At 72.5% G+C, this 114016-nt stretch carries 103 protein-coding genes and 6 pseudogenes; 62 read left to right on the top strand and 47 right to left on the bottom strand.

Translation table 11 applies throughout. From position 1 onward, the window contains the following. Positions 1–53 precede the first annotated feature (53 nt). Positions 54–725 (bottom strand): pirin family protein, encoded by a 672-nt coding sequence (locus T328_RS24435; protein ID WP_496498298.1) that lies wholly within the window; start codon positions 723–725, stop codon positions 54–56. Positions 726–816: 91 nt separating this feature from the next. On the opposite strand from T328_RS24435, the gene T328_RS24430 reads away from it, so the two are divergent. The 5 genes from T328_RS24430 (at position 817) to T328_RS24410 (ending at position 5812) form a co-directional block, all read left to right on the top strand. Beyond that, on the top strand, positions 817–2031 hold the full coding sequence (locus tag T328_RS24430) for a PucR family transcriptional regulator (RefSeq protein ID WP_496498297.1): 1215 nt from the start codon (positions 817–819) through the stop codon (positions 2029–2031). Positions 2032–2120: 89 nt separating this feature from the next. Further along, a complete protein-coding gene (locus T328_RS24425; RefSeq protein ID WP_496498296.1) occupies positions 2121–3074 on the top strand; it encodes an ACP S-malonyltransferase in 954 nt (317 codons plus the stop codon). Next, positions 3071–4105 (top strand): ketoacyl-ACP synthase III, encoded by a 1035-nt coding sequence (locus tag T328_RS24420; RefSeq protein ID WP_496498295.1) that lies wholly within the window; start codon positions 3071–3073, stop codon positions 4103–4105. The genes T328_RS24425 and T328_RS24420 overlap by 4 nt, the downstream gene beginning before the upstream one ends. A gap of 89 nt (positions 4106–4194) precedes the next feature. Further along, positions 4195–4443, top strand: coding sequence for an acyl carrier protein (locus T328_RS24415; protein WP_496498294.1), 249 nt, complete (start codon positions 4195–4197; stop codon positions 4441–4443). Between the two features lie 106 nt (positions 4444–4549). Continuing rightward, entirely contained in the window at positions 4550–5812 is a 1263-nt protein-coding gene (locus tag T328_RS24410) for a beta-ketoacyl-[acyl-carrier-protein] synthase family protein (protein ID WP_496498293.1), read from the top strand. Positions 5813–5867: 55 nt separating this feature from the next. On the opposite strand, the gene T328_RS24405 is transcribed toward T328_RS24410, so the two are convergent. After that, on the bottom strand, positions 5868–6362 hold the full coding sequence (locus T328_RS24405; protein ID WP_496498292.1) for a DUF3145 domain-containing protein: 495 nt from the start codon (positions 6360–6362) through the stop codon (positions 5868–5870). Positions 6363–6637: 275 nt separating this feature from the next. On the opposite strand from T328_RS24405, the gene T328_RS24400 reads away from it, so the two are divergent. The 11 genes from T328_RS24400 to T328_RS24350 all read left to right on the top strand — a co-directional run bounded on the left by T328_RS24400 (position 6638) and on the right by T328_RS24350 (position 21456). Next, positions 6638–7537: an SGNH/GDSL hydrolase family protein gene (locus T328_RS24400; protein WP_496498291.1), complete on the top strand. Its 900-nt coding sequence runs from the start codon at positions 6638–6640 to the stop codon at positions 7535–7537. A 90-nt stretch (positions 7538–7627) separates the two neighbouring features. After that, positions 7628–8743, top strand: coding sequence for an aldose epimerase family protein (locus T328_RS24395; RefSeq protein ID WP_496498290.1), 1116 nt, complete (start codon positions 7628–7630; stop codon positions 8741–8743). A 91-nt stretch (positions 8744–8834) separates the two neighbouring features. Continuing rightward, positions 8835–9986 (top strand): mandelate racemase/muconate lactonizing enzyme family protein, encoded by a 1152-nt coding sequence (locus T328_RS24390; protein WP_496498289.1) that lies wholly within the window; start codon positions 8835–8837, stop codon positions 9984–9986. A 28-nt stretch (positions 9987–10014) separates the two neighbouring features. Further along, positions 10015–11031 (top strand): zinc-dependent alcohol dehydrogenase, encoded by a 1017-nt coding sequence (locus T328_RS24385; protein WP_496498366.1) that lies wholly within the window; start codon positions 10015–10017, stop codon positions 11029–11031. 35 nt (positions 11032–11066) lie between these two features. After that, the gene (locus T328_RS24380) at positions 11067–12140 is read left to right on the top strand and encodes a hypothetical protein (protein WP_496498288.1); all 1074 of its coding nucleotides are present in this window, start codon (positions 11067–11069) and stop codon (positions 12138–12140) included. A 5-nt stretch (positions 12141–12145) separates the two neighbouring features. Next, entirely contained in the window at positions 12146–13258 is a 1113-nt protein-coding gene (gene chvE / locus T328_RS24375; RefSeq protein ID WP_496498287.1) for a multiple monosaccharide ABC transporter substrate-binding protein, read from the top strand. After that, on the top strand, positions 13255–14862 hold the full coding sequence (mmsA, locus tag T328_RS24370; RefSeq protein WP_496498286.1) for a multiple monosaccharide ABC transporter ATP-binding protein: 1608 nt from the start codon (positions 13255–13257) through the stop codon (positions 14860–14862). The genes chvE and mmsA overlap by 4 nt, the downstream gene beginning before the upstream one ends. Beyond that, positions 14859–16100 carry a multiple monosaccharide ABC transporter permease gene (gene mmsB, locus T328_RS24365; RefSeq protein ID WP_496498285.1) on the top strand — a complete coding sequence of 414 codons (1242 nt, stop codon included), beginning with the start codon at positions 14859–14861 and terminating at the stop codon, positions 16098–16100. Before mmsA ends, mmsB begins: the two co-directional genes overlap by 4 nt. Before the next feature lie 72 nt (positions 16101–16172). Then, complete coding sequence (locus T328_RS24360) at positions 16173–17375, top strand: aldose epimerase family protein (protein WP_496498284.1); 1203 nt, start codon at positions 16173–16175, stop codon at positions 17373–17375. A gap of 318 nt (positions 17376–17693) precedes the next feature. Continuing rightward, the gene (gene xynC, locus T328_RS24355) at positions 17694–19010 is read left to right on the top strand and encodes a glucuronoarabinoxylan endo-1,4-beta-xylanase XynC (RefSeq protein WP_496498283.1); all 1317 of its coding nucleotides are present in this window, start codon (positions 17694–17696) and stop codon (positions 19008–19010) included. Between the two features lie 106 nt (positions 19011–19116). After that, on the top strand, positions 19117–21456 hold the full coding sequence (locus T328_RS24350) for an alpha-glucuronidase family glycosyl hydrolase (protein WP_496498282.1): 2340 nt from the start codon (positions 19117–19119) through the stop codon (positions 21454–21456). 6 nt (positions 21457–21462) lie between these two features. Here the strand turns inward: T328_RS24350 and T328_RS24345 are convergent, their stop codons facing one another. Continuing rightward, positions 21463–21924 carry a hypothetical protein gene (locus tag T328_RS24345; protein ID WP_496498281.1) on the bottom strand — a complete coding sequence of 154 codons (462 nt, stop codon included), beginning with the start codon at positions 21922–21924 and terminating at the stop codon, positions 21463–21465. 257 nt (positions 21925–22181) lie between these two features. On the opposite strand from T328_RS24345, the pseudogene T328_RS24340 reads away from it, so the two are divergent. Then, a pseudogene (locus T328_RS24340) lies at positions 22182–22366 on the top strand (IS30 family transposase); the annotation flags it as partial. Positions 22367–22448: 82 nt separating this feature from the next. Here the strand turns inward: T328_RS24340 and T328_RS24335 are convergent. Further along, entirely contained in the window at positions 22449–23603 is a 1155-nt protein-coding gene (locus T328_RS24335) for a hypothetical protein (protein ID WP_496498280.1), read from the bottom strand. Positions 23604–23898: 295 nt separating this feature from the next. Between T328_RS24335 and T328_RS24330 the strand changes: the two genes are divergently transcribed. Beyond that, positions 23899–24438, top strand: coding sequence for a hypothetical protein (locus T328_RS24330; protein WP_496498279.1), 540 nt, complete (start codon positions 23899–23901; stop codon positions 24436–24438). Between the two features lie 187 nt (positions 24439–24625). Here T328_RS24330 and T328_RS24325 read toward each other — a convergent pair whose 3' ends face one another. From T328_RS24325 to T328_RS24310, 4 genes are all read right to left on the bottom strand, one after another. After that, a complete protein-coding gene (locus T328_RS24325) occupies positions 24626–25477 on the bottom strand; it encodes an SMP-30/gluconolactonase/LRE family protein (RefSeq protein ID WP_496498278.1) in 852 nt (283 codons plus the stop codon). 49 nt (positions 25478–25526) lie between these two features. Continuing rightward, positions 25527–26303: an IclR family transcriptional regulator gene (locus T328_RS24320; protein WP_496498277.1), complete on the bottom strand. Its 777-nt coding sequence runs from the start codon at positions 26301–26303 to the stop codon at positions 25527–25529. Between the two features lie 123 nt (positions 26304–26426). Beyond that, the gene (locus T328_RS24315) at positions 26427–26915 is read right to left on the bottom strand and encodes a GNAT family N-acetyltransferase (protein WP_496498276.1); all 489 of its coding nucleotides are present in this window, start codon (positions 26913–26915) and stop codon (positions 26427–26429) included. Positions 26916–27239: 324 nt separating this feature from the next. Beyond that, positions 27240–27383 (bottom strand): hypothetical protein, encoded by a 144-nt coding sequence (locus T328_RS24310; RefSeq protein ID WP_496498275.1) that lies wholly within the window; start codon positions 27381–27383, stop codon positions 27240–27242. A 122-nt stretch (positions 27384–27505) separates the two neighbouring features. On the opposite strand from T328_RS24310, the gene pgfA reads away from it, so the two are divergent. The 8 genes from pgfA (at position 27506) to T328_RS24270 (ending at position 39202) form a co-directional block, all read left to right on the top strand. Then, positions 27506–28516, top strand: coding sequence for a cell envelope lipid trafficking protein PgfA (pgfA, locus tag T328_RS24305; protein WP_496498274.1), 1011 nt, complete (start codon positions 27506–27508; stop codon positions 28514–28516). Positions 28517–28663: 147 nt separating this feature from the next. Continuing rightward, a complete protein-coding gene (locus T328_RS24300) occupies positions 28664–29923 on the top strand; it encodes a glycosyltransferase family 4 protein (protein WP_496498273.1) in 1260 nt (419 codons plus the stop codon). A 5-nt stretch (positions 29924–29928) separates the two neighbouring features. Then, positions 29929–30654, top strand: coding sequence for a class I SAM-dependent methyltransferase (locus tag T328_RS24295; RefSeq protein WP_496498365.1), 726 nt, complete (start codon positions 29929–29931; stop codon positions 30652–30654). Next, positions 30651–35351, top strand: coding sequence for an alpha-(1->3)-arabinofuranosyltransferase domain-containing protein (locus tag T328_RS24290; RefSeq protein ID WP_496498364.1), 4701 nt, complete (start codon positions 30651–30653; stop codon positions 35349–35351). The genes T328_RS24295 and T328_RS24290 overlap by 4 nt, the downstream gene beginning before the upstream one ends. A gap of 59 nt (positions 35352–35410) precedes the next feature. After that, positions 35411–36853 carry a condensation protein gene (locus T328_RS24285; RefSeq protein WP_496498272.1) on the top strand — a complete coding sequence of 481 codons (1443 nt, stop codon included), beginning with the start codon at positions 35411–35413 and terminating at the stop codon, positions 36851–36853. 328 nt (positions 36854–37181) lie between these two features. Next, complete coding sequence (locus T328_RS24280; protein WP_496498271.1) at positions 37182–38003, top strand: class I SAM-dependent methyltransferase; 822 nt, start codon at positions 37182–37184, stop codon at positions 38001–38003. A 3-nt stretch (positions 38004–38006) separates the two neighbouring features. Beyond that, on the top strand, positions 38007–38990 hold the full coding sequence (locus T328_RS24275; RefSeq protein WP_496498270.1) for a DMT family transporter: 984 nt from the start codon (positions 38007–38009) through the stop codon (positions 38988–38990). Further along, positions 38987–39202, top strand: a complete 216-nt coding sequence (locus T328_RS24270; RefSeq protein ID WP_496498269.1) for a Trm112 family protein — start codon at positions 38987–38989, stop codon at positions 39200–39202. The genes T328_RS24275 and T328_RS24270 overlap by 4 nt, the downstream gene beginning before the upstream one ends. Positions 39203–39213: 11 nt before the next feature. On the opposite strand, the gene T328_RS24265 is transcribed toward T328_RS24270, so the two are convergent. From T328_RS24265 to T328_RS24230, 8 genes are all read right to left on the bottom strand, one after another. Continuing rightward, entirely contained in the window at positions 39214–40323 is a 1110-nt protein-coding gene (locus T328_RS24265) for a murein hydrolase activator EnvC family protein (RefSeq protein ID WP_496498268.1), read from the bottom strand. A 193-nt stretch (positions 40324–40516) separates the two neighbouring features. Beyond that, entirely contained in the window at positions 40517–41455 is a 939-nt protein-coding gene (locus tag T328_RS24260; protein WP_496498267.1) for a carbohydrate ABC transporter permease, read from the bottom strand. Continuing rightward, complete coding sequence (locus T328_RS24255) at positions 41452–42405, bottom strand: carbohydrate ABC transporter permease (RefSeq protein ID WP_496498266.1); 954 nt, start codon at positions 42403–42405, stop codon at positions 41452–41454. Before T328_RS24255 ends, T328_RS24260 begins: the two co-directional genes overlap by 4 nt. A gap of 194 nt (positions 42406–42599) precedes the next feature. Continuing rightward, positions 42600–43856: an ABC transporter substrate-binding protein gene (locus T328_RS24250; protein ID WP_496498265.1), complete on the bottom strand. Its 1257-nt coding sequence runs from the start codon at positions 43854–43856 to the stop codon at positions 42600–42602. Between the two features lie 288 nt (positions 43857–44144). After that, positions 44145–44693: a DinB family protein gene (locus T328_RS24245; RefSeq protein WP_496498264.1), complete on the bottom strand. Its 549-nt coding sequence runs from the start codon at positions 44691–44693 to the stop codon at positions 44145–44147. Positions 44694–44764: 71 nt separating this feature from the next. Next, a complete protein-coding gene (locus T328_RS24240; RefSeq protein WP_496498263.1) occupies positions 44765–45370 on the bottom strand; it encodes a hypothetical protein in 606 nt (201 codons plus the stop codon). A 104-nt stretch (positions 45371–45474) separates the two neighbouring features. Then, a complete protein-coding gene (locus T328_RS24235) occupies positions 45475–46503 on the bottom strand; it encodes a LacI family DNA-binding transcriptional regulator (RefSeq protein WP_496498262.1) in 1029 nt (342 codons plus the stop codon). Further along, positions 46500–48992 carry a glycoside hydrolase family 2 protein gene (locus T328_RS24230; protein ID WP_496498261.1) on the bottom strand — a complete coding sequence of 831 codons (2493 nt, stop codon included), beginning with the start codon at positions 48990–48992 and terminating at the stop codon, positions 46500–46502. The genes T328_RS24235 and T328_RS24230 overlap by 4 nt, the downstream gene beginning before the upstream one ends. Positions 48993–49184: 192 nt before the next feature. On the opposite strand from T328_RS24230, the gene T328_RS24225 reads away from it, so the two are divergent. From T328_RS24225 to T328_RS24210, 4 genes are all read left to right on the top strand, one after another. After that, complete coding sequence (locus tag T328_RS24225; protein WP_496498260.1) at positions 49185–50504, top strand: ABC transporter substrate-binding protein; 1320 nt, start codon at positions 49185–49187, stop codon at positions 50502–50504. Beyond that, positions 50501–51385: a carbohydrate ABC transporter permease gene (locus T328_RS24220; RefSeq protein ID WP_496498259.1), complete on the top strand. Its 885-nt coding sequence runs from the start codon at positions 50501–50503 to the stop codon at positions 51383–51385. The genes T328_RS24225 and T328_RS24220 overlap by 4 nt, the downstream gene beginning before the upstream one ends. After that, the gene (locus tag T328_RS24215; protein WP_496498258.1) at positions 51382–52212 is read left to right on the top strand and encodes a carbohydrate ABC transporter permease; all 831 of its coding nucleotides are present in this window, start codon (positions 51382–51384) and stop codon (positions 52210–52212) included. Before T328_RS24220 ends, T328_RS24215 begins: the two co-directional genes overlap by 4 nt. Positions 52213–52341: 129 nt before the next feature. Continuing rightward, entirely contained in the window at positions 52342–53427 is a 1086-nt protein-coding gene (locus T328_RS24210) for a DMT family transporter (protein ID WP_496498257.1), read from the top strand. 60 nt (positions 53428–53487) lie between these two features. Here T328_RS24210 and T328_RS24205 read toward each other — a convergent pair whose 3' ends face one another. The 3 genes from T328_RS24205 to T328_RS24195 form a co-directional block, all read right to left on the bottom strand. Next, on the bottom strand, positions 53488–54408 hold the full coding sequence (locus tag T328_RS24205; protein WP_496498256.1) for an NADP-dependent oxidoreductase: 921 nt from the start codon (positions 54406–54408) through the stop codon (positions 53488–53490). Positions 54409–54622: 214 nt separating this feature from the next. Continuing rightward, the gene (locus tag T328_RS24200) at positions 54623–56557 is read right to left on the bottom strand and encodes an OmpL47-type beta-barrel domain-containing protein (protein ID WP_496498255.1); all 1935 of its coding nucleotides are present in this window, start codon (positions 56555–56557) and stop codon (positions 54623–54625) included. Then, the gene (locus T328_RS24195; RefSeq protein ID WP_496498254.1) at positions 56554–58902 is read right to left on the bottom strand and encodes a ThuA domain-containing protein; all 2349 of its coding nucleotides are present in this window, start codon (positions 58900–58902) and stop codon (positions 56554–56556) included. Before T328_RS24195 ends, T328_RS24200 begins: the two co-directional genes overlap by 4 nt. Before the next feature lie 284 nt (positions 58903–59186). Here T328_RS24195 and T328_RS24190 point away from each other — a divergent pair, with 284 nt between their 5' ends. Continuing rightward, the gene (locus T328_RS24190; protein ID WP_496498253.1) at positions 59187–60191 is read left to right on the top strand and encodes a multicopper oxidase domain-containing protein; all 1005 of its coding nucleotides are present in this window, start codon (positions 59187–59189) and stop codon (positions 60189–60191) included. 249 nt (positions 60192–60440) lie between these two features. Here T328_RS24190 and T328_RS24185 read toward each other — a convergent pair whose 3' ends face one another. Next, positions 60441–60662: a hypothetical protein gene (locus T328_RS24185; protein ID WP_496498252.1), complete on the bottom strand. Its 222-nt coding sequence runs from the start codon at positions 60660–60662 to the stop codon at positions 60441–60443. 4 nt (positions 60663–60666) lie between these two features. Between T328_RS24185 and T328_RS24180 the strand changes: the two genes are divergently transcribed. The 4 genes from T328_RS24180 (at position 60667) to T328_RS24165 (ending at position 64833) form a co-directional block, all read left to right on the top strand. After that, the gene (locus tag T328_RS24180; RefSeq protein WP_496498251.1) at positions 60667–61989 is read left to right on the top strand and encodes a hypothetical protein; all 1323 of its coding nucleotides are present in this window, start codon (positions 60667–60669) and stop codon (positions 61987–61989) included. Positions 61990–62258: 269 nt separating this feature from the next. Then, positions 62259–63230, top strand: a complete 972-nt coding sequence (locus T328_RS24175; protein ID WP_496498250.1) for a DUF6454 family protein — start codon at positions 62259–62261, stop codon at positions 63228–63230. 341 nt (positions 63231–63571) lie between these two features. Next, positions 63572–63850 carry a hypothetical protein gene (locus T328_RS24170; protein WP_496498249.1) on the top strand — a complete coding sequence of 93 codons (279 nt, stop codon included), beginning with the start codon at positions 63572–63574 and terminating at the stop codon, positions 63848–63850. Further along, a complete protein-coding gene (locus T328_RS24165) occupies positions 63847–64833 on the top strand; it encodes a metal-dependent hydrolase (RefSeq protein WP_496498248.1) in 987 nt (328 codons plus the stop codon). Before T328_RS24170 ends, T328_RS24165 begins: the two co-directional genes overlap by 4 nt. Here T328_RS24165 and T328_RS24160 read toward each other — a convergent pair. Then, positions 64737–66272, bottom strand: a complete 1536-nt coding sequence (locus T328_RS24160) for a glycosyltransferase family 39 protein (RefSeq protein WP_496498247.1) — start codon at positions 66270–66272, stop codon at positions 64737–64739. The genes T328_RS24165 and T328_RS24160 overlap by 97 nt on opposite strands. A gap of 225 nt (positions 66273–66497) precedes the next feature. Between T328_RS24160 and T328_RS24155 the strand changes: the two are divergent. Both T328_RS24155 and T328_RS24150 read left to right on the top strand, forming a co-directional pair. Continuing rightward, a pseudogene (locus T328_RS24155) lies at positions 66498–67793 on the top strand (helix-turn-helix domain-containing protein); the annotation flags it as partial. A 22-nt stretch (positions 67794–67815) separates the two neighbouring features. Continuing rightward, complete coding sequence (locus T328_RS24150; protein ID WP_496498246.1) at positions 67816–69972, top strand: WD40 repeat domain-containing protein; 2157 nt, start codon at positions 67816–67818, stop codon at positions 69970–69972. 25 nt (positions 69973–69997) lie between these two features. Here the strand turns inward: T328_RS24150 and T328_RS24145 are convergent, their stop codons facing one another. The 3 genes and pseudogenes from T328_RS24145 to T328_RS24135 all read right to left on the bottom strand — a co-directional run bounded on the left by T328_RS24145 (position 69998) and on the right by T328_RS24135 (position 72374). After that, the gene (locus T328_RS24145; RefSeq protein ID WP_496498245.1) at positions 69998–70471 is read right to left on the bottom strand and encodes an SRPBCC family protein; all 474 of its coding nucleotides are present in this window, start codon (positions 70469–70471) and stop codon (positions 69998–70000) included. Between the two features lie 234 nt (positions 70472–70705). After that, positions 70706–71353: pseudogene (locus T328_RS24140) on the bottom strand (peptidoglycan recognition protein family protein); the annotation flags it as partial. A gap of 85 nt (positions 71354–71438) precedes the next feature. After that, positions 71439–72374: a DUF2867 domain-containing protein gene (locus tag T328_RS24135; protein ID WP_496498244.1), complete on the bottom strand. Its 936-nt coding sequence runs from the start codon at positions 72372–72374 to the stop codon at positions 71439–71441. Positions 72375–72426: 52 nt separating this feature from the next. On the opposite strand from T328_RS24135, the gene T328_RS24130 reads away from it, so the two are divergent. Continuing rightward, positions 72427–73047, top strand: coding sequence for a TetR/AcrR family transcriptional regulator (locus T328_RS24130; RefSeq protein WP_496498243.1), 621 nt, complete (start codon positions 72427–72429; stop codon positions 73045–73047). A 94-nt stretch (positions 73048–73141) separates the two neighbouring features. On the opposite strand, the gene T328_RS24125 is transcribed toward T328_RS24130, so the two are convergent. Together T328_RS24125 and T328_RS24120 are read right to left on the bottom strand one after the other, a co-directional pair. Next, positions 73142–73462: an AzlD domain-containing protein gene (locus T328_RS24125; RefSeq protein WP_496498242.1), complete on the bottom strand. Its 321-nt coding sequence runs from the start codon at positions 73460–73462 to the stop codon at positions 73142–73144. Further along, entirely contained in the window at positions 73459–74337 is an 879-nt protein-coding gene (locus tag T328_RS24120; RefSeq protein WP_496498241.1) for an AzlC family ABC transporter permease, read from the bottom strand. Before T328_RS24120 ends, T328_RS24125 begins: the two co-directional genes overlap by 4 nt. Positions 74338–74413: 76 nt before the next feature. Here T328_RS24120 and T328_RS24115 point away from each other — a divergent pair, with 76 nt between their 5' ends. After that, positions 74414–74974, top strand: coding sequence for a helix-turn-helix domain-containing protein (locus T328_RS24115; RefSeq protein WP_496498240.1), 561 nt, complete (start codon positions 74414–74416; stop codon positions 74972–74974). A gap of 87 nt (positions 74975–75061) precedes the next feature. On the opposite strand, the gene T328_RS24110 is transcribed toward T328_RS24115, so the two are convergent. Both T328_RS24110 and T328_RS24105 read right to left on the bottom strand, forming a co-directional pair. Beyond that, the gene (locus tag T328_RS24110; protein WP_496498239.1) at positions 75062–75949 is read right to left on the bottom strand and encodes a TNT domain-containing protein; all 888 of its coding nucleotides are present in this window, start codon (positions 75947–75949) and stop codon (positions 75062–75064) included. A 203-nt stretch (positions 75950–76152) separates the two neighbouring features. Then, positions 76153–76815 carry an arsenate reductase/protein-tyrosine-phosphatase family protein gene (locus T328_RS24105; RefSeq protein WP_496498238.1) on the bottom strand — a complete coding sequence of 221 codons (663 nt, stop codon included), beginning with the start codon at positions 76813–76815 and terminating at the stop codon, positions 76153–76155. A 166-nt stretch (positions 76816–76981) separates the two neighbouring features. Between T328_RS24105 and T328_RS24100 the strand changes: the two genes are divergently transcribed. Then, a complete protein-coding gene (locus T328_RS24100; protein ID WP_496498237.1) occupies positions 76982–77413 on the top strand; it encodes an SseB family protein in 432 nt (143 codons plus the stop codon). Between the two features lie 106 nt (positions 77414–77519). Here the strand turns inward: T328_RS24100 and T328_RS24095 are convergent, their stop codons facing one another. The 6 genes from T328_RS24095 to T328_RS24070 all read right to left on the bottom strand — a co-directional run bounded on the left by T328_RS24095 (position 77520) and on the right by T328_RS24070 (position 81657). Further along, a complete protein-coding gene (locus T328_RS24095; RefSeq protein WP_496498236.1) occupies positions 77520–77924 on the bottom strand; it encodes a DUF6221 family protein in 405 nt (134 codons plus the stop codon). Positions 77925–78008: 84 nt separating this feature from the next. After that, on the bottom strand, positions 78009–78455 hold the full coding sequence (locus T328_RS24090) for a DUF7144 family membrane protein (protein WP_496498235.1): 447 nt from the start codon (positions 78453–78455) through the stop codon (positions 78009–78011). 117 nt (positions 78456–78572) lie between these two features. After that, a complete protein-coding gene (locus T328_RS24085) occupies positions 78573–79154 on the bottom strand; it encodes a potassium channel family protein (protein WP_496498234.1) in 582 nt (193 codons plus the stop codon). Continuing rightward, the gene (locus T328_RS24080) at positions 79151–79948 is read right to left on the bottom strand and encodes a family 1 encapsulin nanocompartment shell protein (RefSeq protein ID WP_496498233.1); all 798 of its coding nucleotides are present in this window, start codon (positions 79946–79948) and stop codon (positions 79151–79153) included. Before T328_RS24080 ends, T328_RS24085 begins: the two co-directional genes overlap by 4 nt. Beyond that, positions 79945–80982 (bottom strand): Dyp-type peroxidase, encoded by a 1038-nt coding sequence (locus T328_RS24075; RefSeq protein ID WP_496498232.1) that lies wholly within the window; start codon positions 80980–80982, stop codon positions 79945–79947. The genes T328_RS24080 and T328_RS24075 overlap by 4 nt, the downstream gene beginning before the upstream one ends. 300 nt (positions 80983–81282) lie before the next feature. Continuing rightward, a complete protein-coding gene (locus T328_RS24070; protein ID WP_496498231.1) occupies positions 81283–81657 on the bottom strand; it encodes a DUF6401 family natural product biosynthesis protein in 375 nt (124 codons plus the stop codon). A gap of 194 nt (positions 81658–81851) precedes the next feature. Between T328_RS24070 and T328_RS24065 the strand changes: the two genes are divergently transcribed. Further along, on the top strand, positions 81852–82880 hold the full coding sequence (locus T328_RS24065) for a glycoside hydrolase family 6 protein (RefSeq protein WP_496498230.1): 1029 nt from the start codon (positions 81852–81854) through the stop codon (positions 82878–82880). 90 nt (positions 82881–82970) lie between these two features. On the opposite strand, the gene T328_RS24060 is transcribed toward T328_RS24065, so the two are convergent. Beyond that, complete coding sequence (locus T328_RS24060; RefSeq protein WP_496498229.1) at positions 82971–84884, bottom strand: hypothetical protein; 1914 nt, start codon at positions 84882–84884, stop codon at positions 82971–82973. 221 nt (positions 84885–85105) lie between these two features. Next, positions 85106–85798, bottom strand: coding sequence for a haloacid dehalogenase type II (locus tag T328_RS24055; RefSeq protein ID WP_496498228.1), 693 nt, complete (start codon positions 85796–85798; stop codon positions 85106–85108). Between the two features lie 265 nt (positions 85799–86063). Here T328_RS24055 and T328_RS24050 point away from each other — a divergent pair, with 265 nt between their 5' ends. Beyond that, complete coding sequence (locus T328_RS24050; RefSeq protein ID WP_496498227.1) at positions 86064–87080, top strand: lytic polysaccharide monooxygenase auxiliary activity family 9 protein; 1017 nt, start codon at positions 86064–86066, stop codon at positions 87078–87080. A gap of 243 nt (positions 87081–87323) precedes the next feature. Here T328_RS24050 and T328_RS24045 read toward each other — a convergent pair whose 3' ends face one another. Then, the gene (locus tag T328_RS24045; RefSeq protein WP_496498226.1) at positions 87324–87947 is read right to left on the bottom strand and encodes a TetR/AcrR family transcriptional regulator; all 624 of its coding nucleotides are present in this window, start codon (positions 87945–87947) and stop codon (positions 87324–87326) included. A gap of 120 nt (positions 87948–88067) precedes the next feature. Between T328_RS24045 and T328_RS24040 the strand changes: the two genes are divergently transcribed. Both T328_RS24040 and T328_RS24035 read left to right on the top strand, forming a co-directional pair. Next, positions 88068–88595 (top strand): nuclear transport factor 2 family protein, encoded by a 528-nt coding sequence (locus T328_RS24040; protein WP_496498225.1) that lies wholly within the window; start codon positions 88068–88070, stop codon positions 88593–88595. Next, entirely contained in the window at positions 88592–88831 is a 240-nt protein-coding gene (locus tag T328_RS24035; protein WP_496498224.1) for a heavy-metal-associated domain-containing protein, read from the top strand. The genes T328_RS24040 and T328_RS24035 overlap by 4 nt, the downstream gene beginning before the upstream one ends. A gap of 50 nt (positions 88832–88881) precedes the next feature. Here T328_RS24035 and T328_RS24030 read toward each other — a convergent pair whose 3' ends face one another. Then, the gene (locus tag T328_RS24030) at positions 88882–89442 is read right to left on the bottom strand and encodes a MarR family winged helix-turn-helix transcriptional regulator (protein ID WP_496498363.1); all 561 of its coding nucleotides are present in this window, start codon (positions 89440–89442) and stop codon (positions 88882–88884) included. Positions 89443–89539: 97 nt separating this feature from the next. Between T328_RS24030 and T328_RS24025 the strand changes: the two genes are divergently transcribed. The 5 genes from T328_RS24025 (at position 89540) to T328_RS24005 (ending at position 93580) form a co-directional block, all read left to right on the top strand. Further along, positions 89540–90973: an MFS transporter gene (locus tag T328_RS24025; protein WP_496498223.1), complete on the top strand. Its 1434-nt coding sequence runs from the start codon at positions 89540–89542 to the stop codon at positions 90971–90973. Positions 90974–91116: 143 nt separating this feature from the next. After that, positions 91117–91914 carry a thymidylate synthase gene (locus tag T328_RS24020; protein WP_496498222.1) on the top strand — a complete coding sequence of 266 codons (798 nt, stop codon included), beginning with the start codon at positions 91117–91119 and terminating at the stop codon, positions 91912–91914. Next, positions 91911–92417: a dihydrofolate reductase gene (locus T328_RS24015; RefSeq protein WP_496498221.1), complete on the top strand. Its 507-nt coding sequence runs from the start codon at positions 91911–91913 to the stop codon at positions 92415–92417. The genes T328_RS24020 and T328_RS24015 overlap by 4 nt, the downstream gene beginning before the upstream one ends. Positions 92418–92630: 213 nt before the next feature. Continuing rightward, positions 92631–93230 carry a hypothetical protein gene (locus tag T328_RS24010; RefSeq protein ID WP_496498220.1) on the top strand — a complete coding sequence of 200 codons (600 nt, stop codon included), beginning with the start codon at positions 92631–92633 and terminating at the stop codon, positions 93228–93230. 11 nt (positions 93231–93241) lie between these two features. Next, a complete protein-coding gene (locus tag T328_RS24005; protein WP_496498219.1) occupies positions 93242–93580 on the top strand; it encodes a hypothetical protein in 339 nt (112 codons plus the stop codon). A gap of 320 nt (positions 93581–93900) precedes the next feature. Here T328_RS24005 and T328_RS24000 read toward each other — a convergent pair whose 3' ends face one another. The 4 genes from T328_RS24000 to T328_RS23985 all read right to left on the bottom strand — a co-directional run bounded on the left by T328_RS24000 (position 93901) and on the right by T328_RS23985 (position 98152). Further along, positions 93901–94677, bottom strand: coding sequence for a DUF4232 domain-containing protein (locus T328_RS24000; RefSeq protein WP_496498362.1), 777 nt, complete (start codon positions 94675–94677; stop codon positions 93901–93903). 223 nt (positions 94678–94900) lie between these two features. Beyond that, positions 94901–95884 carry a glycoside hydrolase family protein gene (locus tag T328_RS23995; protein ID WP_496498218.1) on the bottom strand — a complete coding sequence of 328 codons (984 nt, stop codon included), beginning with the start codon at positions 95882–95884 and terminating at the stop codon, positions 94901–94903. Between the two features lie 522 nt (positions 95885–96406). Next, on the bottom strand, positions 96407–97033 hold the full coding sequence (locus tag T328_RS23990) for a class I SAM-dependent methyltransferase (RefSeq protein ID WP_496498217.1): 627 nt from the start codon (positions 97031–97033) through the stop codon (positions 96407–96409). Between the two features lie 411 nt (positions 97034–97444). After that, positions 97445–98152 carry a hypothetical protein gene (locus T328_RS23985; protein WP_496498216.1) on the bottom strand — a complete coding sequence of 236 codons (708 nt, stop codon included), beginning with the start codon at positions 98150–98152 and terminating at the stop codon, positions 97445–97447. 338 nt (positions 98153–98490) lie between these two features. Here T328_RS23985 and T328_RS23980 point away from each other — a divergent pair. From T328_RS23980 to T328_RS23970, 3 genes and pseudogenes are all read left to right on the top strand, one after another. Beyond that, positions 98491–98601 (top strand): annotated as a pseudogene (locus tag T328_RS23980) (DUF397 domain-containing protein); the annotation flags it as partial. Between the two features lie 222 nt (positions 98602–98823). Continuing rightward, positions 98824–100092: a hypothetical protein gene (locus T328_RS23975; protein WP_496498215.1), complete on the top strand. Its 1269-nt coding sequence runs from the start codon at positions 98824–98826 to the stop codon at positions 100090–100092. 67 nt (positions 100093–100159) lie between these two features. Beyond that, entirely contained in the window at positions 100160–100654 is a 495-nt protein-coding gene (locus tag T328_RS23970) for a hypothetical protein (protein WP_496498214.1), read from the top strand. Between the two features lie 91 nt (positions 100655–100745). Here the strand turns inward: T328_RS23970 and T328_RS23965 are convergent, their stop codons facing one another. Continuing rightward, positions 100746–101189, bottom strand: coding sequence for a carboxymuconolactone decarboxylase family protein (locus tag T328_RS23965; RefSeq protein WP_496498213.1), 444 nt, complete (start codon positions 101187–101189; stop codon positions 100746–100748). A gap of 230 nt (positions 101190–101419) precedes the next feature. Here T328_RS23965 and T328_RS23960 point away from each other — a divergent pair, with 230 nt between their 5' ends. Next, the gene (locus tag T328_RS23960; RefSeq protein ID WP_496498212.1) at positions 101420–102286 is read left to right on the top strand and encodes a sigma-70 family RNA polymerase sigma factor; all 867 of its coding nucleotides are present in this window, start codon (positions 101420–101422) and stop codon (positions 102284–102286) included. Positions 102287–102334: 48 nt separating this feature from the next. On the opposite strand, the gene T328_RS23955 is transcribed toward T328_RS23960, so the two are convergent. The 3 genes and pseudogenes from T328_RS23955 to T328_RS23945 form a co-directional block, all read right to left on the bottom strand. Beyond that, positions 102335–102781 (bottom strand): YdeI/OmpD-associated family protein, encoded by a 447-nt coding sequence (locus T328_RS23955; protein WP_496498211.1) that lies wholly within the window; start codon positions 102779–102781, stop codon positions 102335–102337. 151 nt (positions 102782–102932) lie between these two features. Further along, positions 102933–104252: pseudogene (locus tag T328_RS23950) on the bottom strand (PQQ-dependent sugar dehydrogenase); the annotation flags it as partial. Between the two features lie 182 nt (positions 104253–104434). Further along, positions 104435–104968: pseudogene (locus tag T328_RS23945) on the bottom strand (3-keto-disaccharide hydrolase); the annotation flags it as partial. Between the two features lie 634 nt (positions 104969–105602). Between T328_RS23945 and T328_RS23940 the strand changes: the two are divergent. The 3 genes from T328_RS23940 to T328_RS23930 all read left to right on the top strand — a co-directional run bounded on the left by T328_RS23940 (position 105603) and on the right by T328_RS23930 (position 108329). After that, entirely contained in the window at positions 105603–106808 is a 1206-nt protein-coding gene (locus T328_RS23940) for an ATP-binding protein (RefSeq protein WP_496498210.1), read from the top strand. Positions 106809–107055: 247 nt separating this feature from the next. Next, positions 107056–107790: an NsdA family TPR-like regulatory protein gene (locus T328_RS23935; RefSeq protein ID WP_496498209.1), complete on the top strand. Its 735-nt coding sequence runs from the start codon at positions 107056–107058 to the stop codon at positions 107788–107790. Next, on the top strand, positions 107787–108329 hold the full coding sequence (locus tag T328_RS23930; protein ID WP_496498208.1) for an NUDIX domain-containing protein: 543 nt from the start codon (positions 107787–107789) through the stop codon (positions 108327–108329). Before T328_RS23935 ends, T328_RS23930 begins: the two co-directional genes overlap by 4 nt. An 8-nt stretch (positions 108330–108337) precedes the next feature. On the opposite strand, the gene T328_RS23925 is transcribed toward T328_RS23930, so the two are convergent. Then, the gene (locus T328_RS23925; RefSeq protein WP_496498361.1) at positions 108338–108634 is read right to left on the bottom strand and encodes a hypothetical protein; all 297 of its coding nucleotides are present in this window, start codon (positions 108632–108634) and stop codon (positions 108338–108340) included. Here T328_RS23925 and T328_RS23920 point away from each other — a divergent pair. From T328_RS23920 to T328_RS23895, 6 genes are all read left to right on the top strand, one after another. After that, complete coding sequence (locus T328_RS23920) at positions 108555–108809, top strand: hypothetical protein (RefSeq protein WP_496498369.1); 255 nt, start codon at positions 108555–108557, stop codon at positions 108807–108809. The two genes, T328_RS23925 and T328_RS23920, sit on opposite strands and share 80 nt — an antisense overlap. 206 nt (positions 108810–109015) lie before the next feature. After that, complete coding sequence (locus tag T328_RS23915) at positions 109016–109432, top strand: ATP-binding protein (protein WP_496498207.1); 417 nt, start codon at positions 109016–109018, stop codon at positions 109430–109432. Positions 109433–109634: 202 nt separating this feature from the next. After that, positions 109635–110720, top strand: coding sequence for an S-(hydroxymethyl)mycothiol dehydrogenase (locus T328_RS23910; protein ID WP_496498206.1), 1086 nt, complete (start codon positions 109635–109637; stop codon positions 110718–110720). Next, a complete protein-coding gene (locus T328_RS23905; RefSeq protein ID WP_496498205.1) occupies positions 110717–111334 on the top strand; it encodes an MBL fold metallo-hydrolase in 618 nt (205 codons plus the stop codon). Before T328_RS23910 ends, T328_RS23905 begins: the two co-directional genes overlap by 4 nt. A gap of 108 nt (positions 111335–111442) precedes the next feature. Further along, positions 111443–112669 (top strand): lactonase family protein, encoded by a 1227-nt coding sequence (locus tag T328_RS23900; protein ID WP_496498204.1) that lies wholly within the window; start codon positions 111443–111445, stop codon positions 112667–112669. Between the two features lie 314 nt (positions 112670–112983). After that, positions 112984–114016: AMP-binding protein (locus T328_RS23895; protein ID WP_496498203.1), on the top strand; the 1033-nt coding region annotated here is incomplete at its 3' end.

The raw sequence follows: 114016 nt of genomic DNA, 5'->3' as shown, positions 1-114016 counted from the left end.
CCCCAGCACCGCACCCGGATGCCGTCAAGGGGACGGTCGGCTCACCATCGCCTTCAGGCCCCCGCCGCCTGCATCTCCCACACCAGCGCCTCCGCCGCCCCCTCCGCCGTCAGGTCCAGCCCCTCGCAGCCCCCGATACGCGCCGCGTCGCCCGCCTCCGCCGGGGAGGACCCGGCGCCGAGGCGGACCGCGCCGCGGGCCACGTGGACGTACACCCACGGCGCGTCCGGCAGCGCCGTGCGTTCGCCGTCGCGCAGGCGGCGTACGTGGAGGACGGCCGCGGCGCGTTCGACGGCCAGGGGGGTGCCGTCGGCGATGCCGCGGACGACCTCGTACGACGGGGGGCCGCCCGGGGCCGCCGGCGTCAGCCACATCTGGAGGAACGTCAGCGGCGCCGGGCCCGCGTTGCGTTCGACGTGGCGGATGCCGGTGCCCGCGGAGAGGCGGGCGACGTCGCCGGGGCGGACGGACTCGGTGCGGCCGGCGGAGTCCTCGTGGGTCAGCTCGCCGTCGAGGACCCAGGTGACGATCTCCACGTCGCGGTGCGCGTGTTCGGCGAAGCCCGCGCCGGGCCGCAGCCGCTCCTCGTTGCAGGCGACGAGGGAGCCGAACCGGACGTTCCGCGGGTCGTAGAAACCGCCGAAGGAGAACGCGTGCAGCGTCTCGATCCCCGCCTCCGCGTCCCCGCCGCGGTAGCGCCCCCGCGCCCGCCGTAGCTGAATCACCCCGCCACCGTACGCCGCGGAAACCGGCCGCCGCTTCCGCGGGAAGACGCCGCTTTCGTCCGCCGCGACCCGGATAGGGCAGGCTAGACCCGTGCCTGAACCGACCGTGACACCTGAGCCGCCCGATCGTGACGCCGCCCGGCTGCGGCATCCGCACACCGCAACCCTGCGCCGGCTGGAGAAGTCGTCCGGGGAGCTGGCCGCCGCCGCCATCGCCCGGATGGATGAGCAGCTGCCCTGGTACCGGGCCATGCCGCCGGAGCACCGCTCGTGGATCGGGCTGGTGGCGCAGGCGGGCATCGCGGCGTTCACGGAGTGGTTCCGGCACCCCGAGACGCCGCAGGCCATCTCCACCGACGTGTTCGGCACGGCGCCGCGCGAGCTGACCCGGGCGATCACGCTGCGGCAGACGGTGGAGATGGTGCGTACCACGATCGAGGTCATGGAGTCCGCCATCGAGGACGTCGCCGCCCCCGGCGACGAGTCCGTGCTGCGCGAGGCCCTGCTCGTCTACGCCCGCGAGATCGCCTTCGCCACCGCCCAGGTCTACGCCCAGGCCGCCGAGGCCCGCGGCGCCTGGGACGCCCGGCTGGAGTCGCTGGTGGTCAACGCCGTGCTCTCCGGCGAGGCCGACGAGGGCGCCGTGTCCCGCGCGGCGGCGCTCGGCTGGAGTTCGCCGGAGCACGTGTGCGTGGTGCTCGGCACCGCGCCGGACGGGGACAGCGAGCTGACCGTGGAGGCGATCCGGCGGGCCGCGCGGCACGCGAAGCTGCAGGTGCTGACGGGCGTGCTGGGCAGTCGGCTGGTGGTGATCGCCGGCGGCAGCGCGGATCCGCTGAAGGCGGCGAAGGCGCTGATCGGCCCGTTCGCGCAGGGCCCGGTGGTGGCCGGTCCGGTGGTCGGCGATCTGCTGGCCGCCACCCGCTCCGCGCAGGCCGCCGCGGCCGGGCTGAAGGCGTGCTCCGCCTGGCAGGACGCGCCGCGGCCGGTGCTGGCGGACGACCTGCTGCCGGAGCGCGCGATCGCCGGCGATCCGGCGGCGCGCGAGCAGCTGGTGGAGGAGATCTACAGTCCGCTCGCGGAGGCCGGGTCGGCGCTCCTGGAGACGCTGAGCGTCTACCTGGAACAGGCGTCGAGCCTCGAAGGCGCCGCGCGGATGTTGTTCGTTCACCCCAACACCGTTCGCTACCGGCTGCGACGTGTGACCGATGTCACGGGCTGGTCGCCGTCCGATGTCCGCTCAGCGTTTACTCTGCGTATCGCACTGATCCTCGGCCGGCTGACGGAGACGGAACCCCAGCCCTAGTCATTTGTTCGGACCCAACAAATCCCTCCGGTGTTCTTCGTCCCCGTCCCCACGGGCGGCGGACACCCCCGGCAAGAGAAGGTTGAGGGGTGCTCGTACTCGTAGCTCCCGGCCAGGGCGCCCAGACGCCCGGCTTCCTCACCCCCTGGCTCGACCTCCCCGGTGTCCGCGGCGCTCTGGGGGCATGGTCCGACGCCATCGGGATCGACCTGGTCCACTACGGCACGGAGGCGGACGCCGAGGCGATCCGCGATACGGCGGTGGCCCAGCCGCTGCTGGTCGCGTCCGCGCTGGCCTCCGCGTACACGCTGTTCGACGACCCGGCGGAGATCCCGGGCCGGGTCGGCGCCGTCGCCGGGCACAGCGTCGGGGAGTTCGCCGCCGCCGCGCTCGCCGGCGTGATCAGCGACGAGCAGGCCGTACGCCTCGTCCGGGCCCGCGGCCTGGCGATGGCCGAGGCCGCCGCCGTCGCCGAGACGGGCATGGCCGCCCTGCTCGGCGGGGACCCGGACACGGTGCTGCCGCACCTCGAACGCCTCGGTCTCACTCCCGCCAACGTCAACGGCGCCGGCCAGATCGTCGCCGCCGGGACCGCCGCGCAGCTCGCCGCGCTGGCCGAGGACAAGCCGGAGGGCGTGCGCCGGGTCGTCGCGCTGAAGGTGGCCGGCGCCTTCCACACCGAGCACATGGCGCCCGCCGTGGCCGCGCTGGCCGCGGAGGTCGCGGAGATCGAGCCCGCGAAGCCGCGGCTCCCGTTCGTCTCGAACAAGGACGGCAAGATCGTCACCGACGGCCGGGAGGTCATGGACCGGCTGGTCGGCCAGGTCGCCAGCCCGGTGCGCTGGGACACGTGTATGGAGACCTTCGCCGCGCACGGCGCGACGGCCATGGTCGAGGCCGCGCCCGGCGGCACGCTCACCGGGCTCGCCAAGCGCGCGCTGCCGGGCGTGCGGCCGGTTCCGCTGAAGACGCCCGAGGACATCGAGAAGGCACGTGCCGCCATCGCCGAGGCGACGGCCGCGGACCCCCAGGAGAGCGCATGACCGCGAAGATCCGGCCCACCAAGGGTGCTCCGTACGCGCGCATCATGGGCGTCGGCGGCTACCGCCCGACCCGCGTCGTGCCCAACGAGGAGATCCTGCAGTACATCGACTCCTCCGACGAGTGGATCCGCAGCCGCTCCGGCATCGCCACCCGGCACTGGGCCGGGCCGGACGAGACCGTCGCGCAGATGTCCGTCGAGGCCGCCGGCAAGGCGCTCGCGGCGGCGGGCGTGACGGCGGAGCAGATCGACGCCGTGATCATCTCGACCGTCTCGCACTTCATGCAGACGCCGTCGGTCGCCACCGAGATCGCCCATCTGCTGGGCGCCGGCAAGCCGGCCGCGTTCGACATCTCCGCCGCCTGCGCCGGCTTCGGCTACGGGCTGACGCTGGCCAAGGGACTGATCGTGGAGGGCAGCGCGGAGCACGTGCTCGTCGTCGGCGTCGAGCGCCTCTCCGACCTCACCGACAAGTCCGACCGGACCACCGCCTTCCTCTTCGGCGACGGCGCCGGCGCGGTCGTCGTCGGCCCCGCCGACGAGCCGGGCATCGGCCCCTCGGTGTGGGGCTCGGAGGGCGACAAGCACCAGACCATCAAGCAGACCGTGGCGTGGGACCGCTTCCGCGTCGGCGACCTGGACCAGCTGCCCCTGGACGCAGACGGCGGCGTGAAGTTCCCGGCGCTGACCCAGGAGGGCCAGACGGTCTTCCGCTGGGCGGTCTACGAGATGGCCAAGGTCGCCCAGGAGGCCCTGGACGCCGCCGGTATCACGCCGGACGACCTGGACGTCTTCATCCCGCACCAGGCCAACATGCGGATCATCGACTCGATGGTGAAGACCCTCAAGCTGCCGGAGCATGTCGCGGTCGCCCGCGACATCGAGACCACCGGCAACACCTCGGCCGCCTCCATCCCGCTGGCCATGGAGCGGATGCTGGCGACCGGGCAGGCGAAAAGCGGGGACACCGCCCTCGTCATCGGGTTCGGGGCCGGCCTGGTCTACGCCGCCACGGTCGTGACACTCCCCTGACCCGCGGGCCGGCCCGGCCACACGCGGCTCACCCCTCAGCTCACCCCTCATTGAGAACCCTCAAGGAACGGAAAGAAGGAGTCCCCAAGATGGCCGTCAAGCAGGAAGAGATCGTCGCCGGTCTCGCGGAGATCGTGAACGAGATCGCCGGCATCCCGGTCGAGGACGTCCAGCTGGACAAGTCCTTCACCGACGACCTGGACGTCGACTCGCTGTCCATGGTCGAGGTCGTCGTCGCCGCCGAGGAGCGCTTCGACGTCAAGATCCCGGACGACGACGTCAAGCAGCTGAGGACCGTGGGCGACGCCACGGACTACATCCTCAAGCACCAGAGCTGACCCCACGTCCCCGCTGTCGCCATCCCGGCCCCCCGCGCCCACGGGCGCGGGCGGCGGTCCGCGGTGGCGCCGTAGTAGGACCTCGACTTTCGGAGTGAGCTTCGACGTGAACGCGACCAATCGCACCGTGGTCGTCACCGGAATCGGCGCAACCACACCGCTGGGTGGCGACAGCGCATCCACCTGGGACGGGCTGGTGGCCGGCCGTTCCGGCATCGCGGACCTGGACCACGAGTGGGCCGCCGGCCTGCCCGTGACCTTCGCGGGCGAGGTCGCGGTGGAGCCCACCGAGGTCATCCCCCGGCCGCAGGCCCGGAAGCTGGACCGGGCGGCGCAGTTCGCGATCATCGCCACCCGGGAGGCGTGGGCCGACGCCGGCTTCGCCGCCAGGGCCGGCGAGGACGCCGCGGTCGACCCCGACCGGCTCGGCGCGGTCGTCGCCTCCGGCATCGGCGGTGTGACGACCCTGCTGGACCAGTACGACAACCTCCGGGAAAAGGGCCCCCGGCGGGTCTCGCCGCACACCGTCCCGATGCTGATGCCCAACAGCCCGGCGGCCAACGTCGGCCTGCAGATCAACGCCCGGGCCGGCGTGCACACGCCGGTCAGCGCGTGCGCCTCCGGCGGGGAGGCGATCGGGTACGCGGTGGAGATGATCCGCACCGGCCGCGCCGACGTCGTCGTGGCCGGCGGCACGGAGGCGGCGGTCCACCCGCTGCCCATCGCGGCGTTCGCCAACATGATGGCGATGTCGAAGAACAACGACGACCCGCAGGGCGCCTCCCGCCCGTACGACAAGGCCCGCGACGGCTTCGTGCTCGGCGAGGGCGCGGGCGTGCTGGTGCTGGAGTCGGCGGAGCACGCCGAGCGGCGCGGGGCGAGGGTCTACTGCGAGGCGGCCGGCCAGGGGCTGTCGGCGGACAGCCACCACATCGCGCAGCCGGAGCCGAGCGGGCGCGGTATCGCGGCGGCGCTGGAGAACCTGTTCGCGCACAACGGCGTGACACCCGCCGAGGTCGTCCACGTCAACGCGCACGCGACGTCGACCCCGCAGGGCGACGTGGCGGAGATCAAGGCCATGCAGAAGGTGTTCGGCGACGAGCTGGGGCACGTCCTCGTCTCCGGTACGAAGTCGATGACCGGCCATCTGCTGGGCGGTGCCGGAGGCATCGAGTCGGTGGCGGCCGTGCTGACGGTCCACCACCGCACCGCGCCGCCGACCATCAACGTCGAGGATCTGGACGACGAGGTCGACCCGAAGCTGATCGCCGTGGAGGCGACGCCGCTGCCGGAGGGCCGGATCGTGGCGCTGAACAACTCGTTCGGCTTCGGCGGCCACAACGTGGTGCTGGCGTTCCGGTCCGTCTGACGTACCGTCGCCGCTGCCGGCCGACGCCACCCGGTGGGCCTCCCGGCCCACCGGGTCAGACGACCTGGTGCAGCCAGCGGACCGGGGCGCCTTCGCCGGCGTAGCGGAAAGGTTCCAGCTCGTCGTCCCACGGCTTGCCCAGCAGCTTGGCGATCTCCGCCTCCAGCTGCGTCTCGCCGCGCTGCGCGCGGGCCAGCGCCGCGCGCAGCCGGTCCTCGGGGATGAGGATGTCGCCGTGGACGCCGGTGACGGCATGGAAGATCCCGAGGTCGGGCGTGGAGCTGTAGCGCTCGCCCTCGGCGGTGGCGTACGGCTCGGCGGTGACCTCGAAGCGCAGCAGGTGCCAGCCGCGGAGCGCGGACGCGAGCTGGGAGGCGGTGCCGGGCTCGCCCTGCCAGGAGAACTCCGCGCGCCAGGTGCCGGGCGAGGCGGGCTGGGGGATCCAGTCGAGGCTGACGCGACCGCCGAGGACGCCGGCGACCGCCCACTCGATGTGCGGGCAGAGCGCCCGCGGGGCGGAGTGAACGAACAGAACTCCACGTGTCGTCACCGGGGGCCTCCATCCGCGGGCTCGAAGCTGCCTCGACGTTGCTGAGCGACGTCGCTGGGCGACGTTGCTGAGCGAAGTTGCCTAGAGTAAACACCACGGGTCGCCTTTCCGGGTAAACAGGACACTCCGTTACCCGGTGCGATCCCGCCGCGCTGCGGCCCGTTGAGCACAGCCAAGCTACCGTGCCGCCGCACCCCGCGCGTGCCGTACGGTCGGTCCTGGGCGTGCTGACGCACGTTCGGAGGAGGACCTCGGGGGCGGGAGGGAGCGCAGGGATGCGCAAAGTGGCGGCACTGGTCTTCTCGGGGGCGGTCGCAATGTCACTGGCGCTCGCCGGCTGCACCGGCGAGGGCTCGACGCAGGGGGAGGACAAGGGATCTGCCGCGCCGTCAGGCGGCGCGGAGGACGCGGGCAAGCCGTCGGAGCGGGCGCGGGCGGCGCCCCGGCCGCCGCGGTCGGTCGCCGCGCTCGGCGACTCCATCACGCGCGGTTTCCACGTCTGCGAGCCGCTCGCCGACTGCCCGGAGAAGTCGTGGTCGACGGGCACCTCGGACGACGTGGACAGCCTCGCCCGGCGTTTACTCGACAAGCCGTCGGGGCATACGTGGAATTTCGCCCGTTCGGGCGCGCAAGTGACGGATCTGCCCGTCCAGACGGGCGAGGCCATCGCCCGCCGCCCGGACCTGGTGACCGTGCTCATCGGCGCCAACGACGCCTGCACGGAGAGCACGGCGGGCATGACACCGGTGGCGGACTTCCGCACGGCGGTGGCGGACTCGCTGGACCGGCTGGAGAAGGATCTGCCGCGGACGCAGGTGTACGTGTCCAGCGTCCCGAGTCTGATGCGGCTGTGGGACGTGGGCCGGGACGGCGTGCTGAGCCGGCAGATCTGGTCGCTGGGCAACATCTGCCAGTCGATGCTGGCGGACCCCACGGACCTCGGCGCGGCGGCGAGTGACCGGCGGGAGGAGGTGGAGGACCGGGTGGTGGAGTTCAACGCGGTGCTGGCGGAGGAGTGCGGGCGGCATCCGCTGTGCGTGTACGACGACGGGGCGGCGTTCCGGTACGACTTCACCAAGGGCCACCTGAGCCGCTGGGACTCCTTCCACCCCGACGAGGACGGCCAGAACGTGCTGGCGGAGATCGCGTACAAGCGGCTCCGCGCGGCCCGGTAGGTACGCGCGGGCGGGCTTGGCTCGGCGGGCGGCCAGCTTGGCCGGCCGGCACCGCGCGTACGGGCTCCGCAGGCGCATAGGGTCTCCCCCATGGCCGAGACCCCGCTGACCCAGCTGACCCCGCCCGACGCCGCGCCGGCGCCCTCCGTCACCGCCGAGCCCTTCGGCAAGCTCGCCGACGGCACCCCCGTCGAGCGGTGGACGCTGACCGCGGGCGGGACCCGGGTGCGGGTGCTGACGTACGGCGGGACCGTGCAGTCCGTGGAGGTGCCCGACCGGGCCGGGCGGTACGCGAACGTGGCGCTGGGGCTGGCGACCGTGGACGAGTACGTGGAGCACGGGGACCCGTACTTCGGGGCGCTGATCGGCCGGTACGCCAACCGCATCGCCGGCGCCTCGTTCGTCCTCGACGGGCGCTCGTACCCGCTGCCGGCCAACGACGGGCCCAACTGCCTGCACGGCGGCGCCCGCGGCTTCGACAAGCGGGTCTGGGCCGCGGCCGAGGCGCCGGCCGCGCCCGGTGCCGCCGCGCTGCTGCTGTCGCGTACCAGCCCGGACGGCGAGGAGGGCTTCCCCGGCACGCTGGAGGTGCGGGCGACGTACACCGTGACCGCCGGCGGCGCGCTGCGCTTCGACTACGAGGCGACCACCGACGCCCCGACCGTGGTGAGCCTGACGAACCACACGTACGTCAACCTCGACGGCGAGGGCAGCGGCAGCATCGAGGCCCACCACCTGCGCGTCGCCGCCGGCCGGTTCACCGTCAACGGCCCCGCCGCCGCGCCGACCGGCGAGATCGCGGACGTGGCCGGCAGCCCCTTCGACTTCCGTACGGCCCGGCCGGTGGGCGCCGAGCTGCGCTCCGGGCACCCGCAGCTGCTGATCGGGCGCGGCTACGACCAGAACTTCGTGCTCGACAAGGGCGTCACCGCCGCCCCCGAGCCGGTCGCCGAGGTCCGCTCGCCGGCCTCGGGGCGGGTGCTGCGGGTGCTGACCACCGAGCCCGGGCTGCAGCTCTACACCGCGAACTTCGTCTTCCCGTCGTTCACCGGGCCGTCCGGGCGCGCCTACCGCCCGGGCGACGGGCTCGCCCTGGAGACCCAGCACTTCGCCGACTCCCCCCACCACCCGCACTTCCCCTCCACCCTGCTGCGGCCCGACGAGCATTACCGTTCGGCCACGGTCTACGAGTTCGCCGTGCACTGACCGTTGACACCCGCCGCTCACCTCCATAGCGTCTCTCTGGTCTGCATCTCGAACATGTGACGAAATCTCGAACATGGAGGAGCCGCCAGCCGTGCGCATCACCGGAATCAGCACGCACGTCGTGGGCACCCCCTGGCGGAACCTGACCTACGTCCAGGTGCACACCGACGAGGGCCTGACCGGGGTCGGGGAGACCCGGATGCTGGGCCACACGGACGCCCTCGTCGGCTATCTGCGCGAGGCGGAGGCGAACCACGTCGCGGGCTCCGACCCGTTCGCGGTCGAGGACCTGGTCCGCCGGATGAAGTACGGCGACTTCGGCCGGGCCGGCGAGATCGTGATGTCGGGAATCGCCTGCGTGGAGATGGCCTGCTGGGACATCAAGGGCAAGGCGCTGGGCGTGCCGGTGTGGCAGCTCCTCGGCGGCGCGGTGACCGACCGGGTCAAGGCGTACGCCAACGGCTGGTACACCACCGAGCGCACCCCGGAGGCGTACCACGAAGCCGCCCGCCGGGTGGTCGACCGCGGCTACCAGGCACTGAAGATCGACCCGTTCGGCGCGGGCCGCTTCGAGCTGGACCACGCGGAGTCCCGCTACGCCGTCTCCCTCATCGAGGCCGTACGGGACGCCGTCGGCGACGAGGTGGAGCTGATGCTGGAGATGCACGGCCGCTTCTCGCCGGCGACCGCGGCGCGGCTGGCGCGCGAGCTGGCGCCCTACCGGCCGGCGTGGCTGGAGGAGCCGGTGCCGCCGGAGAACCTGAAGGCGCTGGCGAAGGTGGCGGGGCAGGTGGACCTGCCGGTGGCGACCGGCGAGCGGATCCACGACCGGATCGAGTTCCGCGAGCTGTTCGAGAGCCAGGCCGCGGACATCATCCAGCCGGACGTGGGGCACATCGGCGGCATCCTGGAGACCCGCAAGCTCGCCGCCACCGCCGAGACCCACTACGTGCTGGTCGCACCGCACAACGTCGGCGGCCCGGTGCTGACCGCCGCCTCCCTCCAGGTCGGCTTCTGCACGCCCAACTTCAAGATCCTGGAGCACTTCAACGACTTCGCCGACGCGGAGATCAAGAAGGTCGTCAAGGGCGCGCCCGAGGTGGTCGACGGCTACTTCACCCGCTCCGAGGCGCCGGGCCTGGGGGTCGAGCTGGACACCGACGCGGCGGCGGAGTTCCCGCAGCAACGGGCGCACTTCGACCTGTGGGCGGACGGCTGGGAGAAGAGGAACCCCGATGGCTGAGGCGATGGCCGGGGCGGCTTCCGGAGCGATTTCCCGGACGCACCGCGCCGTCGTGCTGGAGCGGCCCGGGCGGGCGCGGGTCGAGAGCGTGCCGACGCCGCCGCCCGGCCCCGGCGAGGTGCGGGTGCGGGTGTACGCGGCGGGGGTGTGCGGCAGCGACCGCGAGGTGTACGACGGCACCCGGCCGGCCGGCTACGTCACGTACCCGCTCACGCCCGGGCACGAGTGGTCCGGCACCGTCGAGGCCGTCGGGCCCGGCGTCGACGAGGCGCTGGCCGGGCGGAAGGCCGTCGCCGAGGGCTTCCGCCGCTGCCAGGTCTGCGCGCGCTGCCGGGCCGGCGAGACGAACCTGTGCGAGGGCCCGTACGACGAGACGGGGTTCACCCGCCCCGGCGCGTTCGCCGGGACCGTGACCGTGCCGGCGCCGCTGCTGCACGTCCTGGACGACGCCGCCGACCTGCGCGCCGCCGCGCTGCTGGAGCCGGCGGCCGTCGCCGCGGCGGCGGTGCTGCGCGGCGGGCCGCTGCCGGGCGAGCGGGTGGCCGTCGTCGGGGGCGGCACGCTGGGGCTGCTGGCGGTGCAGTTGCTCGCGGCCTACTCGCCCGCGGAGCTGCTGGTGGTGGAGCCGCGGGGGGAGCGGGCCGAGGAGGCGCGGGCGCTCGGCGCCCGGGCGGTGGCGCCCGACGCTGCCGCCGGCCTGGCGGGGGCGTACGACATGGTGCTGGAGACGGCGGGTGCGGCGCGGTCCGCGGTGGCCGCGGTGGCGCTGGCGCGCCGCGGCGGGCGGGTCGTGGTCACCGGTATCCCGCCGGGCGGCGGGGCGGGCATCGACCCGCTGGAGCTGTCGATGCGCCAGGTCGACGTCCTCGGCGTCTTCGGCGCCCCGTCGGCGGCCTGGTCGTACGCGGTGCGCGCGCTGGGCGCCGGACTGCTGGACCCGGCGGCGCTGATCACCCACGAACTGCCCCTCGACGAGTACGAGAAGGCCGTCGGTCTGGTCGGCGGCGGAGACCCCGCGGTCGGCAAGGTGCTGCTGCGGCCGTAGCCCCGCGAGCGGCCGTCCGTCCCGGTGACGGCCGCATGTCCGCCGGAACACAACCGGACGACGTCCGACACACCGAACGAAGGAGTACCGTGCCTCACGCCCCCGGTGAACCGGCCCTCGCCCGCCTCGGGTTCGGCGCCCCGCCGCCCGACCCCGCCGACACCTCGCCGCACGCCTTCCCCGACGGAGGCCGCTGGCGCACCGAGATCCCGTCCGTCGAAGGCCCGGAGGCGCTGTCCGCCGTGCTGAAGGAGAGCACCCGCCTCGGTGTGCCGGTCCACCGGATCAGCCAGGGCAGCGGCGTGTGGATGCTCACCGACACCGAGATCACCGACATGGTCGCGGCCTGCGCCGAACGCGACATCGAGCTGTCCCTGTTCACCGGCCCGCGCGGCACCTGGGACACCGGCGCCGCCACCCGCAGCGCCTCCGGCGGCGCCGGGCTGCGGGCCCGCGGGCACGATCAGCTGGCGGGCTGCGTGGAGGACGCCCTGCGCGCCACCCAACTGGGCGTGAAGTGCCTGCTCGTCGCCGACGAGGGCGTGCTGTGGCTGCTGCACGGGCTGCGCGCGCTCGGCGAGCTGCCCGCGCACACCACGTTCAAGGTCTCCGCGCTCGTCGGCCCGGTGAACCCCGCCGCGTACGCGGTGTGGGAGCGACTCGGCGCCGACTCGCTCAACATCCCCTCGGACCTGTCGCTGCAGCAGCTCACCGAGATCCGCCGGGCCAGCGCCGCCCCGATGGACCTGTACGTGGAGGCGCCCGACGACCTCGGCGGCTTCGTGCGGATGTACGACGCCGCCGAGCTGATCCGCCGTGGCGCACCCCTGTATCTGAAGTTCGGGCTGTCCAAGGCCCCCGGGATCTATCCCTACGGCGCCCACATGCGCGAGACGGTGCTCGCCACCGCCCGCGAGCGGGTGCGCCGCGGGCGGCTGGTCCTGGACCTCCTCGACCGGCTCGGGGCGGGCGACGCCATGTCGCCGCCCGGGTCCCGGCTGCCCGGCGACCTGCGCCGGTTCCCCACCCCCCACGCTGTTCCGGCGCCCTCCTCCGAGTCCGCCTCCGCTCCCGAGACCGCACCCGCATCCGTACCCGAAGGGATCTGACCACCATGCGCACCCCCCGAGCCGCACACCTGCGCACCGCCGCCGCCGTATCCGCGCTCGCCCTCGCCCTCGCCGCCTGCGGCCAGGACAGCGAAGGCGGCAGCGAAGAGAAGAAGGACTCCGCCGACGGCGGCGGCACGATCGGCATCGCCATGCCCACCAAGTCGTCGGAGCGCTGGATAGCCGACGGCGAGAACATGGTCAAGGAGTTCGAGTCCGCCGGCTACGACACCGACCTGCAGTACGGCGAGGACAAGGTCGAGAACCAGGTCGCGCAGATCGACAACATGATCACCAAGGGCGTGGACGCGCTCGTGGTGGCGGCGATCGACAACACCTCGCTGACCGAGGTGCTCTCCGACGCCGAAGAGGCCGGCATTCCCGTGATCGCCTACGACCGGCTGATCCTCGAGACCGAGAACGTCGACTACTACGCCTCTTTCGACAACGAGCGGGTCGGCAAGCTGCAGGGCCAGTACATCGTGGACGCCCTGAAGCTGGAGGACGACAAGAACGCGAAGTTCAACATCGAGCTCTTCGCCGGCTCCCCCGACGACAACAACACGCAGTACTTCTTCAACGGCGCCATGGGCGTGCTGCAGCCGTACCTGGACTCGGGTCAGCTCACCGTGCGGTCCGGCCAGACGAAGCTGAACCAGGTCACCACGCTGCGCTGGGACGGCGGCACGGCGCAGAAGCGCATGGACGACCTGCTGAGCGGCAACTACGGCAGCGAGGAGGTCGACGCCGTCCTCTCCCCGTACGACGGCATCTCCATCGGCATCCTCTCCGCGCTGAAGGGCGCCGGCTACGGCAGCGGCGGCAAGGAACTGCCGGTGGTGACCGGACAGGACGCCGAGCTGGCCTCCGTCAAGTCCATCATCGACGGCGAGCAGACCCAGACCGTCTACAAGGACACCCGCAAGCTCGCCAAGCAGGCCGTGCAGATGACCGACGCGGTGCTCACCGGCGGCAAGCCCGAGGTCAACGACACCGAGACGTACGACAACGGCGTCAAGGTCGTGCCGGCGTTCCTGCTGGACCCGGTCAGCATCGACAAGGCCAACACCGACCTGCTCGTCGAGGAGGGCTACTACCAGGCCGGAGACCTGAAGTGACCGCTCCGGTCCTGGAGATGCGCTCCATCACCAAGACCTTCCCCGGGGTCACGGCGCTGTCCGACGTCACCCTCACCGTCGCACCCGGCGAGATCCACGCCGTGTGCGGTGAGAACGGCGCCGGCAAGTCCACCCTGATGAAGGTCCTGAGCGGGGTCCATCCGCACGGCAGCTACAAGGGGGAGATCCTCTTCGAGGGCGAGCCGTGCGCCTTCAAGGACATCAACGCCAGCGAGGGTCGCGGCATCGTCATCATCCACCAGGAGCTGGCCCTGGTGCCGTACCTGTCCATCGCCGAGAACATCTTCCTCGGCAACGAGCACGCGCGTCGCGGGGTCATCTCCTGGAACGAGACCCTGCGGCACGCCGCCGCGCTGCTCAAGCGCGTCGGTCTCGGGGCCGAGAAGCCGCAGACCCGGATCGCCGACATCGGCGTGGGCAAGCAGCAGCTGGTGGAGATCGCCAAGGCGCTCTCCAAGGAGGTGAAGCTGCTCATCCTCGACGAGCCGACCGCGGCCCTCAACGACGAGGACAGCGGCAAGCTGCTCGACCTCATCCTGGAGTTCAAGCGGCAGGGGATCGCCTGCATCCTCATCTCGCACAAGCTCAACGAGATCAGGCAGGTCGCCGACTCGGTGACCATCCTGCGCGACGGGCAGACCGTCGAGACGCTCGCCGTGCGCGGGGCCGAGGACGACGCGGCCGAGGACGCCGCAGCCGCCGGATTGCGGAAAGCCGGGTCCGCGGTGTCGGAGGACCGCATCATCCGCGGGATGGTCGGCCGCGACCTCGACCACCGCTTCCCCGAGCGCTCCCACTACCGCGGCGAGGACGCGGGCACGGTCGCGCTGGCCGTCGAGGGCTGGACCGTGCGCCACCCCATCGACCACGAGCGCAAGGTCGTCGACGACGTCTCGATCGAGGTCCGGCGCGGCGAGATCGTCGGCATCGCGGGCCTGATGGGCGCGGGCCGCACGGAGCTGGCGATGAGCGTCTTCGGCCGCTCCTACGGCAGGTACGAGTCCGGGACGGTGCTGGTCGACGGCCGGAAGGCCGACGTGCGCACCGTCCCGGACGCGGTGCGGCACGGGATCGCGTACGTCACCGAGGACCGCAAGACGTACGGCCTCAACCTCATCGAGAACGTCATGCGCAACATCACGCTCTCCGCACTGCCGAAGCTGGTCCGCCGCGGCGCGGTCGACGAGCACGAGGAGCGGCGGGTCGCCGAGGGCTACCGCACGTCGATGAACATCAAGACCCCGACGGTCTTCGAGCCGGTGAACCGGCTGAGCGGCGGCAACCAGCAGAAGGTCGTGCTCAGCAGGTGGATCCACGCCGACCCCGAGGTGCTGCTCCTCGACGAGCCCACCCGCGGCATCGACGTGGGGGCGAAGTACGAGATCTACACCGCCATCGACCAGCTGGCCGCCCGCGGCAAGGCGGTGGTCTTCATCTCCTCGGAGCTGCCCGAGCTGCTGGGGATGTGCGACCGGATCTACACCATGGCCGCGGGCCGCCTCACCGGCGAGGTCCCGCGGGCCGAGGCCACCCAGGAAGTTCTCATGCGCCACATGACCACGCACGTAAGGGACGAACGATGAGCCCGCTGACCACGGAGAAGCGCGACACCCCACCCGCCGCCCCCGCCGCCGGCAGAACCCGCAGCGCGCTCGCCGGCGCCCTGCTGGACGCGATGCGCAACAACATGCGGCAGTACGGCATGCTCGTCGCGCTCGGCCTGATCGTCGTGGTGTTCCAGGTGTGGAGCGACGGCACCCTGCTGCTGCCGCGCAACGTCTCCAACATCGTCCAGCAGAACAGCTACATCCTGATCCTGGCGATGGGCATGATGATCGTCATCATCGCCGGGCACATCGACCTGTCGGTGGGCTCGCTGTGCGCGTTCGCCAGCGCGATGTCGGCCGTGATGATGGTCAACCACAACTTCCCCTGGCCGCTCGCGCTGACGTGCTCGCTGCTCATCGGCGCCGTCGCGGGGGCCTGGCAGGGATTCTGGATCGCGTATATCGGCATACCATCGTTCATCGTGACGCTCGCGGGCATGCTGGTCTTCCGCGGCCTCACCCAGATCGTCCTCGAAGGCCAGTCGCTCTCGCCGTTCCCCAAGGGCTTCCAGAACATGGCCCAGGGCTTCCTGCCCGAGGCCGGGCCCGAGACCAACTACCACAACCTCACGCTGCTCCTCGGCGTGGCCGTCGGCCTGTTCCTGCTGTGGCAGGAGTGGCGGGACCGACGGCGGCAGCTCTCCTACGAGCTGGAGGTGCTGCCGCACCCGCTGTGGCTGGGGAAGTGCGCCTTCATCGTCGCGGCGGTGGCCGTCGCCACCCTGATGCTCGCCAGCTACCGGGGGGTCCCGGTGGTGCTGCTGATCATGGCGGGACTGCTGATCACCCTCGGCTACGTGATGCGCAACATGGTGATCGGCCGGCACGTCTACGCCCTCGGCGGCAACAAGGCCGCGGCCAAGCTGTCGGGCGTGAAGGACAAGCGGGTCACGTTCCTGGTCTTCGTGAACATGGGCGTGCTCGCGGCGCTGGCCGGCTGCGTCTACGCGGCGCGGCTGAACGCGGGCGTGCCGAAGGCCGGCGAGATGTTCGAACTGGAAGCGATCGCGGCGGCGTTCATCGGCGGCGCGTCGATGAGCGGCGGCATCGGCACGGTGTTCGGGGCGGTCATCGGCGGGCTGGTGCTCGGGGTGCTGAACAACGGCATGTCGCTCGTCGGGCTCGGCACGGACTACCAGCAGGTCATCAAGGGGCTGGTGCTGCTGGCGGCGGTGGGCTTCGACATCTGGAACAAGCGGCGGGCGGGTGCGTAGGAGAGCGACGCCCGTGGCCCGCACGACTCCCCTGACCCGAACCATCTTTTTCTTACGAGGAGCTGAATCCCCATGAACCCGACCCGACCCCCCACTTCGACGGCGGCGGCACCGGCCGCCGCCCCGCGCAGACGGACGGTGCTCGCCGCCACGGCTGGCGGCCTGGCCGCCGCCGGCTTCGCGGCCCCCGCGGCGGCGAACTCCGCGGGCGGTCGCGCCGAGCCGGTGCGCGAGCCGTTCGGCCAGCTGGCCGACGGCACCCGCGTGGACCGCTGGACGCTCGCCAACGGCGGCACCCGGCTCGGGGTACTGTCGTACGGCGGCATCGTGCAGTCACTGGAGCTGCCCGACCGGCGCGGCCGGTACGCCAACGTGTCGCTGGGCTTCGCGGGCCTCGACGACTACGTCGCCCTGAGCCCGTACTTCGGCGCGCTCATCGGCCGCTACGGCAACCGCATCGACAGCGGTCGCTTCACCCTCGACGACCAGACGTACCAGCTGCCGCTCAACGACGGCGACCACAGCCTGCACGGCGGCGACAAGGGCTTCGACAAGCGGGTGTGGGACGTCGAGCCGTTCGTCTCCGCCGCGGGCGTGGGCCTGACCCTGCGCTACGTCAGCGGCGACGGCGAGATGGGCTACCCCGGCGCGCTGACCACCCGCGTCGACTACACCCTCACCGCGGACGGCGACTGGCGCATCGACTACGAGGCCACCACCTCCGCGCCGACGGTCGTCAACCTCACCAGCCACGTCTACTTCAACCTCGCCGGCGAGGGCAGCGGCGACGTCTACGGCCACGAGCTGCGGATCGCCGCCTCCCGCTACACCCCCGTCAACGCCGGCCTCATCCCCACCGGCGAGCTGGCCCCGGTCGCCCGCACCCCCTTCGACTTCCGGCGGGCGAAGCCGATCGGAGCCGACCTGCGCGACGACCACGAGCAGGTGCTGTACGGCAAGGGCATCGACCACAACCTGGTCCTGGACAAGGGCATCACCCGCGCCCCGGAGCGCATCGCCACGGTCCGGGAGCCGTCCTCGGGCCGTACGATGAGCATCGCCACCACCGAGCCCGGGCTGCAGTTCTACAGCGGCAACTTCCTCGACGGCTCCTTCGCGGGCACCTCGGGCCGGGTCTACCGCCAGGGCGACGGCTTCTGCCTGGAGACCCAGCACTTCCCCGACTCCCCCAACCAGCCGTCGTTCCCCAGCACGGCCCTGCGCCCCGGCGACACGTACCGCTCCACCACGGTCCACTCCTTCACCACCGACTGACCCGCCCCCACCCCCGAACCGCCCCGCCCCGCAGCTACCTGACGTTCTGCGGGGCGGGGCGCTGCCACAGGACACCGCGGAGCCTTGACGGTGGGGAGCGGGCTCGTTACCTTGCCAGAGATTCATGAGCTTGGACAATGTTCGTCATTCCGAACACGCCTTCCCGAGCCGCCACGGGGCAGGCGGGGGCAGGCAGGGGCAGCGGCCAGGAGCACCTTCCGTCGAAAACGGTGAGGGGCGCCGCCTTATCCTGATTGGGAGCGCTCCCACATCCTCAGAACCGGCGCAGACCAGGACGAGGGGCCACGAGGAGGAGAGATGACGCGAGCCCGGAAAGAGCAGGTGAGCGGCGGACCTCCGCGCCTGCCGAGCCGGCGAACGGTCCTGGCGCTGGGGACGCTGCCGGTCCTGACGGCCACGACGGCGGCCGTCGCGACCTCGAGTGCCGCGGCCGTGCCGACCGCCGCCACGGCGGTCGTCGACCCCTCGGCGCGGCGGCAGACGATCCGGGGCTTCGGCGGCATGAACCACACCGCCTGGATCGGCGACCTGACGGCCGCCCAGCGGGACACGGCGTTCGGCACGGGCGACGGGCGACTGGGGTTCTCCTTACTGAGGATCCCCGTCCCCGAGAACGAGGCGGACTGGGGCCGCGACGCGGCGACCGCGAGGCGAGCGATCGAACTCGGGGCGACCGTCATCGCGTCGCCGTGGAATCCGCCCGCCCACATGGTCGAGACCTTCGTCCGCGGCGACCAGACCGACGCGAAACGCCTCCGCTACGACATGTACGGCGCCTACGCCCAGCACCTGGACGACTTCACCGCGTACCTGCGTGACAACGGGGTGGACCTGTACGGGATATCGGTGCAGAACGAACCCGACTACGCGCACGACTGGACGTGGTGGACCCCCGACGAAATGGTCCGGTTCCTGCGGGAGAACGCCGGCTCGATCGGCACCCGGGTCATCGCGCCCGAGTCCTTCCAGTACCGGAAGAACATGTCGGACCCGATCCTCAACGACTCCGCGGCACTCGCCAACGTGGACATCGTCGGCGCCCACCTCTACGGCACGTCGTTCGCGGACTTCCCTTACCCCCTCTTCGAGCAGAAGGGCGCGGGCAAAGAACTCTGGATGACCGAGGTCTACCACCCCAACAGCTCCGATTCGGCGGACCTCTGGCCCCAGGCGCTCGACGTGGGCGAGCACATCCACCGCGCCATGGTGGACGGCGGGTTCCAGGCGTACATCTGGTGGTACATCCGGCGCAGCTACGGCCCCATGCGCGAGGACGGCCAGCTCAGCAAGCGCGGAGCCGCCATGGCGCACTTCGCCCGGTTCGTACGCCCCGGACATGTGCGGATCGAGGCGACGGCGAACCCGGCATCGGACGTCTACGTCTCGGCGTACCGGGACGGCGGCTCCGCGGTCGTCATCGTCGCCGTCAACAAGGGGGCCGCCGCCGTGAACCAGCAGTTCACCGTCGCGAACAGCACCGCGTCCAGCGTCTCGTCGTGGCTGACCGACGCGAACAGGAACGTCTCGTCCCAGGGCGCGGCCGGCGCGTCGAGCGGAACCTTCACCGCCACGCTTCCCGCCAGGAGCATGACGACGTTCAGCACGACCGCCTGACCGGCGCCTCGTTCGGGCAGGTGCCCGGCGGCCCGGCAGGGAGTTCATGTACATGAACAAAGTTCTCGATGTGGAGAACCGACAGAGCGAGGGGTAGGTCGGGATCATGTCCCTGAGTCGACGGGTGTTCGTGGGTGCGGTCACGGCGGGCGTGACGCTGGGATCTCACGCGGGCGGGATCGCGAGGGCGCTGGGCGGGCGGGAGACGTCCGCCGGCCCGGCCGGGCAACGGGACGACGGCTACGACGGATCCGCCATGTGGCTGCGCTACGTGCCGATAGCCGATCCGGACCTGCTCAGCCGGTACCGGAGCCAGGTCACCGCCGTCGTCGTGGAGAACGCCGACCGGAACAAGTCGTACCGCCACACACAGAACCTGAGCATGGCTCCGGGATCGGCCGAGCGGCTGATGGCGTCCACCCTGGAGGCGGCCAGGGAGGAACTGGTCCGGGGTCTCGGCGGACTGCTGGACCGCCCGGTACCGGTGGTCCACCGGCCGGGACAGGACCTGCCCGACGGCGCCGTCGTCGTGGGGACACGGGAGAGTTCGCCGGCCGTGAGCCGGTTCGTCCCTGCCGAAGACCTGGAGCGGGTGGGCCGGGACGGCTTCGTCCTCAGGTCGGTGGCGGAGGGGCAGCGGGCGTTCACCGTCATCGCGGGCAACACCGACGTGGGCGCGCTGTACGGCACGTTCGCGTTCCTGCGGCGCATCCAGACGCACCAGGCCGTGGAAGGACTCGACCTGGCCGAGAGCCCCAAGGTCGCGAACCGCCACCTGAACTACTGGGATACCGAGCGCCTCTACGCCGGCAACGACGAACCGGGAACGGGCGGCCTGAACGGTGAGAACGGCGCGATCTTCAACTTCGCCGCCACCGGCGCCAGCGCCGGGCTGAACCTGCCCGTCGTCCTCGACCGCTATCTCGTGGCGGCGCGGGCGATGGCATCGGTCGGGATCACCGGCATCACCATCAACAACGTCAATGCCGACAACGCATACCTCACACCCGAGTACATCGCACAGGAGGCCGCGCTGGCCGACGCTCTGCGGCCGTACGGGATCAAGCTCGCCCTCTCCATCAGGTACGCGGCCCCCACGGACAGCCGGTTCGCCCCGGACACGCTCACCGAGGAGCAGATGGCTCCCACCAACGCCGACTTCCGGGCCTGGTGGACTCGGAGGGCCCGACAGATTCAGCAGTCCATACCGGACTTCGCCGGGTTCACCGTGAAGGCGAACTCCGAGGGCCAGCCGGGACCCCAGGACTTCGGCCACGACCACGGCGACGGCGCCAACGGCATGGCGGCGGCCGTGGCACCCCTCGGTCTCAAGATCTACTGGCGGACCTTCGTCTACAACCCCGACGTGGACAGCGACCGGCTCAAGCGGGCCTACCTCGAGTTCGGCCACATCGACGACGAACTCCAGCCCGACGGGAGCAGAGGCCGCTTCCTGGACAACGTGTTCCTCCAGACCAAGAACGGCCCCCTCGACTTCCAGGCCAGGGAGCCCGTTCACCCGATGTTCGGCCGGATGGAGAACACCAACCAGGCGATCGAGCTGCAGATCACCCAGGAGTACACCGGCCAGAACCGGATGCTCTGCTTCCTGGCCCCCATGTGGGAGGAGATCCTCAAGACCGACACCCGGGCCACGGACGAGCAGGGCCGGCCGCTCGACAACCGCCTGGTCGGCCACGTCGTGGACGGAACCGCCCAGAACCACTCGGACACCGCCATCGTCGGCGTGGCCAACCTCGGCAACGCCGACAACCTGACCGGGCACCACTTCTCCCAGGCCAACCTGTACGCCTTCGGCCGCCAGGCGTGGGACTGGACACTGGACGCCGGGGGCATCGCCGACGACTGGGTGAGGATGACCTGGGGGAACAGCCCCGACGTCGTCGACGTGATCGTCTCCATGATGATGGGCTCCTGGGAGGCGCTGGTGAGCTACCAGACCCCGCTCGGGATCGCCCACCAGTTCACCGCCGACGTGCATTACGGCCCGGGCCCCTCGGAGTCGCACCTCCCGCGCGAGGACTGGAACCCCGTCTACTACAACAGGGCGGACAGCGTCGGCCTGGGCTACGACCGCTCCCCCACCGGAAGCGACTTCACCGCCCAGTACTTCCCCACCCTGGAGGCGACGTACGGGGACATCGACACCGTCCCCGAGAACCTCATGATGTGGTTCCACCACGTGCCCTGGGACCACCCCATGAGCAGCGGCAGGATCTTCTGGGACGAACTCGTCGACCGCTACTACTCGGGCGTCCGCTATGTCGGCGACATGCGGCGGGCCTGGGACTCCCTGGAGTCCCAGATCGACGCCCGCCGCTTCGCCGAGGTCAAGGCCAAGCTGGCGCTGCACGAGACGGATGCGGCCGACTGGCGGGACACCTGCGTGAGCTACTGGCAGAAGTTCAGCGGCAGGGACGTCTGACCCCCGTCAGCCGGTGGGGCGCAGGGTGTGCGCCTCGTACGACTCCGCCGACCAGGGCGGGGCGCCCTCGGCCGGGGTGAGCGTGACGGTGATCTCACGCTTGCCCGCCGTGGCGCTCGCCGGGATCTGGTACGTGTCGTCCAGCCACCGCCGCTCCGCGTTGCCCGGCGGCTGCAGCCAGCCCGGCAGTTCCGCGCCGTCGACCGTCACCGCCGCGCGCTGGTACGGCTGCGCCTGGTCGCTCGTGCGGCGCAGCTCGACGCCCGCGTTGCGGGGGTCGACGCGCAGGGTGAAGCTGACCGGGGCCGTGGTGGCGCGGGTGTCATACGTGCCCGTGCAGTCCCGCTCCGCGGCGCAGCCGGTCAGCCCGCCGAGGTGGGTGGGGTTGCCGTTGAAGGCTGGGTGTACGTGCCGCGGTTGAAGTTGAAGCCCAGGAGTGGACCAACTGGACCCGGCAACCGTGACCACGCGACACTTCGACAACAGGTCCTCTTGCTCCTCGCTGGACTCGACATCCGCGAGCTACCAAGAGGCCCTTCTTCCATGCACCCGCACCTGCAGACTCACCCGGACCAGGCCCCTGTTCGAACCCCACCGACCACCCGAGCGGATAGAGAACAGCCAGTTACGCTGCTGGGGCGGAATCGGGCAGGGGTCCCCTGCCCTTGTCTTGGCCCGATTGGCCCCCTGGCCTTGTCCGGCGTGGGGTCCCGGGCCTGACAGGGCAGCGCGGCTCCAACGAGAACACCAACAGCCTGCTGCGGCAGTACTTCCCCACTTCCCCAAGGGCACCGCCCTCTCCGGCCATGGTCCAAAGCACCTGGTCGCCGCCGAATCCAACGGCCACCCACGCAAAACGCTCGGCTGGGAAACCCCAGCCGAGCGCCCGCATAAACTGCTCGCGGCCTGATCAACCAACCACGTGTTGCGACCAACCCTGGAATCCGCCGGGTTCGTGACCGGGTGACCCCCGCGCCGGGAAGGGGCCGGGGTCAGCGACCCCGGCTGGCGGCAGGCGGTTGGGGGGACCGGGGGCGTGGGATGTTCGGCTCCACGGGCGTCTTTCCTCGCCCCTCATTGGCGCCTGTCGGGTACAGCGCCGTCCGGTCCGTCACCGGGGAAACCGCCAACGCGCTTTGCTGAGCGGGGTCCCTCGTGCGAAGCACCTCAGGATTCCTCGGGTCCTGGAGCTTCATGTCCGACGGCACCCCGTGATCCACCCTGATCACACGCTGAATGCGTCCTGTATCAGCAATTTCCTGTACATTTCCCCTGCATACGGATTCATGGGTGTTGCCATCGCGGTAAGCGAATCCGATTGCCGTTTCGGGATTCACGGTAATGCCGTACGGATCGCCCTTCGATATAAGATCCGCACTCTTCAGGTAATTCTTGTAATTCCCATCGCGGGCTTGATCCTGCGATGCCTCGACTGTTATCGCGATCACATCGTAGCCGAACCTGCGAGCGGTATCGAAAAGCCCGTCCTGATATTCATCGCTCATCACCCTGTCAACATCCGTCACGGCGATGTCATAAACAAGATGCCCTCTCCCCTCCATGCACATCGCTGCGATCTGATCCATAACCCAGGACGATTCGCGATGAATCCCGGAGCTCAACAGGTCAGGCCGATCTTCCAGGCCATCCCTTATGGCGGTGGGATTGCCTGTTGACCGCAAAGTTTCTGCCTGCCTTATCGTAGAAATGTTTCTTTTCAAATAGTCGACCGCACCCTCGGCGCACATTTCCTTCTTTATTATGTCATGTGACAAAGAAGTGAAGCGGCCGGTCTTTAGGTCTTCCGCAGCGGCAGTACCAGTGAATTGCCCCAGTTCGGCGAATTGAGTGCTATGGGGATCCTTGAGCTGGGCGAGATACTTTTCTAGTGCGGTGGTCTTGCCCGCGCCGCCAGCTCCAGCCGTCACGATGAGAATCGGCTTCGCGCTGGGGCGAGTTTCCTTTATTTTCTTTTCGTAACGTGCGTAGATTTTTTCATGTAGAGCCGCATGAGGGTGGTTCTCTGTCCCCCATTCTCGATCGGCATATGTTGGTCCGCTGGCATAGAAAGTCCCGATGGTCGCGCTGGCGGCCACATCTTCCCTGTAGTGTTCATCATTTTCCCGGCCCTGCGGGTTCTCCGGCATGTGAAAGCCCTCCGCCGACGCCCCCGACGAGGGCGTCACCTGTCGTTGCTGTCGACGACAACGTTTGAATGCCTTGCCTGGTTCAAACGGGCCTCGACATCCGTGAGGATCGATCGCGCTGCCTGGCCGTAGCCGACGGTGGCCAAAGGGGCCCGAGCGGATAGAGAACAGCCAGTCAAGAACGCACTTTGGGAGCACCTAGGATCATGAAGGACACCGATCTGCACGGCGTTGACGCCGGTGGTCCCAGAGGGCACCATCAGGCTCGGCATGCCTACGACCAGGAACGGCGACCTTGAGTAGCAGCGCATACCGAGAAGAACCGAGCCGCGATCTGAGCACGTGGACGCTCGACCAGCTACAGACGTACGTCCATGACGCCCGCGGCCAGCAGCTTGAGACAGCGCGCGTCGTGGCACAAGGACACGCCTACAACTCCAGCCATGCATCGGAAGCCCGTCGCCAGTGGGCGAAGCTGTCGTTGCTCGCGAACCGTCGCATGCTCGACCACCGCGAGGGACGCTCTGCGCGGGTCGCTCAGCAGGACTTCGTGCTCCGGATGTGGGTGATCGACCGGCTGGGTCCCGATGACACCGACCCCGACTGGAGTCCCAAGGCGCTGGCGGCCGACACGCTCGACGCACTGACCTTCACGCCCACACAGGCCGCTGCTCTCGCCGACGGCTGGCGCGACCTTCCCATCGAGCAGATCCGCGAACTCCGGTGGCACAAGAACCTGACGGCCCATCTGGAAAGCCTGGTCGGCCATCTGGCCCCTGGCCCGATCCGTGACCGGCTCGTCATCTGGAGCGCAACCCGCCAGTTCCTGCCCTGACCGGCCCGCCCATCTGGCTGCCTCAACAGAGAGACCTCAACGCGAAGTTCAGAGAAACCTGCATCCGCTGTCCGATGCTCCGCATCGACCCGAAGATACTCGCCCCGGGCCCGGGGCTGTGTCCGGGCCCGGAAGCGGAGCGCGACCTGGACGGGGCCGGCGCCGAGTTGGGGCCGGGGTCCGCGCCTTAGCCCGCGAACGGCGCCTGCGGCAGTCCGTGGCCCGCGTCCGGCAGGACCAGCAGCGAGCCGGCCAGCGGGTGCGCGTCGTCTAGGGACGAGGTGGTGACGTACAGGTCGGTCAGTTCCGGGCCGCCGAACGCGCAGGAGGTGGGGCGGCGCACGGGTACGGGCACCGTGCGGTCCAGGGTGCCGTCGGGGGCGTAGCGGCGGAGGGCGGCGCCGTCCCACAGGGCGACCCAGACGTATCCCTCGGCGTCCACGCAGAGCCCGTCGGGCGAGCCCGGGTTGTCCTCGACGGCGGCGAACAGGCGCCGGCCGGTGACCTCGGCCCCACCGGCCGGATCAGTGTCGAAGACGTCGATGCGGCCCGTCGGGCTGTCGGCGTAGTACATCAGGCGGCCGTCCGGGCTCCAGCCGGTGCCGTTGCTGACGGTGACGTCGTCGAGGACGACGGTCCGCGCGCCGTCGCCGGTGACGCGGGTGAGGGTGCCGCCGCCGGGGGTGGAGTCGTAGCGCATCGTGCCCGCCCACAGGGCGCCGTCGGGGGCCACCACCGCCTCGTTGCCGCGGCGGCCGGGGACCGGCTCGTGGACGAGCCAGCGGAAGGCGCCGTCCGCGTCGTAGAGCCCGACGCCGTCGCGCAGGTTGACCACGTAACCGGCGCCGCCGGCGCGCGGCTTGGCGGCGCCGACGTGCTGCTCGGTGGTCTGCACGGTGCGCCTGCCGGTGGCCGGTTCGTACGTGTGGATGCGGGCGCCCAGGATGTCCACCCAGATCAGCCGGCCGGCCGCGGGGTCCCAGGTGGGTCCCTCGCCCAGCTCGGCGCGGGTGTGTACGGCCACGTCCAGCTTCGTCACCTGGCTCCTTCTCCTTCCCGGGTACGCCCCGGCTCGCTCGGTTCCGCCGTCAGCGCCCCGGGCCGCGGTGGCCCAGGCGCTCGGACAGCCTGCCCGCGCCCTTCGCGGCCAGCTCTCCCAGCTCGTCCCGGCGCTCCCCGCTCCACCGGATCATCGGCACCGAGATGCTGAGCGCGGCGACCACCCGGCCCACGGAGTCGTGCACGGGCGCGGCCACGCAGCTGACGTCCGGGTTGGACTCGCGCTCCTCCACCGCGATGCCGCGCTCACGGACGGCGGCGAGGTGGCGGCGCAGCTCGCGCACGGAGGTGTGGCTGCGGTCCGTCATCGCGGCCAGCGGGCGGTCCTCGGGCAGCCGCGCGTCGAGGGCCTGCTCGGGCAGCGAGGCGAGCAGCATCTTGCCGACGGCGGTGCAGTGCGCGGGGAGCCGGCGGCCGGTGGCGGAGACCATCCGTACCGCGCGGGTGCTGTCGACCTTCGCGATGTAGATGACGTCCGTGTCCTCCAGGATCGCGATGTGCACCGTCTCGTCGCACGTCTCGGCGACCTCGCGGGCGACCTCCCGGCCCTCGGCGGCCAGGTCGAGCTGCTCGCCGAAGGTGCTGCCCAGTTGGTACGTGCGCACCCCCAGGCGGTAGCGCCCGGGCTGGCCGGGGACGGCGCTGAGGTAGGAGCGGGCGGCCAGGGTGGTGACCAGCTCGTGCACGGTGGTCCGGGGCAGGCCCAGCCTGCGGGTGATCTCGGGCGCGGAGAGCGTCGCGTCCCGGTCGAGGAACAGCTCCAGGATGTCGAGCGCACGCGTCACGGCCGGTACGAGGCGCCCCATGCGCGCTCACCCCACCTCTCTCGGCTTCATCCGAAATCTCGATCAGCAATCGAAATGACGAACGCAGCGTAAACGCCCGCCCCCACGGCGGGCAATGGGGTCGAGGATTCGAGTGCCGGGGACTCAGAGGTCCACGTGCATGCAGTGCAGGCCGACCAGGCCCTCCGTGGGGTGGCGGAAGGCGCGGGGCTGGGTGCCGGTGATGCGGAAGCCGAGGGACTCGTAGAGCTTCACCGCGTAGATATTGGTCTCGGCCACCGCGTTGAACTCCATGGACAGAAAGCCCCGCTCCCGGGCCCAGCGCAGGGAGTCCTCGCAGAGCGCGCGGCCGACGCCGCGGGCGTGCCGGTCCGGGTCGACCATGTAGCTGGCGCTGGCGACGTGGTCGCCGTTGCCCGGGCGGTTGACGTTCATCTTCGCCGAGCCCACGACCAGGCCCCGGTCGTCGATCGCGACGGTCGTACGGTCCGGGGCCGCCAGCAGCCACACCTCGCGCCCCTGCTCCGCGCTCATGTCCGGCGGATAGGTGTAGGTCTCGCCCGCGGCGACGATCCGGTGGAAGAAAGGCCAGATCGCGGGCCAGTCGTCGGCGGTGGCGTCCCTGATCAGCATGGGCTCAGCATGCCGGGGCGGGGCGGGCGGCGCCACCCGTTTGCCCGGCGCGGAGCGTACGGGCGCCCTCGCCCCGGGGTGCGTGCGCCGAGTTCGGCTGAATCTGCTCGCTCGGTGCCACCGCGGGCGCGCCCGGCGCACCTCCCGGGCGCCGCCGAACCCACCGCGCCGCGCCATGGGGCGGTGACTACTTGTCACCTGGTCGACAAAAATTCACCATCGATACGACACTGTGTCCCCGGCGTGTCCTTGCCGCCGCGCCCCGGGCCGGCCGGGCGCGGCAAAGCCCCCGCCGCGGCGTCCGCGGCGGGGGCTTATGCCAGGTCAGCGGCCGTCGAAGCTGATGAGCGGGACGTTGGGCTGATCCGGCGTGGCGTTCAGCGCGGCCACCAAGCCGAGGGCTGCACCCACGGCGAGAGCGGCGGCGGCGACGCTGGTCACCACGGCGGCTACCAGTCGGTTCTGCATGGACGCTGAGTGTGGGAGCAGCATTGACACCCTGTCAAGCACAGCCTTACGTTACCGACCCGTAGAACTTGCACCGCGGTGACAAACCAGCGTCGTAAACCAGCCCCTGCCGGGAGTGCAGCATGAGCCGCCGTACCGCGTCACCCCTGTCCCTCATCCTGCTGGGGTTGGGCGTCTTCCTGCTCGTGCTTGCCCCCATGCTCGCCTTCTACGTCGAGCCCCGCGCCAAGATGAATCCCATCGACATCGACTCGACGACCCGCTACGAGGGCACCGGGACCTTCTACGACGCCGACGCGCAGAAGGAACGCGACAACCAGGAGATCACCATCGTCCGGCGGGTGCTGGGCGACGTGGCGGCGAGCGACGACGACACCGCCGTCTGGGACGCCGCCACCGCCATCGATACCCCGCTGACCCGGGAGATCGAGGACCCGCGCAACTCCTTCCAGTTCACCACCGAACGCTGGGTCATGGACCGGGAGACCACCGCCCCGGAGCACTGCTGCGACGAGAACACCGGCGTGGACGGCAAGCGGTTCGCCGGCGACGCGTACCTGAAGTTCCCCTTCGACGTCGAGGAGCGCACCTACCGCTGGTGGGACAGCACCGCCCAGGACACCGTCGCGCTGGAGTACGCGGGCCGGAAGGAGATCCAGGGCTACACCGGACTCTCCTTCACCGGCTCGGTCGAGCCGGTGAAGACCGGCACCCGGCAGGTGCCGGGGGTCATGGTCGGACTGCCCGACAAGGACCAGGTGTTCGCCGACGAGTGGTACGCCAACGAGAAGATCGAGCTGGTCGCCGACGAGCGCACCGGCCGCATCATCTACGCCTCCATCGCGCCGAAGAAGACGCTGCGCCAGCCCGGCGGCGGCACCGACGAGGTCACGCTGCTGCACAGCGACGGCATCGCGTTCACCGAGGACACCCAGAAGGAGCAGGTGGACCTCGCCGACGAGGACAGCAGCAGGCTGAAGCTGGTCGGCGAGACCCTGCCGGTCGTCGCCCTCGTGGCCGGCTTCGTACTCGCGGGCGCCGGCGCCGTACTGCTGGCCCGCGGCGGCCGGCCGGACGAGCCGGACCGCGACCGGGAGCCCGAAGGGGTCCCGCCCCAGCCGGTCGCGGCCTGATGCCCCCCACCGCCCCCACCCCCCGCGACGGGGGCGCCGGTCCCCCCGGCCGGCGCCCCCGTCGCCCCCGTCCCCCCGACCGAGATGCCGCACCCCACGAACGGCCCTGAACCACCCGCCCGCACCCTGAGACGAGTTGGAGCGCCGATGCCCCAGCACGTACCCCTGTCCCTGGACGCGGACGCGCTACGGCGTACGCCCCCGCAGCCGGCCGGCGCCGCCGGCTCCCGCGCGCCCGCCGCCCGGGACGCCGTCAACCGGGAGGCCACCGCCCGGGACGCAACCGGCCGGGACGCCGTCGACCGGGACGCAACCGACCGCGCCGCCCGGCGGATCACCTTCCTCGCCCGGCGCGACCTCGGCAACCCCGCCGCCGGCGGCTCCGAGCTGCTGGTGGACCGGCTCGCCGGCGGCCTCACCGCCCACGGCCACCAGGTCACCCTGGTCTGCGGCGGCCCGGCCGCGTACCGCGACTACCGCGTCGTCTCCGCCGGCGGGGACGCCGGGCACTTCCTGCGCGCGCGCCGCGCGCTGTCCCGCCACGTCGGCGGCACCGACCTGCTGGTCGAGGTCTGCAACGGCATGCCGTACCTGGCGCCGCTGTGGCACAGCGGCCCGTCGCTCTGCCTCGTCAACCACGTGCACACCGAGCTGTGGGCCATGCGCTATCCCGGGCCGCTGGCCCGGCTGGGCCGCCGCCTGGAGCACTGGGCGCTCGCCGGCGCGCACCGCGGCAACCTCCTGGTCGCCGTCTCCTCCTCCACCGCCGCCGCGCTGCGCAACATCGGCGTCGACCCCAGGCGGATACGGGTGGTGCACAACGGCGTCGAGGACCCGGGCCCGCTGCCGCCGAAGTCGCCGGAGCCGCTGTTCCTGGCGATGGGGCGGCTGGTGGAGTACAAGCGCATCGACCTGCTGCTGCGGCTGTGGGAGCGGGTGCGCCCGGTCACCGGCGGCCGGCTGGTCATCGTCGGCACCGGCCCCGAGCGCGGCCGGCTCGAAGCCATGGCGGGGCCGGGCGTGACGTTCGCCGGCCATGTCTCCGAGGGCGAGAAGCACCGGCTCCTCGCCTCCTCCTGGCTGCTGCTGCACCCCTCGCTGGTGGAGGGCTGGGGCCTGGTGGTGACCGAGGCGGCGGTGCGCGGCACCCCCGCGATCGGCTTCGACATCCCGGGCCTGCGCGACTCCATACGCGACGGCGACACCGGCATGCTGGCCCGCGGCGAGAGCGCGTTCGCCGCCCACTGGTGCGCGCTGGCGCTGAGCGAGGAGCGGCGCACCGCCCTCGGCGCCGCGGCCCGGCGCCGCGCCACCCGGCTGAGCTGGGAGGCGACGGTACGCGACTTCCGTGCCGTCGCCGACGAGGCGCTCGCCCGCTCCGGGCGGCACGAGACGCGGGAGGGATGAACGCAGTGCGGGACCCCTCCATCCGGCGGTCGGTCGCTCTCTTCCGCGCCTTCATGAAGGAGCAGGACGACCCCGCCCACGCCTACAGCCTGCTGGCGCGGGACGCGGCGGACCAGGTCGAGCGGATCACTCCGCTCAAGGGCCAGTTGGTCGTCGACGTCGGCGGCGGCGGGGGGTGGTTCACGGAGGAGTTCCGCAGCCGGGGCGCCGAGGCGTACCTCTTCGACTGCGACGCCGGGGAGATGGCCGCGGGCTCGGACGTGACCACCGGCGCCGTGGTCGCCGACGGCTATCTGCTGCCGCTCGCCGACGGCGTCGCCGACGTCGCGTTCTCCTCCAACGTGCTGGAGCACGTGGCCGACCCCGAGACCTTCCTCAGCGAGCTGATCCGGGTCACCAAGCCCGGCGGCCTGCTGTACGTGGCGTTCACCAACTGGCTCTCCCCCTGGGGCGGCCACGAGCAGGCGCCCTGGCACTATCTGGGCGCGGACCGGGCGCGCCGCCGCTACACGCGGCGCACCGGGCGCGACCCCAAGCACACCCTGGGCGAGAACCTCTTCCCCATCCACATTGGCCCCACGCTCAAGGCGGTACGGGCCCGGGACGACGTCGACGTCGTCGCGGCCCGCTCCCGTTACTGGCCGTTCCTCGCCGAGGCCGTCGTCCGTGTCCCCGGCGTACGCGAGTTCGCCACCTGGAACCTTCTTCTCATACTCCGGCGGTGCCCATGACGCCCCATTCGACGACACTCCCCGCGCAGCCGGCCACGCCCGGCCGGCCCTACTCACCACCTCCCCCGCGGGGTCCGGAAGGGGCGCGGCCACCCGAGAGCCGGCGCAGTTGGCGCTGGCCGCTCGGCTTCTGGGCGCTCGCGTTCGTCGCCTGGCTCATCCCCTCCGCGGGGAAGATGACGTTCGAGACGAAGCTCGGCGTGGCGGTCGACCCGATGAAGTTCGCCGGCGACCTCGGCGAGCTGTGGCACGACCAGAACGGCTTCGGCGGCATCCACGACCAGTACTTCGGCTACGCCTTCCCGATGCTGCCGTACTACCTGCTCACCGATCTGCTGCAGATCCCGACGTGGCTGGCCGAGCGGCTGTGGCTCTCGCTCGTGGTCACCGCCGCGTTCTGGGGCGCGCTGAAGCTGGCCGAGAAGCTGGGCTTCGGCACCTCCGGCACCCGGCTGCTGGGCGCCACCGCGTACGCGCTGTGGCCCGTCTTCACCATCATCGTCGGCTCCACCTCCGCCGGCGCGCTGCCCGGCGCGGTGCTGCCGTGGGTGCTGCTGCCGCTGCTCGACGAGCGGCTGACCCCGCGGGTCGCCGCCGCCCGCTCGGCGCTGGTCATCCCGTTCATGGGCGGCGTCAACGCGGCCTCCACGCTGGCCGCGCTGCTGCCCGCGCTGCTGTACGTGTGCACCCGCACCGGCCCGCGCCGCACGAAGCTGCTGGCGTGGTGGCTGCCCGGGGTGGCGCTGGCCTGTCTGTGGTGGATCGTGCCGCTGCTGCTGCTCGGCGCCTACGGCGAGAACTTCCTGCCGTTCATCGAGACCGCGCACAACACCACGACCACCATGTCGGCGACCGAGGTACTGCGCGGCACCGGCAACTGGGTGGCGTACCTGAACTTCGGCGAGGAGTGGCTGCCCGGCGGCTGGACCGTGGCCACCGGCTGGCTGCCGATCCTGTCCTCCGCGCTCGCGGCCGGCCTGGGCCTCGCCGGCCTCGCCCGCCGCGACCTGCCCGAGCGGCGCTGGCTGGTGCTCACCGTGCTGCTCGTCGCGCTGCTCACGCTGGCCGGCTACGGCGGCGCGCTGGGCGCCCCGTTCGCCGACGGTGTGCAGGACGCGCTGGACAGCTGGCTGAGCCCGTTCCGCAACATCTACAAGTTCCAGCCGGGGCTGGCACTCGCGCTCGCCCTCGGTCTCGCGCACTTCGTCGCCGCCGCCGCCGAGCACCGCGGTTCCCGCGCCAATCCGAAGCGCAGCGCGTGGGTGCCCGCGATCGCCTCCCTCGTGGTGCTGCCGGGTCTGCTGCTGCCGTACGCCAACGGCGACGTGCTGCAGCCGGGCGCGTTCGACAAGCTGCCCAGGCACTGGGAGCAGACGGCGGACTGGCTGGAGGAGTACTCGCCCGACAACCGGGCCCTGGTGGTGCCGGCGACCGCGCACGGCACGTACGAGTGGGGCAAGCCGATCGACCAGCCGCTGGACGTGCTCGCGGAGTCCCGCTGGGCGCAGCGCGACTACGTGCCGTTCGGCACGGCGGGTTCGCGGCGCGCGATGGACGCCGTCGACCAGGCGCTGATGACCGGCGGCGAGGTGCCCGGCCTGCAGTCCTACCTGGCCCGCGCCGGCCTGCACTACGTCGTCGTACGCAACGACCTCGACCCGGACCAGGTCGGCTACGTCCCGCCGACCACCGTCAAGCAGACGCTGGAGTCGTCCGGTTACGAGAAGGTCGCCGAGTTCGGCCCCGAGCTGACCGGCGGGCGCATCCCCGAGGGCACGCCGCTGCAGATCGAGGGGCTGTACTCGCGCCAGCGGGCGGTGGAGATCTTCCAGCCGGCCGGCGGCGAGGACCTGCGCCCGGGCCCGGCCGGCACGCTCAACGCCGCCGACACCGCCGTCCTCAGCGGCGGCCCGGAGTCGCTGCTGCAGCTGTCCGCCGACCCCGACTGGCAGGGCCGGCCGGCGGTGCTCGCCGGCGACGCCCACCCGGGGGTCGACGAGCCGGCGGTCAAGGTGCAGGCGGACGGGCTGCGCCGGGCCGACACCCGGTTCGGCGTGGTCAACAACAACACCTCGTACACGTACACCGAGGACGAGAAGAACCCGTCGGAGAGCCTCCAGGACCCGGGCGACGAGCCGCGGATGATCGTGCCGGAGCAGGGCGAGGAGCACCAGACGACCGCCGTCCTCGACGGGGCCGCCTCGGTGACCGCGTCGACCAGCGGCAACTGGATGTTCCACCTGCCGCAGTTCGACCCGGTGAACGCCTTCGACGGCGTACCGCAGACCGGCTGGGCCGAGGGCAACCCGGACACCTCCGAGGGCGAGTGGCTGCAGATCGACTTCACCGAGCCCACGAACCTGGAGGGCACGGTCGACCTGACGCCGCTGGCGGGCGCCGGAATCCGCCCCGAGCCCGTCGAGGTCGAGGTGGAGACCGCGCGCGGCAGTGAGGTCAGCACGCTGCAGCCCGGTGGCCGTACGCAGACCGTCAAGTCGCCCGAGGGGCAGGCGGAGTGGCTGCGGATCACCATCCGCAAGACCGAGGGCAGCCGCACCGGCTTCGCCGGCGCCGGCTTCGCCGAGGTCGAGATCCCCGGCGTCTCGCCGGTCAGCCGCCAGCTGCAGCTGCCGGCGGACGCGAAGCAGGTCGCGGCCGACGCCGAGCAGGTCTCCCTGCACCGCGGCAGCGACCTCGGCGGCCTCAACCCGGCGGCGGCCGAGACGGGCCTCCAGCGGCGCTTCGAGTCGGGCGCGGGCGACTACACCGTGACCGGCAGCGCGCTGCCCGTCCAGGGTCAGGAACTCGACGCGCTGCTCGACGAGCTGGGCGCCGAGGACGACGAGGACCGGATCAACGTCAGCGCCGGCTCCACGCTGCCGCTGAGCCCGCAGCTGAGCCCGCGCAACCTCGTCGACAAGGACCTGACGACGGCCTGGATCGCCGGGGTGGACCAGTCGCTCACGCTGTCCTGGCCGGAGGCGACGGAGATCAGCGAGTTCGTGCTCGCGCCGGCCGGCGGCCTGTCGGCGCGGCCGACCGAGGTCGAGGTGAGCACCCCCACCGGGGCGCAGACCGTCGGCGTAGACGCCAACGGCTGGGTGCGGATCCCGCCGGTGACGACCGACCGGCTCGACATCAAGGTCACCGAGACCGAGTCGCTGGCGGTGCACAACCCGTTCGCGGACCGCGACGTGCAGCTGCCCGTGGGCCTCACCGAGGTCTACGTCCCGGCGCTCGGCGAGGACGCGGAGAAGGACCTGCGTTCCGACCCGGTCGACAAGGACGAGCCCTTCGAGCTGGAGTGCGGGCGCGGCCCGACGGTGTCGGTGGACGGGCAGCTGCTCAACACCCGCGCCGAGGGCACGCTGGGCGACCTCGTCGACCGCCGGCCCGTCGCCATCGAGCTGTGCCCGGGTGACGGCGAGGCCGCCGCCCCGCTGCCGCTGGACGCCGGCCGGCACGCCGTCGCCGCCGGCGACGGCGAGGCGCTGGCGGTCACCGACGTGACGCTGACCCGCGGCGAGCCGGCCGCGGCGGCCGACAGCCGCACGGTGGAGGCCACCGACTGGGCCGGCGACGAGCGCGCCGTCACGGTCGGCGAGGGCGAGGACACGTACCTCACCATGTACGAGAACTACAACGACGGCTGGAAGGCCACCCTCGACGGCGAGGAGCTGGAGTCGGTGCGGCTCGACGGCTGGCAGCAGGGCTTCCTGGTGCCGGCGGACCTCGCCGGTGAGGTGACGCTGGAGTACGAACCGGCCGCCTGGTACGACGCCGGGATCTTCGCCGGCATCGCGGCCGTCCTGGCGCTGCTCGGCCTGGCGTTCGTGCGCGCCGAGCGGCGCGAGGTGGTGGCCGCGGAGCCGGCGCCGCCGGCGCCGGGCTGGGTGCTGGGCGCGCTGCTGCTCACCGCCGTGGTCGCCGTGGTGGCCGGGCCGTACGCGCTGATCGTGCCGGCGCTGGCGCTGCTGGCCCGGGCCCGGTCCGGGCTGCTCGCGCCGCTGGCGCTGGTGGCGATGGCCGGCGCGGGTGTTGCGGCGCTGACCGGCGCGGGCGAGGCTGTCCGCATGGACGAGGGTGCCTTCGGCGGAGTGGCGCAGGCGCTCGCGGTGCTGGCGCTGGCCGCGGCGCTGGTCACCGCGGAGCGGCCGGAGCCGGCCGGCGAGGCGACGGGGTACGCCCCGGGCGCCGACCCGGACGCGGAGACGGCGGCGTTCCCGGCGTACGGCGCCGGCGCTGCGGGTGCCGGTGCGGGCGCGGGTGCGGCCGGTGCCGCGGGCGGTCCGCCGCCCGGGCCCGGCGGGCCGCCCGGACGTACGGCGACCTCGTACGCGCCCCCGCCGGCGGCGGCGCAGGAGGAGCCGGACCGGCCGACGGCGCGGTTCTGGCGCCGGGGCTCCGCGGCCCGCGGCGCTGGCGCCGGCACCGGGACCGCCGCGGAGTCCGGGGCGGAGGCGACGCCGCCGCTCGGCACCGCGCGCGGCGCCGGGGACGACTCCGCGACCCCGCCGCTGGGCACCGCCCAGGACGAGCCGCGCGGCGCCTTCGTCCCCAAGCCGCCGATCCCGCTCAGCGGCACGCCGGAGGCCGAGGACGACGTGCAGGACACCCCGCCCGCGGACGCACCCCCCGCGGACACCCCGCCGGACGACGGCACGCCCGCCGACCGGCGGGGGGAGAACGGCAGTTGAGTGACGGTGGGCGCTTCGTACCCCGGGGCGCCCACCGCGAAGGAGAGGCGTAGACGCAGATGACGGTGACGCAGCCCGCCCGGCCCGCCCCGGCGGCCGGACGGGTCCCGTTCCCCACGGTGGACGAGGTCTCGCTGCACTGCACGGATCCGGCGGAGCCGGAGACCGTGCACATCGAGATCCACTTCCCCGGGCGGTTCGAGCCCGAGCGGTTGCGCACCGCGTTCGCCGAGGCCATGCGGCGGCATCCGCGGTTCCTGCAGCGCAAGGTGGACAGCCGCTGGTGGCACCGCCGTTACCGGTGGCAGCTCACCGCGGAGCCGGACCTCGACCCGGTGACCTTCCTGGCCGCAGGACCCGGCGTCCTCGAAGCGGCGCGCGAGCGGACCATGACCGACTGCCCGCCGCTGGACGCCGCGCCGCCGGTGCGCCTGGCGGTCGTCGAGACCGAGGACGGCGGCTCGGTGCTGATGGCCACCATCAACCACACCGCCATGGACGGCCCCTCGTGCCTGCGGGTGCTGGCCACGGCAGCCGAGGTCTACACCGGCACCGCCGGCGGGGAGCCGCCGGCACCGCCCTCCTCCGGCGGTGCCGGCCCCGGCGGTACGGGGCCGAAGGCCCGCCCGGCGCCGCCCGGCGGGCGCTCCGGCCCGACCCGCCCCGCCCGCATCGCCGGCGACACGTCGTCCACAGCGTCCACTGTGTCTTCGGGGGCGCCGGGGGCGCCGGGGGCGCCGGGGGCGCCGGGGGCGCCGGGGGCGCCGGGGGCGCCGGGGGCGCCCGCCACCGGCAACGGCATGTACCTGCTCGACCTGCCCGCGCCGCGCCGCACCTCCTACGGCGCCACCGTCAACGACCAGCTGCTCGTCGCCACCTGCCTGGCGGCGGCCCGCTGGAACCGGGCGCACGGGCAGCGCGGCGGCCCGGTGCGCATCACCATGCCCGTCGACAACCGCCCCCGGGAGTCCGCGGAGATGCCGATCGGCAACGGCACCCGGCTGACCGAGGTCGGCTTCGGCCCCGAGGAGCGGGCCGACGCGGAGGCGCTGACCGGCGGCGAGGCGCCGGACCGGGCGGCGGTGGAGCGGCTGCTGCGCGCGACCATGGCCCGTACGCACGCGCTGAAGTCCGAGCCGAGCCACCCGCTGGGGCTGTCCGGCGTCCTGCTCACCGCGCCGGTGCTGCCGGTGGGCGTACGCGGCGTGCTGGCCCGTACGCTGCGCCGGACCGCCGCGCCGCTGATGTCGACGACCCTGCTGTCCAACATCGGCCGGGTCGCCTACCCGCTGGACTTCGGCCCCGCCGGCCGCCCCACGGCGGTGTGGTTCTCCGCCCCCGCGCGCATGCCGCGCGGCCTCGCGGTCACCGCCGCCTCCACCGCCGGCCGGCTGCACCTGACCCTCCGCTACTCCCGCGCCCTCCTCGATCACGCCGCCGCCGTCCGCATCGGCGAGCTGCTGCAGCAGGGCCTGGCGGCCTGCGCGGAGCCGCCGCGATGAGCCTGCGGCGGCACCGGACGGATCCCGTTCCGGCGACCGACCACAGCACGGATCGCGTCCCGCGACGTGGTGTGGCAGGTTGTGGGGATGCGACTCCGCAGGTGCAGCACCGGCCTTGGGGTATCGCCCGGCCACGCGGTGGGCCCGCCCGGGCGGACGGCGGCTTCACCGCCGCGCAGAGCGCGGTGACGGCGTGCGGAACAGGAAAGCCGAACCCGCGGATGCGCGTCGCCCTGCACCACGCCGTGGGACACGCCCACGGTGCGCGCCCGGACGCGCCGGCGCAGGCGCGGCGCTCCCGTCGCCGCGCGCCGCGCGGAGTGGCCGCATGAGCCGGCCCGGCGCGCGGGGCGCCGCCGACGCGCCCGCCTCGCTGCGGGAGTTCTACGAGAACCCCGCCGTGCCCGTCGCCTCCGGCGACGCCCGCAGCCGGCGGCAGGCGCGGATGCTGGCGGACGCCCTGGGTCCGTTCCGTACCGGCGCGGCGCCCGCGGTGGTCGTGGACGTGGGGTGCGGCGACGGCTCCGCCGCGGCCGTGGCCGCCGGGGTGCTCGACGGGCGCCGCCCCGGCGGGCAGCGCATCGTCGCCGTCGACTGGTCGCACGACGCCCTGCGCCGCGCCCGGGCCCGCACCCGCGAAGCGGCCCCCGGCACCCCGGTCCACGTCGTCCGCGGCGGGCTGCCGGACGGCGGTGCCGGCGGCGAAGGGCAGCCCGCGGGGCTGCCGCTGGCCGACGGCAGCGCCGACGCCGTGCTCTTCAGCGAGGTCGTGGAGCACCTGGTCGACCCGGACGCCGCGCTGGACGAGCTGCGCCGCGTGCTGCGGCCCGGCGGCCACCTGCTGCTCTCCACCCCGAACCTGGCCGCCTGGTACAACCGCGCGCTGCTGCTGGCCGGCGTGCAGCCGGTGTTCTCCGAGGTGAGCCTGCGCGGCATCCACGGCCGGCCGGGCAGCCAGGTCGTCGGGCACCTGCGGCTGTACACGGCCCGCGCACTCCGGGGCTTTCTCGGCGCTTCCGGCTTTACGGTGGAGAAGGTGGCCGGCGCGCCGTACCACGACGTGCCCCGGCCGCTGCGGCCGTTCGACCGCGTCGCGTGCCGGGCGCCGTCACTGGCCTCGATCCTGCTCGTCCACGCCAGGCGGGAGTAGACGATGTGGTGGGGGGTAGCCGCGGCGCTGCTGGCGAACGTCTTCATCAGCTGCGGGTTCGTCCTGGAGAAGCGGGCGCTGTCGGCGCTGCCCGCGCTGAGCGTGAAGCGGCCGGCCCAGATGGTGCGGGTGCTGGTGTCCAGCCCCCTGTGGCTCGCCGGCTGCCTCAGCCTGGGGCTCGGCTTCGCCGCCCAGGTCCTCTGCTACCGCACCCTGCCGCTGGCCGCCGCGCAGGGGATCCTGGTCTCCGGTCTGGTGCTGCTGATCCTGCTGTCGTCGCGGTTCCTCGGCGAGCGGCTGAGCGTGCGCGAGATGGCCGGGGTGGGGGCGATCCTGCTCTCGCTGGCGATGATCGTGCTGTCGCTGGACAGCGAGGCCGACACGGTCAGCAAGTCGGCGCCGGCCGGGCGGTTCCTGCTGATCGCGCTGCCGTCGCTGGCCGCGGGGGTGTGGCTGTACCTGGCGGCGGAGCTGCGCGCCAAGCGGCGGCACCGGGTCCCGACCACGGGCATCGCGTACGGGGTCGGGGTGGGCTTCCTGTACGGGGTCAGCTCGCTGACGATCAAGGGCGTCTCGGGTCTGGTGTCGGGCTCGGACCTGCTCGGCACCGCGGGGGACCTGCTGGCCTCGCCGTACCCGTACACGCTGGTGTTCACCGGGGCGGCGGGGCTGGTGATGTCGCAGGCGGCGCTGCAGCGCTGCCGGGCCTCGCTGATCGTGCCGGTGTGCACGACGGCCAACTGCGTGCACGCCGTCGCCGCGGGCACGTTCGTCTTCGGCGAGCCGCTGCCGGACGACGTGCCGCGGCTGCTGCTGCGGCTGGGCGGGATCGCGCTGGCCGTGTCGGTGCTGCTGACGCTGCCGCGGCACGACGAGCCGGCCCCGGCCGAGGCACCGGACTCCGCACCCGGGCCGCCGGAACGGCAGCCCGCCGCCCTGCCGCCCGTACCCGTACCGACCCCCGACCGTGGAGGACCCGTCCCGTGAAGCCCGACGACCCGCTGCTGAGGATCCTCGTCTGCCCGCTCGACAAGGGCCCGCTGACCCTGCTGGACTCCGGCGACGCGCTGTACAACCCGCGGCTGCGGCGCCGCTACCCGGTGCTCGACGGCATCCCGCAGCTGCTGCCGGCCTCCGGTGAGCCGGTGTCGGACGAGGAGCACGAGCGGATCACGGGCGGATTGCAGCCCCAGCAGTAGGATCCAACCGGCTACTTCTCCGGCCCCCTGCCGACGTGCACGCCCTTGCCGCGCAGCCACGGCTCCGGGTCGATCCCCGATCCGAACTGCGGCGTCACCCGGACCTCGAAGTGCAGGTGCGGACCGGTGGAGTTGCCCGTGCTGCCGGCGAGGCCGAGGTACCCGCCGGGGAAGACCCGCTCGCCGGGCTCCACGCGGATCTCGGAGAGGTGGGCGTAGAAGGTGTAGTAGCCGTCGTCGTGCAGGACGGTGACGGAGTTGCCGAAGGCGTCGTCGCAGCCGATCTCGTACACCATCCCGTAGCCCACGCTGCCGACCGGCTTGCCCTCGTCGACGGCGAAGTCCAGGCCCGTGTGCCGGCCGGCCCACATGCCGCCGGCCTGGCCGAAGCGCGAGGTGATGGTGTGCCCGGCGACCGGCGCCGTCCACCTGCGCCCCGCCAGCGACTTGCCGTCCGCGCTCAGCGTCACGGCCCGGGTGCGCTCGCTGTGCGCGCAGTGCGCGCCGCGGGCGGGGGCGCCCTGCGCGGCCTGCAGCCGCTCCAGCCGGTCGTGCGCGCGCTCCAGCTTCCGCTCGATGACCCGTTTCACGCGCGCCTGCGTGCGCAGTTGGGCGCGCAGGTCGGCGAGCGCGGCGGCCCGGCGGTCGCGTTCGTCCGCGAGCCGGCGCTCGGCCTGCTCGATCCGTTGGTAGAGGCCGGCCGCGGCCCGCTGGCCCTGGTCGAGCACGAAGACCTTGTCGAGCAGGTCCTCGGGGGACCGGGAGAGCAGCAGCCGGGCGGTGGGGCCGAGGCCGCCGGACTGGTACTGGCGGGCAGCGAGCTGCCCGATCCGGCCGCGCAGCACGACGAGCCGGCGGTGCTGGGCGCGTACGGCCCGCTCCAGCCCGGTGACCTTGGCGCGCTGTACGGCGGACGCCCGGCGGGCGGTCTCGTAGCGCTCGGTGGCCGCGGCGGCGTCCCGGAACAGCCGGTCGACGGTGCCGCGCACCGCCCGTACCCCGCCCTTGCCGTCCGTGCCCGGATCGGGGTGGCCGGCGGCGAGCGGGGCGTTCCCGCCGGAGACGACGAGGGCGACGCACAGGGCCGTAGCCGCACCTGTTTGTGTGATAACTCGTCGCATCGGTCGAAATTACCGGCGTCGTTGCGCGCTGTAGCGAGGAAACGCGGGAGCGCCGGTGTATCTCGCCCGTCCGGCGCAGCGGCGCCCGCACCCACCCTCGCCCGGCCGCGGTACGCCGCACCCCGCCGGCCGGGAGCGCCGGCGGGCGGGGTGCGGGGTGCGGGTACGGCCGCGTACCCAGGGGACCGCGGGCCTACTTCACGGAACCGGCCGTCAGCCCGGAGACGACGTGCCGCTCGATGAAGGCGAAGAGCACGACGACCGGGAGGATCGCGACCACCGAGGCCGCGAAGAGGTAGTTCCATTCGACGGTGTAGTTGCCGATGAAGTTGTTGATGCCGACGGTCAGCGGCTGCTTCTCCGGCTCGGTCATCAGCGTCAGGCCCATCACGAACTCATTCCAGGTCGCGATAAACGTGAAGATGAGCGCCGTGACCACGCCGGGCATGGCCAGCGGCAGCGTCACCCGGAACAGCGCGCCGATGCGCCCGGTGCCGTCCACCATCGCCGCCTCCTCCAGCTCCGCCGGGATGGAGGAGATGTAGGCGGTGAGGATCCAGACCGCGAAGGCGAGGTTGAACGCGCCGTTGGCCAGGATCAGCGTCCACGTCGAGTTCAGCATGTCGAGCTGGTGGAACTGCCGGTAGAGGCCGATGAGCAGCGCGGTGGGCTGGAACATCTGGGTGACCAGCACCAGCAGCAGGAACGCCTTGCGCCCGCGGTAGCGCACCCGCGCCGTGTAGTACGCGGCCGGCAGCGACACCAGCAGCACGAGCAGCGTGGCGCCGCCCGCGATCAGCAGGGTGACCTGGAGGTTGTCGGCGAGCGTGGACTGTTTCCAGGCGTCGGTGAAGTTCTTCCACTCGAACGACGTGGGCAGGTACGTACGGTCGCGCAGCTCGTCCTTCGGCCGCAGCGCCGTGATGATCATCTCCAGATACGGCGCGAGGAAGATGACCGCCAGCATCCAGGCGCTCGCGGCGGTGACGAGGGTGCGCGGGCCGTACTTCCTGCGCGGCCGGGCGGCGCCCTTGCCGCCGCGGGCGCCCCTGCCGCCGGCGTCGACGGCCTTCTTGTCGGCGGTCTTGTCGGCGGTGTCGTCAGGTGTGCCTGAGGGCGCGGAGACCTTCATGCGTCCTCCTTGTTCCAGCGGCTGACCTTGAGGAAGATCAGGACGAGTACGACGACCATCGCGAAGTTGACCACGGACATCGCGGCGGATTCGCCGATGTCGGTGTCCTTCAGCTGGTACATGAACACCGTGGTCGTGGCGGTGTCGCTGCCGGGCCCGCCCTTGGTCATGGCCCAGATGATCGGGAACGAGTTGAAGACGTTGATGAGGTTGATGACGAAGCCGACGAGGAACGCCGGCCGCAGCAGCGGCACGGTCACCCGCCAGTAGGTCTGGCGGGTGTTGGCGCCGTCGATGCGGGCGGCCTCGTACACCTCGTGCGGGATGGTCTGCAGCCCGGCGAGCAGCGTGTACGTGGTGAACGGCAGCGAGACGAAGACCGCGACGAACATCATCCACGGCCAGGCGGTCACGGGATCGCCCAGCCAGTCCTTCGGCCCGTCGATCAGACCGAGGTCGATCATCAGGGTGTTGAGCACGCCGGCGGTCTGGTCGAGCATCCAGCGGAAGCCGATGGCGGTCATCAGCACCGACGCGGCCCACGGCGCGATGAGCGCCCAGCGGGTGACGGTGCGGCCCGGGAAGGGCTTGTTGAACAGCTGGGCGAGGCCGAGGGAGAGGAGCATGGTGACGCCGACGACGGCGACGGTCCATACCACTGTCATCGTCAGCACGCTGCCGAAGCCGGACTCGTCGAAGAGCCGGCTGTACTTCTCGGTGCCGGCCGAGCCGCGGACGAAGCCGCTGATGCTGATGTTGAGGAACGAGGTGCGGATCAGTTCGTAGATGGGCCACAGGACCACCACGACGATCAGCAGGACGGCGGGGGCGATCCAGGGCAGCGGGCCGAGCCGGGCGATGCCGCCGCGACGGCGGCGCTGCGGCCCGGTCTTCCGCCCGCCGGGCCCGGGGCCGGTACCGGCCGCGGGCTCCTTGACCGTGACGGGCACGGGGGGACTCCTTGCGGGGTGCGGCGGCCCGGGGGACCGCGCTTGGGCTCAGGGTTTGCGGCACACCAGGTGCGCGCGCCGCGGGTACGGGGACGCCCTGGCGACCGGATGACGGGGGCGGGCCGCCGCGCGGCTTACGGTGCGGCGGTCCGCCCCGGTACGGTCACCGGGCCGGTCAGTTCCCGTCCCGGGTGTCACTCGCCCATGTCGGCGGCGGTGTCCTCGGCCGTCTGCTGCAGTTCGCCGAGCACGTCGCCCGGGTCGTCGGACACGGCCTTGCCACCCGACTTCTTGATCTCCGCGGAGACCGCGTCCCAGCTGGTGTTGCCCAGCGGGTAGAACTCGGCGGCCGGCAGCACCTCGAAGAACGGCTCCAGGTCCTTGTGCTTGCCGCTCGACTGCATGTCCTCAAGGGTGTCCGTGGTCACCGGCATGAGGTTGTACATCTCGTCGAACTTCAGCGTGTTCTCCTTGGAGTACGCGAAGTCCAGGAACTTCTTGATCTGTTCCTGCTTGCCGCCGTCCTTGAACGCCATCATCCAGTCGGCGACGCCGAGGGTGGAGTCCAGCGGGCCGTCCTTGCCGGGGATCGGGGCCACGTCGTAGTCGACGCCGCCGTCCTCGGCCATCTGGATCAAACTCGGGTGGCCGTTGAGCATGCCCACCTTGCCGGCGGCGAAGTCGGCGAAGGCCGTCTTGCGGTCGGTGGTGGCGGGGTTCTCGTACGTCAGGCCGGGGCCGACCAGGTTCTCCTGCAGCCAGTCGAACGTCTCGACGTTCTGCTTGCTGTCGATGGTGTAGTTGCCCTCGGCGTCGGTGAAGCCGCCGCCGTTGCCCAGCTCCCACATCATCGTCTCGCCCTGGGCCTCCTCCGGGCCGAGCGGGAGCGCGTAGGGGATCTCGGCGGCCTTCTCGTCCTTGATCTTCTCCGCCGCAGCGGCGACGTCGTCCCAGGTCTTCGGGACCTCCACGCCGGCCTTGTCGAGGACTTCCTTGTTGTAGAACATCAGCCGCGCCGAGGAGACAAACGGGATGCCGTACTGGGTACCGTCGACCTCGCCCGCCTTGGCGAACGACTCGATGAGGTTCGACTTCGTCTTCGGCGAGAGCACCTCGTCGGCCTCGTACAGCAGGTCGTCGGCGACCTTGTCCGCGTAACCGCCGGTCTGCAGGATGTCCGGGACGTTCCCGCCCTGGATCATCGTCTTGACCTTGGCGTCGATGTCGTTCCAGTTGATCACCTGGACATCGACCTTGATGCCCTTGTTCTTCGCCTCGAAGCGCTTGGCGACGTCGTCCCAGTAGACCTTGGACGCGTTCGACGCCTTGTCCCCGTAATCTGCCGCAACCAGCTTGATGGTGGTCGAGCCGTCCGAGCTGCCGCCCCCGTCGTCACCACATGCCGTAAGCCCCAGTACCAGCGCAGAGGCCGCCGCGCCGGCACTGATCAACCGTACTGTCCTCACTGTTGAACCCCTTTGTCCTCGGCGCTGGTTTACGGCCAGATGAAGATCATCCAGCGTGCGCTGGGCGTCAGCCTACCGAGGGGCGCCTCTCCGGAACAGGTCTAGGCCACTGCCGTGACCTGGCTGCAATCAGGCGCTTCCGGCCGCTTCCGTATCGCTTCTGATCGCCACTCTGCGTAGCCATCCGTACGGGCCACTCGGCCGTGTTCGAGGGCGGGCCGCTGGTTCACCCGCGGCAGGGGGTCTGGGGGCGAAGCCCCCAGAAAACCCTCCTCATCCCCCGGCCCCCGGCGGAACCGGCTCCGCCCCCACGTCATGCAGGTGGTGCACCACGTCGTGGACGAAGTAGCGGGCGAAGGTGTCGACGGTGAACACCGCCCCGTCGCTGCGCGACCCACCGCGCTCCCACTGCACGCCCTCGACCTCGTCGAAGTGCTCGGCGAGCGTCTCGCCCCAGGCGGACAGCTCGTCGGCGACCCGGCGCGGGTCCTGCTCGCCGTACCGGTCCGCGACGGCGGTCGCGTCCTGGTCCCAGTTGGGGAAGTACGGGTCGTCCTCGGTGAGCATCAGGTGCAGCCGCTCGTCGTAGCACCGGAACACGTCGCGGACGTGGCAGGCGTACTCCAGCGCCGACCAGACGTCGGGCCGGGGCCGGGCGCGCAGCCGCGCCGGCTCGTCGGCCAGGATCTGCGTCCAGCGCACGACGCACGTCCGCATCAGCCCGGGAACGTCCCGCGCCCGTATCTCCGCCGCCGCGAATCCGCACTCGGGGCAGGGGCGGTCCAGGACCCAGGTCCAGTCCTTGGTGTCCGGTGTGATCATGCCTCTCAGTCTCGCCGCCCGAGACTGTGCAGCACCAGCGAGAATTCGTTGAACGGATCGGTAAGCGCTGCTTAATCGACGGTCCACCGCTGGAGCAGCCCCCAGGCGAACTCCGCCGTGCACGCGTGGGGTTCGCCGGCCGCGTCCGGGGCGGTGAAGGCCAGCGCGAAGCGGTGGGTGGCGGAGTCCTCGCGGAGCCGCGCGGGCGGGAACGCACGCGCCGCCTCGTCGACGGTGCACCCCCACGGCGCCAGGTCGGCGAGCGTACGCAGCTCGGGGCCGGGGGCCTCCGGGGCCCGTACCAGCCAGGCGTTGAGCGCCACGCCGCCCACCCCGCAGGTCGCCTCGAACCGCAGGTCGGGCCAGAGCGGCACCCGCCAGACGTGCACGTCCAGCGCCGTGTCGCCGTACGCGCGCCGCGCCACCGACTCGGCGGGGCCGAGCAGCGCGGCGAAGTCCCGGTCCCGCGCGACGCCCGGGGCCCGGCCGCCGCGGGCGCGCAGCCGGCCCTGCCAGCGGCGGTTCGCCTCGCGCATCGCGGCCCGCGGCACGCCGAGGGCGCGCAGCGCCTCCGCGACCAGCTCCGGCTGGAAGTCCTGCATGCGGCGCAGCAGCACGAGCTGGAACCGCACCGGACCGGGCGGCAGCACGGACTCGTCGTCCAGCAGGGAGGTCACGGTGCCATTGTGGCCCCGGGCGGTACGTGGGCTGCCGCCCCCGTCCGGCGAGGCGGCCGGGTGCGGCTCCGGGGCACGGCACCGCCTCGGCGCGAGCGCCGCGCTCAGGGCGGGGGGGCCGTGGAGCCGCGCGGGGTGAGGGCCGGGGTCGGCACCTGGCGGGACTCAGCCGCTTCGGTGGTCATCAGGGTGAACAGCGCCCGCGTCACCTCGGCGCCGAAGCCGTGCACGTCGTGGCTCATCGCGGAGAGCGTGGGGTGGGTGAGCCGGCACAGCTGGGAGTCGTCCCAGGCGAGCAGCGAGAGGTCGGCCGGCACCGACAGGCCCATCTCGGCGGCGACCGACAGCCCGGCGACGGCCATGATGTCGTTGTCGTAGAGGATCGCCGTGGGCCGCCGCGCGGAGGCCAGCAGGGTACGGGTGGCGCGGGCGCCGTCCTCGCCGGAGAACCCGGTGGCCGTCTGCCGGCCCTCGTCCAGGCCGAGTTCGCGGACGGCGGCCTCGAAGGCGGCCGTACGGATCACGCTGTGGCCCAGCTCCGCGGCGCCGCCGACGTGGGCGACGCGCCGGTGGCCGAGGGCGGCCAGGTAGCGCACGGCCTCCGTGACGGCGGTGGCGTCGTCCGTCCACAGCGACGGGAAGCCGCCGGTCAGCGAGGGGTGGCCGACGGCGACCACCGGCATGCCGAGCGCGCCGACCGCCGCCACCCGCGGGTCGTCGGTGCGGAAGTCCACCAGGATCGACCCGGCGACCTGCTTGGACTGCCACCACCGCGCCAGCTGCGCCACCTCCTCGTCCAGGTCCCGGACCAGCCGCAGCAGCAGCGAGCACGACTGCTCGGCGAGCACGCTCTCGATGCCGGAGACGAACTCCATGTAGAACGGCTCCAGGCCGAGCAGCCGGGCCGGGCGGCAGATCGCCAGGCCCACGGCGTCGACCCGGGAGCTGGACAGCGAGCGGGCGGCGAGGTTCGGCGCCCAGCCCAGCTCGCGGGCGGCGGCGAAGATGCGGGCGCGGGTGGCGTCGGCGAGGCCGGGGCGGTTGTTGAAGGCCAGCGAGACGGCCCCCTTGGAGACCCCGGCGCGGGCGGCGACGTCCTTGATCGTCACCTTGGCCGGTGGGCCGACGCTCACGCGGGTTCCACGCAGAAGAGCGCGGCGCGCACGGCGGCGACGGCCGGGTCGTCCCCGTCGTCGCCGGCCGGCGCCCCGGGATCCGCGGGCGCCGCGGGTGCCGCGGGCGCGGGCCAGCCGCGGACGGCGATGGTCGCGCGTTCGCCGGGCAGGAGCGTCAGCAGACCCCGGTCGGCGGTGGCGGCCGGGTCGAGCCGGTCGGGCTGCAGCAGCAGGTCTCGTACGAAGGTGTGGGCGGTGACCACGACGTCGACCCTATCGGGGTCGGCCGCCCCGGGGCGTACCACCGCGACGCCGAACTCCGGACGGGGGTACGCGAAGTCCTTGTCCCGCACGCGGAAGTGCAGCGCCCGCAGCCCGTCCGCCTCGGCGACCAGCAGCTCCTTCGCCGACGCGGCCGACGGCGCCAGCCCCTCCGGCACCGGCACGACGGCCACCGCCCGCGGCCCGGCGGCGAACGGGACCTCCGCCCGCGCCACCACGCCGCCGTCGACCGCCGTGCGGCGCAGCACGAGGGTGCCGGACCAGGGCTCGGCGCCCTGGTTGACGACGGCCACCGCCAGTCCGCCGCCGTCCTCTTCGCGTACGGTCAGCAGCCGGTCGGCGTAGAGGCGGCGCAGCTCGTGCCAGAGCGGCTTGAGACGGCCGTCGCCGTCGACGGCGGACCAGGAGGTGACCGGCCAGCAGTCGTTCAGCTGCCAGACGACCGTGCCCGCGCATACCGGCCAGTGCGACCGCCAGTGCTCGATGCCGGCGGCGATCGCGCGGGCCTGGTTGACCTGCGTCAGGTAGTGCCAGCGGGCGAAGTCGGCGGTCCCGTCCGGGACGGCGAAGTGGCGGGCGAGGCCGCGCTCCAGCTTGCCGTTGCCATCGTCGGCCTTCTGGTGGTGGAGCATGGCGGGCGAGGCCGCGGCGAGCTGCGGGCCGTCGCCGAGCGCGCGGCGCAGCGTGGCCCAGGCGGGGGGCGCCTGCCAGCCGAACTCGGCGACGAAGCGCGGGACGGCGGCGCGGTAGTCGGTGTAGTCGGCGCGGTTCCACACCTCCCAGTCATGGTGGTTGCCGTGCGCGGGGTCGTTGGGGTGGTGCGCCCAGGAGCCGGACCAGGGGCTGCCCGGCCAGTACGGGCGCGTGGGGTCCAGCTCGGCGACGACCCGCGGGAGCACGCCGAGGTAGTAGCCCTCGCCCCAGGAGTCGCCGGCGAGCCGCTCCTCCCACTCCCAGTCGCGGAACCCCCACAGGTTCTCGTTGTTGCCGCACCACAGCACCAGCGACGGGTGCGGCATGAGGCGCACGACGTTGTCGCGGGCCTCGGCCTCGACCTCGCCGCGCAGCGGCTGGTCCTCGGGATAGGCGGCGCAGGCGAACGGGAAGTCCTGCCACACCAGGAGGCCGAGCTCGTCGCACGCCGCGTAGAAGTCGTCGCTCTCGTAGATGCCGCCGCCCCAGACGCGTACGAGGTCGACGCCCGCGTCCGCCGCCTGCCGCAGCCGCTCGCGGTAGCGGGCGGGGGTGATGCGGGACGGCAGGGCGTCGTCGGGGATCCAGTTGACGCCGCGGGCGAAGAGGGGCTCGCCGTTGACGACGAGGGTGAAGCGGGAGCCGTGGGCGTCGGCGGCGGTGTCGAGACGGACGGTGCGGAAGCCGACGCGGCGGGTCCAGGCGTCCAGGAGCGGGCCGGTGGCGGAGGCGCCGTCGTGGAGGGTGACCTCCAGCGCGTAGCGGGGCTGGCCGCCGTGGCTGCGGGGCCACCACAGCTCGGGGCGGGCGAGGGTGAGTTCGACGGTGGCGTCCGTGCCCGCCACCGCCGCCGTCGTCTCGGCGTCGCCGACGCTGGCGCGGACGGTGAGCGGGCGGTGCGCGCCCGCGGCGGTGCGCTCGACGTCGAGGTGCACCTCGACGCGGCCGGTGCCGTCGGCGTCGACCGTCACCAGCGGGCGCACCCGGGCCAGCCGCGCGGTGCTCCAGCGCTCCAGCCGGGCGGGGCGCCAGATGCCGGCGGTGACCAGCGTCGGGCCCCAGTCCCAGCCGAAGGAGCAGGCCATCTTGCGGATGAACGGGAAGGGTTCGGGATACGCGTTGGGCCGGTCGCCCGTCCGGGCGCGTACCGCCTCGGCCTCGGCGTAGGCGGAGGTGAAGGCCACCGTGAGCGGGCCGGAGCGGCCGGTGACGTCGAAGCGGTAACCGCGGTGCATGTTGCGGACGGCGCCCAGCGGCTCGCCGGCGAGGCGGAGCGCGGCGGCGGTGTCGAGGCCGTCGAAGACGAGGTCGGTGCGCTCGTGCGGCCCGTCGTAAGGCTCGATCTCCGTCTCGTACGTCCAGTCCCGCCGGCCGACCCAGGCGACGTCTTTCTCGTGGGTGCCGAGGTACGGGTCGGGGATGGCGCCGGCGGCGAGCAGGTCCGTGTGGACGCAGCCCGGCACCCGCGCGGGCAACCGGTCCCCGCCGTGCCACAGGGTCCAGCCCTCGGTGAGCGGGATGACGTCCTTCATGGCTGCTCCAATCTCGGGTCCCGCGCCAACGTAGCCCCCTCTCCCAAGCCTGTCCATAAACCGGTCTAGTTCCTTCTATGTCGGAGAGGTTGACGTCACAGCCGGGCTACGGGAAGGTCCTCGGCAAGAAAAGGGGCCTTCACTCGACCGGTTAAGTACCACGGGCCGGGCTCAGGGACGGAGATGGTGACGATGAAGGGAAGGGCGCTCGCCGGTGCGCTGCTGGCCGCCGCACTCGCGACGACCGCCGGCTGCACGGGCAGCGGGGCCTCCTCGGAGAAGAAGGAGGCGAAGGCGGTCGACGACCCGGACAAGGTGTCCGGCACGATCGAGGTCATCACGCATCGCACCGACCTCGTCGAGGACGGCACGATGGACGAGTACGCGGCCGAGTTCCGTAAGACGTACCCCAACGTCAAGGTCGAGTTCGACGGGGTCACCGACTACGAGGGCGAAGTCAAGACCCGGATGAACTCGGACGACTACGGCGACGTGCTCATGATCCCGGGCACCGTGAAGAAGAACGACTACCCCCGTTTCTTCGCCTCGCTGGGCAAGCAGGCGGAGCGCAGCGACAAGTTCCGCTTCACCGACTACTCCACGGTCGACGGCGAGGTCTACGGCGTCAGCATCTACGGCAGCATTCCCGGCTTCGTCTACAACAAGCGCGTCTGGGAGCAGGCCGGCGTCACCGAGTGGCCCACCACCCCGGCGGAGTTCCTCGACGACCTCAAGGCCATCAAGGACCGGACCGACGCCGTCCCGTACTACACCAACTTCAAGGACGCCTGGCCGCTGGCCCAGTGGTGGGCCGCGCAGTCCTCCGCGAGCTGCGATGAGCAGGCGGACGTCAAGGTCGTCGACGGCGACCCCTTCGCCGAGGGCGGCACCGTACGCACCGTGGACGAGCTGCTGTACGACATCGTGGACCAGGACCTGACCGAGAAGGACCCGACCACCACCAACTGGGAGGGCTCCAAGCCGCAGATGGCCAAGGGCGAGATCGCCACGATGTTCCTCGGCTCCTGGGCCGTCGTCCAGGTGCGCGACGCCGCCGAGCAGGCCGGCACGGACCCCGACGACATCGGCTTCATGCCATTCCCGCACCAGGTCGACGGCACGTTCTGCGCCGGCCTCTCCCCCGACTACCAGCAGGCCGTGAGCATCCACTCCGAGCACAAGGAGGCCGCGCGCGCCTGGGTCGACTGGTTCGCGGAGAAGTCCGGCTACCCCGAGGACAACTTGAACATCTCCACCCTGCGCGACGCCCCGCTGCCCGACGTGCTCGCCGAGTACGAGAAGCAGGGCGTGCGACTGCTGGAGCTGGACCAGTCCAAGGGCGCGGAGCTGAAGGAGCTGGACGACGCCTCGGAGGTCGGCATCGACGACCCCGACTACCGCCAGGAGCTGGTCGACATCGCCCGCGGCGCCAAGGACGGCAGCCCCGAGGACCTCTTCGCGGACCTCTCCGAGCGCTGGACGGGCGCCGCGGAGGAGCTGGGTTACCGGTGAGTGCGCTGAGGCGCCGGCTGAGGGGCGGTGTGGTGCCGTGGCTGTTCCTCGCCGCCCCGCTGGCGCTGCTGATCACGTTCACGTACGCGCCCGTCGCCAACATGGTCGCGTACAGCTTCACCGACTGGGACGGGCTGAGCCCGGAGCTGAACTACGTCGGCACGGAGAACTACGCCGACCTGTTCACCCGCACCGAGCTGTTCGAGGTCTTCTTCGTCAGCGGCTACTACCTCGCCGCCTCGGCGGTGCAGATCGCGCTGGCGCTGTACTTCGCGACGGTCCTCAGCTTCAACGTCCGCTTCAGAAACTTCTTCAAGGGCATCCTGTTCTTCCCCTACCTGGTGAACGGCGTCGCCATCGGCTTCGTCTTCCTCTACTTCTTCCAGGACGGCGGCACCCTGGACGCGCTCTTCGGCCTCTTCGGCGACGAGCCCGACCGCGCCTGGCTCGGCGACTCCACCTCCGCCAACGTCTCGCTGGCCGGGGTGTCGGTCTGGCGCTTCATGGGACTGAACTTCGTGCTGTTCCTGGGTGCGATCCAGTCCATCCCGGGCGAGCTGTACGAGGCCGCCGAGCTGGACGGCGCGAACCGCTGGCAGCAGTTCCGGCACATCATCGCGCCCGGTATCCGGCCGGTGATCAGCCTCAGCGTGATCCTGGCGATCTCCGGCTCGCTGGCGGTCTTCGAGATCCCGTACATCATGACGGGCGGCGCGACCGGCACCGAGACGTTCGTGATCCAGACGGTGGACCTGGCGTTCCAGTTCAACAAGACCGGGCTGGCCTCGGCGGCGGCCGTGGTGCTGCTGCTGATCGTGCTCGCGGTGACCTGGGTGCAGCGGACCCTCGCGCCGGACGACAAGGCGGGTGACCTGGTATGAGAACGGCCGTCGTCTCGCGCACGCTGACATATCTGTCGCTGGTCGGGGCCGCCGTGGTGGTGGTGCTGCCGCTGCTGGTGGTCTTCCTCACCTCGCTGAAGACCCCGGAGGAGATGGCCGACGACGGCGGGGCGCTCTCGCTCCCCGGCAACCTCCTCAACTTCGACAACTACGCGACGGCCTTCGAGGACGGCCGGATGCTCTCGGCGTTCGCCAACACCGCGGTCATCCTGCTCTTCGCGATCGCCGGCACGGTGATCATCGGCTCGATGACGGCGTACGCCATCGACCGCTTCCGGTTCCGGTTCCGCTCGCTGGTGGTGGGGCTCTTCCTGGTGGCGGCGATGGTCCCCGGGGTGACCACGCAGGTGGCGACCTTCCAGATCGTCGACAGCTTCGGGATGGTCAACAGCCGGCTGGCGCCCATCGTGCTCTACATGGGCACGGACATCGTCTCGATCTACATCTTCCTGCAGTTCATCCGGTCCATACCGATCTCGCTCGACGAGTCCGCGCGGCTGGACGGCGCCAACTCCTTCACGATCTACCGGAAGATCATCTTCCCGCTGCTCAAGCCGGCGATCGCGACGGTCGTCATCGTCAAGGGCGTCACGGTCTACAACGACTTCTACATCCCGTTCCTCTACATGCCCTCCGACGACCTCGGCACGATGTCCACCGCCCTGTTCCGCTTCAAGGGCCCGTACGGGGCGCACTGGGAGACGATCTCGGCCGGCACGATCCTGGTCATCCTGCCGACCCTCGCCGTTTTCCTCTTCCTCCAGCGCTACATCTACAACGGGTTCATGAGGGGGGCGATCAAGTGAGCCGACGTCCCCGGCGATGAGTTCGGGCGGCGCGAGCGGTCCAAGAAAACGACGGCGGCGCGAACTTGCGGACAGGATCTGTCCGCAACGTTCCGTACCGTCGGGGGACGGGCTCGACCACCGGAGGGGATGAACGCCATGAACGGCCTCGCGACAGCACTGGTGCTGGCCCTCGCGTCCGCCGCCGCGTACGCGGGGGCCGCCGTGCTGCAGGAGCGGGTCGCGGGGGCGACGGACCGGGAGGCCGGCGCCGGGGTGTGGGCGGCGCTCGCGCGGGGCTCGTGGTGGCTGTCCGTCGGGCTCAACGTGGCGGGCGCCGCGCTGCACGTCCTGGCGCTGCGGTACGGGCCGCTGACCCTGATACAGCCGCTCGGCGCGCTCACCCTGGTCCTCGCGCTGCCGCTGCAGGCCGCGCTGCGCGGCGGCGCGGACGGCGCCGGCCGGCGGCGGGTCGGCGCGGTGCGGTGGCGGGGCGCGGCGCTGACGATGGCGGGTCTGGCGGGGGTGCTGGTGCTGGTCCGCGGCGGCGGGCGCATCGAGGTGCTCGCTCCCGTGCAGGTGCTCGGCACGGTCGCGGCCACCGCCGCGGCGCTGGTCGCGCTCGGCGCGGTGGCCCGCGGCGCCGGGCCGCGGGCGGGCGGCATCGCGTACGCCACGGCCGCGGGGATCGCCTTCGGCGCCGGCTCGGTGCTGACCCAGACGGTCGCGGTACGGCCCGGCCCCGACGCCTTCACGGTGCTGACGGGGCTGGCGGTGGCGGCGCTCGCCCCGGCCGGTCTGATGCTCTCGCAGGCCGCCTACCGCGGCGGCCTCGGCGCCCCGCTGGCGACCGCGACGCTGGTCAACCCGGCGGTGTCCGCGGCGGTCGGCCTCACGCTGCTCGGCGAGCGACTGAGCGGCGGGGCGCTGGGCGTGGCGGTGGCGCTGACGGCGACGGCCCTGGCCACCCGCGGTGTGGTCCTGCTGTCCCGCCCGGAGCCGACGACGGACCTGGCGGTGGCGGCGGTGGGCCCTGCGCGGGTGCCCCCGGCGGCGGTGGAACCGGCGGTAGCGGGACCCGTGGCCGCGACCCCGGCTGCGGTTCCGGCCGTAGCCGGGATGCCGCTCCCGGCCGCGAGTCTGCTCCCGGCCGCGGGTGCGACGGTGCCCGCGGGCCCCGCGGCGAAGCCGCACGGGACGCCGCACCCGACGACAGCCTTCGACCTCGCCCGCTGACCCGGCCTCACGCCCACCCCACCCCCAGCCGCCCCGCGGCGGAGCCGCACCCGCTGGCCGTCAGTCGTCCGCCACCAGCACGATCTTGCCGCGCAAGTGCCCCTCCTCGCTCGCGCGGTGCGCGTCCGCCGCCTCCGCCAGCGGCAGGGCCCGCCACACCGGCAGGTGCAGCCGCCCGTCGCGGTACAGCGCCAACGCCCGCTCGATCCCCGCCACATGCTGGTCCTCGCCGTCCGCGAGCCGGGAGAACCGCACGCCGGCCGCCCGCGCCCCCGCCGCGTCCGCGAGGGTCAGCACCCGCTCCGGCCCGCCCGCCAGCTCCACCGACTCCGGCAGCACCCCGCGCCCGGCGGCGTCCAGCACCGCGTCCACGCCCGGCGTCAGCTCCCGTACCCGCGCGCCCACGCCCTCCCCGTACGCGACCGGCTCCGCGCCCAGCGAGCGCAGGTAGTCGTGGTTGCCCGGGCTCGCCGTGCCGATCACCCGCACCCCCGCCGAGACCGCGAACTGCACCGCCAGGCTGCCCACTCCGCCCGCGGCGCCGTGCACGAGCAGGGTGTCGTCCTTGGCCACCCGCAGCGCCGTCAGCGTGCGGTACGCGGCCTCCGCCGCGGCCGGCAGGCCGCCGGCCAGCTCCCACGGCAGCCCCGGCGGTTTCGCGACGAGCCGGTCGGCGCGGGCCAGCGTCCGCACCGCGTACCCCGCGGCCACCGGCCCGAGCACCTCGTCGCCCGTCCGCCACGGGCCGGCGTCCGCGCCGACGGCCTCGACGACGCCCGCGGCCTCGGTGCCGAGGACGTACGGGAACGTCAGCGGCCGGAAGGCGGCCAGCTGCCCGCTGCGCAGCTTCCAGTCCAGCGGGTTCACACCCGCGCACCGGACGCGGATACGCACCTCGCCGGCGGCCGGCTCCGGCACCTCGACGTCGAGGCGGCGCAGCACCTCGGGGCCTCCGTATTCGGAGAATCCCATGGCGAACACCACGGGCCATCACCTTCCTTCGGGACCGTAGACACCGAACGGACCGACTATCCCACCGAGGTACGCGCACCCGGGCCGTTTCGATCTCGTGGCGAACAGGCGTTTCGGCCCCGGCTCCGGTTGGAACACCCCCGAACACGCCTGGTGGGAGGCGGTGTACGCCACCGCCCCCCACCGGGGTCTCGACAGTCAGCCGACCGTATACGTCACGCGGTCACAGCGGCTTGATCCGGACGTCGCGGAACGAGACCACGTCCGTGGTGCCGTGCACCTGGAGGCCGATGTAGCCCTCCGCGTGCTGGCGGCCGTCGGTCCCCGGGTCGTCGTCGCGCGGCGGCTCGAAGAGCTGCCCCGGGGAGTTGTCGAACTCGTTGAGGAGCACGCCGTTGCGGTAGATCTCGTAGTGCTGGTCCACCACCCGGATCTCGTAGTCGTTCCACGTGCCCTTCGGCGTCACCCCGGCCGCACCGTGGTCGACGCGGTCGAAGCCGTAGAGCGAGGCGGTCTTGTACTGGTCGCCCGCCTCCGAGTCGAAGATCTGCACCTCGTGGCCGTACTTGATGGCCACCCACTCCGGCCGCGACTCGTCCGGGTGGTCACGTACGTCCGGGAAGCGGACGAAGACGCCGGAGTTGGTGCGCCCGTCGCCCGGCGCGTCGTCGCGCCACTGCAGCTTGAGCGAGAAGTCGCCGTACTGGGCCTGCGGGTACCACAGCATGCCCATTCCGTCGACGGTCGTCCCGCTCGTCATCGAGCCGTCCCCGTTGAGGTGGAAGCTGCCGCCGCCGACCTGCTCCCACTTCGAGAAGGAGTTCTCGGTGCCGGTGAAGATCGGCGTGTAGCCGTCGTTCTGGCCCGGCGTGCCGATCCCGGAATCCCGCGCCGTGTCGAGGATCGTCTCGCGCTCCTCGCCGTTGATGACGGCGTCCGCGTACAGCTTGTCGGTGACGTCCCCGACGTGGTCCAGGAACGCCTTCTGCTTATCCCACGCCTTCTCGTCCTCGATCAGCTCGTTGATCGTGCAGCCGCTCGCGGTGACGCGGTTGGGCACGTGGGTGTCGTACTCGCCGATGAAGACGATCGGACGGGAGTCCATCTCCGGGCAGACCGGGTCCGGGTTGGGGTACTTCTCGACGACCGTGAAGGTCACCGTCCCGACCTCGGAGGAGTTGCCCGCCTTGTCGGAGGCGCGGTAGCTGACGGTGTGGTCGCCGACGGTCTGGATGTGCACCATCTCGGTGTACGCCTGGAAGTCGCCGCCGTTGACCGCGTACTCGACCTTGTCGAGACCCGAGCCGCCGGTGTCGGCCGCCTCCAGCGTGACCATGGCCATGTCCAGATACGCGCCGTCGTCGTTCTGTTCACCGCCGACGGAGGCGGTGACCGTCGGCGGCGACGTGTCGTCCCCGGCCTCGGCGACCGTGAAGGTCACCGTTTTCTCCTCGGACGTGTTGCCCGCCTTGTCGGTGGCCCGGTATCTGACGGTGTGTTCGCCGAGGGTGTCCACCACGATCGGCGCCTCGTACGGGGTCCAGTCCGTGGCCCCGTCCAGGGCGTACTCGATGGTCTCGACCCCCGACGAGTCGTCGGTGGCGGACAGCGTGGTCGTCGCGCTGCCCAGGTACGCGCCGTCCGCGTCCTGCTCGCCGGTGACCTCGGCCGCCGCCTCGGGCGCCGTGGTGTCCGCACCGCCGCCGTCGGTGACGGTGAACTCGCCGAACATCGTGCCGTGGCCCGGGATCGCACAGAAGTAGCGGTACTTGCCCGGCGTGAGGGTGACGGTCGCCTCCCACTTGCCGCCGTTCTGGTCGCTCGGCGACGCCAGCAGGTTGAGGTCGACGTCCTTGTTGTATCCGTCGGTGAACGTGTCGAACGTGAGCGTGTGCGCCATGCCGGTGGTGTTGCCGGTGGCGGCGCTGTTCTCGAAGACGATGGTCGTCTCCCCGGCCGCCGCCGTCGTGGGCGCGGACGTGTACTCCGTGACGCTGTCGCCCGCGGTCCAGGTCAGCGTCTGCGCCGCCCTGGGCTCGTCGGCGACCGCCGCGTCGGCGGCGGGCAGGACGCCCGGCGCGAACAGCGCCAGGCAGACCGCCACCACGCTGATCAGCGCCCGCCGCAGTCCTCCCGCGGTCAGAGCTCCGGATCTCATCGGCTTCCCTTCGCGATCAGGTCGTCGGGCTGGGGCGTCGCCGGCCCGCCCTGGTACGTCACCCGCCAGAGGGCGGACGCCGAGTCGGCGTTGAAGAAGCCTCGGCCGTAGTCGAGCACGTAGAGCGCGCCGTCCGGGCCGAACTTCCAGTCCATCAGGTTGCGGATGCCGCCCTCGCCCACCGGGATGATCGCGTCGAGCGACTCGGCGTGCACGGGCAGCCCGCCGTCACCGGCGTTGGCCGGGTCCATGACCACGGCGTGCCGCGGCTGGTCCTGGTCGTAGAAGTCGCCGACGAACCACTTGTCGTCCCAGTACTCCGGCCACTTGACCGCGCTGCTGGAGGAGGCGTCGTAGCGGTAGACGGGACCGGTCATGGCCGCCTGGCCGCCGCCCTTGAGCCAGGGCAGCCGGTACTGCGCCTCGCCGATGTCGTAGCTGGGCAGCCCGTCCGCGTTGCGCGGGTAGTCGGGGCCGCCGCCCTGGGGCGAGTACCAGATGTTGTTGGCGCGGGCCGGCGGGATGTCCGTCAGTCCGTCGTTGTTGGGCGAGGTGTTCTTGAGGTTGTCGCAGTCGTACCAGTCGAGCGGCTGCGTCGGGTCGGGCAGGTTGCGGTCGCGGTACGGCTGCTTGTTGCCCATGCAGTACGGCCAGCCCTGGTTGCCCGCGCTGGTGATGACGGCGAACGTGTCGTACTTCGCCGGCCCCCAGGTGGTGCTGGGCTCGGCGGCGTCCGGGCCGACCCAGCCGGCGTACAGCCAGTCGCGCTCGTCGACCTCGATGCGGGACGGGTTGCGCACGCCCATCACGTAGATCTCGGGCCTGGCCTGGTTGCCGTCGCCCTCGTCACCGGTGAAGAGGTTGCCCTCGGGGATGGTGTACGTGCCGTCGGCCTCGGGGTGGATCCGCAGGATCTTGCCGTTGAGGTTGTTGGTGTTGCCCGCGGTGCGGCGCGCGTCGGCGAAGGACACGCCGCCGAACTCGGGCTCGGGGTTGTTGCCGGAGTAGCCGTCGCTGAACCGCGAGGAGTTGTTGTCGCCGGTGGCGATGTACAGGTTGTCCTTGGAGTCCCACTCCATGTCGCCGCCGGAGTGGCAGCAGCTGTGCACCTGGACGGGCCAGGACAGCAGCACCTTCTCGGAGCCGGTGTCGAGCTTCTGCGTCGCCTGGTCGATGGTGAAGCGGGAGACCCGCCGCTCGGCCATGCGCGCGTCGCGGTCGACGCCGGAGTGCGGCGTGTAGTGCAGGTAGACGTAGCCGTTGGTGGCGAAGTCCGGGTCGAGGGCGAGGCCGAGGAGGCCCTCCTCGACCTTGACCAGTTCGTCGCCGCCGCCCTTGTTGCCGAAGACGTCGAGGGTGCCGACCTCGGTCACCTGCTCGGTGGCCGGGTCCCACACGTGGATGGTGCCCGGGCCCTTGCCGATCTCCGCGCTGGTCCAGTCGACGTCGACGGGGGCGCCGGACCAGCGCCCGCCGCGGCCGATGTAGTAGACCTTGCCGTCCTCGGCGATGTCGATGCCGTGCGGCTCGCCGATCTGGTCGAGCTGGTCCGCCTGGTTGGGCTGGGTCAGCCGCGTCGCCTCGTAGTTGGCGGTGATGCCGGCCTGGCAGTCGGCCTGTGCCTGGCGGGTGGTCCACAGCAGCGCGCCGCGCAGGTGCGTGCGGAAGTCCTCCTCGGCGAAGCCGGCGGCGGTGCCGCCCATGCCGGTGTAGAAGGAGCGCCCGCCCTCGTAGTCGCGGCACCAGGAGATCGGGTGGTCCGCGCCGTTGGCGCTCGCGCCCGGCTCGTACGAGTTCTCCCGGACCCGGGCGACGGTGTGCACGCTGCCGGAGGGGTTGGTCTCCCAGTTGGTCCACACGTCGCTGCGCGACCACTCCAGCGGCAGGTCCTTAGAGGCAGGGTTGAGCCGGTCGCCGACCTCGACGACGGCCTCCTGGGCGTCGCCGGAGGTGCCGGCGGGGCGGCTGCCGATGAGGCCCGTGAACCAGTCGGACTCCGGCTCGGAGCGGGCCGCGTCGTGGATCCCGAGGAAACCGCCGCCGGCCTCGATGTAGCGCTGGAACGACTGTTCCTGCATGGTGTTGAGCCGATCGCTGCCCGGTGAGAGGAAGACGACCGCGTTGTACTTGGCCAGATTCTTGTCGGTGAAGTCCGTCACCTCCTCGGTGACGGTCACCGTGAACGTCTCCGGCCCCTGGGCGCCGATCGCCTCGATGGCCTCGACGCCCGCCTGGGTCACCGGGTGCTGGTCACCGTCCGTCCGGGTGAACACGAGCACCGTGGCCGCCGCCTGGCCCGGCGGCTGGCCGGCCGCGAGCGGGCCGCCGTCCGGCGGCCCCGCCACGGCCTGGGCTCCTGCCAGGAGCGTTGCCGTCATTGCCACGGCCGATGCGCCGGCCGCCCAGCGTAGGACGTTTCCCCTACGTCGCATGGTCCTCCCACCTCGTACCGGGATGCTGCGGGATAGCTGCGCCGCCGTAGGAAGCTAGACCGCTTTTCGTGAACTGCCAATGCCTACAGCCGGATTCGGTTCGAACTTTGTCCTGAGGATGGGCAAAGCTCCGACAGGCCCCTACCATGAACGGCTGTCAGGGACGAGTCAAAAACGCGCGAGAAGGCGGGGGCACCATGCCGCGCAAGGTCTTTTCCAGAAGGTCGTTCACCGGCGGGGCGGCCGCCGCCGCGCTGGCGACCCCGGTTGCGCTCTCCACCTCGGGAGCGACCGCCACCGGGTCCGACGACAAACCACAACCCCAGCCTCTGGGCGAGATCAAGCGGATCACCATGTACGCCGAGGCGATGCCGGACGGCCAGCTCGGCTACGGCCTCGAACCGGGCAAGCCCTCCATCCCCGGTCCGCTGCTGGAGATGTACGAGGGCGACAGCATGGTGATCAAGCTGGTCAACAACCTCGACATCGAGGCCAGCCTGCACGTCCACGGCGTCGACTACGACATCGACAACGACGGCACGCCGATGACGAACAGCGCGGTACCGCCGGGCGGTTCGCGCGACTACGTCTGGCACTCGCACACCGCCGGCACCCGCAGCGACGGGACCATACAGCCGGGCAGCGCGGGCTACTGGCACTACCACGACCACGCGGTCGGCACCCCGCACGGCTCCGGCGGCGTCAGGCGCGGGCTGTACGGCGGCCTGATCGTCCGGCGGCGCGGCGACAAGCTGCCCGACAAGAAGTTCGTCATCGTCTTCAACGACAACACCATCAACAACGTCGCCGGCCACGGCCCCGACTTCACGGCCACGCTCGGCGAGCGCTGCGAGGTCGTCATGATCACGCACGGCGAGTTCTACCACACGTTCCACCTGCACGGTCACCGCTGGGCGGACAACCGCACCGGCATGCTGACCAGCGTGGACGACCCGACGCCGATCATCGACAACAAGATCGTCGGGCCGGGCGACTCGTTCGGCTTCCAGTTCGTCGCGGGCGAACTGGTCGGCTCGGGGCGGTGGATGTACCACTGCCACGTCCAGAGCCACGCGGACATGGGCGTGGCGGGGCTGCTGGTGGTGACCAACCCGAACGGCACGGTGGCCGGCGAGCACAACGCGGAGGCGATGAAGCCCACCCGCGAGGCACCGGAGCACGGGAGCCACGACACGCACTGAGCCACGACACGCACTGAGCCGCGGCGTGCGCCGAGCGGCGGTGTGCGCCGAGCGGCGGCGTGCACCGAGCGGCGGCGTGCACCGGGCCGCGGCGTGCGCCCGGCCGCGACGTGCGCCCGGCCGCGGCGCGTGGTGAGCCGCGCGCCGCGCTACGGCACACGCCGAGCCGCGAGACGGGCCGGCGGCCCCGCTGGGTGGGGTCGCCGGCCTCTCGCATGCCCGCGTGCTCCGTCCCGCCGCGCGCAGGCGTCACGGACCTCGCGTACGGACATCACGGCCGGCCACCGCCCGCCCGCCGCCGGCGTCATGACGAGCGAGCACCGCGGCGCGGCTCGCGCGGCGCGGCTCGCGCGGCGCGGCTCGCGCGGCGCCGGTGGCGTCGCCGTACGCGTCCCGCACCGCGGGCCGCCGCACACGCGCCGCGGCGGCGCCCCGGTGGCCGACGTCCGCGCACACTCCTGCTATCGTCATGAAAATGATTGTCATTACGAAAACAAGGAAGGCGCTCGCGACGGGTGTGGCGGCGATGGCCCTGGTGCTGGCCGGCGGGTGTGCGGAGAACGATGCCGCCGACGACGCAGCAGGCGGAAAGCCCGGGGCCGACCGCGGGTCCGGCGCCGCCGGCAGCGCACCGGCCGGCGCCGACCGGTCCGGCTGGCCCGCCGAGAAGGTCCCGCACGGCGCCCCCGAGCTGCGCGCCGTCGTCACCGAGCAGGGCTCGGGCACGGTCCGCGTCCTCGGCCTCGCCGACGGCGGCACGGTGCGTACGCTCGACGTCGAGGGCCAGTCCCGGCCCGTACGCACCGAGGACGGCACCCACGTGCTGCTGCCGCAGGGCGAGCAGGGCGTGACCCACCTCGTGGACGCCGGCATCCGCTGGGAGGACCACGGCGCCCACCAGGACCCGCACCACGAACGCCCCCGCGTCCTCGGCAGCTTGCAGGGCGAGTACCCCTCGCACGTCGTGCCGCACGGCGAGCACGTCACCGTCTTCGACGACGGCACGGGCAAGGCGGAGGTCCTGCACATCGGCGAGGAGCACGCGAGCACCGACCCCGAGCGGGAGCTGAAGGCCGAGGGCCCGCACCACGGCGTCGCCGTGACCCTGGAGACCGGCGAGATGGTCGTCTCCGTCCCCGGGAAGACCGAGGAGGACCTGCCCGTGGGCGTACGCGTCCACGACGAGCACAACCGCGAGGTCGACACCTTCCGCGACTGCCCCGACCTGCACGGCGAACTCGCCGTCGACGACGGGCTGCTGCTCTTCGGCTGCTCGGACGGCGTGCTGGTGCTGGAGCGCGGCGACGGCGGCGAGTGGACCACCGACAAGATCCCCAACCCGGCGGGCAGCGGCGAGGAGGAGCACGTCAGCTCCTTCGCGGGCGCGAGCGGGGACGCGGTCCTCGGCACCTTCGGCGACGAGGCGATGGCCGCGATCGACCTCGACGAGCGCACGATGCGCCGCGTCGACCTGCCGGCCGCGCGTGCCACGTACACCTGGGACCCGTACTGGGACCAGGGCCTCGCGCTCACCGCGGACGGCGAGCTGCACGGCGTCGACCCGAAGAGCGCGAAGGTCGTCGCCTCCTCGAAGGTGACCGAGCCGTTCGAGGTCTCCGCGGACTGGACGAAGAACCAGGCGGCGCTGGCGCCGGGGGAGGAGTCGGTGTACGTGACGGACCCGTTCACCGGGTCGCTGATCGAGGCGGAGGTGGCCCGGGACGGGTTCGAGGTGACGCGGACGATGGAGCTGGGCTTCACGCCGTACTCGCTGACCGTGCTCGGCATGGCGGACTGAGAAGGGGGTACCCGGCGCGGCGGCGGGGCATCGCGGACGGCGCGGTGTCCCGTCGCCGTGTCATGTCCGCCGCGTGCCGCCGTTCGCCGGTGGCCCGGCGCCTCTCCGCCGCTCGCCGCATCGCGTCGCCGTGTCCCGCTGTTCGCCGCGGGATTGCCTCGCTGTCACGTACGGGCAGGATGGCCTCGCCATCATCGGGCGCCGGCCGGCGGCCACCGCGGGGAGCACCTCGCCGGCCGGCCGGCCCGCGAGGGAGAGGATCGATCCACATGAGGTACGTCAGAGCGCTCGGCGTCACTGCCCTGGCCGCGGCCCTGCTCGGCACCGTCGCCGCCTCCGCGGCCCCCGCCGCACGGCCCGGCGGCGACCACCGGCCGGAGCGCGACGCCCGCGTCGTCGAGGCCGTCGGCAAGCTGGACCGCAACAGCACGTGGGAGCTGGTCGAGAAGCTGCCGCTGGACTTCGAGACGTATCACCCGCAGGGGATGACCCGCGTCGGCGACCGGCTGTTCCTCTCCAGCGTCGAGGTCATCGAGCCGCCCGTGCGCTACCCGGAGCCCGTCGACGGCTACGACCGCAGCCCCGGCCGCGGCGTGGGCCACCTCTTCGTCCTCGACCTGAAGGGCCGGCTGCTGCAGGACATCACGCTGGGCGAGGGCGACATGTACCACCCCGGCGGCATCGACACCGACGGCCGCTCAGTGTGGGTCCCGGTCGCGGAGTACCGGCCGAACAGCGCGGCGGTCGTCTACCGCGTCGACGTCCGCACGCTGAAGGCGACCGCGGCGTTCCGGGTGGACGACCACGTCGGCGGCGTGGTGCCCGAGCCGCGCACCGGCCAGGTGCACGGCGTCTCGTGGGGCTCGCGGACCCTCTACAGCTGGGACCGGCACGGCCGGCAGCTCCAGCGGCGTACGAACCAGAGCCACTTCGTCGACTACCAGGACTGCGCGTACGCCGACTCGGGCAAGATGCTCTGCACCGGCATCACCGGCTTCAAGAACGCCTCCGGCGCCGACTTCGAGCTGGGCGGCATCGCGACGATCGACCTGCGGACGTTCGACATCGAGCACGAGGTGCCGGTGACCCTCTGGTCCACCGGCGGGCACGTCGCGACCCGCAACCCCGTGCTGCTGGAGGCGCTGGCCGGCGACGGGCTGCGCATGTGGGCGGCCCCCGACGACGGCACCGCGCCCGCCGGCACCGAGCTGCTGGTCTACGAGACCAGGCCCGCCGACTGACCACCCAGTGCCGGGCACCGCACCCCCTCCCGTAAGATCCCGGACGACCAGAAGGGGGCCAGCGCGGCCGGGGAGCCGCGGGGGCGGGAACAGGACGTGGCGGTACGCGCACGTGACGGCGAGGCCGCACGCGGCGGGGAGGCCCGGAACGGTGGGGGGCGCGGTGCACGGTGAGGGCGCGATACGCGGCGGCGATGCCGGACGCGGGAACGGAACGGGACGCGGGGGCGGGCCCGTACGAACGGAACCGGCCCGCCGCCGGACCGGCGCGTACGGCGCGGCGCTCCACGGCGCGGCACTCCGCGGCGCGGAACCGAGCCGTCGCGGGGAGGTGACCCCCGGTGCCTAGCCGACCGGCGTTCCTGCGCCCCGTACGCCGCACCCGCGCCGGCGACATCGCTGGCTACGCGGTCGCCGTCGTCGCCCTCGTCGCCGGCGGCGCGATCTTCACCCGCGGCATCCTCACCTGGACCCGCGGCCCGGTGGTCGCGGTGGTCGCGATCCTGCTGACCGGCTGGGCGGTGGACAAGCTGCGCGCACGGCGGCACGGGGACGGGGACGACGGCGCCGTCGAGACCGACGCGGACGCCGACGCCGGCAGCGCGGGGGTGGACCGGTGAGCTGGGCGGCACATGAGCTGGAGAGCTACATCCTCCACAAGCACACCAAGGTCAAGGTCTCGTACCTGGCGATCCTCCTCGGCTGCTTCCTGCCCGACATGGGCACGAAGGGCACGGTCTACGGCGTCGAGATCGGCCCCCTCTCCTTCAAGCCGGAGAGCGCCTGGGACTACCACCGCGGCTGGCCGGGCGTCGGCTTCACCCACACCCTGGCGTGGGGCGTGGTGCTCGCGCTGCTCGTGCTGGTGATCTTCAAGAGCCGGGAATGGGCGCTGGGCCTGCTGATCGGGCAGTGGGCGCACGTGCTGACCGACTGCTTCGACAGCGTCGGCGTGATGCTCTTCTTCCCCTTCACCGAACAGCAGTACTCGACGGGCATGTGGGCGTACGCGGCGCAGGAGGGCCGCTACGGCGACGCCGCGGCGTACTACGGCAGCCTCGGCCTGGTCTGGGACCTGTTCTGGCTGGCGATGCTCGCGTACAACTACCGCTCCCTGACCTCCACCTACTTCAAGCAGCACGTCTATCCCGCAGACCCGGCCTGGGGCTGGCTCCGGCACCGCGTGGGCCTGTCCGACCGCTTCCTGCTGGCGCTCTACCACGCCTACTTCCTCTACGGCGCGTGCCGGATATTCGCCTGGACCATCTGGGCGCAGGCGTCCGAGGACGCCCCGATGGACTGGAAGTGGGGCGGCCCGTACTGGGTGGACAAGGCGACGGTGGACCATCCGCCGCTGACGGAGGTCCTGTCGAACACTCTGGTGGGCTTCACGGGCCTGGTGGCGCTCTGCTGGGTGGTGTGGCTCGCGGTGGGGCGGCGGCTGTGGCTGCACACCCCGCCGTACGCGGAGGTCGAGATCGTCCGCACCTCGGCCCCGCGCCCCCGCTACTCCACGGAGAACGACGGCGACGACGAGGACCACGAGCCGGCCGACGAGGCCGCCGACGCGGAGTCGGCCCGGCAGAGCCCGGACCGCGCGTAGAGGGAGACACGGGCACCCCGAACGGCGCGCGTCACGCATTCGGTGAAGTGCGCGCGCAGCACGGCGCGTTTGACGACCTCCCCGGGCGTGGTGTCGAGCGGCTGCCCCACCGGGTCACGCAGCACGACGACCCGGTCGGCGGCCAGCAGCCGGGCGCGGATGCGCTCTGCGGGCAGCTCCACTCCGTAGAGGGTGCGCGAGTCGGCGGCGGGGGCGGCGAGCGCCAGATCGACGAGCCCGTCGTACGCGCCGGGCGCACCCTGCAGCCACACGCGCCGCCGGGCGGGCAGGAACAGCACGCCGTCACCGGGCCGGCCCTGGTCCTGTACGGCGCGGGCCACGGCGGTGACGTCGTCCAACCGGCTGGCGGGCGTGCGCAGGTGGAGCGCGGCCGGGAGCAGCGCGGCGAGGACGGCGGCGAGGACGGCGGCGACGGCGGCCGTCAGGCGTCGCGGGGCACGACGGCCGAAGGGCCGTGACCGGGAGGCGCGCCGGGCGGCGGCGCGCCGCGACCAGACCGGGTCGTGCCGTACGGCGCGTAACGCCCCGTCGAGCGCCGCCCCGGCGAGGAGTGCGAGGCCGACGGCGTAGCAGAGGACGTAGCGGTCGACGTAAAGCGGTCGCAGCGGGGTGACGAGAAGCAGCACGGCGCCCGGGAGGATCGCGAGCGGCAGCGCGAGGTGCACCAGTCGCCGGGCGGGTCGCGGGACGTACCGGGCGAGGCCGAGACCGAGGAGCACGATCACGGCGTACTTCAGCAGGGCGGCCGTGCCCGGCGGGCCAATCCAGTCCACCTGCGCCGACTGCCCCGCACCGCGCGCCGCAAGCGGCGCGATCCCCAGCGCGACGCAGCCCGCCGCCGGCCACCAGCCGCGCCGGGCCGCGGGCCGCGCCCGCACCAGCCGCAGGGTGAGGCCGTGGGCCACCGTCGCCAGCACCGCGAACACGTGCAGCCAGCACGCCGCCAGCGCCAGCGCGGCGTAGCCGGCCCAGAGCCGGGCGCGGCGCTCGTCGACGCCGCGGACGAACAGCAGGCAGGCCCAGGTGAGGCAGGCGGCCACCAGCGCGTACGAACGCCCTTCCTGCGCGTACCGCTGCACGTCCGGCACCAGCGGGTACGCGAGCCCGGCGAGGAGCCCGGCGCGTGGGCCCGCGAGCCGGCGGCCGAGCAGCGCGACGCCGGCCGCGGCGGCGGCCGTCGCCAGCACGGAGGGCAGCCGGAGCGCGAGGAGGCCGCCGTCCCAGAGCGCGAAGACGCCGTGCATAAGCAGGTAGTAGAGGCCGTGCACGGCGTCGAAGTGCGCCAGTGTCTGCAACAGCGCGGACGGGTCGCGGTGGGCCATCTCGTACGTGACCGCCTCGTCGCGCCACATCGTGCCCTGCCGGCCGAGGCCCCACAGCCCGAGGCCGAGCGCGAGCACGGCGGGCCCGCCGGCCACCGCTCCCGGGCGGGGCAGGGGGACGTCGGCGGTGGCGGCGGGCCGGCGGCCGGGGCGGGCTGCGGCAGACGGGCGGCTGAGGCGCTGCTGGACGGTGGCGATGGCGGGCTCCTTTGCGGCTCGGACGGCATGACCTCCCCGAGCCCACCGGCCGTCCCGTTGATGGGCAGTCCCCGTTCGGCGCGCCTATCAATTCGGCTAGCGTGAAAGAGGGGTGGGGATGTCATGGGTCGGCGGGAGAAGGCGCTGGATCCGGCCGCCGGGCCTGTGCAGCGGTTCGCGTACGCGCTGCGCAAGCTCCGCCGCGAGGCCGGCGGACCGACGTACCGGGAGCTGGCCGCACGCACCGGCTACTCCGCTCCGACGCTCTCCGCCGCCGCGGCCGGCGAGCGGCTGCCGTCGCTGCCGGTGCTGCTGGCGTACGTGGCCGCCTGCGGCGGCGACGCGGCGCCGTGGGAGCGGCGCTGGCGGGAGGCCGAGGCCGCCGCCGACGCGGCCCGGGCGGCACCCGCCGACGCGGCCCCGTACCGAGGGCTCGCGCGCTACGGCACCGAAGACGCGGGCCTGTTCTTCGGCCGCGACGAACTCGCCGGCGAACTGGCCGCGCTCGTGCGGGAGCACCGCTGCACGGCGGTGGTCGGCGCGTCGGGCAGCGGGAAGTCGTCGCTGTTACGGGCCGGGCTGGTGCCGCGGCTGACGGAGGCGGCGGGGGTGGCGGCGGTACGGATCCTCACGCCGAGCGGGCAGCCGGCCCGTACGCACGCGGCCCGGCTGGTCCCGGCGGCCGGCGAGGGCGACACGGTCGTGCTGGTCGACCAGTTCGAGGAGGTCTTCAGCCTGTGCCGGGACGCGGCCGAGCGGGCCGCGTTCCTGGAGCTGCTGCGGACGGCGGTCGAGCCGGGCTCGCGGCTGCGGGTGGTGCTGTCCGTACGCGCGGACTTCTTCGCCCGGCTGCTGGCCGACCACCGGCTGGCGGAGGCGGTGCGGCCGGCGACCCTGCCGGTGGGCCCGATGTCGCCGGCGCGGTTACGCGAGGCGGTGGTGGGCCCGGCGGCGGCGGGCAGGCTGGTGGTGGAGCGGGCGTTGACGGCCCGGCTGGTGGCCGACGTCGCCGACGAGCCGGGCGGGCTGCCGCTGCTGTCGCACACGCTGCTGGAGTTGTGGCGGCGCCGGCGCGGGCGGACGCTGACGGTGGCGGCGTACGAGGAGATCGGCGGCGTGCGGGGCGCGATCGCGCACACCGCGGAGGAGTTCTACGCCGCCCTCGGGCCCGAACAGGCCGCCGTCGCACAGGCCGTGCTCCTGCGGCTAATCGCCCCCGGCGACGGCACCCCCGACACCCGCCGCCCGGCCGAGCGGGCGGAGCTGGTGCGCTCCGCGGAGGCCGCGGAGGTACTCGAACGGCTCCTGCGCGCCCGGCTGCTGACGGCGGACGGCACGGCGGTGGAACTGGCGCACGAGGCGCTGATCACCGGCTGGCCGCGGCTGGCGGACTGGGTCGGCGCCCACCGCGAGCGGCTGCGGCTGCACCGCCGGCTGACCGATGCGGCCGAGGCGTGGCAGGCGCTGGGGCGCGACCCGGGGGGTGCGGCTGGCGGGCGCGCGGGAGGAGTTCGCGTCGGCGGACGCCGATCTCACGCCGCTGGAGCGCGAGTTCCTGGACGCGAGCGTCGCGGAGGACGAGCGCGGGGTACGGGCCGCCGCCCGTACCACCCGACGGCTGCGGGCGCTGACCGTCTCGCTGGCGCTGCTGCTGTCGCTGGCCGTCGTGGCCGGGCTGCTGGCCTGGCAGCAGAGCCGGGTCAGCGCCCGCCAGCGCGACGAGGCGGAGGCGCGCCGGATCGCCACGCTCGCCGCGGAGCTGAGGTACGCACAGCCGCGGACGGCGCTGCGGCTGAGCGTGGCCGCCTGGAAGATCGCCGACGTACCGGCGACGCGGGCCGCGCTGGCGGCGGCGACGGCACAGCCGGAGCAGGGGGTGTTCGAGGAGCCGACGCGGGAGGAGATCGAGGGCGTCTGGTCCCGCTACACCGCCGACCACCGCACGTTCCAGCGCATCTCCCCCGCGGAGACGCGGCGCTGGGACACCGCGACCGGCCGCAGGCTGCCCTCGTATCCGGGCTACGGGCGGGGCGCGGACGGTCTGCTGGACGTCAGCCCGGACGGCCGCACGGCGGTGATCGCGGAGGGGCGGCGGCTGCGGATGTGGGATCTGCGCGAAAGACGTACGGCCGGGGCTCCGTTCGGCCGCTCCGACAAGGGCGACCTCTCTTTCTCCCCGGACGGCGATCTGCTGGTGCTGGACGGCTCGGGCTACCCGGGCATGCGCACCGTTCAGGTGTGGGAGCCGGGCGGCGACCTGCTGTTCGAGATACCCGCGCGGCGGCAGGCCAAGCGGTATCCGGCGGTCAGCCCGGACGGCCGGCGGCTCGCGTGGTGCCCGCTGGGAGGGCGGCCGGAGGTGTGGGACATCCGCGAACGCCGCCGGCTGCCCGTGCGGTTCACGCCCGCCGCGCCTCCCGGGATCTGCGGCTCCGAGGAGATGACGTTCACCCCGGACAGCCGCGGCCTGGCGTTCACCACGTACGGCGGCGTGCGCACCTGGGACGTCCTCGGCGGCCGGGAGCGGCCCCGCCTGCGCGGCGAGGAGGTGTACAACGCCGTCTTCAGCGCGGACGGGACGTACGCCGCGACCTTCGACCGGCGTGCGGAGGAGATCCGGTTATGGCGGACGGCGGACGGGCGGGAGCCGCTGCTGCGGTATCCGCTGGGCGGCACGAGCAGCGAGATCGGCGACCTCGCTTTCGATACGGAGCAGGGTGTGCTGCGCTACACGGAGGGCTCGGTGCCCGGCGGCGTCCTGCGCACTCTCTCGCTGGCCGCCCTCCTCGACGGCCGCTGGCGGCAAGAGCCGCTGGAGGACGCCGAGTTCGACCCGGCCGGCGACACGCTCGCCACCACCTCGACGGCCGGCCCGCGGGGCACCGTCCAGCTCCGGGACGGTGCTACCGGGCGAGTCGAGACGACCCTGCGGGGCACCAGGCTGACGGAGCTGTACGGCAACGAGCACACCGTCCGCGTCCGGGACGGCCGGCAGGACCGCGGCGGGATCCCGCTCGCGGTGTCGCCGGACGGCGCGTGGGCGCTGACCGATACCAACATGCGGGTCGACACCCGCACCGGGCGGATCTCTCCGGGACTGCGCAAGGAGGACTGGCCGCGGAAGGCGGTCTTCAGCCCGGACGGGCGCTTTCTGGCGGTCGCGGACTTCACGACGGGCCGGACCACCCTGTGGGACGGCTCCGGCCGGCGGCTGCTCGCCGTGCTGGCCCCGGCCGCCGCGGACCCCCGGCTCCTGCGCCCGGGCGAGGACGACTGGTACACCCCCGCGATCGCCTTCTCCCGCGACGGCGACACCGTCGCCATGGGCGACACCGACGGCGCGCTCCGGCTGTGGGAGACCGACTCCCCGGGGGACAAGCCCGCCGTGCTGCCCCCGGTCGAGGGCCCGGTGCTCGCCCTGTCCTTCGCGGACGGCGACACGGAGCTGCGGGCGGCGACCCCGCACACGCCGCTGCGGCGGCGCACGCTGAGCCCGGAGCGCTGGGCCGCGGCCGTCTGTGCTCGCGCGGCCGGCGGCCTCACCGCCGCCGAGTGGCGCACCCATCTGCCCGACGTCCCGTACCGCCGTACCTGTTGACCGCGGGGGCCGCCGCCCGCGCGAGTCAGGTGAGGGTGCGCAGGAGGGCTTCGAGGTTGTCGAAGGACGTGGTCCAGGTGGCGCGGGCCGTGGGGCGGCGGGCCGGTGGGTAGGGGCGGGTGAACGTCAGGCGGGTGCCTGTGGGGGCGGGGGTCAGGTGGATGCGGGTGGTGACCGGGGTGGGGGTGCCGTACTCCGGCATGGGGGCGGAGGTGAGGACGAGGAGGTGGGGGGCGGCGAGTTCGGTGATGTGGTTGCGGAGCCAGTGACGGGTGCCCTCGTGGGTGTCCTCGGCGGACGCTTCGGCCAGGCAGTAGTCGAAGCGTCCGCCGACGTACGGTTCGACGGTGACGCTGTCCCGGGGGACGGTGTAGCCCCGCGGGCCGATCCACCGGGCCAGCAGGTCCGCGTCGGTCCATGCCCGGTGGACCAGCGGGGGCGGTGCGGGCAGGTCGCGGACGATCAGGGGTGGGGTGGAATCGGCGGGTGGTTCGGGCACGGGGTCTCCGCTCGGTCGCTGGCAGGCTTGCTGACGGTGCAACCGGCGCGGCGCGGTGAGGCTTCCCCGGAGGGGCAGATTGGTCGGTCCGGTCCGCCGGAGCGGCCTGGCGGGGCCGAGGCGGGTAGGGGAGATGGCCGGGCGGGCGGAGGAATTGACCGGCCGGCGGGCGGACCGGCTGGCCGGTCCTGGTCAGGGTGCCGGGCTCGGCGGATCCGGGGGTTCCGGGGCGTCGGGAGGGGCCGGGGGGCTCGGAGGGCTCGGGGGCTCGCCTTCCGGCTTGCCCGCCAGGCGCTTGGCGATCCGCTCGCGCATCCCCGGCATGCCGAAGCCGCGCGGGTCGATCTTCTGGTTCGTCCACTCCTTGTGCCCGATCACCGACTTCGCGTGCCACCCGTGCGCCCGGCACAGCGCCGCCGCGGCCCGCTCGGCGGCCTCCAACTGCACGTCGGGCCACGGGTCCTCGCCGTCACCGCGGTTGATGCACTCGAAGCCGTAGAACCGGGCGTTGCCGTCCGTGTTCTGCTCGTTGGGCGACGGCGGCCGTTCCCCGTACCGTTCGGCGATCACCGCGCGCAGCACCTCGTCGTCACCCGATCCCGCGTGGTTCGCCCGGCCGTGGCCGACGAGGTGGACCCGGCCCCGCTTGTCGATGACGCCGTGGCAGAGCGGGCCCGGCAGGTCGGGCCGGCCGCGGTAGCAGAGCCGGACGCTGTCGTCGGTGCCGGACGTGGCGGTGTGGTGGACCATCACACCGTGCACCGGGCCCCACGGGCCCTTGTGGTTGCGGTTGTGCGTGCGCCATTCGCCGTGCTCGACGACGGTCAGTCCCTCGCGCTTCAGCGCACGCAGGACGACGGAGGCGGACAGTGGATCGGCCATACGACAAACCCCGGTTTTCCCTGGCTGGTGACGTCGGTCCCGCGCCGCCCATCGGCGCCGTCACCCACACATCGTAAATCTTACATCACTCTCCGTAAAGGCTTCGGCGCCCCGCAGGCCCCGCCCCCGCCGGCGACGAAACCCGCGCCAGCTCCCGCTCCCCCGCCGACGGCGCCCCCAGCGCCTCCCGCCGCCACGCGCGGCGCAGCATGCGCCGCACCACCCGCGGGTGGAAGCGGCGGACCACGGCGAAGTACAGCCGACCGCGCAGGTTGTGGATCCGTACGACCGTGCTCAGCGTGACCCGCTCGTCCTCGACGAGCACCGAGGCGCGGAAGTCCAGGTGCCCGGCGTCCCGGCCGAGCAGCAGCTCGGCGCCCTCGCGCGCCACGACCGGGAACGGCAGCACGGCACGCCAGGCGGCGACGTCCCGCGGCATGCCGGGCCGCAGCGCGATCTGCCACGAGTCGGCGAAGTCCGGCCGCTCGAAGGCGCCGCGGGCCAGCCCGGCGTTCACCGGCAGCTCCGCGGCGGTCGCCTTCTCGGCGTCCGCGCGCTGCAGCAGCCGCACCAGCGGCGAGCGGCGCACCGGCCGGGCGACCGCGCCCGTCGCCACCAGCTCGGCGTTGTCGAAGACCTCCTCGACCACCGTGTCGTGCACCCACCGGATCGCCAGCGCCCACATCAGCCGGTCCGCCGGGCCCATCCGTGACTCCAGCACGTGCCGTAGCCGACAGCGTCCGCCGTCCAGCGGCTCGACGGTGATCTCGTGGAAGCCGTCGTCGGGGGGCGTGAAGCCGAAGCGGACGTGGCGGCCGGGTTCGTATGCCGTCACCGCGTAGCGCACGGGGCCGTGGCCGCCGGCGGCGCCCACCTGCAGCGGGCGGTCGAAGGCCATCGGGGGCCAGGCGGGGCTGGGGAAGACCGGGTCGTCGGGGGCGGAGAGGCGGTCGATCAGGGCGCCCACCGCGGCGGCGGGGGCGTCGAAGATCCGCTCGTGGATGTTGCGTACCGTGCGCACGACTCCTCCATACGCTTGCGTATGGTTACCGACCATACGGTACCGTACGGTCATGCCGCAACACCGACGTGAGCAGCAGCAAGAGGACCCCCGGGGCGCCAAGCCCGGTCCCGGCAAGCGCCGGCTGAGCGCGCGGGACTGGGCGGACGCCGCCCTCGCCGCGATCGGCGAGCGCGGCCTCGCCGGGGTCGCCGTCGAACCGCTCGCTGCCCGGCTCGGCACCACGAAGGGCAGCTTCTACTGGCACTTCGCCAACCGCGGCGCGCTGGTCGAGGCGGCGCTCGCCCGCTGGGAGGAACTGAGCACCGAGGCCGTCATCGCCGAGACGGAGCGCGAGCCCGACCCCGAGCTACGGCTGCGCCGGCTGTTCGGGTACGCGGTCGGGTCCGCGCCGTCGGATCCGCTGGAGCTGTCCCTGCTCACCGCCGTCGACCAGCCGCAGGTCGCCGAGGCGCTGCGCCGGGTGACGGAGCGCCGGATCGGTTATCTGGCGGAGGTCTTCGCGGAGTTGGGCCTCGCGCCGGCCGAGGCGCGGCTGCGGGCGACGGCCGCGTACACGACGTACCTCGGGCACCTCCAGCTGAACCGGACGGTGCCCGGCCTGCTGCCGTCCGGCGCCGACCGCGACCCGTACCTGAACGCCGTGCTGGACACGCTGCTGCGCCGCGACTGACGCGGCGGCCGTCGACACGGCTGATGCGGCTACTGATGCGGCTACTGATGCGGCGACTGATGCATCGGCCGATACGGCACCCGCCCCGCCCGGCTCAGTCCACGCCGCACAGCCGCAGCCCCGCCGCCGTGGCCGCCGCCGCGACGACCACGACGACGAACGGCACCCGGCGCCACGCCAGGACGCCGCCGACCGCAACGCCCGCGGGCCGCGCGACCCCCGCGAAGCCGCCGTCGTCGAGCAGCGCCTGCGTGCCGACCAGGGCGGTGAGCAGCACGATGGCCGCGACCGTCATCAGCCGCTCCACGCGCGGCTCCAGCCGTACGCGGGTGCGCAGCGCGGGGCCGGCGAAGCGGAAGGCGAACGTGCCCGCGCCGAGCACGAGGACGGCGGCCACCAGGGTCGTCGCGGTCACGGAACACGCTCCTCGTCGTACGGACCGGCCCCCGGCCCGTCATCTCCACCACCCGGCTCTCCGGCCCCGGACGCCTCCGCGCCGCCGGCCGCCGATCCGCTCTCCGGCACCGGCGGACCGCCCTCCGACGCACCGCCCTCCGACCACGCGCCGTCGCCGGCCGCACCCTCACCGGCCCCTGCCCCGGTCGCGGCCCCTGCCCCGGTCCCCGCCACCGCCAGCCCCGCAAGCGCCAGCAACACCGGCACCCCCGCCGGCAGGAACGGCGCCGCCGCCAGCGCCACCCCCAGCCCCACCAGCGCCGCCCGCCGCGTACCCGCCTCCCGCAGCGACGGCAGCACCAGCGCCAGCAGCACCGCCGGGAACGCCGCGTCCAGCCCGAAGGCGTCCGTGTCGCTCACCGCCGTACCGCCCAGCGCACCGAGCGCCACCCCGGCGTTCCAGCACACGAACAGCCCGGCGCCGCACGCCCAGTACGCCGCCCGCCGCCGCTCCGGGTCGCGTTGGGCCAGCGCGAACGCCACGGTCTCGTCGATCATCAGGTGGCTGCCGACGAGGCGGCGCAGCCGCCCGCCGCCCAGCGCGTCGCCGACGGTGAAGCCGAACGGCACGTGCCGCGCGTTCACCAGCAGTCCCGCCGCCACGGCCGCCAGCGCGGTGCCGCCGGAGGCGATGATGCCCACGAACATGAACTGCGCCGCCCCCGCGAAGACCACCACCGACAGCAGCACCGGCAGCCACAGCGGCAGCCCTTCACCGACCGCGATGGCCCCGAAGGAGACGCCGACCAGCGTGTCCGCGGCGCAGACGAGCGCGATGTCGCGGACGAGGTCACGGGAGAGGCCGCCGCGGAGGGTTCGCCATATCGAACGCATGGCTGCCATGCTGAACATCCGCTAGCCTGTTCGTCAAGCCGAATAAACGACCGACAGAGCGAACGGAGCACGCGCCATGCCCCAGAGCGGCGGAGCCCCCCTCGACGCCATCGCCGCGTCGCTCCAGCGCGAGCGCCGCCGCACGGGGCTCACGCTGACGGAGCTGGCCCGCCGGGCCGGCATCGCCAAGTCGACGCTCTCCCAGCTGGAGTCCGGCACCGGCAACCCGAGCGTAGAGACCCTCTGGGCGCTCAGCGTCGCGCTCGACGTGCCGTTCGCCCGGCTCGTCGAGCCGCCCCGCCCCCGCGTGCAGGTCATCCGGCGCGGCGAGGGCCCGTCCGTGCCCTCCGAGCGCGCCGACTACGCCGCGACGCTGCTCGCCTCCTCCCCCGCCCACGCGCGCCGCGACATCTACCTCATCACCGTCCAGCCCGGCCCCCCGCGCCGCTCCGACCCGCACTCCCCCGGCGTCATCGAGCACGTCGTGCTCAGCAGCGGCCGGGCCCGGGTGGGCGTGGCGGACGAGCCGGTCGACCTCGAACCGGGCGACTACGCCTCCTATCCCGCCGACGTACCGCACGTCTTCGAGGCGCTGGCCCCGGACACGGTCGCCGTCCTCGTCTCCGAGCACCACTGACGGCCCGTAGCGCGGCTCCCGAAGAATCTCCGCGCCGCGCGGTCACCTCTCCCCGCCGGGCTCCGCGGCCGGGGCCGGGGGCCGGGGTCATGCAGGAGCCAGATAGCCGTGCTCCAGCAGCCAGGTGACGTTGAGGCGCTGCCCCTCGCCCGGGTCGAGGAAGACCGGGTCCAGCTTGATCTGCTCGCCCCCGCCGGGCTGTTCGAACCACGGCGCGACCGCGCCCTGCCAGACCCAGAAGGGCTTGGTGACCTGGTAGACGCGGTAGTCGCAGGGTGCGGCGGGGTCGCGGGTGTGGAGGTTCTGCGGGGGCAGCGCCCGCTCGGAGTAGTGGTCACCGGCGGGGGCCAGGTAGCCGCCGGACTCCGAGCCGAAGCGGTCGAGCAGCTGGCCGTGGACCAGGCGGGTCGCCTCCCGGTCCACTTTGCCGTTGACCTCGGCGAAGCCGTCGTTCGGCGGGTACTTCCAGCCGCCGCCGTCGGCCGGGCCCGTCCAGTACTTCTCCAGGAACGCGGCCGGGGTGAGGGAGCCGGTCCGCCGCCAGCCCTGCAGCAGCGGGCCGACCCGCGGCTCCCACCAGCGCGGCAGGTGCTCCGGCCCCAGCCGGGCATCGCCGAGGTGCTCGCCGGTGCAGACGGGCTCGTCCCGCAGGGCGGCTCCGCCGGTGGCGCTGGCGGACGCGGAGGCGGGCGCGGTGGCGGAGGCGGGCGCGGTGGCGGAGGCGGGCGCGGTGGCGGAGGCGGGCGCGGGCGCGGTGGCGGACGCGGGTGCGGTGGCGAGCGCGGTGGCGGTGGCGGGCGCCGGGACGTCGGCCGGAGCCGCGGCGGGAGCAGCGGCCGGGACGGCGGGAGCGGCGGCGGCCGGGACGTGGCGGACGAGCGGGGCGTGGGTCGTGGGGTCGGGGTGCCCGGCGGTCACGGCCGCGGCGGGGCTGCCGGTGAGGCCGGCGGCGACGGCGAGCACGGCAAGTGCCATGCGTAGGGTGCGGGTTCGCGGCACGGTGGGGGTCCTTCACGCTCTGCGGACGGCGGCCTCACCATGATCCGCAGCGCGGGCGTCGGGCCCGCCGACCAACACGCGCACCGCCACCCGCCCTTCGGGTGAAGCGGAGCGCCGCGGTCCGTCAGTCACGGTCCGTCAGCTGCGGGCCGCCGGTCGCGAGCCCCCGCCCCCGGCCGTCAGTCGCGGGGCGGGATCCCCAGGTCCGCGAGGAGTTGGCGGACCCGGCGCTCGATCTCGTCCCGTAACGGCCGCACCTCCGCCACCGGCCACCCGCGCGGGTCGTCCAGGGGCCAATTGACGTAGCGCTTGCCGGGGAACACCGGGCAGGCGTCCCCGCAGCCCATCGTGACGATCACGTCCGCCGCCCGGACCATCTCGTCCGTCCACGCCGTGGGGACCTCGGCCGAGATGTCGATCCCGCGCTCCCCCATCGCGGCCACCGCGGCCGCGTCGACCGCGGCGCCCGGGGCGGAGCCGGCCGACCAGGCCATCGCGCGGCCCTCCGCCAGCCGGGCCGTGAGGCCCATCGCCATCATGCTGCGGCCCGCGTTCTGCACGCACAGGAAGAGCACGACGGGCGGCCCGTCGCGGCCCGTCCCCTCCGCCTGGACCAGCGCCCGCAGCCGGCGACGCGCGTAGCGCTCGGTCAGCCGCGGCCATTCGTCGGGCGCGTCGCCGCGCACCGCGATGTCGCCGTACGCGCCGTACAGGAAGCGCTCGATGGTCTCCTCGCCGAACACTTCGCGGAACTCCGCCCGTAATCTCTTGGCGGCGGTGTGCAGCGCGAGGCGGTGACCGGCTCTGGGATCGAAGTGTGTGTAGCCCCCGGGGTCGTCCATCGCCGGATTATGGTCCCTTGCGGGCGCGCGCACACCCGGAACGACTCGGTCAGCCCCGCAACGGGAGTGACAGAGGGGGCACGTTCGGCGCTGTACGGGGTAGGCAATGCCGCGGGCGGGCCGGAAAGGACCACGCGTCGCGGCACACCGGAGGAAGCGAAGGACCATGACCGAGGCACCGCAGGGGAACGACCCGTCGACCACTCAGCGGGCGCTGGAGGCACTGGCGACCGACGCCAAGGACCCGGCGGCGCTGCACGCGCTGGCCCACAGCGAGGTGCTCGTGCCCGTGCCGGACGAGAGACCGGGCGCGCCGGAGGAGGGCGCGGAGCCGGCGCAGGCCGGCGCAGAGGAGACCATGATGCTGCCGGTGATGGAGCAGCCGAACGGGGACCGGCTGGTGCCCGTCTTCACCTCCGAGTCACGTATGGGGTACGCGCTGCCGTCCGTCGAGAGGTACCGCAAGCTGCCGCTGGTGCTCCTGGCCAACGCCTGGCCGTCGGACGAGGTGTCTCTCACCATCGACGCCGGCAGCCCGGGCGCGCTGACGCTGAGTGCGGCGGGGGTACGCACCCTCCTTGGCCGCTCCGGCGGCTGAACCCCGGGGCCGGCGCGCCCGTTGCTCAGCCCGGGGCCCGGCGGCCCGCCCGCCGGGTCCGCCCGCCGGCCCGGTCCGCCCGCCGGCCATCCGCCGGCCCGCGGGCTCACGGCCCCGGCGCCGGCCGCCACACCTCCCGGTACTCCGGATGCCGCTGGTACGGCAGCGCCAGCGTCGCCACGACATGGACCATCGCCGTCGCACAGCCGTCCAGCCGGGCCGCCTCCAGGGCCTCGGCGGGTTCGACGCCCACGCCCGCGGCGGACATCCCGGCGATCCGGTGCCCTGCCTCCGCGGCGATCAGGGACCACCGCTCGCAGTTGTCCACGACCGCCTGCTTGGCGTTCAGCTCGGCGACCTCCCGCTGCCAGTGCTGCCACCGCTGCTCGACCGCGGTCCTGCGCTGCTCCGCGTACCGGTCGCGGAGGAACGTGACTAACTCCTGCGCGCGGTGGGACGGCTCGCGGAAACCGTTGTTCATGTCTGCGGCGCTGACGATGCACACCTCCACGTGTCGGTACTCCCGTACATCAGCGTCGCGATGCGGAAAGGTGTCACACCCGGCGTACCGGGGAGCGCCGCGGCCCGTGCCGCCTCAGACGAGCGACCTGGAGCGGTCGGTGCACAGCGCCCAGATCACGAAGACGGCGATGGCGATGTTCACGATCGCCCACACCGGCCGGTACGGCAGCCACGCGAAGTTGGCGATCACGGCCAGGGCCGACAGCCCGACGCCGAAGATACGGGCCCATTCGGTGCCCCGCAGGATGCCCAGGCCGGCCAGGGCGACGACGACGCCGAGGGCCAGGTGGATCCAGCCCCAGGCCGTCAGGTTGAACTCGAAGGTGTAGTCGCCCTGCCGGATGTACACGTCGTCGTGCGCGATGCCCGCAATGCCCTGGAGCACCGCAAGGACGCCGTACACGAGCATCAGCACCCCGGCGAACACCGTGCCGCCCGTCGCCCACGGGCTGGGGCCGCGGCTCGACGGGGTGGGGGTCGTCGGCGTGGTGCCGCGGGTGGAGGCGGTGGGCGTGGTCATCGGAACACACTCCTTACCGAGGGCCGCCCGAAGGGCCGGCCGGGAGTTCCAGCATCGCGCCGGGGTCGCGGCCGGACGATCCCGTGGGGGCCATACGGGTGAACGGCCCGGCGTGCCTCACGTCTGCCCGGCGCCCCCGCCGTGCCGCTCACCGAGCGCCCGGCGCACCCGGCTGCTCAGCGCCGTCGCCGCGGCGGTGAGGAAGACGAAGCTGTACGTGATCTGCCCCATCACCAGGATCCGGGCCGTCTGCCCGCGCGCGGTGATGTCGCCGTAGCCGACGGTCGCCACGGTCGCGACCGTGAAGTACAGCGCGTCGACCCGGGTCCGCAGCCCGTGGAACTCCGCTGACTGCCGGGCGATCGCGCCGTACGCGGCGGCGAAGACGAGGATCGAGGCGATCATCAGCAGCGGGATGGTGAACCCGGGACGGGCGTGCGGCACGTCCAGCAGCACCGCCCGGATCTCGCGGAGCAGCATCACGGTGACGGCGCCAAGCGCCACCGCGAAGAGCGTCCAGCTCAGCTCGGGTCTTTCCGCGCCCAGCAGGTGCAGGGGCAGCAGGAAGTACGCGACGACCATGAGCACCACGGGCCCTATGTCGCGCAGCCAGGACAGCAGCGGGTTCCGGCGGCACTCCGGGCCGCCGTCCCGGCCGCTGCCCCGGGTACCGTCCTCGTCGTCGCGCACGTCGTTCATGCCCGCAGGACGACGATCGCCTCGTCCGTGTACGTCAGGAACGTCAGCGTCTCGTGCAGGTACAGCTGCACGGTCTTCGCGTCGTGCGCGGTGTACCCGATGGCCAGGTCCTCGCCGAGGCGCAGCTCGAAGTCGCCCCCGCGGGTGGACAGCGCCAGTCCGCCGCTCATGGCCGGCGCCCAGATCAGCTCGCCGTCCAGGAGCCGCGAGATGTGCTCGGCGACCGGGTAGCCGTGGTCCGCGGTCTCGCTCACCTCTGTGTACGCATCCGCGCCGAGCAGCAGCGAGTACGGGCCGCCGACGCCGGCCAGCCGCAGCGCGGACAGCGCCTGGCTGACGGTGTCGGGGTAGTCGCGGACCTCGGCCGGCAGGCTCATCTCGGGCAGCGAGGCGCGCGTCCGCAGGCCGTCGATGCCGCCGGCGGCGTACCCGTCGGCGATCATGCGGTCCTCGGCGAACGCGGCGGTGCGGGCGGCGTCCTTGACCGGCTGCCAGTCGGAATCCCGGGCGCCGCGCTCCACGTCGTCCACGGCGTCGCGGCCGACGGTGAACGGCACCCGCAGCTCGATCAGCCGCTGCGCCGCGCGCAACCGCGCCGTCGCGCCCGGCGCGGGCGGCGCGATCTCCTCCAGGTGCCCGGTGCCCACGGCGGCCAGCTCCGGACCCTCCGGGCCGGTGACGTCCACGACACGGCGGCCGGCGACATGCCGGCGGAAGGTGCGCCGGGCCTCCTCCTCGATCTCCGCCCAGGACGCCGGGGTGATCGGAGCGAGTTCGCGGTGCAGGTTGTTCATCGTGCGGGTGCTCCTTTGAGGCCGCCGATCCCCAGGGAGCCGTCGCCGGCGGCCGGGGGGTCGGGTACGGGGTCCGGGTCGGCCGCCACCGCCGGGAGGGGGGCGGTGGGCCGGTCGGGGAGGTCGTCGAGGAAGTCGGCGGCCGGGGCGAAGAAGAGGCAGCCGGTCACGGCCGTGGAGAAGTCCAGGATCCGGTCGTACGCGGCGGGCGGCCGGCCGAGGAACATGTTCTCCAGCATCTCCTCCAGCACCCCGGGCTCCCGCGCGTAGCCGATGAAGTACGTGCCGAACTCGCCGTCGCCGACGGAGCCGAACGGCATGTTGTCCCGTACGACCTCGCGCTCCTCGCCGTCGGCGCCGGTGATCGTGTTGAGCGCGACGTGCGAGTCGTCGGGCAGCGCCCCCTCCGGCAGCTCGGTGTTGCCCAGCTTGGTACGCCCGATGACCCGCTCCTGCTCCTCGGTGCTCAGCGCCTCCCAGGCGTCGAGGTCGTGCAGGTACTTCTGCACCATCACGTAGCTGCCGCCGGCGAACCGCGGATCCTCGGCGCCGGTGAACACCGCCGCGCCGGCCGCCTGCCCTTCGGGGTTCTCCGTGCCGTCCACGAAGCCCAGCAGGTCGCGCATGTCGTAGTACTTGAAGCCGTGCACCTCGTCGGCCACCTCGACGGCGTCGCCGAGCTGGGCGCACAGCCGTCGGGCCAGCTCGAAGCAGAGGTCCATGCGCCGGGAGCGGACGTGGAAGAGGACGTCGCCGGGGGTGGCGACGGCGCGGTGGCGCGCGCCGGCCAGCTCGCGGAACGGGTGCAGACCGGCCGGGCGCGGGCCCTGGAAGAGCCGGCCCCAGACGGCGGCGCCGATGCTCGCGACGCACGTCAGCCGGTCGTCGGGGGCGCCGAAACCCACCGCGCGCTGCAGCGCGGGGAGGTCTTCGAGGACGTCGCGGACGGTCTCCTCGCCGCCGGGCGCGACGGTGACGACGAGGAAGACGGCGGCGGTCGCGGGCGGGGCCAGCACGGGCTGGGGTTCGGGCACGGTCCCTCCTGATCGCCGGGGCATTCGTGACGATACGGGACGTAACCGACGCAGCAATCCGGCGGCGGCCCGCGTTCACCCGCCCGCCACGGCGATCACGGCCCGCCGCTGATCGCGGTCCTCGCGGCGGGGCGGTCGTGGGCGTCGGCGGCGGTCTGGTCACGCCGATGCGGGAGCGCTGGGAGCGCTGGCTGACGGCCGCCGAGCGGGTGTCGGTCAACACGCGGGACAGCGTCTCGACCACGGCCCGGCGGCGGGTACGGGCCCGGGCCCGGCGCCGCCGGCCGGACGGGGCGCCGCTCAGCCGGACAGCAGGTCGTACTCGCGGATCAGCCAGCAGACCGCCGTCAGCCTCAGCACCGCGAAGTCGTACCCGACCGGCTCGCGCCAGTCGCTCTCGGCCAGCACGTCGGTGAAGCCGACCACGTAGTCCGTCAGATCCTCGCGCCGCATCCGCTGCGGCGCGCAGACACGTTCGATCCGCTGCGGCAGGAGGTCGTGCCAGGGGCGGCGCTGCCGGGGCGCCAACGCGTCGCGTACGGCCGCCGCGTGCTGGTCGACGGCCGCGACCAGCCCCGGTTCGAAAGCGAACTCCGACAGCCGGGGCAGGTACCTGGCGGCGACGGCGGTCAGCGGGCAGCCGACGGCCTCGTCCTCGGGTCCTCCCACGTCCACCGCACGACTGTAACCCGGATCCCGCGGGCCGCCGGGCGTGACGTCCGTCCCACACCCGCCCTCCGCCACGCGCACGGTGTTTCCAACCCGGCGGTCCGCCACTATGCTCCGGCATCGCATGGGAGCGCTCCCATACGCATACCTCCCACCCGGAGGCCACCGGTCTCCGGCAGACGCGACAAGGACGGACCACCATGCGCGCACGCATAAGGCGCCGATTGCACCTCACCACCCTGGCCGGCCTCCTCGGCGCCGGCCTCACCCTCGCGGCGCTCGCCACCGTCGCCCCGGCGACGGAGCCCGACACCGGCCGCGAGGCCGAACCGCGGGCCGCCGCCGACGCTGCGGCCGACACCGCAGCCGACACCGCCGAACTGCCCGGGCCGCTGTACATCGACCCCGAATCCCAGGTCCAGGAGTGGACGGCGGCCAACGCCGGTGACTCCCGGCAGCCGGTCATCGCCGACCGCATCGCCTCCCAGCCGCAGGCCCGCTGGCTCGCCTCGTACAACCCCGACACCGTGCAGCAGGAGGTCGCCGACTACATGGCCGCGGCCGGCGACGCGCTGCCCGTGCTCTCGGTCTACGGCATCCCCAACCGCGACTGCGGCGGCGCCAGTTCCGGCGGCGCCCCCGACCTGCCCTCGTACCAGAACTGGATCCAGCTGATCGCCGACGGCCTCGGCGAACACCCCGTCGTGATCATTCTGGAGACCGACGCGCTCGCCCTGGAGGACTGCCTCGACCAGTCCGGCCGCGACGCCCGGCACGCGGCCCTGCGGGAGGCCGTCACCACCCTGAAGTCCGCCGACCCGCAGGCCCACGTCTACCTCGACGGCGGCCACTCCGGCTGGCACGAGCCCGCCGACCAGGCCGCCCGGCTGTCGGCCGCCGGGGTCGCGGAGGCGGACGGCGTGTTCACCAACGTCTCCAACTTCCACACCACCGCCGACGAACTCGCCTACGGCAAGCAGATCCTGTCGGCCATCGGCGACCCCGACCTGAAGCTGGTCGTGGACACCAGCCGCAACGGCAACGGCGCCAACGGCGACGAGTGGTGCGACCCGGCCGGCCGCGCGCTGGGCGAGAACCCGACGCTGTCGGCCGGGGACGACGCCGTGGACGCGCTGCTGTGGGTCAAGCCCCCGGGCGAGGCGGACGGGTGCGCGGCGGCGGCGGGACAGTTCGTCCCGGACCTGGCGTACGCGCTCGCGACCAACTGAGTCCGGCGCCGACCGGATCCTGCGCGCCGCCGGCGCGCACAGCCGGACCGGTCCGGGGCGGCCGCCACCGCCCCGGACCGGTTCCGGCTCTCAGGGGTAGATCAGCGACTCGTAGCCCGCGCGCACGTCGGACTCGGAGGACTTGACGTAGACGTCGGACGGCGGGCCGCTGTCGATTCCGTAGTACGTGTACTCCAGGGTCGCCGGGCAACTGGAGCCGCCGATCTCGACGTTCGTCTTCTTCACCAGCTTGCCGGTGCGCAGCTCGTAGACCCGGACCGGGATCTCGCGGTTCCTGAACGACACGTTCGCGACCCCGCCGGGGGACAGGTGGTCGTTGTACGGGCAGGTCGCCGCCGTGGACCCGTACGACGAGGCGCCCGCACAGATCACCACCACGGCGTCCTTCGGGCCCTTCGCCTTCCAGGAGGACGGGAGCTTGGAGCGGTGCGTGCTCTGCCCGTAGAGCAGCGCGCGGTGCGGGCCGTTGCCGCGGTAGGGCTCGGCGCCGCGGTACGGGGCCGGCTTCTTGCAGTACGCGGGCTTGCCGCCGTAGTCCGGCGGCTCCAGCAGGCCGGTTACGTTGTCGAGCTGGATGGCCAGTTCCGCGCGCTCCACGCCGTCCTCGGCCGCACCCGCCAGCTCGTGGTCGGGGTACTCGTCGAGGAGCTGACGGTATTGCGTGCGGGCCCCCTCCCAGGTGTCGCTGGCCATCAGCTCGTCGCCGCAGTCGACGATCGCGGCGGGCGCGACCTCGGGTACGACGTCGGCGGCCCGGTCCAGCCCGTCGTCGCCGCTCTCGCGGTGCGCGAGCCAGTCGGTGACCTCCTTGGTCTGGCAGGCGTTGTCGGTGGGCAGCTCACCGAGGAATTCGTCGAGCGCGTCGTCCACGTCGTCGCTCCGGTCCTCGGCGCCCTTGTCGCCCGTGAACTCGTCAAGGACGGTGCCGAGATGGCCGAAGCCCGCGCTCAGCGCCCCGGCGTCGCCGGTCAGTCCGTTCTCCAGCTCGTCCTCCGCCTGGGAAAGGAGGAGGTCGGCCCGGCGGCTGTCGGCGCCCTCCCAGAGGGCGTCGGGGTGTTTCGCGTACGCCTGGAGGGTGCGGGCGCCGCCTACGCGGTCGTCGTCCGCCTGGCGCTCGGCCTTCAGCAGCAGCTCGCACGCCTCGGTGCTGTCCTCGGCGCGGGCGGTCAGCGGGGCGTCGGCGAGGCGGTGGCCGAACCAGAGGCCGTCGAGGTCGGAGACGGCCTGCGCGCACTCGCCGGCGCGGTGGGCGTCGGCGGCGTTGTCCTCGATGCGGGAGGCGTCGAGGCGCAGCGCGGTGCAGGCGAGGATGACGGGCGCGGCGACGGCGAGGGCGACGAGCCGGTCCCGGCGCGCGTTCACGGGCGGGGCGGCGGGCTCCGCGGGGGACGGGTCGGAGGGCTCTGCGGCGGAGGCGGCGGCCAGTGCCGGGAGGGTGGCGGCGGTCTGGGCCGGCGCCGGGGGCTGCTCCGATGCCGCGGCCTGCGTCGGCTCCGTGGCCTCCGGCGGCTCACCCGCGGACTGCGTCGGCCCCGCGGCCTGCGGGGACGCACCCGGCGCGGCGGCTCCGCGGCGCGGCAGGCGACCGCCGGCGAGGTACCAGCCGTGCACCGTGACGCCGATCCACCACGCCAGCACGACGCCCTGGAACCACCCGTTGCGCCCGGCCGTCGCCAGCAGGATGACGAGCACGACCGACACGGCCGCGGTGCCGACGGCGATCCGGGGACGCCGGAGCATTCCGTAACCGACGCCCAGCAGCGAGGCGTTGGCGAGCCCGACGGCGTACGGGTCGCGGGGCCGGGCGGGCGCGGGCGGCGGTGGCGGCACCAGTGCGGCGTACAACGGCTCCGCGGGCCCGAACCCCGACTGCTCGGGATCGGACGCCGACTGCTCGGGTCCGAACGCCGGCTGCTCGGGATCGGACGGCGACTGCCCGGGGCGGGAGGGCGGCTCGCCGGGCATCGGAGGAAAAGCTTCCATCGTGGTCCCTTTCTCGGGCGAGCCACCTGCGGCCGTCTCCCATCCTCGGCGATACGGCCGGGAGGGGTCCCCGAACGACCACCCCCCGGCGGGCACTTCGGCCGCCAGAAGGATCGTGGCCCACCGAAGCCCCGCCGCCCAGGGGGATGTCGGGCGCGTATGCGGGCTCGTGTACGGGCGCGTATGCGCCAGCCGCCCCCGCCTCTTCACCGCCGTGCGCGCTACTCCCCCGTCAGCGCCGCCACCAGCCCGTCCAGCCCGTCGAAATGCCGGTCGAAAGCGTCCGTCTCCGCGGGCGGATCGCCGCCCGGGCGCGGGACGTACGCCGTCCGCAGGCCGTTCCGCTGCGCCGCCCGCAGGTCCCAGGCGTGGGCGGCGACCATCAGCACCCGCTCCGGCGGACATCCGGCGGCCTCGGCGGCGAGCCGGTAGACCTCCGGCGCCGGTTTGTAGGCCCGTACCGCCGCGCCGGACAGCGCCTGGTGCCAGCGCAGCCCGCCGTGCGCGGCGAGGCGCAGCAGCGTGGGAGCGGAGGCGTTGGAGAGGCCGGCGACGGGGAAGTGGCGCGTGAGGCGGTCGAGTCCGGCGGCGGAATCGGGCCACGGGGGCAGCCGCCGGGTCGCGGTGGCCAGCCGGGCGCGGGTCTCCAAGTCAGTGATGCCGGCGCGTTCGGCGACCAGTTCGACGGCCTCGCGGTCGACGGTGTCGCTGTCGGCGTACGGGCGCTCCCCGCGGGCCATCCGCCCCTGCTCGGCCTCGACGTGGCCCTGCCAGAGGGCGAGCAGTTCGCCGACCGCCGTATCGCCGGCGGCAGGCACAGCGGCGCCGATCTCCGCGCGGAGGCCGCCGGGTTCGTCGACAAGCGTGCCGAGGACGTCGAAAACGACGACCTCGGTGTCGCGGCTCTCGGGCATGTGTCACTCCTGTTCACGGCAGGGCTGTCGAGACCGACAACAACGCCGCCGCCCGGCCCATGCCCGTAGTTCCGGCGACAGCGGTTTACAGCGGTGTAATACCGCGCTACCGTCAGTGGGAGCGCTCCCATTGACCTGTTCACGACGAACGTGAGACCCCCTGCCAGGTCGTCGGACGCCGATCCCGGGACGGCTCGGCGGCCCGTCACGCGGACCAGGGTCGCGGGCTCTCGCGTCAGCGCTCAGGGAGAACCCGAAGGAGACCATGACCATGGCTGTCCAACGACTCGTCCGCGCCGGCCGTTCGATCCGCCTCAAGCGCACGCTCGCACTCGCCGGGGTCGCGGGCGTCGCGACCGCGGCGCTCGCGGTGCCGACGCCCGCCTCGGCCCACGGCGTCGCGATGGAGCCCGGCTCGCGTACGTTCCTGTGCTACAAGGACCTGCTCGCGAACGGCGACACGCAGATGCCGTCGAACCCTGCGTGCGCGGCGGCGGTGGAGGCCGCCGGCACGACGCCGCTGTACAACTGGTTCGCCGTGCTGGACTCCAACGCCGGCGGGAAGGGCGAGGGCTACGTGCCGGACGGCACGATCTGCAGCGCCGGCGACCGCAGCCCGTACGACTTCTCGCCGTACAACGCGGCCCGTGACGACTGGCCGGTGACCCACCTCACCGCCGGCGCGACCATCAACCTCCAGTACAGCAACTGGGCCCACCACCCGGGCAAGTTCGAGGTCTACATCACCAACGACGGCTGGAGCCCGACCCAGCCGCTGGCCTGGGGCGACCTGGAGCACCTGCAGACGGTCACCGACCCGCCGCAGGAGGGCGGCGCGGGCTCGGACGGCGGGCACTACTACTGGGACTTGCAGCTGCCCCAGCGCAGCGGACAGCACATGCTGTTCATCCAGTGGATCCGCTCGGACAGCCAGGAGAACTTCTTCTCCTGCTCGGACGTCGTCTTCGACGGCGGCAACGGCGAGGTCACCGGCCTGACGCCGGGCGCCCTGTCGGCGGACGAGGTACGGGAGCTGGGCGGCGACCAGCAGAACAGCAAGGCCGACCCGGTGCACGGCGACCACGGTGACCACGGCGCCACGGGCAAGCAGGCGCAGGCGGTGGAGACGCTGAACGAGGGCGAGTCGAACCTCGCCGCCACCTCCGAGGACTCCTCGGCGGTGCTGCCGGCCGCGCTGGCGGGCGCGGGCGCGGTGATCTTCGCGGGCGGCGCGCTGGTGTACAACCAGCGGCGGAACGCGCCCGGGAGGCAGCAGGGCTGACGGCGCGCTGGACAGCGCGCTCAGCGGCGCGCCCGACGGCGTACTCGGCGGCGTACTTTGCGGCGCACAGGAAGGGCGCCGCAGGCAGGCGCCGTCCGAGGACGCCGCCGGAAGGCGCCGAGCGGGGTCGGACCTGACGGGGCGTCCGGCCCCGTCAGCCCGGCCCGCGGGCCGGGCTGACGGGCCTGGCCCGCGGGGCCCATCACGACCTCCCGGCCAGTTGCCCGTTACCGGGACACGCTCCTAGCTCTCCACCCCGTACAGGCGCAGGACCCCCGTGCGCAGGGCTTCCGCCGCCGCGGCCGGGGTCATCCGGCCGGCGGCGACCTCCGCCCCCGCCGCGTGCCCGAGGGCGACGGTGGCGGCGGCCAGCCAGCGCGGCTCGGCGTCCCGGTCGAACTCTCCCGACTCCTGCCCGCGGCGGGCGATCCGCTCCAGCCGGTCGATGATCGGACGGTGCTGCTCGCGCTCCTGCCGGCGGTCCGCGGGGGGCGGCTCGGCGTGCCGAAGGCCGGGGTAGCGGTCGGCGATCTCCCAGCTGACGTCGAGGAGCCGCAACAGCCCGGTGGCGGCGGGGAGTTCGTCGAGGCGGGCGGAGTCCAGCGCGGCGTCGGTCTCCGCGGTGACGCGGTCGAAGACGGCGGTGAGCACCTCGTTGCGCGAGGGGTAGTGGGCGTAGACGGTCTGGCGGGTGACGCCCGCGGCGGCGGCGATCGCCTCGACGCTGGCCTCCGGCCGCTCGCCGAGCAGCCGGACCGCGGCGTCCACGATGGCGGACCGGCTGCGCTCGGCGTCGGCGCGGCGGCGGCGCGGGGAGGGGCGGTCTCCCGTGGACCCCGTGGGTTCCTTGGCTCCCTTGGAGGGCAAAGTCATACACCTTGTCAAAGTTAGGTCGGGTGTTATATCTTACATAATGTAAGAGATAGCGCCCACGGGGTGCTACCTCGCCGATGCGCGCGGGCACGTCCCGCCCGGGGGGAGAACGACATGGCAGCCCGTGAGGTAACCGACGAGACGACCGGCGGGACGACCGGCGGGACGACCGGCGAGCAGCCCGGCGAAGGGGCCCGCGGGCCGGTCGGCGGGTTGGCCGGCGGTCGGACGGCCCGGCAGTTCATGGCCGAGTTCTTCACGTCCTTTACGCGCGAGATCGTGGCGGACGGCGGCGACCCGGGCCCGGTCGTCGACCGTTACTACACACCGGATGTGGTGCAGACCGCGAATGGGATCCGGATCGACCGGGACCGGCTGGTGGCCCACGTCCGCCCGGTCCGGAAGAACCTGTCGGACTTCGCGTTCGAGGTGCACGAGGCGCTGCGGGACGGGGAGCGGATAGCGGCCCGCATCACCATTCACGCCACCGACCGCAGGGGGCGGCGCACCGCCACGGAGGTCCATCTCTTCGGCGAGCTGGCCCCGGACGGGCGGATACGTCGTACACACCAGCTCAGCCGGACGGACAAGGAACCGGTGACGACCGGCGAAGCACCGAACGAGAAGGGGGAGGGCCCGTGATCGAGTCCCGTCACACCGTGCTGGGCATGGTGTGCGGTCACTGTGCGGAGATCGTCGGCGAGGAGATCGGCCGCGTCCCCGGCGTCACGGACGTGCGCGTGGACATAGCGGCCGAGATCGTGGTCGTCCGGGCGGACCGCCCGGTGCCGCGGACACACATCCACGCCGCCGTCGAGGAGGCCGGTTACACCCCCGGCCCTCCGGGGCGGGACCCGGGAGTGCCGACGTACTCGTAGCGGCGTGCGGGTGGTCAGCCGGCGAAGCCGGCCGTGATGCGGGTGAACTGTCAAGCCCCCGCCCCCGCCGAGTCCGCCTCGTCGGACGGGCCGGAGTCACCGGGGACGCCGGCCCCCTCCCCCTCGGCCGCCCCTCCGTCGGCGAGCGCGACGAAGTCGTCGACCATCCGGTGGAACAGCTCCGCGAGCCGCCGCAGGTCCTCCGGCGACCACTCCGCCAGGGCCACCTGCATCCCCTGGCACGCCACCTCGCGGATGCGCCCGATCGCCTCCCGCCCGGACTCGGTGAGCCGGATGCGCTGCGCCCGGCGGTCGTCGGGATCCGGGACGCGACTGACGTACCCGGCCTTCTGCAGCTGCTGCACCTGCCGCGTCACGTGCGACGCCTCCACCCCCAGCTGCCCCGCCAGCTCGCCGAGGCGCAGCGGCTCGGAGTCCTCCAGCTGCCGTAGCAGCGCCACCGCCGCCCGGTCCAGCGGCACCCCGGCCAGCGCCATCAGCCGGTCGTGCTGCCGGACCCGGCTGCTCAGATACGCGATGCGGCTGAGGGCGCGCTCGATCTCGGCCGCGTCCGGGGAGACGTGGACGGCTGCTGGTGACCGGAAGGACATAGGCATCCCTTTACAAGAAGTTTGCTTGACTCAACTAAGTGCAACATGCTTGCGTAAGTCAAGTAAAGCCCACTTCCCGTCGCAGGAGTCCACCCCGATGACAGACACCGCCGCCACGCTGGCCGAGAAGGGTCACGCCGACCGGCCCGGCCAGGCCGGCCCCGGCCTGACGCTGCTGGCGCTGGGCAGCGCCGGCCTCGTCGTATCGCTGCAGCAGACGCTGGTGCTGCCCATGCTTCCCCAGCTCATGCGGACGTTCGACATCTCGGTCGCCGCCGTCTCGTGGGTCTTCACCGCGACGCTGCTCGCGGGGGCGGTCGCCACGCCGCTGCTGTCGCGCTTCGGCGACATGTACGGCAAGAAGAAGATGATCTCGGTGACGATGGCGCTGCTCGTCGCCGGCTCCGTGATCTGCGCGGTGTCCGACTCCCTCGCCGTACTCATCGTCGGCCGCGCGCTCCAGGGCACCGCCGCGGCCGTCATCCCGCTGGCCATCGGGATGATCCGCGACTCCTACCCGCGCGAGCGGGTCACCACCGCCATCGGCGTCGTCAGCGCCACCCTCGGCGTCGGCGGCGCGGTCGGCATGCTCGTCACCGGCCTCATCGCCGACCACACCGACTCCCACCACCCGGTCTTCTGGATAGCCGCCGCCATGGCCGTCGTCGGCCTGCTGTTCGTGCTGTTCTGCACCCGCGACTCCGGCCGCCGCGCCGGCGGCCGTCCCGACCTCCTCGGCGCCGGCCTGCTCGGCGGCTGGCTGGTCAGCCTGCTGCTCGGCATCAGCCAGGGCAACTCGTGGGGCTGGACCGACACCCGCATCCTCGGCCTGTTCGCCGCCGCGGTCGTGCTGTGCACGGTGTGGGTGGCCGTCGAGCTGAAGGTGCGCGAGCCGCTGGTGCGGCTGCAGATCCTGGTCGGCCCCAAGTCGCTTTCGGCCAACCTCGCCTCGCTGCTCCTCGGCTTCTCGATGTTCGCGGCCTTCACCCTCATCGCGAACTTCATCCAGACGCCCGAGGACCAGGTGGGCTACGGGCTCACCGGGTCGGTGCTGGACGTCGGCCTCTACATGCTGCCCAGCACCTTCACCATGCTGATCTTCTCCGCTCTCTCCGGCCGCCTGGAGGCCCGGCTCGGCGCCGCCTGGACCCTGGCCCTCGGCTCGGTCGTCGCGGGCGTCGCGTACATCTGGCTGGCGCTCATGCACGACAGCGCGCTGGACATCATGATCTTCAGCGGCATCCAGGGCCTCGGCATCGGCATCGCCTACGCGGCCCTCGGCACGCTCGCCGTCCAGCACGTGCCGATGGACCAGAGCGGCATCGCCAGCGGCATCAACTCCCTCGTCCGCACCGCCGGCGGCAGCATCGCCAGCGCGGCCACCGCGGCGGTGCTGGCGGCGCAGGTCATCGACGGCACCGAAGTGCCGACCGTGGACGCGTACGTCCTCTGCTTCGTCATCGCCGGCATCTCGGCGGGCGCGGCGGCGGTCATCGCCGCGGTGCACGGGGTGCGGCACCAGCGCGCGTAGGGCGGCGGCCCCGGGCGCCGATGCCGTACGGCGCCCGGGGCCGCGTCGCGTCGCGTCCTTCGCTTTGCGTCGCGTCGAGGACCGGCGGTGGCGGCGGTTCCGTATCGCGGTCTGCCTGGTCGGCGGCAGTACACTCGACCGCTGTGGCGGACACCCAGTACGAAGACCTGTTGCGACTGGTGCTCACCTCCGGGACGGCCAAGGCCGACCGGACGGGCACCGGCACCCGAAGTGTCTTCGGGCACCAGCTGCGGTACGACCTCTCCCAGGGGTTCCCGCTGATCACCACCAAGAAGGTGCATCTCAAGTCCATCGTGTACGAGCTGCTGTGGTTCCTGCGCGGCGACTCCAACGTGGGCTGGCTGCAGGAGCACGGCGTCACCATCTGGGACGAGTGGGCCGGACCGGACGGCGAGCTGGGCCCCGTCTACGGCGTGCAGTGGCGTTCCTGGCCCACCCCGGACGGCAGGCACGTCGACCAGATCAGCGACGTCCTCGACACCCTGCGCCGTAACCCCGACTCCCGCCGGATGGTCGTCTCCGCCTGGAACGTCGCCGAGCTGGGCGACATGGCGCTGCCGCCGTGCCACGCCTTCTTCCAGTTCTACGTCGCCGGGGGCCGGCTCTCCTGCCAGCTCTACCAGCGCAGCGCGGACCTGTTCCTCGGCGTCCCGTTCAACATCGCCAGCTACGCCCTGCTCACGCACATGGTGGCGCAGCAGGCCGGCTTCGAACCGGGTGATTTCATCTGGACCGGCGGCGACTGCCACATCTACGACAACCACGTCGAGCAGGTGACGGAGCAGCTGTCGCGCAGCCCGTACGAGTTCCCGAAGCTGCGGCTGCGCCGGGCCGACTCGCTCTTCGACTACGCCTACGCAGACGTGGACGTGGACGACTACCGGCACCACCCGGCCATCAAGGCCCCGGTCGCGGTATGAACACAGGGCTCATCTGGGCACAGACCCGCGACGGCGTGATCGGGGCGGACAACGCCGTTCCGTGGCGGCTGCCCGAGGACATGGCGCACTTCAAGGCGACCACCCTTGGGCACCCGGTGGTGATGGGACGCAGGACGTGGGATTCGCTGCCGCCGCGGTTCCGCCCGCTGTCCGGCAGGCGCAACATCGTGGTGACGCGCGACCCACGGTGGGCCGCCGACGGCGCCGTACGCGCCGGGTCCGTGGCCGAGGCCCTGGAACTGGCCGCCGCCGAGCCGGCGGAGCCGGCCGCGTCCGACACGGTGTGGGTGATCGGCGGCGGGGAGGTCTACCGGGCCGCGCTGGCACACGCCACGACGCTGTCGGTGACGGAGATCGACACGACGATCACCGGCGACACGTACGCGCCGGTGGCGGGCCCGGAGTGGCGGGTCGCCGAGGACGGCGGGTGGCAGGTCTCGCGGTCGGGGCTGAGGTACCGGACCCGTAGCTTCACGAGGTAGGCGGCCGAAACGTACGGCCACCCCTGCCGAGGGTGGGCGCGCCGGGCAGTGACGCTGTTTACGCCGGGGACATCGGCGTAGAGGGCATCGCCCCAATCTGGTACTACTGGAACGTCGCCGTCTCCTGAGATCCGTGTCATCACGGACCGCGGGTGTGATCAACGTGGCTCGGCAGCCCGTGACACCGCGAGCGAGACCAACCAAACTGACCACATGGACGCAGAACCCAGGAACGTGGACCTTGCCTCACGCAAGGCAGCTTACTTGAACTACGCCGGGCAGTTTAAGAGGCGACTAGACCTGTTCCGCAGAGCTGGCATCCATGCGACCCTGACCATCGATGCAACCCCGCAGGAGACGGAGGAACTGCTCTCTGAAGCACGGCGGGTATGGAGCGAACCTGTCGAAGCTTTCGGGCCGGCAGAGGAACTTGTTCGCAAGTTGGGGCCTGTCTCCGTGGTGGAGAGCATCGATAGGCTGTCCACCGAGCTGACCGATTACCGCACCGTGGTCCACGAGGCGATCGTGGCGGATAAAGAGTCACGCGATGCTCGCATACGCGCGGCCCGATCAGCTTACGAGCCAACCTATCGCGCATATCTGGAATTTCTCTACGCTGCCACCGACGTCATCGGCGACGACGACGTGCTGCGGCTTCGGATTCTAGTCGACCAGCACCTTCTCGTAACTCTGGATCTAGTGCGGTATCGACCTGGTCACACGTCCGGCGCATGCAATCCACTATCGTTCTCGGATCGGTCACCAGCGCGGTCCACAACTGCGCTGGGCGAGAATCCGAGTTCGATGGCATAAGGTGTCGGAGGATGGTACCCGTGGACGTGGACGAGACCCGGGACAAGTACGTCGAACGCTTCCGTTTCCTCGCACGCGACGGGCTTGAGGAACTCTTCGTCCCGGCGCAACCCCCGGGCTTCGCGGGCGGGCGGCTGGAGCACTTCGCCGTCGTGGCCAGAGGGCTGTCAGTCCACGCGGAGACCCACTTCTCCTTCCGTGGCCACCGCTTCCGCTACGAGCGACGGATCTGGCCGCCCGACTTCCCGCTGGAGATAAAGACCGCCCTCTACGTCGAACACCTGAGGGAACGAGTCCTCACCGGCCGATACGAGGCCGGGGTGGACCCGGAGGCAGCCATCGACATATAGGGCACGCATAGAAGGTGGGTCTTGATCGTCAGATCATCGCGGCTCGCGGCGGAAACTCCCCCTCCTGATCCGGTTTCACCGTCGGCGGTCGCCGTCACCGAGCTTGCGGTCACTCCCATCACTGCCGCAGTGCACACAGCAGAGATTGCCAAGGCGCGCGCATCGCGCCCCCCAATCATCGTGCACGGTTGTCGGATTGACGGCTTCTTGTCTGCCGTCTCATCGATGTCACTGGGCGGGCCTACCCTTGGATGGGAGTGCGGGGTTGATTGGTGGCTGACCGGGGTTCACCGGTGGTCTGACCGCGGGCGTGGTTCGGGTCAGCCGGGCTTCTGCCAGGCGCCGACGCCGAGTTCTCCCGTCGTGCCGAGGTCCAGTTCCGGCGTCACCGTCACCGGCGCGGCGCCGGCCTTCGCCCACACCCGTACGTACGGGACGTTGACCGCCTCACCCGCCTTGACGGTGTTGCGCCACACCAGCAGGGTCATCGCCCCCTCCCCCGGCCGCAGCGCCAGCGCGCGGGGCGGGTTATCGGCGCCGGTGCCGGAGGCGATCGCGGCGCCGCCGCGGTGGATCCGTACGCCGGAGACGACCTCGTGGTCCTCGTCGAGGAGTTGCAGGCGCGGATAGCCGTTCAGCCGGTGGACGCCGGTGCCGCAGTTCTCCAGGTGCAGCCCGACGACGCGCAGGCCCATCGCCGCGTCGCCCCTGTCGGCGTACAGCCGCACCCCCGCGGGCGGGCACGGCCCGCCTGTTGACGGCGCCTCGTCCGCCGGGACGCTGTGCACCTCGCCGATCTGCACCTGCGTCGCACCGCCGGGCGCCATCGGCTCGGCGACGTCGGCCTGCGCCGGCACGGTGCGGCCGGCCGGCACCGACTCCACGGTCTTCTCCGGGTGCGACAGCACCTCGCCGGACGGGTCCCGCACCTCGAAGGTGACCGTGTACGTCATCGCCTCCGACCCGCGGTTGGCGATCTCGAAGTCCACGCGCTCGGGCTCCGCGCCGTCCGCCGCCGTGTGGACACGGGTGATGGCCACGCCGTCGACCTCGACCGGCGACGGGTCGCCGGGCGCGGTCGGGGCCCCGGCGCCCACGGTCGCGTCGGCGGTCCCGGTGCCGCACGCGGCGAGCGGCAGCACGGCGGCGAGGGCGAGCGGGACGAGACGGCCGCGAGAGTCGAGAGGGCCGAGAGGGCTGGTGCGGAGTAGGCGGGTCAGCCAAGTCGCGGGGCGCATCCGCCCAGTCGAGCAGGACGGATGTCCCCCCGGCTGTGACCGGCGTCACTCCGTCGGACACAGCACGGTCACAGTTGCGGGTTCAGCTCACCGGCACGCGCGCCAGGCGGAGTTCGTGCGCACCGTCGGGGCGCGCGGCCTCGAAGTAGATGTGCCACGTCCCGTCGGCGACGACCGCGTCGACGTAGCGCAGCGAGCCGGTGCCGTACGGGACCGTCGCCCACGGTCCCTCGGTGCTGAGCCGGTGCCAGGTGCGCAGGTCGTGGGAGAGCGCCAGGCCGCAGCGCTCCTCGTAGTTCTCCTCGTGGGAGGCGGCACCGTCGTAGAAGGCCAGCCAGCCGGCCCCGGGGCCCAGCGGGACGGCGCAGTTGAGCCGGGTCTGGAAGGCGTCCCAGCCGCTGCCGGTGGGCATGACCTCGCCCTGCCAGGCGAAAGTCGCGCCGCCGTCGATGGAGACGGCGAGGCCCGTGGGGTGGGTGGTGACGCCGGTGTTGTAGATGTCGGCGGTGGCGTGCGCGCGGGCGGCGTCGGCGGCGGAGAGCCCGGCGCGCGCGTAGCTGGCGAAGAGGTAGGTGAGCGGTCCGTGCCGGAGGGTGTACGGGTCCTTGACCCCCTCGGTGCCGGTGCCGGCGGCCGTGAGCGCGGGGCGGACCTCGGCGACGTCGAAGGCGTCGGGTGCGGCTGCATCGACGACGTCGATGCGCCAGCGCGCGTCGGCGGGGTCGACGTAGCTGAGGTAGAGCTGGTAGCCGCCGGGGCTGGGCAGGAGGCTGAAGCGCTCCATCGAGTCGGTCCCCAACTGCCGGCTCTCGACCGTCCACACGTCGGTGAAGTCCACCCCGTCGTCGCTGACGGCGACCGCACAGCGCCAGCCGCGCTCGCCCCCGGCGTGGCCGCGGGGGCGCCGGCGGCGGTACGTGAGCAGCCAGCGGCCCCGCTCCGGCTCGTACAGCACCCCGGGGCAGCCGGTCCAGTACCCGGCTTCGGGGGCCTCGGGGAGCATCACGACCTCCGCTTCCGCGGGGTCGAAGGGGGGCAGGGGCGCGCTGGTGCGGTGGGTCGGCATGCCGGCCAGCGTCTCAGATCAGCTAAGCGAACCCGTGCGAACTGTGGGGTTCGGTGTGGGTTGTGTCCACCTGGGCGGGGTGGCGTGGGCGTGGAGATGGAATCCTGCGCCGAGTGCTGCTCCGCGTGGCCGGTGGCCGGTGGTGGGTGTGCTGATCGTGGTCACGTCCTGGTGCCGGTGGGCTGCGCGGGGCAGCCGGGTCCGGTCCGTTGGTGCGTGTCCCTCCGGACGCTTTCCGGCCGGGCCGGTGGGCCTGACCGGGGAGGGAATCCCGCGTCGCCTGGGCGCGGGACGGTTGGGACGTGGGCGGGTGGGGCCGGTCTTCGACCGGTCGGTCCGGCTGGTCTTCGGGGTGGCTGTGATGACGGCCTTGGCTTCGAGTTTGTCGATGACGTTGCGGATCGTAGCCCGCGCAACGTGACGGGCAGGTGAACGCGCGCGCCGGCGGGGCCGGTCAGCGGGCGCGGAGCCGGGTCAGGGGTCCGGCCACGGGCCCGGTCAGGGGGCCGGTCAGGGGCCCGGTCAGCGGGCGACGGCCGGGGCCGGGGCGCGCCACGTGAGGGTGTAGCGGCGCAGTACGTGGCGGCGGTAGCGCACGCCGGGGAGGAGCCGGCGCGCCTCGGCGCGGACCTCGCCGTAGCTCATCCGCGGGTCGGCGGCCGGCATCCCGGCCGGGCCGGTGGCGCGGCGCAGCACCTTCGTGACCCGTACGACGGGCGCGGCGGCGACCAAGAAGGCCCAGTCCGCGAGCGTCGCCTCGCGGGCGAGGCCGGCGACGACGAGGACGCCGCCCGGGCGCAGCAGGTCGCGCATGCGGGCGAGGGCGGCGGCGAAGTCCATGTGGTGCACGGCGGAGACCGAGCAGACGAAGTCGTACGCCGCGGCGGGCAGGTCGGCTGTGAGGAAGTCGCCCTCGACGAAGCCGATCCCGGGCCGGCCGGCGGACAGTTCGCGGGCCCGGGCGACCATCTGCGGGGAGCTGTCGACGCCGGTGACCCGCTGCGCGCGGGCGGCGAGCTTGCGCGCGAGGAGGCCGTCGCCGCAGCCGACGTCGAGCGCGTCGCGGCAGCCGTCGGGGACGGCGCGCAGGATGCCCGGGTGGCGGGCGACGTTGGTGTTCCAGTACGGCGTGAGGTCAGATCCCTGCATCGGGGCATGGTACGTACGGCGGCGCAGAGGGCACGTACCAGGAGCGTACGGCCCAGAGGAAACCGATCGCGGGCGCGGGCAGCCCGCGGCATACGGGCGCGGGCGCCCCCGGGCCGTAGCGGCGCGCCCTCGCCCAACTGCCACACGAACCCGGACATGTGGCGCGTTCCCGCCTCCCAGACCACGCACCCATGCGCGCTCTCTTGACGGGCCGTTCCCCGCAGCGTAACCACCCACCGTGGTGGGCAGAGCGCTCTCCACCGTTCCGCCGCCTGCTGATCCGTCGGGAGATCCGCGATATTCATAAAGCCTTCCTCACCCGCGGACGCGCCCTGATCTGCCGGAGGCGTCTTGCCGCGTCATGACAGCAGCCGATACCTGCACCAGCACCTTCTGAAGCACTCGTACCGGTCAGTGCACGCGCTCACCGCACTCCGCCGGAAACAGCACGGCACCTGGTGGCAGTTCGCCCGGATGCCGGGCGAACACCCGCAGGCATGCTTCGGGTGAGTCCTCTGCGGGCGGGTATTCGAGGGTGAGTTCGCTCAGCACGGTTATCGCACCCGCATGATGCATTTCCGCTGCATGCACGCCGTCGGGGAGACAGCCGACCAAGATGCCGCAGGCTGCTGTGCCGCCGCTGTCGGCGACACACTCGCGGATCTCGAAGCACCAGTGCTCGGCCGCGACGGCCCGCAGTGACTTGCCCCTCTTACCCAGCCCGACGAGGAAATCGGTGCGGGCCCGCAGCTGGTGGGCGATGGCACAGCAGATGGGAACCGCGGTGCCGTCAGGAGCCGTCACCCGCGTGTACCCAGCGTGCGGAGAGCAGGACAGAGCCTCATCAAGCAGCCCCAACGCGGTGTCCCTTGCCGCCGGATGACCCTGCTGCGCAATGTCCAGAAGCAGCGGGGTCGCAACCACAGCCGCTGGGAGGACAGCGGCGCTGTGACCCTGAACAATTCCGCCGCCAGCAAGCAGGGCGCCTGCCTCCGCCGACTGTACCAGGTTCGCTGCCGCGGCCAGGGTACTCAGACCGCGAGCGGCACGTCCCGGTTCATACCAGTCAGGGTGGCCCGGTATGGAACCCCAGTCCACCGCGTCGATCTCATCCAGCACAGCAGCATCCTCACACGCGGCCGCTCCCAACGCTCAAGCCCCCGACGGGCCTTGAGGCCTGAGCCAGAAATCCCCTCCACCAGCTGAAGGAGGGGAGGACGTCAACGGTCCCAATGCTCAGCCAAAAAAAGGGGGGATCGTCAGCCGGGCCCAGGCGAGGGTGCCGCCGCGCAGCGGGTTCGCCCCCCATTTCTCGGCGAGCTTGTCGACGATGAGCAGACCTCGGCCGGAGTCGGCGATCCCCTCGAAGCCGGGAGCTTCGTCGGACGTGAAGGACTCACCGGTGTCCGAATCGGTGACGTGATCGACGATCCGGACCGGTTGCCCACCTCGGCGCGGACAGCGTCGGCGTACGGGACTCGAAGGACCTGTCGGGTCCCGTGCTCACCTTTGACCGCGGGGCGTTCGCCGACTTCGTCACCGCTCTTACGGAAGATCGACTGACGTAGCCGGCGCCCCCGGTTGCGGGGACGACTACCGAAAGGGCCGCCGGGCGGCCCCTTCGCCGGTGAGCCCGGCCCGCTGGTCAAGTTCGACACCGAGTTCGGCGTACAGCCGCCGGCCGGCCGCAGGACAGCGGCCGGGCGTGAACTCGCCCTGTCCGGCTGCACAGTCAATGGTTCGTCTCCTATCCTTCTGGCCACTGTCCGGTGTCCGGCCGAGGGATGCGAATGTACTCATCCGATGCCGCCCTGTCCGTCGAGAGCTTCCTGTCCCTGCCCTTCCGCACCCTGAGCCAGGGCGGTTACGCCGGAATGGTGTTCCTGCTCGCCCGCACCGCCGACGCGCCGGACCTGCAGCGGGGTTTCTTCCAGCACTGGAGCGACATCGACGACCTGACAGGCCGCCCCATCGCCGTCTTCTCCCCCTCGCCCCGGAGACTCCACCTCTCCGCGGAGCACCCGCATGCGTTCTACGGTCCCGAGACCTTCTCGGTGCGGGGCGTGGAGGAGGCGGGCGGCCACAGCAGGCGGCTGTTCCTGTCGTCCCGCGAGTCACCGGGGGCCGTACGGATGGGGACGGCGTTGCGGGGCGGGGCGGTGGTGCAGCCGGACGGGGAAGCCGAAGCGGCGGCGGGCCTGGCCCCGCGGCTGGTCGCCGAGGCGACCGGCGTCCTGCCGCACGCCCTGGAGGAGCATCAACGTGCCCTCACGCTCGCGGTCTCCGCCATGCAGCGCTTCCTCGGGATACCCGAATCCCTCGTGCCGTGTGCCGTGATCGTCGACCTGGAGCAACGGAGCGCGTCCGCCGTCACCCTGACGGACGTCGGCAGCGTGTACGACCTCTTAAAGAGAATCATGACGCGCATCGAGCACGTCCTTCCCCGCATCGACCAGGCGGACGCGGAGCTCGTCGCGGCTCTCGAAGCCCGCCACCGCCTCCGCGACTTCGTGGGACGGTCGCATTTACCCGCCGCCAACGCCCGCGCGAGCTGGGCCGCGCAGAAGCGCCGCCTGAGCGACGACCTCAAGGTGTTCGCCGAACGGCTCGCCCCGGCGGAGGCCGGGTTGTGCCTGTGGATGGCCGAGCGCGTCGAACGTGATGACCCGATCGCGAACGACGAGTGGGTTTCCGCACGAGCACTGCTGCGGGCCCTCGTCGCGACGGAGTCGCCCGGCAGGCTGCCGCGCAGGCTGCGCCGGACGCTGGCCGGGCTGAACAGCGGCCGACCCGGGCAGGACGAGGCCCCGCGGCGGCTGGCGGCGGCCCGGGCCGAGGCGGCGGCCAACGAGGACCGGATCGGCCGGGTGAAGGGCCGGCTCGACGCACTCGGCCGGGAGCTGCGGCTCGACCAGGCCGTCGCCGGCGCCGCCGGGGAGTTCGGGCTGACCGGCCTGCGGGAACCCGGCCTCCGCGAGCCGCGGGGGCTGGCCTGGCCGCTGACCGTCCTGGGCGATCCGCCGCCGCACGTCCTGAACCACGGGTACGAGCGGTCATGACGGCCGGCACGGCCGACGCCCGCCCCGTCCCCGTACGAGCACCCGAGGCCCCCGGAAGGGCGCGTACATGAACCAGGAGACGCGCCTCCAGCAGGTCTCCGCCCTGGTGGCCGAGCAGCTGGCCGAGGAGCGCGCCAAGAAGGCTTCCTTCGAAGCCCGCGGCATGGCCGTCATCTCGGCCTCGGGCACCCTCGTCGGCATCACCACCGGCGCAGTCGCCCTGGCCGCGAGCGGCCGGTCCGTGACGTTCCCGGGAACGGCTCAGCGCCTGCTCGTGGCGGCCCTGGTCATGCTGGTGCTCGCCGCGGTGCTGGGACTGCTCGTCAACGTGCCGGTACGGCTGCCGCACGCCGGCGCGGCGGACCTCACCTGGCTGCTGGAGCCCCACGTCCGCTCCGGCCCGGACGAGTGGAACCGCGCGAAGGTGGACACGATCCTCGCCCTGCGGCGCGTCAACCGCGGGCGCGCCTGGGCGCTGACCGCCGCCCTGCTGCTCGTGGTGGTCGCCCTGATCCTGATGATGGCGAGTGCCGCCGTCGCCCTGCGGCCGCTGCCCGGGTGATGCCCCCGCTCCACGGCGCCACACACCGGCCGGCCGGCGGCCGGCCCGGTCCGCCGCACCGCGGACCGGGACGGCGCCCGGGAGCACCCGGTCAGGAGCTCCAGTCCTGCGGGACCTGCTTGGTGGTCGCGTTCAGCCGGTTGAACAGGTTGGTCACGGCGATCGTGAGGACGACGGCCGCAAGCCCCTTCTCGTCGTAGTGCTCGGCGGCCTCGTTCCAGATGTCGTCGGGCACCGGGTCGCTGCGGTCGGCCATTCTGGTGGCGGCCTCCGTCAGCGCCAGCGCGGCGCGCTCCGCGTCGGTGAAGTACGGCGCCTCCCGCCAAGCGGCGACCGCGGAAAGCCGTTCCTCGGTCTCGCCGCTCTTACGGGAATTGCGGGTGCCGGAATCGACGCACGCGCTGCACCCGTTGATCTGGCTGGCGCGCAGGTGCACGAGATCGAGCGTGGTCTTCGGAACCCCGCCGGAATGGGCGGCCTTGAAGATGTCCCCGACGGGCCGCATGGCATCGAGAACCATGGCCGGGTTCTGCATTCGCGGTTGCATGGGGTAATTCGCTCCTTATGGAATCACGTGGCGCCGGATTCCGACGTGCACACTGCTACGACGTCCGGCGGCAGACGGGTGTGACGGCCGCATCCGTGCACGCGGACGGTCCCGTGCTTCACTGCTACGACGTCCGCCGGCGCGATGATGTGACCGACGGCGCTCGCGCCGCGCGGCGGCACCGGAAGTAGAGACGGAAAGGGACGACGGACGTGGTCATGCACGAGAGCGAGCGGCTGGCCCGCAGTTTCGAGGAGAAGCGCCCGCGGCTGCAGGCCGTGGCCCACCGCATGCTCGGTTCGGCCGAGGAGGCCGAGGACGCCGTGCAGGAGGCGTGGATCAGGATGCACCGCTACGGCGCGGAGTCCGTCGACAACCTCGACGCCTGGCTCACCACCGTCGTCGGGCGCGTCTGCCTCGACGTCCTGCGCGCCCGCAGCCGCCGCGCGGTGCTGTTCGACGATGAGGCCGACCCCGCCCCCGCGGCCCCCGCGGACGAGAGCGCGGACCCCGAGCAGGCCGCGCTGCTGGCCGACTCGGTGGGGATGGCGCTGCTGGTCATCCTGGACACGCTGGAGCCGGACGAGCGGCTGGCCTTCGTGCTGCACGACATGTTCGCCGTGCCGTTCCCCGACATCGCCGCGGTCATCGAGCGCAGCCCGGCGGCGACGCGGAAGCTCGCCAGCCGCGCCCGCCGCCGCGTCCAGGGCGCGGCGCCGCTGCCCGACCTGCGCCGCCAGCACGAGGTCGTGAGCGCGTTCCTCATCGCCGCGCGCAACGGCGAGTTCGACCGGCTGCTGCAGCTGCTGGCACCGGACGTCGCGATGCGGGCCGACGCCGCCGCGGTGCGCATCGGCGCGGAGCAGGCCACGCACGGCGCGCAGGGGGTGGCGAAGATCTTCTCCGGCGGCGCGCAGGCCGCGCAGCTCGCGCTGGTCGGCGGGTCGGTGGGCGCGGTCTGGCGACGGATGTCCCGCACGCTCGTCGCGTTCAGGTTCACCCTGGAGGGGGGCAGGATCACCGCGATCGAGCTGGTGGCCGAGCCCGGCCGGCTGCGCGACCTGGACATCGCGGTGCTGGACTAGCCGGGGCTGGCTGGGACTGGCTGCGGGCTAGCCGGGACTGGCTGCGGGCTACTTCCCGGACCGGCCCAGCAGCTCCGCGACGATCTTCTCCACCCGCCGCTGCCGGGTCTCGGGCTTCTTCGCCCCCTCGACCGCGAGCACGTACTGCCGCTTACGCCCCGGGGGCAGCTTGTCGTACGCGATCCGGGCCTCCGGTTCGGCGTCGAGGGCGCCGGTCAGCTCCTCGGGCTCGACCACCGCGCGCGGCTCGGTGTCCAGCTCCAGCCCGACCTCGACCTCGTCGCCCGTCTCCACCCCCGCCGCCTGTCGGTTGGCCTGGCTCAGGCCGATGAGGTAGCGACCGCGCATGATCGCGATGCGGCTGCGCCACACGTGCCCGTTCAGCGTGATCGTCACCGGCGGACGCTTGCCCCCGCCGAGCGACTCCACCACCTCGGGCGGAATCTCCAGGCCCTTCATCGGCTCCGGGGGCTCGACCCTGGACTGAAACTTCATCGTCTGCTCCTGCGGCGTCAGAGAGCGGGTGCGCGTGCGCGTACGCCTGCGCGTTGCGCCCACCATCCTGCGCCGCCGGGGCGCCGCCGGGCGGAAGAATCGCCCGGCGGCGCGCCTGACGGCCGGTTTCCGGCCGCGCCTATTCGGCCGCTCCGTCCGCTACGTAGTCGATGCGGTAGATGCCGGCATTCGTGTTGGTGCCGCCGCGGCCGACGCCGACGCCCTCGCCGAAGTCGATGACGTAGAGCGATCCGTTGGGGCCGAAGTGGGCGTCGAACGGCTGGATCCAGCTCATGCCCTCGAACACCGGGTCGATCGCCTGCAGCTCGCCGTCCGCGTACGAGAACGTCTTGAACCACTTGCGGGTCAGCTCGAAGTTGAACCACTTGCCGTCGTACGACTCGGGGAACTTCGTCGCGCTGTCGAGGTCCGGGTCGAAGTCGTACGCCGGGCCGCCCATCGGACCGCCGCCGCCGGTGCCCAGCTGCGGGAACTCGGCGGAGGCCGCGTACGAGTACCAGACCTGCGCGGCGGTGGCCGGGGGCAGCTGCGTCTTGCCGGTGTTGTTCGGCGACTCGTTCACGGGCGCGCCGCAGTCGAACTTCGCGCCGGAGGTGGCGGCGGCGAAGTCGTAGTCGTTGAACGGGATGTTGTCGCCGACGCAGTACGGCCAGCCCATGTTGCCGGCCTGCGAGATCAGGTTGTACTCGACGATGCCCGCCGGGCCGCGGTCCGGGTTCGCCTCGCGGGAGTCGGGGCCGTAGTCACCGACCATCAGCGCGTCGGTCGCGGGGTCGACGGCGATACGGAACGGGTTGCGGAAGCCCATCGCGTAGATCTCCGGACGGGTCTTCTTCTCGCCCTTCTTGAAGAGGTTGCCCGTGGGGATCGTGTAGGTGCCGCCCTCGGTGGGCTTGATGCGCAGCACCTTGCCGCGCAGGTCGTTGGTGTTGGCGGCGGTGGCCTGCGCGTCGAAGACGTGCCGGCCGTCGCGCTCGTCGATCGGCGAGAAGCCGTCGGACGCGAAGGGGTCGGTGTTGTCTCCGGTGGCGGCGTACAGGTTGCCCTTGCTGTCGAAGGTCAGCGAGCCGCCCATGTGCACGTTGGCCCGGGCTTCGTAGCGCCAGGTGGGGATGGACAGCAGGACCTTCTGAGAGGCGGGGTCGAGCTGGTTGCCGTCGAGGGTGAACCGGGAGATGTCGACCTTCTTCTCGGCCTTGTCGGAGTGCATCACGTAGAGCCAGTTGTTCTCCGCGAAGGCCGGGTCGAGCGCGAGCCCGAGCAGCCCGTCGGACTCGACGGTGAACTCCAGCGGATAGTCGAAGTCGTACGCGGTGGTGATCTCCCGCGTCTCCTGGTCGACGATCTTCAGCTCACCGGTGCGCTGCGCCCAGAGCACCCGCCCGTCCGGCGTGACGGCCAGCTCGAAGGGATCGGCGAGGTCGGAGTCGACCAGCGCGGTGCGGGTGAACCCGGCCGCGTTGGCGGCGCTCGTGCCGGTGGGCTCGGGCGCGGCCACGGCGGAGGGCGTCGCCACCAGTAAGGCCGGCAGGACGGTGAGGGCGGCGACGAGGGACAGGGGTTTGATCGTGCGGCTCATGAGGCTCCCTATGGTGGAGGCGGTACGGCGGGACGACGGTCCCCGCCTGCTCGTCACTTGCCAAAGACCTCGATCACGATGTTCCGGAACGAGACCTCGTCCCCGTCGCCGTGGTTCTGCAGCCCGATGTGGCCGGGGCCGAGGCGGCGCTCCGGGACGGTGTCGGTGTAGTCGTTGATCTCCACGCCGTTGAGGTGCACGGTGAGCCGGTCGCCGTCGACGCGGAGATCGAAGGTGTTCCACTCTCCCGGCGGCTTGAGAGCGGCGTCGCGGGCGTCGATGTCGGGCGACTGGAACCCGTACACCGAGCCGGTGGTGCGGTCGGGGGAGTCGGTGGCGTCGATCTGGACCTCGAAGCCGCTGTTGCGGATGGCGGGGTCCTCGCCGGCGGGAAAGCCGAGGTGCACGCCGGAGTTGTCGTCGCCGGCCACCCGCCAGTCGAGCGTCAGGTGGTAGTCCTGGCCGAACTCCCGGTCGGAGTACCAGAGGAGCCCGAGCCCGCCGTACGAGGTGAGCGCGCCGTCGGCGAGGGTGAAGCCGCCGGGTCCGGCCTGGCTCCAGCCCTCGGTGGAGGTCCCGTCGAAGAGGACGAGGCGCTCGGCGGCGGGCGCGGCGGCGGGCGCGGGCGCCGGGGCTGCGGCGAGCAGGCATCCGGCGGCGGCTGCGACGAGGGCGGCCCGCAGGGTCGTGCGGCGGTGGGGGGTGGGCACAGCGGTCTCCCAAACCTAGAAGAAAGCGCTTACTGACTGTGCCCTGTCAACGTAAGCCTCTTGCCGCCCGGGGTCAACGCCCTGGCGGGCATGGGAAATTGAGACCGGGTACGGGCACACAACCCGCCGACGAACCGGTCCGCTACCGGCCACCACCTCGGCCCCCGACCCGCCCTGTCAGCGACAGCCGCCCGCACCGCGCGGGACGGCGAAGACGCCGGGCCGGGGCACCATAACGCGACTTCTTCCCCCATGCTCCATGATGGACATCCTCCCGGGGACGTAGCCCGTGATCTCGGATGCCCGTCACACCGGACCAAGCCCAGAAAGAGGGGAACTGCCCAGCTCACTGGTGGTGTGCGCGCCGATGGCGCGCCCCGCAGATCGCGCAGATCCCCCGTGATACTTCCGGCAGATTTAAAGCCGCCTACTCGGCAGATTTAAATTCACTGCTACCGTGGACGGCGTGCGGAACGCAGACGGCTACCTCCCCCGCCGAGCGGCGGCTCTCGTGGACGAAGCCCTCACAGATACCCGGGTCGTCGTGATCAATGGCGCACGCCAGGTCGGCAAGAGCACCCTCGCGGAGCGCGTGCTGCGCTCCGGCACAGGCGGGCTCGCCCGCTACCTCGACAACCCCGGCACGCGTGCCGCTGCCGACGCCGACCCCGTGGCCTTCGTCCGGCATGAAGGACTCATGCTCATCGACGAGGTCCAGCGCATCCCCGACCTCTGGCTGGCGATCAAGCACATGGTCGACCGCGATCCGCGCCCTGGCCGCTTTCTCCTCACGGGCTCGGCGCGACTGCTCGGCCTCAGCAGCGTCACCGACGCACTGCCTGGCCGCGCCGAGACGATCGAGCTCTGGCCCCTTTCCCAAGGGGAGATCGAAGGCACCCCGGACGGATTCGTCGACGCGGCCTTCGCCGCCGGAGCCGAGCTGCGTGCCACCGAGGCCGGACTGATCCGCCGCGATTACCTCAACCGGGCGCTGCGCGGCGGCTACCCGGAGGCGGTCCGCCGCGACGCCCCCCGCCGGCGAAACCGGTTCTTCGAAAGCTACCTGGCCGATCTGATGGCCCGTGACGTCAAGCAGGTGGCCGACATCGCGAGGGCGGACGACATGCGCCGCCTCGTATCCCTGCTAGCCGCGCAAACCACCGGACTTCTCAACATGCACCGCATGGCGAGCGAACTCGGCGTCACTTCACCCACGGTCAAGTCGTACGTGTCGATACTGGAGACGATTTACCTGGTCCGTCTGGTCCCGGCATGGTCGACAAATCTGACTACCCGCGCCGTCGCCACGCCCAAGGTGATGTTCACCGACTCCGGCATGGCCGGCTTCCTCTTCGGAAGAGCAGCCAAGAACGGCGCCGCCGGGCCACTGCTGGAGAACTTCGTCCTCGGCGAGCTGGCCCGCCAGCTCACCTGGTCCGACACCCGCGCCACGCTCCACCATTACCGCGACCGGGACCAAAACGAGGTCGACGCAATCCTCGAAGACCCCACCGGGCGCGTCATCGGCATCGAGGTCAAGGCCGCCGAAACGGCCCGCACCGACGACTTCAGGGGCCTTCGCTTCCTCCAGCGCCGCCTGGGCGACCGCTTCCACGCCGGCTTCGTCCTCTACTGCGGCACCGAATCCCTCAGCTTCGGTGCCGGGCTGACCTGCCTCCCCATCTCCGCCCTCTGGACCCAGTCCCAAGAACCTTGACGTCGAGCACGCTGTCCCGACTGCGCTTGACCCCGGGAGGACCGTGCCGGGGCCGGTAGCCGCAGAAGGTTGCCCTCCGTGGCGGTCCCACTCGGTTGACGGATCACCGGATCCGTTCTCCATTACCTGCATCACAATGTTGGCCCACGGATCTTCGGCAGCAAGGAGGACCGCGAACCTGAGCAAACTCTCCTGGCCGCAGCTTCGCTGACCGAACTGGCCGGATGGATGGCTCACGACTCGGGGCATGATTACCCGTGCCCGAGAGCATTTTGGGAAGGCGTTATCCCTTGCACAAGCAGGCAATGATCTGACACTGGGCGCGAACATCATGGCAAGCATGAGTCACCTTGCACTCCAGACTGGCCGCCCCAACGAGGCCGTATCGCTGGCGCAAGCCGGACGCAGCAGTGGCAATATCAACCTCAGGGCCCCCGCACTCTCCTCCCGGCTGTACGCCATGGAAGCACGGGCACGCGCCAAGCTAGGCGAGACCGACGCCACACAGCGTGCCCTCGACGAGGCGCACGACGGGTTGGCCACTTCCCCGCACAACGCCCCCTCCCGATGGACCAGCAGCTTTGACGCCGCGGCCCTCGCGAGCGAATCGGCCCTGTCGCTGCAAGACCTCGGCAAGCTCACCGCCGCGGTCACAGAGGCCGAGCGCGCGGTTTCCCTCCGCACCGGAGATCGGGCTCGTAGCCGGGTCTTCGGGCAGATCTCACTCACCCTGATCAGAATCCAGCAGGGAGAACTCGATGCAGCCTGTGCCGTGGGACACGAACTGCTCGGCGCCTGCCAGGCGCTCGGGTCCAAGCGAGCCACCAAGCAGCTCAACGATCTAGCCCGTGCGCTGAGCCCATATCAGGCCAACCAGAGGGTGAACGATCTACTCGACCGTCTCGTAGCGGTCAGCCGGCAACGAGCGATTCTGTTCGCAGGTATCGACGCATCGCCCGCGATCGGAGGTAATGTCACGTGACCAAGCATCCCGTACCGGGTAGCGCCGAATGGGATTCTTACCTTGCGGAGGGGAATGCCAAACAGGCACGCAAACGTGTGGCCGCGGACGTGCTGTTCCGCGACGATGCCGGACGTCTGCTCCTTGTCAAGCCGACCTACAAGGAGGGATGGGACCTGCCCGGCGGTATGGCGGAAGCGAATGAGTCGCCGCACGACGCCGCCAGGCGGGAGCTGAACGAGGAGCTTGGCCTCACCGTCCCGCTGCTCGGCGTACTGTGTGTGGACTGGGTTTCTCCACACGGCCCGTGGGACGACCAACTGGCCTTCATCTTCGATGGCGGCACACTCACCGAACAGCAACGTTCCCGCCTTTATCCTCGTGATCACGAACTATCCGCGTGTGAATTCTTCGAGTCAGCCCATGCATTGAAGCAGTTGCGACACCGTGCCGGTCTCCGCACCGCCCAGGCCCTGGCGGCGCTCAAGGACCGGGTTCCCCGCTACCTGGAGAATGGTCGTCCCCTTGCGGCCGGCGCCAACGGCCCCGACCCGCCGTAGACCGGCCCTCAGGGGGCGACGATCACTCTACCCGGCTGTGTCTGCTCGATCCACGCAGGAGGAATGCGGCCGGTCGAGCAGGTGGCCATCACCCGATCGTATGGAGCCCGCGGAGCGTATCCCCGGGCACCGTCCCCCACCACCACCAGCGGATCGAACCCGACCGCCGTCAGCCGGGTCCGCGCATCCTGCCCGCTGGCCTCGTCCACCTCGACGGTGACGACGTTGGACGAGCCGAGCCGGAAAATGACGAGCGGCGACCTACTGCGCCTCAACTCCGGCGCCGATACCCTGCTGACCCGCATCACGGTGATAAACGAGTTTCCTTCGTTCACCGCACTACTCGACTCCGAGTACCCGGCAGCGATCGCAGGAACCGACGAGTCCCGAGACGAGTTGATGAGCGCCATCCGTGAAATCTACCCCCTGCAGAAAGAAGCTCTCGGCACTTTCGCCATCCACGTCCACGTGCTCACCTGATAGGTCCATGTTCAGCCACTGGTTCGTGTAGATGCGCTCCTCCCTCAACGTCGTTCTTTCGTGGCGTCCGCAGCAGTGCGGACAACAGCGGACAGACTTCTCGTTGTCCCGGTCTTTCTCGTCGGTAACGCTGATCCTGGGCGGCGCCGCCTTACGGCGTCGGACACCATGGATCTGCGAGGCGATGAGTGATGCCAGAACTGGCGATGCGTCAGCCGACTTCCGACCGAAAGCACGAGGTGGTGTGGCACTGGCGGCGGCATCGCCGGTGTGTGGGGCTGGCGCGGGCACAGTTGCGCAAGACGCTGGCCCGGTGGGACATGGCCGAGGTGGAGTTCGCGGCGGTGTCGGTGCTGTCGGAGTTGGTGGCGAACGCGGTGGTGCACGCGCGGGTGCCGCCGGGGCGGGAGATCCAGACCCGGTTCGTCCCGTTGAACGACGGGGTGCGCATCGAGGTGCACGATGCCTCCGACGAGCCGCCGGTGCCCCGGGCGCCGGACGAATCCGGTGGCTATGGGCTGGCGCTGGTGTCCGGCCTGTCGGACCGTTGGGGCGTGGAGAAGCGTCGTGGAGTCGGCAAGTGCGTGTGGGCCCTGGTGACGGCCGACACGAGTGCGGAGTGATTCCGTGGCGGGTGCGGAGCGTCCAGGGGACGGGGCGGTGCACCGCGCGAGCGCGGTCCGCGGGCCCTCGGCGATGGCCGCATGCCGCGGCTGCGGCCGAGGCATGGGCAGCGCGTCGGAACCGCCGTCCCCGCCTCCCGTGTCGGGCCCGGGTACGGGACGTACTGTATGAGGCCCGCCAGCGTTGGAACGGAGCAGGTTCATGCCCCAGGACGTACGAGCCGTCGTCGCGCGCGCGAAGAACGAGCCGGTGCGGATCGAGACCGTCGTCGTGCCCGATCCCGGACCGGGGGAGGCGGTGGTGGCGGTGCAGGCGTGCGGTGTGTGCCACACCGACCTGCACTACCGGGAGGGCGGCATCAACGACGACTTCCCGTTCCTCCTCGGCCACGAGGCCGCCGGTGTGGTGGAGTCGGTCGGCGACGGTGTTACCGGGGTGGCGCCCGGTGACTTCGTGATCCTCAACTGGCGTGCGGTGTGCGGCCGGTGCCGGGCGTGTGAGCGCGGGCGGCCCTGGTACTGCTTCGACACCCACAACGCGGCGCAGAAGATGACCCTGGAAGACGGCACCGAGCTGGCGCCGGCGCTGGGCATCGGTGCGTTCGCGGAGAAGACCCTCGTCGCCGCCGGCCAGTGCACGAAGGTCGACCCCGAGGCGTCCCCCGCGGTGGCCGGTCTGCTCGGCTGCGGCGTGATGGCCGGCCTCGGCGCGGCGCTCAACACCGGCGACGTGGGCCGCGGCGACTCCGTCGCCGTCATCGGCTGCGGCGGCGTCGGCGGTGCCGCGGTCATGGGGGCGCGGCTGGCCGGGGCGGCGAAGATCATCGCGATCGACGTGGACGAGCGGAAGCTGACCACCGCGACCGGCCTGGGCGCCACCCACACCGTCGACGCCCGCGCCGCCGATCCCGTCGAGGCGGTGCGCGAGCTGACCGGTGGCAACGGCGCCGACGTCGTCATCGAGGCGGTCGGCCGCCCGGAGACGTACAAGCAGGCGTTCTACGCCCGCGACCTGGCCGGCACCGTCGTCCTCGTCGGCGTGCCCACGCCCGAGATGCGGCTGGAGCTGCCGCTGCTCGACGTCTTCGGGCGCGGCGGCGCGCTGAAGTCATCCTGGTACGGCGACTGCCTGCCGTCCCGCGACTTCCCCATGCTCATCGACCTCTACCGGCAGGGCCGCCTCGACCTCGACGCCTTCGTCTCCGAGACCATCGAACTCGACGGCGTGGAGGCGGCCTTCGCGCGCATGCAGGCGGGCGACGTGCTGCGCTCGGTGGTCGTCCTGTGAGCCGCGCGCGGATCGGCCACCTGGTCACCTCCGGTACGTTCTCGCTCGACGGCGGCACCTGGGACGTCGACAACAACGTGTGGATCGTCGGCGACGACGCCGAGGCGCTCGTCATCGACGCGGCCCACGACGCCGACGCCATCGCCGCCGCCGTCGGCGACCGCCGACTGACCGCCGTCGTCTGCACCCACGCGCACGACGACCACATCGACGCCGCCCCCGCGCTCGCCGACAGGACCGGCGCCCCCGTCCTGCTCCACCCCGACGACCGGGTGCTGTGGGACATGACCCACCCCGACCGCGCCCCGGACGCCGGCCTCGCCGACGGCCAGCGGCTGACGGTCGCGGGCACGGACCTGACGGTCCTGCACACGCCGGGCCACGCGCCGGGCGCGGTCTGCTTGTACGCCCCGGACCTGGGCACCGTCTTCACCGGCGACACCCTCTTTCACGGCGGCCCGGGCGCCACCGGCCGCTCGTACTCCGACCGCCCGACGATTGAGGCGTCGATCCGCGCGCGGCTGCTGACGCTGCCGGCGGAGACGGTCGTACGCACCGGGCACGGCGAGTCGACGACGATCGCGGCGGAGGCGGCGGGGGTGCGGGGCTGGTGAGGCAGAGGGGTGCCCCGGGGCGCCGTTGACCCGCCCGGGGACGCCCGGCATGCTCATGGCCGGGACATGCCACCTACTCGTCACTCCATCCCCCACTGGAGGTCTCTCATGCCGTCCCACAGCGGCAACCACCCCGTACGTCCCGGCGCGAGCCGCCGCTCCCTGCTGTTCGGCGCCCTCGGCGCCGGCGCGCTCGGCGCCGCGGGCATAGGCGTCGGCGCCGCCCACGCCGGCCCGTCGCAGGCCAGCCGCCCCACCGCCGGCCGCGCCGCCCCCGCCCTCGCCCTCGCCCTCGCCCTCAACCCGCTCTACCTGGGCACCTACGGCCGGGGCATCATCGCCTGCACGTACGACACCGCCACCGGCGCGCTCACCGAGACCGACGGCGGCTTCGGCGACGTCACCGACCCCGACTTCCTCGCCCTCTCCTCCTCCGGCGACGTGCTCTACTCCGTCGTCAACGGCGGCACCGATGACGGGGTGCGGGCGTACGCCATCGGCGCGGAGGGCGCGCTGAGCGCCCTCGGTGACGTGCAGTCGACCGGCGGCGCGGGCGTCACGCACCTCTCCGTACACCCCGAGGGCGGCCATCTGCTCAGCGCCAACTACAACAGCGGGAGCGTCGCCGTGCACGTCATCGAGGCCGACGGCAGCGTCGGCGAGCGCACCGGCTTCGTCCAGCACACCGGTTCGGGGCCCGACCCGGACCGCCAGGAGGGGCCGCACGCGCACCAGATCATCACCGACCCGGCCGGCGGCTTCGTCTACGCCGTGGACCTCGGCACCGACTCCGTCTACACCTACGCCCTCGACACCGGCAGCGGCGCCCTCTCGGCGGTCTCGGAGGTGAAGTCCGTGCCGGGCGCCGGCCCCCGGCACATGGTGTTCCACCCCGGGGGCACGCACGCCTACGTGGCCAACGAGCTGGACAGCACCGTCACCGCGTACTCCCACGACGCGGCGAGCGGCGAGCTGACCCGGCTGGAGAGTTGGTCGACCCTCCCCGACGACGTGGACCCCGGCGGCAACGCACCGGCGGAGATCACGATCTCGGCGGACGGCGGGTTCGTCTACCTCTCCAACCGCGGCCACGACAGCGTCGCCCGGTTCGCCGTCGAGGGCGACGGCGCCGCGCTCGCCCTGCAGGACGCCGTGCCGTGCGGCGGCAACTGGCCGCGGCACATCACGCTGTCGCCCGACGGCGCGCTGCTCTTCTCGGCAAACGAACGCGGTAACAACATCGGCGTGTTCACCGTGGACGCCGAGACCGGCGCGCTCACGCCGTCGGGCGAGCCGTTCGCCACGGCGTCCACCGGCTGCGTCCTGCCCACCTGAGCGGAGCCGACGGAGCCGACGGAGCCGACGGGGCCGCGGGTACGTCACGTTCGGTCACCGCGTGACGGGCCCACGGCCCCCCGGAGCCGCGGCCGGCGCCCTCGTGCGCCGTACACCGTGAATCGAAACGTAAATCAAACACAGCCTCACACCTCCGCCAGGGCGCCTGAGAGGTCAGGCGTGTCTTGTATGTCGCTTTTCCCGTGACGAATGCTCAACCGGGTGCCAAGTCATCTCCGGTTGGCGGCCAAGTCCACCACCCCACACTGTCGGCGCGCATTTCGAGGGTGTACCGGCGCCCTCGGTGACAGAAGGTGACGCCGGTCTGGGTGGAGGGCATCATGAGCCGGAATCCGAACCACAAACACGGCCTCTATCTGGGTACGGTGCCGGAGCGGGCCGCGGTGAAGCACGGCGCCACGCTGCTCGCCCTCGACCACGACCTCGACGTGCTGCCGGAGGCCGGGCGCCGGCTGACGGTGGCCGAAGTGGCGGCGTACGCGGCGGACCTGGCGAACCGTCTTGCCGCGGCCGGCGTACGGGCCGGGAGCCACGTCGTCGTCTACAAGCGGGCGAACTTCGACGCCTGGCTGCTGGCGACCGCCGCCGCCCGCCTCGGCGCGATCCCCGTCATGCTCTCCCCCGCCCTCCCGGCGCCCACGGTCGCGACGCTGCTCAAGCGGCTGCACGGGCCGAGTGGTTCGAGTGGTTCGAGCGGTTCGGGCGGTTCGGGCGCACCGGCCGGAAGGCGGCAGCCGCGCCGCCCGCATCTGCTGACCGACGGCCCGAAGCTGGACGAGCTGGCCGGCCTGCCGCTCGACGAGCTGACCGCGTCGGTGATCGGCGTGGCCGGCGCGGGCCGCGGGGTGTCGTCGCTGGCACGGCTCGCCGGTTCGCCGCCCGTACGGCCGGTGTTCCAGGGCCTCGACGAGCCGGCGATGATCACGCACACCTCGGGCACCACGGGTTTGCCGAAGCTGGTGGTGCACACCGCGCGGACGATGCGTACCCGGCTGCGCCCGCAGCTGTTCATGCTGGCGCTGATGCGGCGGCGGGAGACGGTCGCGATCAGTATCCCGTTCGTCCATTCGCGGCTGTTCGCTGCGATGGCGCTGGTGCTGATGAAGGGTATGCCGACGATCCTGGTCAACAACCACGACCCGGAGGACGTCGCGAAGTTCTTCGTCAGGAACCGGCCCGGTCTGATCGAGGCGCTGCCCAACTCCTTCCTCGCCTGGGAGGGGCTGGCCACGGACCCGCGCCGGCCGTTCGCGTCGGTGAAGTACTTCTCCTCCACCTTCGACGCCATCCACCCGCGTACGGTGCGGCGTTTGCTGGATTCCTCCC

The organism is Streptomyces sp. CNX435 (assembly GCF_059570575.1).
This window is presented reverse-complemented; position numbering and strand designations above follow the sequence as displayed.

Excerpts from the sequence above, each read along its gene's own strand:
- T328_RS24420 (WP_496498295.1), top strand. The coding sequence starts at position 3,071 with ATGACCGCGAAGATCCGGCCCACCAAGGGTGCTCCGTACGCGCGCATC.
- T328_RS24415 (WP_496498294.1), top strand. The coding sequence starts at position 4,195 with ATGGCCGTCAAGCAGGAAGAGATCGTCGCCGGTCTCGCGGAGATCGTG.
- T328_RS24400 (WP_496498291.1), top strand. The coding sequence starts at position 6,638 with ATGCGCAAAGTGGCGGCACTGGTCTTCTCGGGGGCGGTCGCAATGTCA.
- T328_RS24395 (WP_496498290.1), top strand. The coding sequence starts at position 7,628 with ATGGCCGAGACCCCGCTGACCCAGCTGACCCCGCCCGACGCCGCGCCG.
- T328_RS24380 (WP_496498288.1), top strand. The coding sequence starts at position 11,067 with ATGTCCGCCGGAACACAACCGGACGACGTCCGACACACCGAACGAAGG.
- chvE (WP_496498287.1), top strand. The coding sequence starts at position 12,146 with ATGCGCACCCCCCGAGCCGCACACCTGCGCACCGCCGCCGCCGTATCC.
- mmsB (WP_496498285.1), top strand. The coding sequence starts at position 14,859 with ATGAGCCCGCTGACCACGGAGAAGCGCGACACCCCACCCGCCGCCCCC.
- T328_RS24360 (WP_496498284.1), top strand. The coding sequence starts at position 16,173 with ATGAACCCGACCCGACCCCCCACTTCGACGGCGGCGGCACCGGCCGCC.
- xynC (WP_496498283.1), top strand. The coding sequence starts at position 17,694 with ATGACGCGAGCCCGGAAAGAGCAGGTGAGCGGCGGACCTCCGCGCCTG.
- T328_RS24350 (WP_496498282.1), top strand. The coding sequence starts at position 19,117 with ATGTCCCTGAGTCGACGGGTGTTCGTGGGTGCGGTCACGGCGGGCGTG.
- T328_RS24335 (WP_496498280.1), bottom strand. The coding sequence starts at position 23,603 with ATGCCGGAGAACCCGCAGGGCCGGGAAAATGATGAACACTACAGGGAA.
- T328_RS24320 (WP_496498277.1), bottom strand. The coding sequence starts at position 26,303 with ATGGGGCGCCTCGTACCGGCCGTGACGCGTGCGCTCGACATCCTGGAG.
- T328_RS24315 (WP_496498276.1), bottom strand. The coding sequence starts at position 26,915 with ATGCTGATCAGGGACGCCACCGCCGACGACTGGCCCGCGATCTGGCCT.
- T328_RS24310 (WP_496498275.1), bottom strand. The coding sequence starts at position 27,383 with ATGCAGAACCGACTGGTAGCCGCCGTGGTGACCAGCGTCGCCGCCGCC.
- pgfA (WP_496498274.1), top strand. The coding sequence starts at position 27,506 with ATGAGCCGCCGTACCGCGTCACCCCTGTCCCTCATCCTGCTGGGGTTG.
- T328_RS24300 (WP_496498273.1), top strand. The coding sequence starts at position 28,664 with ATGCCCCAGCACGTACCCCTGTCCCTGGACGCGGACGCGCTACGGCGT.
- T328_RS24290 (WP_496498364.1), top strand. The coding sequence starts at position 30,651 with ATGACGCCCCATTCGACGACACTCCCCGCGCAGCCGGCCACGCCCGGC.
- T328_RS24285 (WP_496498272.1), top strand. The coding sequence starts at position 35,411 with ATGACGGTGACGCAGCCCGCCCGGCCCGCCCCGGCGGCCGGACGGGTC.
- T328_RS24280 (WP_496498271.1), top strand. The coding sequence starts at position 37,182 with ATGAGCCGGCCCGGCGCGCGGGGCGCCGCCGACGCGCCCGCCTCGCTG.
- T328_RS24275 (WP_496498270.1), top strand. The coding sequence starts at position 38,007 with ATGTGGTGGGGGGTAGCCGCGGCGCTGCTGGCGAACGTCTTCATCAGC.
- T328_RS24265 (WP_496498268.1), bottom strand. The coding sequence starts at position 40,323 with ATGCGACGAGTTATCACACAAACAGGTGCGGCTACGGCCCTGTGCGTC.
- T328_RS24260 (WP_496498267.1), bottom strand. The coding sequence starts at position 41,455 with ATGAAGGTCTCCGCGCCCTCAGGCACACCTGACGACACCGCCGACAAG.
- T328_RS24245 (WP_496498264.1), bottom strand. The coding sequence starts at position 44,693 with ATGATCACACCGGACACCAAGGACTGGACCTGGGTCCTGGACCGCCCC.
- T328_RS24230 (WP_496498261.1), bottom strand. The coding sequence starts at position 48,992 with ATGAAGGACGTCATCCCGCTCACCGAGGGCTGGACCCTGTGGCACGGC.
- T328_RS24225 (WP_496498260.1), top strand. The coding sequence starts at position 49,185 with ATGAAGGGAAGGGCGCTCGCCGGTGCGCTGCTGGCCGCCGCACTCGCG.
- T328_RS24215 (WP_496498258.1), top strand. The coding sequence starts at position 51,382 with ATGAGAACGGCCGTCGTCTCGCGCACGCTGACATATCTGTCGCTGGTC.
- T328_RS24210 (WP_496498257.1), top strand. The coding sequence starts at position 52,342 with ATGAACGCCATGAACGGCCTCGCGACAGCACTGGTGCTGGCCCTCGCG.
- T328_RS24200 (WP_496498255.1), bottom strand. The coding sequence starts at position 56,557 with ATGAGATCCGGAGCTCTGACCGCGGGAGGACTGCGGCGGGCGCTGATC.
- T328_RS24190 (WP_496498253.1), top strand. The coding sequence starts at position 59,187 with ATGCCGCGCAAGGTCTTTTCCAGAAGGTCGTTCACCGGCGGGGCGGCC.
- T328_RS24185 (WP_496498252.1), bottom strand. The coding sequence starts at position 60,662 with ATGACGATAGCAGGAGTGTGCGCGGACGTCGGCCACCGGGGCGCCGCC.
- T328_RS24180 (WP_496498251.1), top strand. The coding sequence starts at position 60,667 with ATGATTGTCATTACGAAAACAAGGAAGGCGCTCGCGACGGGTGTGGCG.
- T328_RS24175 (WP_496498250.1), top strand. The coding sequence starts at position 62,259 with ATGAGGTACGTCAGAGCGCTCGGCGTCACTGCCCTGGCCGCGGCCCTG.
- T328_RS24150 (WP_496498246.1), top strand. The coding sequence starts at position 67,816 with ATGCGGCCGAGGCGTGGCAGGCGCTGGGGCGCGACCCGGGGGGTGCGG.
- T328_RS24130 (WP_496498243.1), top strand. The coding sequence starts at position 72,427 with ATGCCGCAACACCGACGTGAGCAGCAGCAAGAGGACCCCCGGGGCGCC.
- T328_RS24120 (WP_496498241.1), bottom strand. The coding sequence starts at position 74,337 with ATGCGTTCGATATGGCGAACCCTCCGCGGCGGCCTCTCCCGTGACCTC.
- T328_RS24115 (WP_496498240.1), top strand. The coding sequence starts at position 74,414 with ATGCCCCAGAGCGGCGGAGCCCCCCTCGACGCCATCGCCGCGTCGCTC.
- T328_RS24110 (WP_496498239.1), bottom strand. The coding sequence starts at position 75,949 with ATGGCACTTGCCGTGCTCGCCGTCGCCGCCGGCCTCACCGGCAGCCCC.
- T328_RS24105 (WP_496498238.1), bottom strand. The coding sequence starts at position 76,815 with ATGGACGACCCCGGGGGCTACACACACTTCGATCCCAGAGCCGGTCAC.
- T328_RS24100 (WP_496498237.1), top strand. The coding sequence starts at position 76,982 with ATGACCGAGGCACCGCAGGGGAACGACCCGTCGACCACTCAGCGGGCG.
- T328_RS24090 (WP_496498235.1), bottom strand. The coding sequence starts at position 78,455 with ATGACCACGCCCACCGCCTCCACCCGCGGCACCACGCCGACGACCCCC.
- T328_RS24085 (WP_496498234.1), bottom strand. The coding sequence starts at position 79,154 with ATGAACGACGTGCGCGACGACGAGGACGGTACCCGGGGCAGCGGCCGG.
- T328_RS24080 (WP_496498233.1), bottom strand. The coding sequence starts at position 79,948 with ATGAACAACCTGCACCGCGAACTCGCTCCGATCACCCCGGCGTCCTGG.
- T328_RS24065 (WP_496498230.1), top strand. The coding sequence starts at position 81,852 with ATGCGCGCACGCATAAGGCGCCGATTGCACCTCACCACCCTGGCCGGC.
- T328_RS24060 (WP_496498229.1), bottom strand. The coding sequence starts at position 84,884 with ATGGAAGCTTTTCCTCCGATGCCCGGCGAGCCGCCCTCCCGCCCCGGG.
- T328_RS24055 (WP_496498228.1), bottom strand. The coding sequence starts at position 85,798 with ATGCCCGAGAGCCGCGACACCGAGGTCGTCGTTTTCGACGTCCTCGGC.
- T328_RS24050 (WP_496498227.1), top strand. The coding sequence starts at position 86,064 with ATGACCATGGCTGTCCAACGACTCGTCCGCGCCGGCCGTTCGATCCGC.
- T328_RS24040 (WP_496498225.1), top strand. The coding sequence starts at position 88,068 with ATGGCAGCCCGTGAGGTAACCGACGAGACGACCGGCGGGACGACCGGC.
- T328_RS24030 (WP_496498363.1), bottom strand. The coding sequence starts at position 89,442 with ATGTCCTTCCGGTCACCAGCAGCCGTCCACGTCTCCCCGGACGCGGCC.
- T328_RS24025 (WP_496498223.1), top strand. The coding sequence starts at position 89,540 with ATGACAGACACCGCCGCCACGCTGGCCGAGAAGGGTCACGCCGACCGG.
- T328_RS24015 (WP_496498221.1), top strand. The coding sequence starts at position 91,911 with ATGAACACAGGGCTCATCTGGGCACAGACCCGCGACGGCGTGATCGGG.
- T328_RS24010 (WP_496498220.1), top strand. The coding sequence starts at position 92,631 with ATGGACGCAGAACCCAGGAACGTGGACCTTGCCTCACGCAAGGCAGCT.
- T328_RS24005 (WP_496498219.1), top strand. The coding sequence starts at position 93,242 with ATGGTACCCGTGGACGTGGACGAGACCCGGGACAAGTACGTCGAACGC.
- T328_RS23995 (WP_496498218.1), bottom strand. The coding sequence starts at position 95,884 with ATGCCGACCCACCGCACCAGCGCGCCCCTGCCCCCCTTCGACCCCGCG.
- T328_RS23990 (WP_496498217.1), bottom strand. The coding sequence starts at position 97,033 with ATGCAGGGATCTGACCTCACGCCGTACTGGAACACCAACGTCGCCCGC.
- T328_RS23975 (WP_496498215.1), top strand. The coding sequence starts at position 98,824 with ATGTACTCATCCGATGCCGCCCTGTCCGTCGAGAGCTTCCTGTCCCTG.
- T328_RS23970 (WP_496498214.1), top strand. The coding sequence starts at position 100,160 with ATGAACCAGGAGACGCGCCTCCAGCAGGTCTCCGCCCTGGTGGCCGAG.
- T328_RS23965 (WP_496498213.1), bottom strand. The coding sequence starts at position 101,189 with ATGCAGAACCCGGCCATGGTTCTCGATGCCATGCGGCCCGTCGGGGAC.
- T328_RS23960 (WP_496498212.1), top strand. The coding sequence starts at position 101,420 with ATGCACGAGAGCGAGCGGCTGGCCCGCAGTTTCGAGGAGAAGCGCCCG.
- T328_RS23955 (WP_496498211.1), bottom strand. The coding sequence starts at position 102,781 with ATGAAGTTTCAGTCCAGGGTCGAGCCCCCGGAGCCGATGAAGGGCCTG.
- T328_RS23935 (WP_496498209.1), top strand. The coding sequence starts at position 107,056 with ATGATTACCCGTGCCCGAGAGCATTTTGGGAAGGCGTTATCCCTTGCA.
- T328_RS23925 (WP_496498361.1), bottom strand. The coding sequence starts at position 108,634 with ATGCGGGTCAGCAGGGTATCGGCGCCGGAGTTGAGGCGCAGTAGGTCG.
- T328_RS23915 (WP_496498207.1), top strand. The coding sequence starts at position 109,016 with ATGCGTCAGCCGACTTCCGACCGAAAGCACGAGGTGGTGTGGCACTGG.
- T328_RS23910 (WP_496498206.1), top strand. The coding sequence starts at position 109,635 with ATGCCCCAGGACGTACGAGCCGTCGTCGCGCGCGCGAAGAACGAGCCG.
- T328_RS23900 (WP_496498204.1), top strand. The coding sequence starts at position 111,443 with ATGCCGTCCCACAGCGGCAACCACCCCGTACGTCCCGGCGCGAGCCGC.